Source organism: Bradyrhizobium sp. SZCCHNR1015, from assembly GCF_032489875.1.
Classification (GTDB): Bacteria; Pseudomonadota; Alphaproteobacteria; order Rhizobiales; family Xanthobacteraceae; genus Bradyrhizobium.
Window position 1 is genome coordinate 1 of the sequence record NZ_JAUEYW010000020.1, and the last position, 115343, is coordinate 115343.

100 protein-coding genes and 1 tRNA gene (1 of these 101 running past the window's edge) are annotated in these 115343 nt (G+C 64.3%); 53 read left to right on the forward strand and 48 right to left on the reverse strand.

What is annotated here, in order from left to right:
* The first annotated feature begins 337 nt into the window (after nt 1–337).
* From QX128_RS28860 to QX128_RS28880, 5 genes are all read left to right on the forward strand, one after another.
* Nucleotides 338–1540 carry a C39 family peptidase gene (locus QX128_RS28860; RefSeq protein WP_315805367.1) on the forward strand — a complete coding sequence of 401 codons (1203 nt, stop codon included), beginning with the start codon at nt 338–340 and terminating at the stop codon, nt 1538–1540.
* Between the two features lie 20 nt (nt 1541–1560).
* Nucleotides 1561–3009: a radical SAM/SPASM domain-containing protein gene (locus tag QX128_RS28865; protein WP_316239206.1), complete on the forward strand. Its 1449-nt coding sequence runs from the start codon at nt 1561–1563 to the stop codon at nt 3007–3009.
* A gap of 23 nt (nt 3010–3032) precedes the next feature.
* Nucleotides 3033–3281: a hypothetical protein gene (locus QX128_RS28870; RefSeq protein ID WP_316239207.1), complete on the forward strand. Its 249-nt coding sequence runs from the start codon at nt 3033–3035 to the stop codon at nt 3279–3281.
* Nucleotides 3282–3568: 287 nt separating this feature from the next.
* Entirely contained in the window at nt 3569–4135 is a 567-nt protein-coding gene (locus QX128_RS28875; protein WP_316239208.1) for an HPF/RaiA family ribosome-associated protein, read from the forward strand.
* A gap of 56 nt (nt 4136–4191) precedes the next feature.
* Nucleotides 4192–5184, forward strand: coding sequence for a ribose-phosphate diphosphokinase (locus QX128_RS28880; protein ID WP_316239209.1), 993 nt, complete (start codon nt 4192–4194; stop codon nt 5182–5184).
* A 10-nt stretch (nt 5185–5194) separates the two neighbouring features.
* Here QX128_RS28880 and QX128_RS28885 read toward each other — a convergent pair whose 3' ends face one another.
* On the reverse strand, nt 5195–6322 hold the full coding sequence (locus QX128_RS28885; RefSeq protein WP_316239210.1) for a hypothetical protein: 1128 nt from the start codon (nt 6320–6322) through the stop codon (nt 5195–5197).
* Between the two features lie 52 nt (nt 6323–6374).
* On the opposite strand from QX128_RS28885, the gene QX128_RS28890 reads away from it, so the two are divergent.
* A complete protein-coding gene (locus QX128_RS28890) occupies nt 6375–7037 on the forward strand; it encodes a phosphoribosyltransferase (RefSeq protein ID WP_316217679.1) in 663 nt (220 codons plus the stop codon).
* 12 nt (nt 7038–7049) lie between these two features.
* On the opposite strand, the gene QX128_RS33265 is transcribed toward QX128_RS28890, so the two are convergent.
* On the reverse strand, nt 7050–7412 hold the full coding sequence (locus QX128_RS33265; RefSeq protein WP_409997988.1) for a ChaB family protein: 363 nt from the start codon (nt 7410–7412) through the stop codon (nt 7050–7052).
* A 20-nt stretch (nt 7413–7432) separates the two neighbouring features.
* Here QX128_RS33265 and QX128_RS28900 point away from each other — a divergent pair, with 20 nt between their 5' ends.
* From QX128_RS28900 to QX128_RS28915, 4 genes are all read left to right on the forward strand, one after another.
* A complete protein-coding gene (locus QX128_RS28900; RefSeq protein WP_315805374.1) occupies nt 7433–8776 on the forward strand; it encodes a nicotinate phosphoribosyltransferase in 1344 nt (447 codons plus the stop codon).
* A 67-nt stretch (nt 8777–8843) separates the two neighbouring features.
* Complete coding sequence (polX, locus tag QX128_RS28905; RefSeq protein WP_315805375.1) at nt 8844–10559, forward strand: DNA polymerase/3'-5' exonuclease PolX; 1716 nt, start codon at nt 8844–8846, stop codon at nt 10557–10559.
* 75 nt (nt 10560–10634) lie between these two features.
* Nucleotides 10635–10964 (forward strand): hypothetical protein, encoded by a 330-nt coding sequence (locus QX128_RS28910; RefSeq protein WP_315805376.1) that lies wholly within the window; start codon nt 10635–10637, stop codon nt 10962–10964.
* A 163-nt stretch (nt 10965–11127) separates the two neighbouring features.
* Complete coding sequence (locus QX128_RS28915; protein ID WP_315805377.1) at nt 11128–11475, forward strand: cytochrome c; 348 nt, start codon at nt 11128–11130, stop codon at nt 11473–11475.
* A 173-nt stretch (nt 11476–11648) separates the two neighbouring features.
* On the opposite strand, the gene QX128_RS28920 is transcribed toward QX128_RS28915, so the two are convergent.
* From QX128_RS28920 to groL, 3 genes are all read right to left on the reverse strand, one after another.
* On the reverse strand, nt 11649–12074 hold the full coding sequence (locus QX128_RS28920) for a DUF2267 domain-containing protein (RefSeq protein ID WP_315805378.1): 426 nt from the start codon (nt 12072–12074) through the stop codon (nt 11649–11651).
* Nucleotides 12075–12183: 109 nt separating this feature from the next.
* On the reverse strand, nt 12184–13038 hold the full coding sequence (locus QX128_RS28925) for a universal stress protein (protein ID WP_316239211.1): 855 nt from the start codon (nt 13036–13038) through the stop codon (nt 12184–12186).
* A gap of 151 nt (nt 13039–13189) precedes the next feature.
* Nucleotides 13190–14812, reverse strand: a complete 1623-nt coding sequence (groL, locus tag QX128_RS28930) for a chaperonin GroEL (protein ID WP_316239212.1) — start codon at nt 14810–14812, stop codon at nt 13190–13192.
* A gap of 230 nt (nt 14813–15042) precedes the next feature.
* Here groL and QX128_RS28935 point away from each other — a divergent pair, with 230 nt between their 5' ends.
* The 3 genes from QX128_RS28935 (at nt 15043) to QX128_RS28945 (ending at nt 18013) form a co-directional block, all read left to right on the forward strand.
* On the forward strand, nt 15043–16278 hold the full coding sequence (locus QX128_RS28935; RefSeq protein WP_316177690.1) for a hypothetical protein: 1236 nt from the start codon (nt 15043–15045) through the stop codon (nt 16276–16278).
* Nucleotides 16279–16502: 224 nt separating this feature from the next.
* On the forward strand, nt 16503–17591 hold the full coding sequence (locus QX128_RS28940) for a hypothetical protein (RefSeq protein WP_316239213.1): 1089 nt from the start codon (nt 16503–16505) through the stop codon (nt 17589–17591).
* Nucleotides 17592–17806: 215 nt separating this feature from the next.
* Nucleotides 17807–18013 (forward strand): hypothetical protein, encoded by a 207-nt coding sequence (locus tag QX128_RS28945; RefSeq protein WP_410053192.1) that lies wholly within the window; start codon nt 17807–17809, stop codon nt 18011–18013.
* Nucleotides 18014–18026: 13 nt separating this feature from the next.
* On the opposite strand, the gene QX128_RS28950 is transcribed toward QX128_RS28945, so the two are convergent.
* The 5 genes from QX128_RS28950 to mobA all read right to left on the reverse strand — a co-directional run bounded on the left by QX128_RS28950 (nt 18027) and on the right by mobA (nt 21960).
* Nucleotides 18027–18102 (reverse strand) — tRNA-Ile (locus tag QX128_RS28950).
* Nucleotides 18103–18277: 175 nt separating this feature from the next.
* Nucleotides 18278–19249: a tripartite tricarboxylate transporter substrate binding protein gene (locus QX128_RS28955; protein WP_316177694.1), complete on the reverse strand. Its 972-nt coding sequence runs from the start codon at nt 19247–19249 to the stop codon at nt 18278–18280.
* Nucleotides 19250–19332: 83 nt separating this feature from the next.
* Nucleotides 19333–20544, reverse strand: a complete 1212-nt coding sequence (locus tag QX128_RS28960; RefSeq protein ID WP_316239214.1) for an ABC transporter substrate-binding protein — start codon at nt 20542–20544, stop codon at nt 19333–19335.
* 186 nt (nt 20545–20730) lie between these two features.
* Entirely contained in the window at nt 20731–21321 is a 591-nt protein-coding gene (locus QX128_RS28965; RefSeq protein ID WP_316177697.1) for a cation transporter, read from the reverse strand.
* A gap of 9 nt (nt 21322–21330) precedes the next feature.
* Entirely contained in the window at nt 21331–21960 is a 630-nt protein-coding gene (gene mobA, locus QX128_RS28970; protein WP_316239215.1) for a molybdenum cofactor guanylyltransferase MobA, read from the reverse strand.
* Nucleotides 21961–22201: 241 nt separating this feature from the next.
* On the opposite strand from mobA, the gene mobB reads away from it, so the two are divergent.
* From mobB to QX128_RS28990, 4 genes are all read left to right on the forward strand, one after another.
* Nucleotides 22202–22735: a molybdopterin-guanine dinucleotide biosynthesis protein B gene (mobB, locus tag QX128_RS28975; RefSeq protein WP_316177702.1), complete on the forward strand. Its 534-nt coding sequence runs from the start codon at nt 22202–22204 to the stop codon at nt 22733–22735.
* A gap of 116 nt (nt 22736–22851) precedes the next feature.
* Nucleotides 22852–23091, forward strand: coding sequence for a sulfurtransferase TusA family protein (locus QX128_RS28980; protein ID WP_315805442.1), 240 nt, complete (start codon nt 22852–22854; stop codon nt 23089–23091).
* A 732-nt stretch (nt 23092–23823) separates the two neighbouring features.
* Nucleotides 23824–25479, forward strand: coding sequence for an OFA family MFS transporter (locus QX128_RS28985; protein ID WP_315805413.1), 1656 nt, complete (start codon nt 23824–23826; stop codon nt 25477–25479).
* 172 nt (nt 25480–25651) lie between these two features.
* Nucleotides 25652–25897 (forward strand): hypothetical protein, encoded by a 246-nt coding sequence (locus QX128_RS28990; RefSeq protein WP_316177704.1) that lies wholly within the window; start codon nt 25652–25654, stop codon nt 25895–25897.
* Nucleotides 25898–25922: 25 nt separating this feature from the next.
* Here QX128_RS28990 and dapA read toward each other — a convergent pair whose 3' ends face one another.
* The 4 genes from dapA to QX128_RS29010 all read right to left on the reverse strand — a co-directional run bounded on the left by dapA (nt 25923) and on the right by QX128_RS29010 (nt 28025).
* The gene (dapA, locus tag QX128_RS28995; RefSeq protein ID WP_316239216.1) at nt 25923–26873 is read right to left on the reverse strand and encodes a 4-hydroxy-tetrahydrodipicolinate synthase; all 951 of its coding nucleotides are present in this window, start codon (nt 26871–26873) and stop codon (nt 25923–25925) included.
* Entirely contained in the window at nt 26870–27145 is a 276-nt protein-coding gene (locus QX128_RS29000) for a hypothetical protein (RefSeq protein WP_316177708.1), read from the reverse strand. The genes dapA and QX128_RS29000 overlap by 4 nt, the downstream gene beginning before the upstream one ends.
* A gap of 136 nt (nt 27146–27281) precedes the next feature.
* Complete coding sequence (locus QX128_RS29005; protein WP_316239217.1) at nt 27282–27566, reverse strand: hypothetical protein; 285 nt, start codon at nt 27564–27566, stop codon at nt 27282–27284.
* 18 nt (nt 27567–27584) lie between these two features.
* A complete protein-coding gene (locus QX128_RS29010; RefSeq protein WP_316177712.1) occupies nt 27585–28025 on the reverse strand; it encodes a hypothetical protein in 441 nt (146 codons plus the stop codon).
* 297 nt (nt 28026–28322) lie between these two features.
* On the opposite strand from QX128_RS29010, the gene QX128_RS29015 reads away from it, so the two are divergent.
* The 8 genes from QX128_RS29015 (at nt 28323) to QX128_RS29050 (ending at nt 37004) form a co-directional block, all read left to right on the forward strand.
* Nucleotides 28323–28478 (forward strand): hypothetical protein, encoded by a 156-nt coding sequence (locus tag QX128_RS29015; protein ID WP_316239218.1) that lies wholly within the window; start codon nt 28323–28325, stop codon nt 28476–28478.
* Nucleotides 28479–28488: 10 nt separating this feature from the next.
* Entirely contained in the window at nt 28489–28578 is a 90-nt protein-coding gene (locus QX128_RS29020) for a K(+)-transporting ATPase subunit F (protein WP_042340291.1), read from the forward strand.
* A gap of 34 nt (nt 28579–28612) precedes the next feature.
* Nucleotides 28613–30316, forward strand: a complete 1704-nt coding sequence (gene kdpA, locus QX128_RS29025; RefSeq protein WP_316239219.1) for a potassium-transporting ATPase subunit KdpA — start codon at nt 28613–28615, stop codon at nt 30314–30316.
* Nucleotides 30317–30332: 16 nt separating this feature from the next.
* The gene (gene kdpB, locus QX128_RS29030; protein WP_316239220.1) at nt 30333–32453 is read left to right on the forward strand and encodes a potassium-transporting ATPase subunit KdpB; all 2121 of its coding nucleotides are present in this window, start codon (nt 30333–30335) and stop codon (nt 32451–32453) included.
* A gap of 114 nt (nt 32454–32567) precedes the next feature.
* Nucleotides 32568–33170 (forward strand): K(+)-transporting ATPase subunit C, encoded by a 603-nt coding sequence (locus QX128_RS29035; protein WP_315805419.1) that lies wholly within the window; start codon nt 32568–32570, stop codon nt 33168–33170.
* A 55-nt stretch (nt 33171–33225) separates the two neighbouring features.
* Nucleotides 33226–35943 (forward strand): sensor histidine kinase KdpD, encoded by a 2718-nt coding sequence (locus tag QX128_RS29040; protein ID WP_315805420.1) that lies wholly within the window; start codon nt 33226–33228, stop codon nt 35941–35943.
* Nucleotides 35940–36629 carry a response regulator transcription factor gene (locus QX128_RS29045; RefSeq protein ID WP_316239221.1) on the forward strand — a complete coding sequence of 230 codons (690 nt, stop codon included), beginning with the start codon at nt 35940–35942 and terminating at the stop codon, nt 36627–36629. Before QX128_RS29040 ends, QX128_RS29045 begins: the two co-directional genes overlap by 4 nt.
* An 84-nt stretch (nt 36630–36713) precedes the next feature.
* Nucleotides 36714–37004, forward strand: a complete 291-nt coding sequence (locus QX128_RS29050; RefSeq protein WP_315805422.1) for a DUF6496 domain-containing protein — start codon at nt 36714–36716, stop codon at nt 37002–37004.
* Nucleotides 37005–37242: 238 nt separating this feature from the next.
* Here the strand turns inward: QX128_RS29050 and QX128_RS29055 are convergent, their stop codons facing one another.
* A complete protein-coding gene (locus tag QX128_RS29055) occupies nt 37243–38121 on the reverse strand; it encodes a Ku protein (RefSeq protein WP_316239222.1) in 879 nt (292 codons plus the stop codon).
* A 667-nt stretch (nt 38122–38788) separates the two neighbouring features.
* Between QX128_RS29055 and ligD the strand changes: the two genes are divergently transcribed.
* Nucleotides 38789–41485 (forward strand): DNA ligase D, encoded by a 2697-nt coding sequence (ligD, locus tag QX128_RS29060; protein ID WP_316239223.1) that lies wholly within the window; start codon nt 38789–38791, stop codon nt 41483–41485.
* Nucleotides 41486–41533: 48 nt separating this feature from the next.
* Here the strand turns inward: ligD and QX128_RS29065 are convergent, their stop codons facing one another.
* Nucleotides 41534–41698, reverse strand: a complete 165-nt coding sequence (locus tag QX128_RS29065; RefSeq protein ID WP_006614022.1) for a DUF3309 family protein — start codon at nt 41696–41698, stop codon at nt 41534–41536.
* 170 nt (nt 41699–41868) lie between these two features.
* Between QX128_RS29065 and QX128_RS29070 the strand changes: the two genes are divergently transcribed.
* Nucleotides 41869–42180 (forward strand): polyhydroxyalkanoic acid system family protein, encoded by a 312-nt coding sequence (locus tag QX128_RS29070; protein WP_315717996.1) that lies wholly within the window; start codon nt 41869–41871, stop codon nt 42178–42180.
* Here the strand turns inward: QX128_RS29070 and treY are convergent, their stop codons facing one another.
* Genes treY through treS form a run of 5 tightly spaced genes read right to left on the reverse strand, consistent with a single transcriptional unit; the run spans nt 42181 to nt 54268 of the window.
* On the reverse strand, nt 42181–44982 hold the full coding sequence (treY, locus tag QX128_RS29075) for a malto-oligosyltrehalose synthase (protein WP_316239224.1): 2802 nt from the start codon (nt 44980–44982) through the stop codon (nt 42181–42183).
* Between the two features lie 2 nt (nt 44983–44984).
* A complete protein-coding gene (gene treZ, locus QX128_RS29080; RefSeq protein ID WP_316177727.1) occupies nt 44985–46751 on the reverse strand; it encodes a malto-oligosyltrehalose trehalohydrolase in 1767 nt (588 codons plus the stop codon).
* Entirely contained in the window at nt 46748–48823 is a 2076-nt protein-coding gene (gene glgX, locus QX128_RS29085; RefSeq protein ID WP_316239225.1) for a glycogen debranching protein GlgX, read from the reverse strand. Before glgX ends, treZ begins: the two co-directional genes overlap by 4 nt.
* A gap of 4 nt (nt 48824–48827) precedes the next feature.
* Complete coding sequence (glgB, locus tag QX128_RS29090; protein ID WP_316239226.1) at nt 48828–50966, reverse strand: 1,4-alpha-glucan branching protein GlgB; 2139 nt, start codon at nt 50964–50966, stop codon at nt 48828–48830.
* A complete protein-coding gene (treS, locus tag QX128_RS29095; RefSeq protein ID WP_316239227.1) occupies nt 50963–54268 on the reverse strand; it encodes a maltose alpha-D-glucosyltransferase in 3306 nt (1101 codons plus the stop codon). Before treS ends, glgB begins: the two co-directional genes overlap by 4 nt.
* Nucleotides 54269–54622: 354 nt before the next feature.
* Here treS and malQ point away from each other — a divergent pair, with 354 nt between their 5' ends.
* Both malQ and QX128_RS29105 read left to right on the forward strand, forming a co-directional pair.
* Nucleotides 54623–56575, forward strand: coding sequence for a 4-alpha-glucanotransferase (gene malQ / locus QX128_RS29100; RefSeq protein ID WP_316239228.1), 1953 nt, complete (start codon nt 54623–54625; stop codon nt 56573–56575).
* Nucleotides 56576–56614: 39 nt separating this feature from the next.
* Entirely contained in the window at nt 56615–58426 is a 1812-nt protein-coding gene (locus tag QX128_RS29105; RefSeq protein WP_316239229.1) for a glycoside hydrolase family 15 protein, read from the forward strand.
* Between the two features lie 23 nt (nt 58427–58449).
* Here the strand turns inward: QX128_RS29105 and QX128_RS29110 are convergent, their stop codons facing one another.
* Genes QX128_RS29110 through QX128_RS29135 form a run of 6 tightly spaced genes read right to left on the reverse strand, consistent with a single transcriptional unit; the run spans nt 58450 to nt 65969 of the window.
* Nucleotides 58450–59262 carry an HAD family hydrolase gene (locus QX128_RS29110; protein WP_316239230.1) on the reverse strand — a complete coding sequence of 271 codons (813 nt, stop codon included), beginning with the start codon at nt 59260–59262 and terminating at the stop codon, nt 58450–58452.
* Between the two features lie 19 nt (nt 59263–59281).
* Nucleotides 59282–59776 (reverse strand): gluconokinase, encoded by a 495-nt coding sequence (locus QX128_RS29115; protein WP_316239231.1) that lies wholly within the window; start codon nt 59774–59776, stop codon nt 59282–59284.
* A gap of 22 nt (nt 59777–59798) precedes the next feature.
* Nucleotides 59799–60548, reverse strand: a complete 750-nt coding sequence (gene pgl / locus QX128_RS29120; protein ID WP_316239232.1) for a 6-phosphogluconolactonase — start codon at nt 60546–60548, stop codon at nt 59799–59801.
* A 2-nt stretch (nt 60549–60550) separates the two neighbouring features.
* Nucleotides 60551–62074 (reverse strand): glucose-6-phosphate dehydrogenase, encoded by a 1524-nt coding sequence (gene zwf, locus QX128_RS29125; RefSeq protein WP_316239233.1) that lies wholly within the window; start codon nt 62072–62074, stop codon nt 60551–60553.
* A complete protein-coding gene (gene gnd / locus QX128_RS29130) occupies nt 62071–63108 on the reverse strand; it encodes a phosphogluconate dehydrogenase (NAD(+)-dependent, decarboxylating) (RefSeq protein WP_316239234.1) in 1038 nt (345 codons plus the stop codon). Before gnd ends, zwf begins: the two co-directional genes overlap by 4 nt.
* Nucleotides 63109–63122: 14 nt before the next feature.
* Complete coding sequence (locus QX128_RS29135; RefSeq protein WP_316239235.1) at nt 63123–65969, reverse strand: bifunctional transaldolase/phosoglucose isomerase; 2847 nt, start codon at nt 65967–65969, stop codon at nt 63123–63125.
* A 1177-nt stretch (nt 65970–67146) separates the two neighbouring features.
* Here QX128_RS29135 and QX128_RS29140 point away from each other — a divergent pair.
* From QX128_RS29140 to QX128_RS29150, 3 genes are all read left to right on the forward strand, one after another.
* Nucleotides 67147–69090: a PrkA family serine protein kinase gene (locus QX128_RS29140; protein WP_315805437.1), complete on the forward strand. Its 1944-nt coding sequence runs from the start codon at nt 67147–67149 to the stop codon at nt 69088–69090.
* 224 nt (nt 69091–69314) lie between these two features.
* Nucleotides 69315–70592 (forward strand): YeaH/YhbH family protein, encoded by a 1278-nt coding sequence (locus QX128_RS29145; protein ID WP_315805438.1) that lies wholly within the window; start codon nt 69315–69317, stop codon nt 70590–70592.
* Entirely contained in the window at nt 70589–72127 is a 1539-nt protein-coding gene (locus QX128_RS29150) for a SpoVR family protein (RefSeq protein ID WP_315805439.1), read from the forward strand. Before QX128_RS29145 ends, QX128_RS29150 begins: the two co-directional genes overlap by 4 nt.
* 29 nt (nt 72128–72156) lie before the next feature.
* Here QX128_RS29150 and QX128_RS29155 read toward each other — a convergent pair whose 3' ends face one another.
* A complete protein-coding gene (locus QX128_RS29155) occupies nt 72157–72567 on the reverse strand; it encodes a VOC family protein (RefSeq protein WP_316239236.1) in 411 nt (136 codons plus the stop codon).
* Nucleotides 72568–72941: 374 nt separating this feature from the next.
* Between QX128_RS29155 and QX128_RS29160 the strand changes: the two genes are divergently transcribed.
* Complete coding sequence (locus QX128_RS29160) at nt 72942–74207, forward strand: TMEM143 family protein (RefSeq protein ID WP_316239237.1); 1266 nt, start codon at nt 72942–72944, stop codon at nt 74205–74207.
* Nucleotides 74208–74414: 207 nt separating this feature from the next.
* Here the strand turns inward: QX128_RS29160 and QX128_RS29165 are convergent, their stop codons facing one another.
* The 3 genes from QX128_RS29165 to QX128_RS29175 are packed head-to-tail and all read right to left on the reverse strand — an operon-like array spanning nt 74415 to nt 79086.
* Nucleotides 74415–75470 carry a 2-oxoacid:ferredoxin oxidoreductase subunit beta gene (locus tag QX128_RS29165; protein WP_316239238.1) on the reverse strand — a complete coding sequence of 352 codons (1056 nt, stop codon included), beginning with the start codon at nt 75468–75470 and terminating at the stop codon, nt 74415–74417.
* On the reverse strand, nt 75467–77317 hold the full coding sequence (locus QX128_RS29170) for a 2-oxoacid:acceptor oxidoreductase subunit alpha (RefSeq protein ID WP_316239239.1): 1851 nt from the start codon (nt 77315–77317) through the stop codon (nt 75467–75469). The genes QX128_RS29165 and QX128_RS29170 overlap by 4 nt, the downstream gene beginning before the upstream one ends.
* Complete coding sequence (locus tag QX128_RS29175; RefSeq protein ID WP_316239240.1) at nt 77287–79086, reverse strand: FAD-dependent oxidoreductase; 1800 nt, start codon at nt 79084–79086, stop codon at nt 77287–77289. The genes QX128_RS29170 and QX128_RS29175 overlap by 31 nt, the downstream gene beginning before the upstream one ends.
* Before the next feature lie 478 nt (nt 79087–79564).
* Here QX128_RS29175 and QX128_RS29180 point away from each other — a divergent pair, with 478 nt between their 5' ends.
* Nucleotides 79565–80719 (forward strand): IS4 family transposase, encoded by a 1155-nt coding sequence (locus QX128_RS29180; protein ID WP_315800429.1) that lies wholly within the window; start codon nt 79565–79567, stop codon nt 80717–80719.
* 55 nt (nt 80720–80774) lie between these two features.
* Here QX128_RS29180 and QX128_RS29185 read toward each other — a convergent pair whose 3' ends face one another.
* The 7 genes from QX128_RS29185 to pqqA all read right to left on the reverse strand — a co-directional run bounded on the left by QX128_RS29185 (nt 80775) and on the right by pqqA (nt 86378).
* A complete protein-coding gene (locus tag QX128_RS29185) occupies nt 80775–81443 on the reverse strand; it encodes a DUF4286 family protein (RefSeq protein WP_316239241.1) in 669 nt (222 codons plus the stop codon).
* A 151-nt stretch (nt 81444–81594) separates the two neighbouring features.
* A complete protein-coding gene (pip, locus tag QX128_RS29190; RefSeq protein ID WP_315805803.1) occupies nt 81595–82584 on the reverse strand; it encodes a prolyl aminopeptidase in 990 nt (329 codons plus the stop codon).
* Nucleotides 82577–83770 (reverse strand): pyrroloquinoline quinone biosynthesis protein PqqE, encoded by a 1194-nt coding sequence (gene pqqE / locus QX128_RS29195; RefSeq protein WP_316239242.1) that lies wholly within the window; start codon nt 83768–83770, stop codon nt 82577–82579. Before pqqE ends, pip begins: the two co-directional genes overlap by 8 nt.
* On the reverse strand, nt 83767–84075 hold the full coding sequence (gene pqqD, locus QX128_RS29200; RefSeq protein WP_316239243.1) for a pyrroloquinoline quinone biosynthesis peptide chaperone PqqD: 309 nt from the start codon (nt 84073–84075) through the stop codon (nt 83767–83769). Before pqqD ends, pqqE begins: the two co-directional genes overlap by 4 nt.
* A gap of 301 nt (nt 84076–84376) precedes the next feature.
* Entirely contained in the window at nt 84377–85132 is a 756-nt protein-coding gene (pqqC, locus tag QX128_RS29205) for a pyrroloquinoline-quinone synthase PqqC (protein WP_409998002.1), read from the reverse strand.
* 20 nt (nt 85133–85152) lie between these two features.
* Complete coding sequence (gene pqqB, locus QX128_RS29210) at nt 85153–86082, reverse strand: pyrroloquinoline quinone biosynthesis protein PqqB (RefSeq protein ID WP_315805799.1); 930 nt, start codon at nt 86080–86082, stop codon at nt 85153–85155.
* Between the two features lie 215 nt (nt 86083–86297).
* A complete protein-coding gene (pqqA, locus tag QX128_RS29215; protein ID WP_012029362.1) occupies nt 86298–86378 on the reverse strand; it encodes a pyrroloquinoline quinone precursor peptide PqqA in 81 nt (26 codons plus the stop codon).
* Between the two features lie 305 nt (nt 86379–86683).
* Here pqqA and QX128_RS29220 point away from each other — a divergent pair, with 305 nt between their 5' ends.
* Nucleotides 86684–86941 (forward strand): DUF6894 family protein, encoded by a 258-nt coding sequence (locus QX128_RS29220; protein ID WP_172111173.1) that lies wholly within the window; start codon nt 86684–86686, stop codon nt 86939–86941.
* A gap of 54 nt (nt 86942–86995) precedes the next feature.
* Here QX128_RS29220 and QX128_RS29225 read toward each other — a convergent pair whose 3' ends face one another.
* Nucleotides 86996–87430, reverse strand: coding sequence for a group III truncated hemoglobin (locus QX128_RS29225; RefSeq protein ID WP_315805810.1), 435 nt, complete (start codon nt 87428–87430; stop codon nt 86996–86998).
* A 216-nt stretch (nt 87431–87646) separates the two neighbouring features.
* On the reverse strand, nt 87647–88750 hold the full coding sequence (locus tag QX128_RS29230; protein WP_316239244.1) for a lactonase family protein: 1104 nt from the start codon (nt 88748–88750) through the stop codon (nt 87647–87649).
* 464 nt (nt 88751–89214) lie between these two features.
* On the opposite strand from QX128_RS29230, the gene QX128_RS29235 reads away from it, so the two are divergent.
* From QX128_RS29235 to QX128_RS29250, 4 genes are all read left to right on the forward strand, one after another.
* Nucleotides 89215–90609: an amidase family protein gene (locus QX128_RS29235; RefSeq protein WP_316239245.1), complete on the forward strand. Its 1395-nt coding sequence runs from the start codon at nt 89215–89217 to the stop codon at nt 90607–90609.
* Complete coding sequence (locus tag QX128_RS29240) at nt 90609–91085, forward strand: glutathione peroxidase (RefSeq protein ID WP_316217648.1); 477 nt, start codon at nt 90609–90611, stop codon at nt 91083–91085. The genes QX128_RS29235 and QX128_RS29240 overlap by 1 nt, the downstream gene beginning before the upstream one ends.
* On the forward strand, nt 91082–91330 hold the full coding sequence (locus tag QX128_RS29245) for a DUF3297 family protein (RefSeq protein ID WP_006614234.1): 249 nt from the start codon (nt 91082–91084) through the stop codon (nt 91328–91330). The genes QX128_RS29240 and QX128_RS29245 overlap by 4 nt, the downstream gene beginning before the upstream one ends.
* Before the next feature lie 402 nt (nt 91331–91732).
* Nucleotides 91733–92785 carry a hypothetical protein gene (locus tag QX128_RS29250; protein WP_316239246.1) on the forward strand — a complete coding sequence of 351 codons (1053 nt, stop codon included), beginning with the start codon at nt 91733–91735 and terminating at the stop codon, nt 92783–92785.
* A gap of 93 nt (nt 92786–92878) precedes the next feature.
* Here QX128_RS29250 and QX128_RS29255 read toward each other — a convergent pair whose 3' ends face one another.
* Nucleotides 92879–94465, reverse strand: a complete 1587-nt coding sequence (locus tag QX128_RS29255; RefSeq protein WP_316239247.1) for a lipase family alpha/beta hydrolase — start codon at nt 94463–94465, stop codon at nt 92879–92881.
* 417 nt (nt 94466–94882) lie between these two features.
* Between QX128_RS29255 and QX128_RS29260 the strand changes: the two genes are divergently transcribed.
* A complete protein-coding gene (locus QX128_RS29260; RefSeq protein WP_316239248.1) occupies nt 94883–95299 on the forward strand; it encodes an SRPBCC family protein in 417 nt (138 codons plus the stop codon).
* An 899-nt stretch (nt 95300–96198) separates the two neighbouring features.
* On the opposite strand, the gene QX128_RS29265 is transcribed toward QX128_RS29260, so the two are convergent.
* Both QX128_RS29265 and QX128_RS29270 read right to left on the reverse strand, forming a co-directional pair.
* Entirely contained in the window at nt 96199–97548 is a 1350-nt protein-coding gene (locus tag QX128_RS29265; RefSeq protein WP_316177779.1) for a malonyl-CoA decarboxylase, read from the reverse strand.
* 126 nt (nt 97549–97674) lie between these two features.
* Nucleotides 97675–98481 carry a helix-turn-helix transcriptional regulator gene (locus QX128_RS29270; protein WP_316239249.1) on the reverse strand — a complete coding sequence of 269 codons (807 nt, stop codon included), beginning with the start codon at nt 98479–98481 and terminating at the stop codon, nt 97675–97677.
* 62 nt (nt 98482–98543) lie between these two features.
* Between QX128_RS29270 and QX128_RS29275 the strand changes: the two genes are divergently transcribed.
* The 4 genes from QX128_RS29275 to QX128_RS29290 all read left to right on the forward strand — a co-directional run bounded on the left by QX128_RS29275 (nt 98544) and on the right by QX128_RS29290 (nt 102164).
* A complete protein-coding gene (locus QX128_RS29275) occupies nt 98544–99737 on the forward strand; it encodes an MFS transporter (RefSeq protein ID WP_316239250.1) in 1194 nt (397 codons plus the stop codon).
* 160 nt (nt 99738–99897) lie between these two features.
* Entirely contained in the window at nt 99898–100803 is a 906-nt protein-coding gene (locus QX128_RS29280) for a cysteine rich repeat-containing protein (RefSeq protein WP_316239251.1), read from the forward strand.
* 164 nt (nt 100804–100967) lie between these two features.
* Nucleotides 100968–101201, forward strand: a complete 234-nt coding sequence (locus QX128_RS29285; protein WP_315805809.1) for a hypothetical protein — start codon at nt 100968–100970, stop codon at nt 101199–101201.
* 165 nt (nt 101202–101366) lie between these two features.
* Entirely contained in the window at nt 101367–102164 is a 798-nt protein-coding gene (locus tag QX128_RS29290) for a transporter substrate-binding domain-containing protein (protein WP_316239252.1), read from the forward strand.
* A gap of 74 nt (nt 102165–102238) precedes the next feature.
* Here QX128_RS29290 and QX128_RS29295 read toward each other — a convergent pair whose 3' ends face one another.
* The 3 genes from QX128_RS29295 to QX128_RS29305 form a co-directional block, all read right to left on the reverse strand.
* A complete protein-coding gene (locus tag QX128_RS29295) occupies nt 102239–103033 on the reverse strand; it encodes an extracellular solute-binding protein (protein ID WP_315805787.1) in 795 nt (264 codons plus the stop codon).
* A 158-nt stretch (nt 103034–103191) separates the two neighbouring features.
* Entirely contained in the window at nt 103192–104679 is a 1488-nt protein-coding gene (locus tag QX128_RS29300; RefSeq protein ID WP_316239253.1) for an NAD(P)/FAD-dependent oxidoreductase, read from the reverse strand.
* A 288-nt stretch (nt 104680–104967) separates the two neighbouring features.
* On the reverse strand, nt 104968–105417 hold the full coding sequence (locus tag QX128_RS29305) for a cupin domain-containing protein (protein ID WP_315805785.1): 450 nt from the start codon (nt 105415–105417) through the stop codon (nt 104968–104970).
* Nucleotides 105418–105548: 131 nt separating this feature from the next.
* Between QX128_RS29305 and QX128_RS29310 the strand changes: the two genes are divergently transcribed.
* Nucleotides 105549–106592, forward strand: coding sequence for an AraC family transcriptional regulator (locus QX128_RS29310; RefSeq protein WP_316239254.1), 1044 nt, complete (start codon nt 105549–105551; stop codon nt 106590–106592).
* Here the strand turns inward: QX128_RS29310 and QX128_RS29315 are convergent.
* Nucleotides 106582–107802, reverse strand: a complete 1221-nt coding sequence (locus tag QX128_RS29315; protein WP_316239255.1) for a polyhydroxyalkanoate depolymerase — start codon at nt 107800–107802, stop codon at nt 106582–106584. The genes QX128_RS29310 and QX128_RS29315 overlap by 11 nt on opposite strands.
* 190 nt (nt 107803–107992) lie before the next feature.
* Between QX128_RS29315 and QX128_RS29320 the strand changes: the two genes are divergently transcribed.
* From QX128_RS29320 to QX128_RS29330, 3 genes are all read left to right on the forward strand, one after another.
* Nucleotides 107993–108646: a glutathione S-transferase family protein gene (locus tag QX128_RS29320; RefSeq protein WP_315805782.1), complete on the forward strand. Its 654-nt coding sequence runs from the start codon at nt 107993–107995 to the stop codon at nt 108644–108646.
* A gap of 350 nt (nt 108647–108996) precedes the next feature.
* Nucleotides 108997–109431 (forward strand): cupin domain-containing protein, encoded by a 435-nt coding sequence (locus tag QX128_RS29325; RefSeq protein ID WP_315718052.1) that lies wholly within the window; start codon nt 108997–108999, stop codon nt 109429–109431.
* A 315-nt stretch (nt 109432–109746) separates the two neighbouring features.
* Nucleotides 109747–110208 (forward strand): HXXEE domain-containing protein, encoded by a 462-nt coding sequence (locus tag QX128_RS29330; protein WP_316239256.1) that lies wholly within the window; start codon nt 109747–109749, stop codon nt 110206–110208.
* A gap of 23 nt (nt 110209–110231) precedes the next feature.
* On the opposite strand, the gene QX128_RS29335 is transcribed toward QX128_RS29330, so the two are convergent.
* The gene (locus QX128_RS29335; RefSeq protein ID WP_315718054.1) at nt 110232–110504 is read right to left on the reverse strand and encodes a hypothetical protein; all 273 of its coding nucleotides are present in this window, start codon (nt 110502–110504) and stop codon (nt 110232–110234) included.
* Nucleotides 110505–110689: 185 nt separating this feature from the next.
* Between QX128_RS29335 and QX128_RS29340 the strand changes: the two genes are divergently transcribed.
* The 5 genes from QX128_RS29340 to QX128_RS29360 form a co-directional block, all read left to right on the forward strand.
* Nucleotides 110690–111016, forward strand: coding sequence for a hypothetical protein (locus QX128_RS29340; RefSeq protein WP_315805808.1), 327 nt, complete (start codon nt 110690–110692; stop codon nt 111014–111016).
* 49 nt (nt 111017–111065) lie between these two features.
* Entirely contained in the window at nt 111066–111935 is an 870-nt protein-coding gene (locus QX128_RS29345; RefSeq protein WP_410053193.1) for a GyrI-like domain-containing protein, read from the forward strand.
* Between the two features lie 148 nt (nt 111936–112083).
* Complete coding sequence (locus QX128_RS29350) at nt 112084–113010, forward strand: SMP-30/gluconolactonase/LRE family protein (protein ID WP_316239259.1); 927 nt, start codon at nt 112084–112086, stop codon at nt 113008–113010.
* Between the two features lie 185 nt (nt 113011–113195).
* Nucleotides 113196–113789: a GNAT family protein gene (locus QX128_RS29355; RefSeq protein WP_316239260.1), complete on the forward strand. Its 594-nt coding sequence runs from the start codon at nt 113196–113198 to the stop codon at nt 113787–113789.
* 63 nt (nt 113790–113852) lie between these two features.
* Nucleotides 113853–115343, forward strand: the 5' portion of a protein-coding gene (locus tag QX128_RS29360) for a GMC family oxidoreductase (protein ID WP_316239261.1). The gene runs 144 nt beyond the window's last position; 1491 of the gene's 1635 nt are visible here — the first part of the coding sequence; it begins with the start codon at nt 113853–113855; the stop codon falls past the right edge of the window.

Consider the following 115343-nt stretch of genomic DNA (forward strand, 5'->3'; position numbering starts at 1 on the left):
GGCTGTACCTGTGGTACCTGCCGCCTGCATTCTTTTGAGCAGGCGGGCCACGGGCCTCAGCCGAGGTCCGGCCTTCCCCGCGCCCTCTCGTTTCAGGGCGACATGACGAATGCATCACCTGGGCGTTGCGCGCCACGGGAGCGTGAGATCGTGTCTCGCCGGAGGATCTGCGTGGCATGATGGATTGTCGACCCATCCGGTCGCGTCCGCCATGAGGCGAATCTGAAACGGCCATCGAGAGCGCAAGGAAATGACGACTCTATTTTGATTTGAATCAAATCATACATTCTACTTGTGATTTCAAATACCCGAGCGGTTGGACGGCGGGGGAGGCGAGATGGCGACCATTCCAGTTGAGCAGGCACGCTCGGTTGCGATGTTCCACGCCGCTTCGAAAAGCGCTCCGGATATCGCCGATCGACAAATGGCGCGGTTTTTCGGCTCGGACCTCGATCCAAACCCGATCATTATTTTTGATCTGACCGGCACGCCGGCATTCTATGATTTCAGCTTCTATCAACAGGCTCTACTCGTCGGCGTCATCAGGTGCACGGCGGACACGAGGCTGCAATCCGCAGCCTGGGCATTCGAGCCGCCGTCGCGGCAGCTGTCCGACACGAACGCACTCAAGATCGCGACGGAAGCGATGAACAAGATCGCGCCGGACGCAACCCTCGTCAGCCATTCCTTCGTCGCATATTCGTACGCAAAGATCGGCGTTCGCGTTTCCTACGTCAAGGATGGTCACCCCGCATCGTTCATCGTCGACTACTATGATCGATCGGTTCTCACGCAGACCGATCTCGCTCCGAGTCCGCCGCCGGTCGATTTGCTGGATAGCATCGACGGGCTCATTCCCCACTCGATCTTGGACTCTCAGAAGCTCGGTTTTCTCGACGTGTCGGAGCCAGAGCCGCTACGTGGCCAGAGCGAGCGAGAAATGATTCGCAGCATCGTGTCTGGGATTCTGCCGGAAAGCGGTGATCTGCCGGACATCAAGTTTGACGATTCCGACTATAAGACGCTGCAGGCCTACTTTGCTGCGACGCCGCCGGCGATCGCATCCTCGATCCTGCCGGTTCCTCTCTTTGCGCAGATTACGCCTGTCTATTGCGCGGTCGCATCCGCGCAGATGATCCTGGCGTATTTCGGATTCACGGCGACACCCGAGCAAATTGCCGAACAGATGAAGCCTGGCCCCAAGGGCGCCACCAACAAAGCCCAAGTCTCGGCGTATCAGTTTTTTGCGGGAGGGCGATTGGCGCCGACCTTTGATCAAGCTCCGAGTTTCGATCACGCCCTCGACGCGTTGCAGAAATTCATTCCGTTCAAGAGCGGTCTCCCGGGCCATGCGCGTGTCTGCCGCGGCTGGAAGCAATATTCCTTCGTATCGTCTCTCACCGGAAATGTGACGGGAACTGAGCACTATTTTCTGATCAATGATCCATATCCCGTGGGCGAGGGCAGCATTCGCTGGGAGAACCTCAAGAATCACAACTACGCCAATGCGATCAGCTTCAGCCGAATGGGAGGCACATGATGCCGTGTCCGGATTTGCGCGTGAGCAAGTACTGCATCTGGACGCCTGTGGACGGCGCGGTATTCGGCCTGCATGGCTACACCGGGGGCATGGTCCTCGTTTCGCAGGATCTGTTCGAGTCGTTGACCGAGAGAGGCTCGCTCGACCTGATACGTCAGAGATATCAGGACGAGTTTGATGCCTTATGGCTGCGCGGCTTCATCACGAGCCTTACCCCCTTGGAGGAGCGAGAGGCGGTGGTGGAGATCTCCAGATCCCTGCAGGCACGTCGCCGGCAACTACATTTCGTTATCGCGCCAACCTTTGACTGCAATTTCCGCTGCAGTTACTGTTTTGAGCGGGAGCTGCAGAACGACATCGATCGCCGACCAAACCCGCTTTCGCAGATCGATCGTGCGACCAGCGATCGACCTGGTGCCGACTCGGGCGCTTGTTTCATGGGCCACGGCGACAAGGTGAGCATGTCGCGAGACGATGTCGATGCGGTGTTTGCCGGCATCGATGATCTGATCGAGCAGTCGGAGACCAAACAATGGTCCAGGAACATCACCTTGTTCGGCGGAGAGCCGTTGTGGGTTTCCAATCTTCCGGTCATCGAACGCGCCGTCGAGCTCGGCAGCTCGCGAGGCTTCCGCTTCTCGGCGGTTACCAACGGCTATGACGTCGATCGGTTCATGGACGTCATCGGGGTCGACGCAATCCATTCACTCAACATCTCGGTCGATGGCACGCGGGCGATCCATGACAAGCAACGATTCCTGACCAATGGCGGAGGGACCTTTGACAGGATCATGGACAATATCGATCTGGTCCTGAGGGAGCGGCCCGGCGTTCGCGTCGTTGTGCGCTTCAATTTCAGCCGCGCCAATTTCCACGAGCTCAGACCGTTGCACAAATTGTTCGGTTCGCGCGGCTTCCTGCAGAATCCGAATTTCGATCTCAATGCAAACATCATCTACGACAAGGCCAATGGTCGGAAGACACTGCGGTCCGATCGCGAGCTATTGGATATCGTGCTGGCGCAGGCGCCGAAAACGAATGTGTCGCTGGATTGCTTCAATGCGGGCGTCGCGGGCCGGATCGTGAGCGCGATCCGGAAGCGGGAAGAATTCCGGTTCTCCGGTTCTTATTGTGCGGCCAATGCGGGAATGTACATCTTCGCACCCGACGGCGGCCTCTACAAATGTTGGGAAGACATTGGCGCAGCTCGCTCGCTGGTCGGCAGCTATCGAGAGCGGCCGGTGGTGCTCAATGGCAGAGACGATCAGTGGAAGGGGCGCCAACTTGAAGGCATGGCAAAATGCCAGTCATGCCGTTTTGCGCTCATCTGTAGCGGCGGGTGCGCCCAGCATGCTCACCAGCAGATTGGAAGCATGAACGATAAATACTGCGACAATTTCGACAAGCGATATGCCGTTTCGGTGGCCAAGGTTGGCGACGAGATTCGTAAACTGGTCGTATGTGCGTAGCAAGGTGGAGAGAGGATCAAGTCATGTCTGACATCAAGATGCCCGAAGACAAGCTGGACGTCTTCAAGCTGATGACGACCCAGCACATCAAGGTTCTGAACCAGAAGGGAGCGAACCTGAAATACGAGAAGCTGACGGTCGGCCAGCTTCTCGAGATGCTCGGCTTCAAGCGACCGGAAGCCGGGGCAACCGATGCGATCTCGGTCGACGAGGAGCCCGAGGGTTGGCTTTGCGGAGCCGACAGCGTCTGCGGCTTGAACAAGTCCGCGTGAGGGGCTCCGGCGAAGCCAATCGTCGGACCGCATGATCGGCAGCCATCACCTCGGCCAGGCGCGCGTCATTGCATCTGGCCGCGGTGTGCTGCGCGAAACACTGACGGATCCGGAAGAAGTGCGATCGTTGGCGGAAGCTTGGACGGTGACACGGTCCTGCCAATACAGGTGGTCACGCTTGAGCGGTTCTGTGGCCGCAACATTCTTGCTTAAGGCAGGTTGATCTTGCTCAAAGCTGCTCCTCGCGCCCGTGGTCCAATAAGTTTGACACGGGAGAGGAGCCGGAAATGCAAACACCAGTTCAAATTGAATTTGAAGGGATCCGCGTGTCCGCCGAAATCCGGGCTGTCGTCGAGCAACATGTCGCGGAACTGGAGAGCCGCTTTGGCCGGATCACTGCGGCTCGCATCATGGTCAAAGGTCCGGGCGGTCATCACCAAACCGGCGGTCAATATCTGGTGAGCGTCCGGCTGGCGCTGCCTGACGGTCGGGAGGTCCACGTTGGACGTACCCCGAAGCTGGATGAACGGTACGACGACTTGACCTTCGCCGTGGACAACGCATTCAAACGCGCGCGTCGACAACTGCAGGACCGGGCGCGACTGATGCGCGGCGACGTCAAGACGCATGAGCCTCAACCGATCGGAACCGTTGCGCGTATCGATCCAAGCGGCCAGTTCGGCTTTCTGGAAGCCGCGGACGGCCACGAAGTCTATTTCAACTGCAATAGCGTCGTTGATGGTGGATCAAGCATCGTGCCCGGCGCCCGCGTCAGCTACGTTGAAGAGATCGGAGAGAAGGGACCGCAGGCGAGCACGGTCAGAATGCTCGGGAAACATGGGCTGCGGGCTTAGCTCGGCGGCTGAGTGGGGACGCGGACGACGGGCAGGTTTGACGTTGGAGGTAACCGATGATTGGTGATCGCCTGCGCTTGTTCTGTCTTCATGGCACGGAGGTGCTTGGCGAAAAAGTTGCTCATGCGCTTGGATGCCGTCTCGCCGCTGTCGAAGAACGCAGCTTCGAGGACGGCGAACACAAGGTGCGGCCGCTGGAGGTTGTCGCCGGCTGCGACGTCTACGTTCTGCATAGCCTCCATGGCGGTCCTGACGAGAGTCCGAACGACAAGCTGTGCCGGCTGCTGTTCCTCGTCGGGGCATTGAAGGATGCCGGTGCCGCGCGGGTGACGGCGGTCACACCGTATCTGTGCTATGCGCGAAAAGATCGTCGCACCAAGGCCAATGACCCGGTCACGATCCGTTATCTTGCGACCATGTTCGAGGCGATCGGTGTTGACGCGGTGGTGACCCTCGAAGTTCACAACGAGGCCGCGTTCGAGAACGCGTTCCGTTGCCCATCGGTCGCGTTGAGCACGGCGCCGCTCTTGATCGGCAGGATCAAGGCGATCGCGGCGGATCGGCCGATTGCCGTGGTTTCGCCGGATCTCGGAGGCGGCAAGCGAGCGGACCTGCTTCGCGAGGTTCTTGGGAAGGCGCTCGGCCGTCCGATCGGCAAGGCGTTCGTGGAGAAGCATCGCAGCTCCGGTGTCGTTTCGGGCGATTTGTTCGCCGGGGAGGTGGCGAACTCGCTGTGCGTGATCGTGGACGATCTCATCAGCAGCGGTGGAACCCTGGTGCGGGCGGCGAAGGCGGCCCGTGCCCATGGAGCCGAAGAGGTGATAGCTTGCGTCGCGCACGGCCTGTTCATGCCGGGCGCGGCAACGACGCTCGCCGATCCTGCGATCGACCGCATCATTGCGACCGACAGCGTGCCGCCGTTCAGGCTTCCGGCGGGAGCGGTTCGCGACAAGCTCGAGATCGTCTCGGCGGCGCCCCTTCTTGGAGAGACCATTCGTCGGCTGCACTACAACGAGCCGCTGACGGAGCTGCTTCCGTATCAGGATTGATCCCTGCAATTCAAATTCTGGCTCTCGCCATGAGCTGCCGCTCGAGCTGCGCTGCGTCCGCCTTGGCAAGTTTGAGATAGGTGCGCGTCAGCCGCGGCCATTTCTCCGGCGTCCGTGGATGGGCGTCGGCGAGATGAGCGATGGATAGCCTGGCGCGCAGCATGGCCCGGCCAATCCGATAGAACAAGAACAGTCCGCTGGCCGGGTCATCATTGAGCTGGACGGCCAGATGCCGCCGAAGCCTCTCAGCGACCCACAGTCCTCCCAATCGGGCGCATTCCAAGTGCAGAAAGGCAATTTCGTCCAGAGCATCCGATGTCCGCAAGCAGGCATTGAACTCCAGGCAATCGATGATGGGGAAGGGAGGGCTCAACCAGATATGTTCCGGCCGCAGATCGCCATGGCCGTCAAGGACGTGCCGGTGATGCACCCGCTGCGCCAGCAGCTCGGTCCGCCGCCGCAGGAAACGGCATTGCAGGTCGGCAATGCGCTCGATGGTGCCGCGGGGCAGGTCGAAGGCCGGCTCGAGCAAACCTCGCCGATCCGCGAGAACTGCCTGTTGCAGGGTCACCATGTAGCTCTCCGGATTGATCATGATCCGGCGCGCATGCGAATAGAAGCGGCTCAAACGACTGGCCAGGCCATCGATCTGGGCCTGGGAGACCTTGCGATCGCGAAGCCCGGCTTCGAGCGTCTGGCCTTCGTCGAGCCGGCGCATGACGACGAGCCAATCAACGATGTGTCCGCCGCCTCCGATGGCGTAGCCACCCGGTGCAGCCGTCAGCGGCACCACGCCGTGATAGACATCGGGCGCCAGCCTTCGGTTCAGCGAAACCTCAGCGCGGCAGGCGTCTGCGCGGCGCTCAAGGCTGGAGAAATCGAGATATGGAAAATGAACCGGCTTCTTGAGCTTGTAGACGCGCTCGTCAACCATGAAGACCCAGGACATGTGGGTCTCCCGCGTGATCACGGCGTCGGGCGTCGGGACATAGCTGTCCGGCCGGCTGAGAAACGCCACCTTGCGAGCAAGAGCTGTCGCGCCGTTATTCTCAGCGTCATCGTCCCAGGGTTCATTCTTCCATCCGGGCATATGATGCCTATCGCCAATCGCGGCTGTCGGCAGCTTGATACGGATCAATAGCAGTGGCTGTCCGGCTCATATCCTGCGCCTCTTCCGCGTGAGGTCTGCCATGCTGTTCCAGAACCGAACCGATGCCGGCCGGCAACTCGCCGAGGCGCTGCTCAAATACAAGGGGCGGCACCCGGTCGTTCTTGCGCTGCCACGGGGCGGCGTGCCGGTTGCGGCGGAAGTCGCAGCAGCCCTCGATGCGCCACTCGATCTGCTGCTGGTCCGCAAGATCGGGCTGCCGGGGCAGCCGGAGCTCGCAATGGGTGCCATCGCGGATGGGGAGGGCATGACCACCATTCGTAACCAGGACGTGATCGAGCTGTCCGGCGTCACTTCAGAAGAGTTTGAGGTCGTCTGCAAAAAGGAACGTGCTGAGATCGAACGGCGTCGCGAGCGCTATCTGGGCGATCGGGCTCGTGCCGAAGTCAAGGGGCAGGTCGCGATCATCGTCGATGACGGCGTTGCGACAGGCGCAACCACCCTTGCTGCCATCAAGGCTGTTCGGAAGCAGGAACCGAAAGAGCTCGTGCTTGCGGTCCCGGTCGCGCCGCTGGACACCATCAGGAAATTGCATGCGGAAGTCGATGCGGTCGTCTGTCTGCATGAGCCTCAGGAGTTTGGCGCGATCGGCTATTTCTATCGCGACTTTCATCAGGTCGGCGACGACGAGGTGATTGCCACTTTGAGACAGTTTCCATCAAACAGATCCATGCCCGCTTCCTGACGAGCCGGCGGTCTAATGATCGTGGGGCAGCGGTTCCCAGCGGTCGCCGACCTTCACGTAGGATCGCTTCACCGCCGCCCAGGCTATGCGGTGAGCAATCTCCTCCTGCCGTTCGTCTTCCGCATGGGAGGCAAAGGCGTGGTTGAACGCTTCGCGATAAATGTCCTGCGCGTGCGATGGGAGGTGAGCGCGAACAGGAGGGGGAAGATCGATATTTGTGCGATAGGGCATGGCTGGTGCCTCGGACGTAAACTGCCGCGCCTTGCTCGGGACGCCGCGGCGTTTCCACCAGAAAGGATAGACGCAACTTGCTTCCGCCTCTTGACCGGCGTCAAACAGGAAATGCGCATAAATCGACAGGATGACCGACGTCATGTGAGCGCCGAGGAACATCGATGGACCCGTCACCGAGCGCGCTGCTAACCGATCTGTATCAGATGACCATGATCGAGGCGTATCTTGAATCGGGCCAGACTGATACAGCCGTGTTTGAGTTCTTTGTACGCAAGCTGCCGCCGCAGCGCAGCTTCCTGATGGCGGCCGGACTGGAGCAGGCGCTCGACTTCCTGCAAAACATGCGGTTCTCGCAAGACGAACTCGGCTGGCTTGAGCGAACTGACAGGTTCAGCAAGTCGTTGATCGACTATCTCGCCAATTTCCGCTTCACCGGCGAGGTCCACGCGATGCCGGAAGGCACCGTGTTCTTCGGCAATGAACCGATCCTTAGGGTTACAGCTCCTTTGCCGGAGGCGCAGCTTGTCGAGACGCGCCTGATCAACACCCTGCATTTTCAGACACTGATTGCCTCCAAGGCCGCGCGCATGGTCTTACTCGCGCCAGACAAGCTCCTGATCGACTTCGGCTTGCGTCGCGCCCATGGTGCCGAGGCAGGGCTGCTGGCTGCCCGCGCGAGCTATGTCGCGGGATTTTCCGGCACGGCAACCCTCCTGGCCGAGAAGTCATTCGGCATTCCGACCTATGGAACCATGGCGCATTCGTTCGTTCAATCCTTTGATGACGAAGCTGCAGCATTCGAAGCGTTTGCGCGCGCCCGGCCGAAGAATCTCGTCCTGCTGATCGACACTTATGACACCGAGGCGGCCGCGAGGAAGGTCGTCATGCTGGCGCCCCGATTGAAGGAGCTTGGAATTGCCGTCAGCGCCGTGCGGATTGACAGCGGGGATCTGTCTGCGCTCGCCAGGAACGTGCGCTGCATTCTGGATGCCGGCGGACTCCACGACACCGGCATCTTTGTCAGTGGCGGAATAGAGGAGGGCACCCTGATTGCCTTCGCTCGGGACGCGGCGCCGATCGACGGTATCGGCATCGGCACGGGCCTCGTCACGTCGTCCGATGCGCCAGCACTCGACTGTGCCTATAAGTTGCAGGAGTATGCGGGCTTGCCGCGCCGCAAGCGCTCGCCGGGAAAGGCCACCTGGCCCGGCCGCAAGCAGGTTTGGCGCCGGTATGACAGCGATGGCCGTATGCTCGCCGACATTCTTTCGACCGAAGAGGACCAACAGGAGGGGGAAACGCTGATCCAAGTTGTGATGCTCGGCGGACGCCCTGTCGCCTCTCGACCTTCACTTCACGACATCCGGGCTCACGCGCGCCGGCAACTGGATCAACTGCCGCCGGAGCTGAGAACCGCCAAGTCGGCTGCGCACTATCCGGTGCAGATTTCAAGCCGTCTTGAACAGCTGGCAGCTGTCGCCGACCGGATAGGCTCGCGTCCCTGAATTCTGATCTGCATCAAGGGAAACAGCTCGATCCGTCTCTAGCCTGTCGAGCGACGGAGGTGCATCGATGCCGGTACAGAATGCCGAAATTGCAGAGATGTTCGACCAGACCGCCGAACTTCTCGAGATCAAGGGCGGCAATCCGTTTCGTTCGCGGGCCTATCGCAATGCTGCGCGGGTGATCGAGCGCCTTCCCAAGAGCATCACCAACCTCTTGAAGGCGGGCGAGGATCTTTCCGAGCTGCCAGGTATCGGCAAGGATCTGGCAGGAAAGATCGAAACGATCGTCGCGACCCATCATTTCGATGTGCTGGACAAACTCAAGCGTGAACTGCCCGGCGATCTCGGTGAGATTGCGGCGCTCCCGGGCCTGGGTCCGAAGCGCGTCAAACTGCTCTACGACAAGCTGGGCGTGCGGTCACTTGAGGACCTCAGGCGCGCGGTGAAGTCGGGTCGGCTGAGAGAGCTTCGAGGCTTCGGTGCCAAGAGCGAGGAAAAGCTCGCCGCGGCGCTGGCCAAGCCTCGCGCCGAGAGGCGCTTCAGATTATCCGAGGCCGAAGCCGAAGCGGAAGCACTCCTCAGCCATCTGAGGCCGAACGCGAGCAACGGACGGGTGATCGTCGCCGGAAGCTACCGCCGCAGGCGCGACACCGTCGGCGATCTTGATATCCTGATGGTGGCGCGTGACGGCCACGCCGCCGGCGAGAGACTCTCTCGATATGACAATGTCGCTGATGTGCTTGCTCATGGCGATACGCGGACGGCGGTGGTGCTGCGCTCCGGGCTGCACGTCGACCTGCGCGTTGTTCCTGAGGCAAGCTACGGCGCCGCGCTGATGTATTTCACCGGATCCAAGGCGCACAACATCTCCTTGCGCGGACTCGCTAACGACCACGGCTGGAAGCTGAACGAATACGGCCTTTTCGCCGGTAAACGGCGCATCGCCGGAGCAACCGAGGAGGAGATCTACGGCAAGCTCCGGCTGCCCCTGATTCCGCCCGAGATGCGCGAGGATCGCGGCGAGATCGCGCTCGCAAAGGCAAAGAAGCTCCCGAAACTGATTACGCTGTCCGATATTCGAGGCGACCTGCACGTCCATTCCAAATGGACCGACGGCACCGCCGCGATCGCCGAGATGGCGGCTGCCGCCAAGGCAAGGGGCTATGCCTATATGGCTCTGACCGACCATAGCCAACACGTCACTGTCGCCCATGGTCTCGATGCCGGACGTCTGTCGCGTCAGATCGACGAGATCGATCGTTTGAACGACCGGCTGGATGGCTTTACGGTGCTGAAAGGTGCTGAAGTCGATATTCTGGCGGATGGACGGCTTGATCTGCCTGACAAGATCCTGTCGCGGCTCGATCTGGTCGTTGCTTCCGTTCACTACAAGTTCGAGCTCTCGCGCAAGATGCAGACCGAGCGCATCATCCGGGCGATGGACAATCGCCATGTCTCGATTATCGGTCATCCGACCGGACGGTTGATCGGGGACCGCGAGCCTTACGAGATCGACATGGAAGCCGTCATTGCGGCGGCGCGCGAGCGCGGCTGTCATCTCGAACTCAACGCCGACCCGGACCGGCTCGATCTCAACGATATCCATGCTCATGCCGCCAAGTCCGCGGGCGTCAAGCTGGCAATCTCGACGGACGCACATTCGACGGCTGGATTCGCCAACATGCGTTTCGGCGTCGATCAGGCGCGCCGAGGCTGGCTCGAAGCAGCGGACGTCATCAACACCCAACCCTTGTCGCGGGCGAAGAAGATGCTGAAGCGCTAGCCGCATTGTTTGATCCTTCGCAACGTTGCGCACGCGATGTTGCGTTCTGTTAGGTAACAGCGCAGGAGGAATGAAATGAGCTTCGAGAAGAAGATTGGCACGGTTGCGACCGCGGCTGTCCTGACCCTCGCGCTGCTTGCACCCACGGGGGCCGACGCTCGCAACGGGCGCGTTGCCGCAGGAATCGTCGGCGGCCTGGCTGCCGGCGCACTGTTCGGCGCGGCCCTCAGCGGCGGCTATTGGGGGCCGTATCCCTATTACGGCTATCCGGGGCCAGTCTATTACGACCCACCGGCACCGTATTGGGGGCCAGGTCCGTTTTGGGGACCGTACGGATACGGCGACTGCCATGTCCGGGCGGTCCGGCACAGGCGGCACGTGCACTACGTGCGGGTCTGCTATTGAATTCGCTTGCACTCGAGCAACGTGCAGGGCTGTCATGTTGCTGCGTCTCATGCGGACGAAGGACACGTGATTGGCTGTCGCGTGCTGGATGACGTGCAACGGGCGACGGTATGCGGATCGGTCAAGCCGGGCCGGTGCCGATCACTTGCGGAGAGTCGGACGCATGTCAGGGCGTTTCAAGGTTCGGGCTCTGGGCCTCCTGGTCGGGCTGCTCTCGTGTTGGCCGACAAACGTGGACGCCGCGAACCTCAGCAAGGCAGCGCAACGAGGCAGGGCCATCCTGCAGGAAAAATGCGGGCGCTGTCATGCGATCAGATCGGTTGGCGAAAGCCCGCTCGAGAATGCTCCGCCGATGCGCGATATCTACGCCCGGTTCAATCGGCGCGAGTTGCAGGCGGAGCTGTCGGAAGGCATGGTGTCGAGGCACAGGGATATGCCGCAAATTGAATTTTCCGACGAGGACGTTTACGCGATCATGAGCTACCTCTACGTTCTTGCAGTCAGGAAATGAATGCTCGTTGCCCAGGAAAGTGTTGATCCCTGCACATCGAAGTTCACGTGGTCGGGCTGCGTGGGTCCATTCGACGGTCTGACGGCATCGCCACTGGTCTGGCGGCACGCAGCTGGACCGGTATGAAGGCTTCCCGTCGGTGGGCGCTCGGCGGACGTGGCCAGATGCCCGGATTATGATTTCAATTCGCGGATCTGCGCCGGCAGATGGTGCATCAGTTTCTCAAATTCACCGGGATCGAGCTTCTCCCACGCGATCTCGAACACCCCGCGAATGACGCTCAGCGGCTCGATGGGAAATTGCTGGGGCAGCTCCATTGCGACGTGATCAGCAAAGTCGCTGGCATGTCGCTCCTTGGTCGGCGTTCCCGCCGCATGCCAGTTCTCGTAGTAAATCCCGCGCAGGAGGATCGGCAGCTGGGCGCCAAGCTTGGTCGCCACCTCCGGAGGTACGCGATCGCGCAACGCATGCAGAACAGCCCGGAGCGCGTTGTAGGCCTGTTGACGGCTGCCGAGTTCCAGCTGCTCCTCGATCGCCTTGAGCCAGAGATTCGTCTCCTGAATGGTGTGATCCAGCGCGGTAACACCTGTTACGCCCATGATGCGTTCTCCTAGATTGGCACATCAGAATAGCGGCATCCCGGATCGACGGCGTCACCGAAATCACGTCCATTGTCATGATCCGGTGAGCACGGATGCCGGCCTCGATTCAATGCGACAGCAGGGTCGGGATCGTCATTGTCTTCAGCATTTCACGGGTGACGCCGCCGAAAATGCCTTCCTGCAGGCGGGAATGCCCATATGCCCCCATCACCAGCATGTCGAGACTTTCGTCGGCGGCCAGGGACAGGATGGACGGCTGAATCTCGGAATGCTCCGCCGTGAGCTCAAGCAGCGTTGTCGTAAGTCCGGCACGAGCCATGTGTTCGGTCAATTTTCGCGCTGAAGCCTCGGTGGGAGCAACCTGCGCCTCATTGATCGAAATCGTGACCAGCGCTTCTGCCTGAGAGAGAAACGGTGTTGCGTCCTTGAAAGCGCGGGCGGCAAGGCGGCTTCCATCCCAGCAGATGCCGATACGGTTGGCCTTGAAAGTGCCGCGGAAAATATGCGGCACGAACAGGACGGGTCCGCCCGCCTGGAGCAGGATCTCGGTCGCAGTCCTATTGTCGTGACTGTCCTGTGTTGCGTCCGTCTGCAGGACCACCGTCAGCTCATAGAGCCTGGCCGCAGCGCCGAGCGCGGACGCGGCTTCACCGGGCAGGTCCTCGACCGAGCGGCTTGTGTGAGAGATGTTTGCATTCCGGGCTTCCGTCTCGAAAATGGCGAGTGCGGCCGCGCTGCGTTGGGCGGCGCGCTGCCGCTCCATTTCGAAGATCTCTGAAGCGACGACCGCTGCGCCGGCGCCTCCATCGACCACATACGCGCTACCGGGCGAGATGTATCCGACTGCAATCGCATCGAGATGGGCGTCGAACCGGGCAGCCAACGAGACTGCGGCAGAAACGACAGGCTGCGGTGGCCGCTCGGTCGGAATGTAGACGAGAATGTCGTTGATCTTGATCATGACGACCTCCCTCCGGGACCAAATCCATACTCTCAGTCGGATGAAGCGGCATGTTGACTTGAATCAACAGTCAATGACCGGCCGTCACTCACCGGTCCCGCAAAGTTGTTGCTCCGCTCGGGGGGCACAGCCCCGTCTTCATGGCTCAGCGTCACGCCGGCATTTCCGATTCCGCTAGCCGTTCGCGCTTTGGCTCCGCGATTTCGGTCATCGTCGCCTCGGTGAGCAGGAGGATGCCGGCAACCGATACCGCGTTCTCGAGGGCTGTCCGAACGACCTTCGCGGGATCGACAATGCCGGCCTCGACCAGGTCGACATATTGCTTGCGCGCGGCGTCAAACCCGAAATTGCCGACGCCACTCAGCATGCGCGCCACGACCACGCCGCCATCCGTTGCCGAGTTCTCAGCAATTTGGCGAGCGGGGGCCTCGAGCGCGCGCTTCAAGATCTGTACACCGGTCTTTTCGTCGCCATCGCAGAGTGCTTCCTCCTTGCCGACGGCTTCGACGCATCGAAGCAAGGCAAGCCCGCCGCCTGGCACGATACCTTCTGCAACGGCCGCCTTTGTCGAACTGATGGCGTCGTCGAGCGCCTCTTTTCGTGATTTCATCTCGGCTTCAGTCGGCGCTCCGACACGGATAACGGCAACCCCGCCCGACAGCTTGGCGAGCCGCTCCTCAAGCTTCTCCTTGTCGTACTCGCTGGTCGTTTTCTCGATCTCGCGGCGAAGTTGTTGCATCCGCGCATCGATCTGGCTGCGTTCGCCTTTGCTGCCGATCAGCGTGGTGTTTTCCTTGTCGGCAACCACACGGGCGACATGCCCCAGCTGCTGCAAAGTAGCGTTTTCAAGCTTCGAACCAAGATCGTCGGAGACGACCTGGGCGCCGGTGAGGATTGCAATATCCTGCAACATGGCCTTGCGTCGCTCACCAAAGCCGGGCGCCTTGACGGCGCAGCCTTTCAGCACGCCGCGAAGCTGATTAACGATGAGCGTGGCCAACGCCTCGCCTTCGATGTCTTCGGCGATGATCAGGAGCGGTTGTGCCGATTTTGCGATCTGTTCGAGCAGCGGGATAATGTCGCGCAGAGCGCTGATCTTGTGGTCGCACAACAGGATGAGCGGCTCTTCGAGAACCGCTTCCATGCGATCGGCATCGGTCACGAAGTAGGGCGACAGGAAGCCGCGGTCGAATTTCATCCCTTCGACCACGTCGAGCGACGTTTCGATGGTCTTGGATTCCTCCACCGAGATCACTCCATCGCTTCCGACTTTCTCGAGCGCATCGGCGACCAGCGCGCCAATGGACGGATCATTATGAGCCGAGATGGTGGCGACCTGAGCTCTTTCCGCCTTTGTCCTGACGGGTCGCGCCATTGCATGGAGGGCCGCTATCGTCGCGCGGGCAGCGCGGTCGAGGCCCCGTTTCAGATCGATGGCACTGGCGCCGGCGACGACGTTCCTGACGCCATCGGCAAGAATCGCATGTGCCAGGATCGTGGAGGTGCTTGTTCCGTCGCCAACGAGATCGCCGGTCTTCTCCGCGGCCTGACGCAGCACCTGCGCTCCGAGATTCTCCTCCGGATCCTTGAGGTCGAATTCCTTGGCGATCGTGACGCCATCGTTGCATACGATCGGGGTGCCCCAGCTCTTCTGGATCAGTACTGATTTTGATTTCGGGCCGAGCGTCACCCGCACTGCGTCCGCAAGCAGCGAGGCTCCGCGCAGGATCTTCTCGCGGGCCGCGGAATGAAACAGCACCTGCTTGTGAGGCATCAATCGCTCCTCAGAAGGACGGCTTTCATCAGACCAAAATAGAAGTGACGCCGTTTTGAACGCTTGATCCTGATCAAGCCTAGGCCTGGGAGCGGCTCGCCGGCTGGACGCCGAGCGGCCTTGCATTGCCCCCAGAGCAAGCCTAGCTTGTTGCAAGCCTTGGTAGAAATCAGCTTTGCTGCGGCAACGCGCCGCGCAGCTCTCGCTGCGAAATTCATTGGGAGCGGGACGTGCGCTCTATTCCAATTCCTCGGCTCAATGGGCCTTTTTGGACCATCGTCCTTCAACTGGCGACATGCTTGCTTCCCGGCCTGGCGTGGGGCGACGCTCCCAGCAAGCCGGCGTTGACGGTTGTTCTCGAGCGCAATGAAATCCTCGCCGGCCAGACGATGAGCTTCGGCATATGGATTGAGAATGCCACCGAAGCCAGGATCATTGACGCGGGTCTTAGCTTGTTTGGTCCTCCGTTTTTGAGGATCGGAAGCCTCGGGCCAGACGGCACATGCGCCGTAAAAGACACCATCGGTCTCGGCACTGTTGAGCCCGGTTCGACTTTGGTGCGCAGCAGAATGTGCCTCAAAGCCGATTCCAGCATCGAAGAGCGCGACGAGAACCTGGCGTTCAGTGTCAGTTATTCGCTCCAAAACGTGAAGGACAGCAGAACGACCGCCGGCGCATTGGTAGCGGAAAAGAAGATGAGCATCGGCCTTTTTGGGACTGAGAGCGTCGGCGGTGTTTCGCTCCGCCTCGCGTCGTACGTCATTCCCGGCACGTTCTTCTTGATGATTTTGCGGCTATTCGCACCCAAGGAGTCAAAAATCGAACTCGGCGCGACCGAGTCCGTTACACTCAGCATTTTTATCTCGACTCTTTTGTTCCTTGGGACGGCGTATCTCATTCCTTCCTTGCAGCTGCGTTTTGCGGGGATCGGATCAACCGTGAGCGCGATCGCGTTTCTCGCGCTGTGTGGCACTGCAATTGTGCTTGGCGGAGTCTTGGCTGCCGTCCTGCAAGGTATTTCAAGGATCGGCGCTCGGGAGCGCAATGCGCGCATTGTCCAAGAAAACGATGGGGTCGGCCCGATAATTCAGAAAGCTGTGCGTGCGGCCGGGGGCAAATTCGATCCGGTTATGATGATCGCGGATGGCAGGCAATACTTCGGCTCGCTTGTCGTGCCTGCGAGCAATGGTGGCAGGATTCTGCTCGGCTGGTTTCAGCTGAAGGCCCCTGATGCGAAGTGCCGATCGGAACTGAAAGAATGGTTTGATAAAGATGAGTTCGTCAAACCGATTGAAGCAGCAGCCCGATGGGGAGTCGAACCGACCATGTTCGATCCGATCAAGGAATCAAAGGCCGGCAATCTGGAGCCGACCGAATTTCTCTGGATGTACTTTGACGAAAAGGCTGCGCGGTTGCCCGCCGGGCGCGAGGATCTTGCACAAATGAAACCGCTCACCTTGACCTGAACAGCCGGCCAGGACCGGCCTTGCGGCCGGTCCCAGGAGATCGCTGCCGCCTTGCTCGCCTGGTCGGTAAGCACTGGCGGCATATTTGGGCAGTCGCCCAGCTGTACAGCTCGGTGAGACTAGCGCGCATAGCGCGAGAAGACAATGGTTTGCGGATGACCGGTGAAGCGAGATGCCGGGGATGCTGCGCTTGTGAGGTAATCGATCTTGTGAGGAAATCGACAATGGCGCGCGTTGTCTATTGTGTTTTTGACGTCCACCTCTGGTCGCAGCCGTTCGTTGCGGCCGATTTTGATCCACGGGTTCACTTCCTTTGGTCCGCTCGTGAATATCGTGAGATGCGCAGCCAGGGGGCCAAGATTGAGCTCGCGAACCTTGTCCTTCTTCCACTGAACGATGAATTCGACCTGCGCCGGAATCACTTCTGGCCGCGCTATCAGGCGGTCGCCAGCAATATCGCGGGGACCATAACCTCGTTTGGAGATGCCTGCGATCTTGTGTGGCCTCTGCGCTGCAGGCCCCGGAATCTCGATTTAACGCTCAACGAGGCCGTGTGGCACACCGCAGGGAAAGTGCGGTCAACGATGTGGCTTTGGCCGTTCGGCTGGTCTTCCATGCTCGAGATCGACCTTCCCGCAGACGATGAGTTTGACGGCCTGCTGGATATTGGAGTCTCGTTGCGTGAGAAGGACCCGGCTCCTTTGCTTCTGAAGGGAAAGGCGGTCGGGGTATCCGGCGCGCTTGCTCATCTCTCCCAACTCGTCAGGCAGGATCTGTGCACGCCGGCCGCACAGGGAAGGGCGATGGAAACGACCCGCCTTCCGCGCTACGTAGTCTGCGCGCTCGAACTGTCGAAAGGATTTCAGATCCGTGAGAACATTCCTGTCGCGGATCAGATGCTGTTGATCGGGGCTGTGCGCGGACAGCAGCTCGACCTCACCAAGTTTCTCAGCAATCGTCCGCTATTTACTCGGCTCGGCTACGGCAATTTTGCCGTTACCGATTTCGATGCGGGGACCGCAATCGTGCAGCGGCATTGGCAGGACCGGCCGGGCACAAAGCTCGAAAGCAATCATTGCTTCTACGTCAACACACGGAACTTTTTCTCGATTTTTCTGACACTTCATCGAATGATCTCCTACTTCACCGTGAAGTCAAAGGACGATGCAAGGGCGGTGGCGGCTGCATCAGTGCTTGCGTCCTTACCTGCCGAGTATCAAAACAAGCTCTGCTCGGATTTCGCCTCAAAATACGCGCCGCTGCACGGTGTTTCTGTTGCCGGTAACAAGAATCCCGCTCTGCCAGCTTCTTGAGGCAACAGTGCAGTATTCGCTACGCTGATCGTTCAGGGGATCGCAGGTCAATGTGCGGGAACATACGAGGCGGTCTTGGGCCAGGTGCGCCGCCGGGTGCCGCCCACGACTGCGTCCTGTTCGACGTGTCGAGATGCTACGCGGCTCGCAGATGCAGGTGGGGATTGGGCGCAGAGCCCGCTCTTGGCGCTCGCGCCGCGCCACACGGCGGCGACGTGGCTTATGCAGCGGCGCGGGGTTCGTGGCAGGCCGCAGGCTTTCTCGGAATGTCGGTCAAGGTGCTGCTCGACACCTTCGGCCATCATCTCGCGGATTACGTGCGCGAGGCCGCGGCCGCGAATGCCTCGAAGGATCGCAAGCAGAACCTATCGGTGGTCGAAACGGTGGTTCACTTCGAAAAACACTTGGCGCGTAAGCCGTAACTCTTGAGCTCATTGGTGGGCCCGGCAGGACTCGAACCTGCAACCAGACCGTTATGAGCGGTCGGCTCTAACCATTGAGCTACAGGCCCCCGCGACGCTGAGGTCTTGCCGGCGGCGGGCAGGAGCGGGCCTGTCCGGCGCGGCATCGGAACCCCAACGACGGCTCGGGCTCCGTTTACAGCCTGGCCAGCCATCCGGCAATGCCGCTGCCCGATTGTTTTGGCGCGGCTCCGTCGCACGGTCCCGTCCAGGCCCGCCGCGACGCTAGTCCACCGAAACCCCGGCGAATTCCACCACCTTGCGCCACTTCTCGGTCTCGTCGACGACCAGCTTGCCGAACTCCGCCGGTGTCATCGCGCGCGGGATGCCGCCGGTCTCGGTGAGCCGCGCCACCAGCTTGGGGTCCTTCAGCGCCTCGCCGACGGCCTTGTTGAGGATCTCGATGATCTCGGGCGGCGTGCCCTTGGGCGCCGAGATGCCGTAGAAGCCGACCGATTCGTAGCCGGGCACGGTCTCGGCGATCGCGGGCACGTCCGGCACCGTCGGCCAGCGCTGCGGCGAGGTGACGCCGAGCGCGCGGACGCTGCCGCCGCGCGACTGTTCCAGCGCCGTCGGGAGGTTGTCGAAGATCAACTGCACCTTGTTGGAGATGATGTCGGGAAAGGCCAGCGCCGAGCCGCGATAGGGCACATGCAGCATGTCGCATTTGGTCATCGCCTTGAACAGCTCGGCCGCCATGTGCACCGAGGTGCCGTTGCCCGAGGAGGCGAAGGCGATCTTGCCCGGGTTGGCCTTGCAGTAGTCGATGAACTCCTTGACGGTCTTGGCCGGCACGTCGTTGCTCACCACCAGCATGTTGGTGAGCTGCATGATGCTGGCGACCGGCACGGTGTCGCGGATGAAGTCATAAGGCAGCTTCTTGTAGAGCGAGGTGCTGATCGCGTTGTTGGGCGCGACGAACAGCAGCGTGTAGCCGTCGGGCGGGGAGTTGATCGCGGCCGCGGCCGCGATGTTGCCGCCCGAGCCGGTGCGGTTCTCGACCACGACCTGCTGGCCCAGGTGGTCGGACAGCCACTGCGCCATGATGCGGGCGACGATGTCGACCGGCCCGCCGGGGGCGAAGCCGATCAGCCAGCGGATGGGACGGTCCGGATAGGCGGCGAGCGCCGGTCCCGGTTTGGCGGCGAGTCCCGCCGCGACGATCAGCCCGAACAGCAGCGCGCGCGCCAGCTTCATGCCCGTCTTCCCCCATTGATTGTTGTCGTTCAGCTCGCATGCGGCGGCCCGGTCGCCCCGGCCGCCGATCGTTCAGGGCGCCGTCACTTCTTGATCAGCGGACACGCGGGATCGGGCGGGCCGAACGCGTCATCGCCTTTGATGGTCGCGAGGATCTTGTAGTAGTCCCAGGGATATTTGCTCTCCTCCGGCGATTTGACCTGCGCCAGCACGAGATCATGCACCATCAGATTGTCGGCGCGCAGCTTGCCGTTGCGGGCGAAGAAGTCCTCGACCGGCGTCTCACGCATCTTCGCGGCGACCGCGAGCGGATCGTCGCTGCCCGCCGCCTTGACGGCGTTGAGATAGTGCATGACGGCGGAATAGACGCCGGCCTGCCACATCGTCGGCATCCGGTTCATCTTGGCGAAATAGCGCTTCGACCATTCGCGCGTCTTGTCGTCCATGTCCCAGTAGAACGAGGTGGTGAGCAGGAGCCCTTGCGCGGCCGGCAGGCCGAGTGAATGAATGTCGGTGACCAGCGCGAGCAGCGCCGCCATCTGCTGTCCGCCCTTGAGCAGGCCGAACTCGGATGCGGTCTTGATCTCGTTCATGTTGTTGGGCGGGCCGGCGGCGATGCCGATGATCTTGGCCTTGGAGGCCTGCGCCTGCAGGATGAAGGACGACAGATCGGGCGTCGCGAATGGCGGCCGCACCGCGCCGACGACCTTGCCGCCATTGGCGGTGACGACGCTCGAGGCGTCGCGCTCCAGCGAATGGCCGAAGGCGTAGTCGTCGGTGATGAAGAACCAGCTGTCGCCGCCGCGCTTGACGACCTCCTTCGCCGTGCCGGTGGCGAGCGCGCGGGTGTCGAACACCCATTGCATCGCGTAGGGCGAGCAGAACTTGCCGTGGAAATCGGCGGCACCGGTCGACTGGGTGATGAACAGCTTCTTCTTCTCGGTGGCGATGGTCTGCACGGCGAGGCCCACCGCGGAGACCGGCACGTCGACGATGAGATCGACCTGCTCGGTGTCGTACCAGCGGCGCGCGATCGCAGCGCCGATGTCGGGCTTGAGCTGATGATCGCCGACGATGACGCTGATCGGCTTGTCCAGCACCTTGCCGCCGAAATCATCGACCGCCATCTGCGCCGCGGTGACGGATCCTTGTCCGGTCGGCGTCGAGGCCGGGCCGTTCATGTCGCTGAGCACGCCGATCTTGACGACGTTGTCGGAGATTTCGGCCTGCGCGGCGGTCGTGACCAGCAGCGCGGCTGCGGCCCACGCCGCCCGCTTCAAATAGCTGAGTTGCAATCAGTCCTCCACCGGTACCGGCGTGACGCCGTTGTTTGTTCCGGCTCTGCCGGCCGGTCCGCCTATCTGCAATCAATCCAGGGCGGCCGTCAATCATGCCGGACGGCGGAGCGGTGGAGCGGTCCTGTGCGCTGCAATGCCGCAAGGAGTGAGGTCGTCGCGCACGCGCGCGGGATGCTCGGCCGTTCAGGCCTTGGCGGTCTTTTGCTCCTCGTGCGCAGCCTCCCACACCTCGCGCGCGGCGTCCGCATTCATGAGCGCGATACCGACACCCACGATCAGGTCCGGCCAGATCGAGGGCCACACAAAGGCGGTCACGAGACCGACCGCGATGATCGCGATGTTGGCGAAGGCGTCGTTGCGTGCGGACAGGAAGGCGGCGCGGGTGAGGCTGCCCTGGTGGTCCCTGACCCGCGCCAGGATCAACGCGCAGCCGAGATTGACGATCAGCGCGCCGAGGCCGGTCACGGTGAGCGGCAGCGGTGCGGGTGCGATCGGCGTGAAGAACTTCTCGCCGGCGGTCCACAGTCCGGCGACCGCGGGCGCCAGCAGGATCAGCGCCAGCGCCTTGCCGAGCAGCGCCCGCTGCGGCGCGCTCCAGCGCAGCGCCAGCGCAATCAGGATGTTGACCGAGGCATCCTCCAGAAAGTCGACGCTGTCGGCAAACAGCGACACCGAGCCGATCGCCAGCGCCACGGCGAACTCGATGCCGAAATAGCCGAGATTGAGCGCGGCAACGACAAGCACGGCGCGGCGAACGATGGTTGTCGCGTCCATCAGGCGTCCTCAATCATCGAGAGCCGCGAGCCGCTCCGCCTCGGCGAGGTCGAGCGCGGTATTGGCATTGAAGAACGGATCCAGCGGAACCGACGGCCAGCTCACGGTCGCGACCTTGTAGCGCGCCGTGAAGCGGGTGACCTTCCGGATGTCCTCCGCGACCAGGGCGTGCCGGAGATCCTCGCGCAGCCCGACCGGCCACAGCCCGATCACTGGATGGGTCTGTCCGCCGGACGCCGCCACCGCCAGTTCGGCCTGCTCCGCCGCCCGCGCTGCGGCCAGCCGCGCGACCAGATCGCGCGGCAGGAAGGGGCAGTCGCCGGCGGCGCTCAGCATCCACCGTGCCTCCGGCATATGCGCCGCAACCCAGTCGAGCCCGGCGAGAATGCCGGCGAGCGGGCCCGGGAAGCCGGCGACGCCATCCGGCACGACGGCCAGGCCGTTGCCCGCGAAGCGCGCGGGGTCGCCGTTGGCATTTAGGATCAGCCGGCTGCACTGCGGCGCCAGCCGCGCGATCACGCGCTCCAGGATGGTGCGGCCGTCGACCATGCGCAACGGCTTGTCGCCGCCGCCCATCCGCTGCGCGCGACCGCCGGCGAGCAGCACGCCGGGGATCGAAGTCGAGGTCATGGCTGTCATCGCGGGCTCGTTACCACGACTGCTGCCAGGGCGTCAGCGTCGGCCCGCGCGCGATCCACCATTTGCGCCTGCGCGGCGGCCGTACCGGCATGCCCCTCCCCGACGAGCCCTTGCCTGGTCCGCGCGGCTGCTGGCATGACATCGCCAAGAGTGGATATGGCGTTCCACGGGGCCTTCGGGCCATCGATCGATCCCGCGCTCCTGGCTGTGCAAAAGCGCCGGGGCCTTTCTGGAGACTGCGATGAAAGTCATCGGCCTCGCCGGCTGGAGCGGCGCCGGCAAGACCACGCTGCTGACGCGGCTGATTCCTCATCTCAGGGGGCAGGGACTGCGCGTCTCGGTGATCAAGCACGCCCATCACAAGTTCGACGTCGACGTCCCGGGCAAGGATTCGTGGCGGCATCGCGAGGCCGGGGCCGAGGAGGTTCTCGTCGCGTCGGGCACGCGCTGGGCGCTGATGCACGAGCTGCGAGGCGCAAGGGAGCCGGCCCTCGCGGAGCTGCTGGCGAGATTGTCTCCCGTCGATCTGGTCGTCATCGAAGGCTACAAGGCCGGCCCGCATCGCCGCATCGAGGTGCATCGCGCAGCCAATGGCAAGCCGCTGATGTTTCCCGACGATCCGGGCATTGTCGGGCTCGTCAGCGACGGCGATGCCGAGACGGCGTTGCCGCGCGCTCATCTCGACGATATCCCGGCGGTCGCGGCACTCGTCCAATATCTGGCGATGCCGCGGGCGGACGTTCTCGCGCTGGGCGACAAACCTGGTGTTCCATGATGGAACTCGCGAGTTCGCACCCGCATCTTCTGGCATTCATGGAACCCAGTTCCGGGTTCCATGGGATGATGCGACCCGGGTTGACGTGCCGGAACCGCTTCTCCATGGTCGCGCGCATGATGATGACGAGGCTGGATCTGACGGGCCTGAAGTGCCCATTGCCGGTGCTGAAGACCCGGAAGGCGCTGCAGACGCTCAAGGCGGGAGAGCGGCTCGAAGTGTGCTGTACCGATCCGCTCGCGGTGATCGACATCCCGAATCTGGTGCGGCAGACCGGGGATCGGGTCGAGAGCGTCGATCGCACCGAGCGCGGCATTCTGTTTCGGATCGAGAAGGCCGCGGAACCGGCCGGATGATCCGCGCGGCGACGACATCCTCTGCTGCTGGCTGCTCGAACTACGTAGTTCGCGCGATGTCTCGGCGCATCGATGTGTCAAGGGATCGTGCTGCTTCCTATCGTCGCAGGGGCGCCAACCCGAGCTCACAACAATGCCGCGTTCTCAGTCCAGGCTTGCGATGCTGTTGCCAGGCAAGGACAAGTTGTTCCTTCTTCACGTTTCCGCGAGCGCGGGCATGCGGCGTCGAGCCGTGTCCGTCGCTGATGGTCCGCACATCTCATTAGTTGATTCCATCAGGGATGGCCGTGACGCGTCGGGAAAGTAATCGAGAGCAACATGACTACAGCCGTGAGTGGCGGTCGCGTTGGTTGCACGTGAATTTGTGTGTTTGTTAGCAACACATTCGCGCTGCAGTGCGATCAATCCACCAAGATTGACCGATTATTACCATTTTACTATCGACAATTTGCCTCGGTTCTGCACCAATTGGGGCGCTTCCGCGGAGGTTGCGGGGGGCGAGTCATGCCCGCTGGGGAGCGGGCCAGGCAGAACAGCGGCACAAGCAAGAATGGTGACGGCATAACGTCTCGGGTGGGGTGTTATGCGCATCGAGGCAGTGATGAGCGTTTGTGCGTTGCAAGACTGCTCTGGTACGCGATAGCGGGCGGGGTGAGTGGGCGTATTGATTCTGATCAAGGGGACAGAACATGACGTTGTTGCGTTGGACGAGAGTCCGTAGGGGAGGAATGCATGGCTACCATTGAAAGCGCGGGCACGCTCCCGGGCGCGCAGGCGGGAATCTTCGATCGTGAGCACACGGTCGCCAAGGCCGGGTTCAACCGCTGGCTGGTTCCTCCGGCTGCGCTGTGCATCCATCTGTGCATCGGCATGGCCTATGGCTTCTCGGTGTTCTGGCTGCCGCTGTCACGCGCGATCGGCGTGACCAAGACCCAGGCCTGTCCGGACATGTCCCTGGTGCAGGAGCTGTTCACGACGAGCTGCGACTGGAAGGTCGCGAGCCTCGGCTGGATGTACACCCTGTTCTTCGTGCTGCTCGGCGCCTCCGCGGCGATCTGGGGCGGCTGGCTCGAACGGGCCGGACCGCGCAAGGCGGGCGCCGTCGCGGCCTGCTGCTGGGGCGGCGGCCTGCTGTTCGCAGCGCTCGGCATCTACGTGCATCAGCTCTGGATGATGTGGCTCGGTGCCGGCGTCATCGGCGGCATCGGCCTCGGCCTCGGCTACATCTCGCCGGTGTCAACCCTGGTGAAATGGTTCCCGGACCGGCGCGGCATGGCGACCGGCATGGCGATCATGGGCTTCGGCGGCGGCGCGATGATCGGCGCCCCGCTCGCCAACCTGCTGATGAACTACTTCAAGACCCCGACCTCGGTCGGTGTCTGGGAGACCTTCGTCACGATGGGCGTGATCTATTTCGTGTTCATGATGATCGGCGCCTTCGCCTATCGCGTCGCTCCGGTCGGCTGGCAGCCCGAGGGCTGGACGCCGCCGGCAGTGAAGAAGGCGATGATCTCGGAGCACCATGTGCATCTCGACAACGCGCACAAGACTCCGCAGTTCTGGCTGGTCTGGTGGGTGCTCTGCTTGAACGTGTCGGCAGGCATCGGCGTGATCGGCATGGCCTCGCCGATGCTGCAGGAGATCTTCGCCGGCAAGCTGATCGGTTTGCCCGACGTCAGCTTCAACCAGCTCGACGCCACCCAGAAGGCGGCGATTGCGGGCATCGCGGCAGGCTTTGCCGGCCTGCTGTCGCTGTTCAACATTGGCGGCAGGTTCTTCTGGGCGTCGCTGTCGGACCACATCGGCCGCAAGAACACCTATTACTGCTTCTTCCTGATCGGCATCGTGCTCTATGCGCTGGCGCCGACCTTCGCAGCGATGGGTTCGAAGCTGCTGTTCGTGGCGGCCTTCGCCATCATCCTCTCGATGTATGGTGGCGGCTTCGCGACGGTCCCGGCCTATCTGGCCGACCTGTTCGGCACCCAGTTCGTGGGCGCCATCCACGGCCGGCTGCTGACGGCCTGGGCCACGGCCGGCATCATCGGTCCGGTGGTCGTCAACTACATCCGCGAGTTCCAGCTCGCCGCCGGCGTGCCGCGCGACCAGCTGTACAACACGACGATGTATATTCTCTGCGCCATGCTCCTGGCCGGCCTGATCTGCAACTTCCTGATCAAGCCCGTCGATGACAAGTGGAACATGAGCGCGGACGACGTCGCGAAGTACCAGGCGGAGCTCGCCAAGAACGAGTCGGCGATCCAGCACGGGTCGTTCGGCATCGGCAAGGGTGGCCTCGACGTCAAGGCCGGCTTGTTCTGGGCCTTCGTCGGCGTGCCGCTGGCATGGGGTGTCTGGAAGACGCTGGAAAGCGCGGTCAAGATCTTCTGATCCGAACCGGATCGGAGCGTGCGGGGCGGCCGGTTCGGCCGCCCCGTTTTTTTGGGCGACTTATGCTTTTCCTATGAGAGATGAAGTCAGCCCGTCTCGCATTCCTACGGCGAGGGGCTCCATCTTCCGCTTTGCCGGCCGGATGTCGCGCCGGCCTTGGCGGAGAATGAACATGAGCTCGGTCGAACCGTTTCGCGACGTCCGTGGCGCTTACGTCGCCTGGGCCCTGCGGCCTTCGCGCCTGATCAAGACGCTGCGCAAGACTGTCAGGGCCATCCGTGCGGCGATTGCCGTAGCCAAGCTCCGGCGCCTGCGCAACGAGTTGCTCTTCCGGCGCGGCTCTGGAGCGACGATCGAACTCGACGCCAGGCATCGGCCGCAAGCGCCTTTGCTTCTCGGCGACAAATGGGACTTCTGAGGCCTTCGGCCTGCGGATCGCCCTCTCAAAGCTGTGCTGCGTGCTTCGGAGACGTCGCGGCAGACGAGGCGCTCAGCCGCGCCATCGCTTGTCCGATCATTGTCTTCGCCGCCCCGTCAAGCTCGGTCAACGGCAAGCGCACACCGGCCGCAACAAGGCCCTGCAGGCTCAGGGCATATTTCAATGCCGCCGGCGCATCGCGATTGAACGCCTCGATCAGCGGCAGCAACCTGCCGTGCAGCCGTCGTGCCGCGCGCCAGCGCGCGCGCTGGCAGGTGGCGAACAGCACGTTGCAGAGCTCCGGCGCGACGTTGGCCGCCAGCGAGAAGCAGCCATCGCCACCAGCGGCCGCGAACGGCACCGCCGCCATATCGTCGCCCGACAACAGGCGAAAGCCGGGTGGCGTCAGTGATCGCAGATGAACGGCGCGCGCGGTATCACCGGTGCTGTCGCGCAAGCCGACGAATTGCGCCCATCGCGACAGGCGGATCAGCGTCTCGTCCGGCAGCGCGCGCCCCGTGCGCGAGGGGCAATCATGCAGGATGACCGGCAGTGTGGTTGAGTCTCCGACCGCGCGGAAGTGCGCGTAGATGCCCTCTGCCGTAGGCCGGTTGTAGTAGGGGACCACCGACATGATCGCATCGGCGCCCGCGGCCACCGCCTGCCGGGTGTTTTGCACGGCCTGGAGCGTCGCGTTGGAGCCCGCGCCGGCAATGACGCGAACCCGATTGCAGGCCGCGGTCACAGCCGCGCGAATGACCGCTTCGCGCTCCGCTGCCGTCAGCGTGGACGCTTCACCCGCGGTCTCGCAGACCAGGATCGCGCTGGCGCCGGCTTCGATCTGCCGCTCGCACAATCGGGCGAGTGCGGCGATGTCGACTGCGCCGGTCGCATCGAACGGCGTCGGAATGTCTGCGATCGTGCCGGTCAGCCATCGTGCGGCAGGTCCACGCGGCGGCGTCGGGGCGGCACTCATGCGATCGGCCGCCGGCTGCTGCCAAACAACAGTCCGACGGGCGCGAAGCGTCCGTTGGTGTCGAGCTCGATCGTGCGCGACAGCTCGACGATCGTCTCCGGATGATGGCCATTCTCGAACAGTGCATATTTCATCGCTTCGGCGCGGCTGACGAACAGGCCGCCATAGAGGCCGTTCTGCTCCTGGGCAACCCATTGGCCGCAGCTATTCCGACCGATGAGGACGAGGGCGGCAGCAGGCTTGTGACACGACGGAGGTTCGACGAGCTTCATGGACGTGGTCCCTCTGGTTCAAGCGCGCATCTCGTGAGATGACGTTGCGTTGGTTCATCGAATATCGCGGTGTACGGATAGGAATTCGAGGCGGCGGAGCGGTCGACGTCATAGGCGCCGCGTAGGCACGCGCCGGTCAGGATTCCGAGAGCTGGTTGAGTGCCATGACGCCGCAGTAGAGCGAGAGATAGCCGACCATCTCGTCCCAATGATTGAGGCTTGCGTTGAAGACGCGCTCACGGCGCAGCGTGGCGAGCACGGCACATAGGATGACGGTCATCCAGAGCAGGGCAGCGAGGCTGCGCCCGAAGCCGATGCTGCCGAACGTCGCGAACAGAACGAGGATCGCGGTTCGCAGCCCGAAGCGAAGCAATGCTCTGGCCGGGGACAGCTCCACGGGCTCGCCGGCCGGGAGGATCATCGCCGCGCTCTCGTCCTCTCAGAAATTGTCGCAGCAGAGCAGGGTTGCGAGCACGGGCTCGGCGGAGCGTTCTCCGGAGACGGGCAGCGTCGGCTCGAGGCGACGCGCCTCGGCGGCTGCGTGGAGAATGGCGAGGGCGAGATCGGTGTGTCTGGCCTCGGCGCAATGGTCGAGCCAGTCCGGCAACTCGCGTCGTTGTGAGAGCGCGCAGTGCCATTCGCCGTCATCATAGGCGAGGCGGCGGAGCGACCATCGCGGCAATTGCAGCGCGATCAGCTCCAGCGCGGCATCGATCCGGGCCTCCGCCTGCATCATCCGGCCGATCCGGATCCGGCGCCGTCCGCGCGCCGACAGCGGCGAGACGCCATCGTCCTCGCCGAGAAGGTCGGTCAGCAGCGCGGCTGTTTCCTGCGCGGCCTGCCGTGGCTCGGCGAAATCTCGGGGTGTCGTGACCGGCATGATGATGCTCCGTCGTGATTGAGCGACGGCCCGCACCGGGCCGTGCCAACAATCTGGCGGCAGCGGCCGTAGGAATGCGAGACGGGCGAGGCCAGGAAGAAATAAGCGGCGCATAAGCGTGCGGCGCCACCGTGGGCGCTCCCTATGCAGCGGCGCTCATCGTCGGCCGGCTTCGGCCGCGGAATGCCGCGATCTTTATGAGATTCCTATAACTTTGCCGGCGGCGCGGTCTCGAAAACCTATGGTTCCGAATGCCATCTGTGCCGATGCAACGGACCGCGGGGCGCGGATGGGGGTTTGATCCATCACAAGTTGCGCGCTCCCGCAGACCCTACGCGTTGCGCGCCTCGCGCGCATGAGGAGCACACCATGCTGGACATCCTGATGCTGGCGCTGGCCGCCGGCTTATTCGCCCTGGCGATCGGCTACACCTACGCCTGCGAGCGGCTCTAGGAGACGAGCCATGATCTTCGACTATTCGCTCGCCGGCGCGGTGTCGCTCGGCCTTCTGATCTACCTCACCTACGCGCTGTTGCGGCCCGAGCGGTTCTGACCGCCACCGTCGCACCCTCAAGGACAACATCCCCATGACCGTGATCGGCTGGATCCAGATCCTGCTCTACTGCGCCGTCATCGTCGCGCTCGCCAAGCCGCTCGGCTGGTACATGACGCGCGTCTTCAATGGCGAGCGCACCTTGCTGTCGCCGGTGCTGCGGCCGGTGGAGGCCGCGATCTACTGGATCGGCGGCGTCGACGAGCGCCGCGAGCAGCATTGGCTGACCTACACGGTCGCAATGCTGCTGTTCCATGTCGGCGGCTTCCTGATCATCTACGGCGTGATGCGGCTGCAGGCCGTGCTGCCGTTCAATCCCGCCGGACAGTCCGCGGTCGCCGAGGATCTCTCCTTCAACACCGCGATCAGCTTCCTGACCAACACCAACTGGCAGAACTACGGTGGCGAGAGCACGCTCTCTTATCTCGTCCAGATGCTCGGGCTCACCCACCAGAACTTCCTGTCGGCCGCGACGGGCATCGTGCTCGCGATCGCGCTGATCCGCGGCTTCTCGCGCGCCTCGGCGCGGACCGTCGGCAATTTCTGGGTGGATATCACACGCTGCACGCTCTATGTGCTGCTGCCGCTCTGCATCATCTACACGCTGTTCCTGGTGTCCCAGGGCATGCCGCAGACGCTCGGGCCCTATGTCGAGGCGACCACGCTGGAAGGGGCGAAGCAGACCATCGCGGTCGGCCCGGTGGCCTCGCAGGTCGCGATCAAGATGCTCGGCACCAATGGCGGCGGCTTCTTCAATGCCAACGCCGCGCATCCGTTCGAGAACCCGACCGCGCTGTCGAACTTCATCCAGATGCTCTCGATCTTCGCGCTCGGCGCCGCCCTGACCAACGTGTTCGGCCGCATGGTCGGCAACCAGCGCCAGGGCTGGGCGCTCCTCGCCGTGATGGGCGCGCTGTTCATCGCCGGCGTCGCCATCACCTACTGGGCCGAGGCCAACGGTACGACCACGCTGAACGCGCTGGGACTGACCGGCGGCAACATGGAAGGCAAGGAGGTCCGCTTCGGCATCGTCGCGTCGTCGCTGTTCGCCGTCATCACCACGGCCGCCTCCTGCGGCGCGGTCAATGCCATGCACGACAGCTTCACCGCGCTCGGCGGCATGATCCCGCTGATCAACATGCAGCTCGGCGAGATCATCGTCGGCGGCGTCGGCGCCGGCCTCTACGGCATGCTGCTGTTCGTCGTGCTCGCGATCTTCGTTGCCGGCCTGATGGTCGGGCGTACGCCGGAATATGTCGGCAAGAAGATCGAGGCCCGCGAGGTCAAGATGGCGATGCTGGCAATCCTGGTGCTGCCCTTGATGTATCTCGGCTGGACCGCGGTCGCGGTGGTGCTGCCACCGGCCGTCGCCTCGATGGCCAATGCCGGACCGCACGGCTTCACCGAGGTGCTCTACGCCTACACCTCGGCGACGGCCAACAACGGCTCGGCGTTCGCGGGCCTCACCGGCAACACCTTCTTCTACAACCTGACGCTCGCCTGCTCGATGTTCGTCGGCCGCTTCTTCATGATCATCCCGGCGATGGCGATCGCGGGCTCGCTCGCGCAGAAGAAGTCGATCCCGCCCTCGGCCGGCACGTTCCCGACCACCGGCGGCCTGTTCGTCGGCCTCGTCGTCGGCGTCATCCTGATCATCGGCGGCCTCACCTTCTTCCCGGCTCTCGCCCTCGGTCCGATCGTCGAGCATCTCGCGATGGCCGCCGGCACCGTGTTCTGATTTCGGAGCGACCTCCATGGACACCATCAAACTGCAGAAGCGCTCGTCGATGTCGACGATGCTCGACCCGAAGATCGTGCTGCCGGCCATCAAGGCCGCGGTGGTCAAGCTCGACCCGCGGCTGATGATCAGGAACCCCGTGATGTTCGTGGTCGAGGTCGTCGCGGCGCTCACCACGGTAATCTTCCTGCGCGACGTCGTAACCGGCGGCGCGAATCTCGGCTTCACCTTCCAGATCATTCTCTGGCTGTGGTTCACCGTGCTGTTCGCCAATTTCGCCGAAGCCGTCGCCGAAGGCCGCGGCAAGGCGCAGGCGGATTCGCTGCGCAAGACGCGCACCGAGAGCCAGGCCAAGCTGCTGACGGGCACGAACCCGGCCGACCACACCTACAAGCTCGTGCCCGGAACCAGCTTGAAGGTCGGCGACCTCGTGCTGGTCGAGGCCGGCGACACGATCCCGTCCGACGGCGAGGTGATCGAGGGCGTCGCCTCGGTCAACGAGGCTGCGATCACCGGCGAGTCCGCTCCGGTCATCCGGGAGTCCGGCGGCGACCGCTCGGCGGTAACCGGCGGCACGCAGGTGCTGTCGGACTGGATCCGCGTCAGGATCACCGCGGCCCAGGGCTCGACCTTCATCGACCGCATGATCAAGCTGGTCGAGGGAGCCGAGCGACAGAAGACGCCGAACGAGATCGCGCTCAACATCCTGCTCGCCGGCCTCACCATCATCTTCGTGTTCGCGACGGTGACGATCCCGAGCTACGCGGCCTATGCCGGCGGCTCGATCTCGGTGGTGGTGCTGGTGGCGCTGTTCGTGACCTTGATCCCGACCACGATCGGCGCGCTGCTGTCGGCGATCGGCATCGCCGGCATGGACCGCCTGGTGCGCTTCAACGTGCTGGCGATGTCCGGCCGCGCGGTCGAGGCCGCCGGCGACGTCGATACGCTGCTGCTCGACAAGACCGGCACCATCACGCTCGGCAATCGGCAGGCGACTGCGTTCCGTCCCGTCCGGGGCGTCAGCGAGCAGGAGCTGGCCGACGCGGCGCAGCTCGCCTCGCTCGCCGACGAGACCCCGGAGGGCCGCTCCATCGTGGTGCTCGCGAAGGACAAATACGGTATCCGCGGCCGCGACATGGCCGAGCTCGGCGCCACCTTCGTGCCGTTCACGGCGCAGACCCGCATGAGCGGCGTCGATGCCGGCGGTTCCTCGGTGCGCAAGGGCGCGGTCGACGCCATCCTCAACTCCATCGGCGGCGGCGGCCCGACCCAGCCCGTCTCCGGCAACACGGCGCGCGCGGTCCAGCCGGTCGAGAGCGAGCTTGTCCGCGAGATCCGTGCAATCTCCGACGACATCGCCAAATCCGGCGGCACGCCGCTCGCGGTCGCCAGGGACGGGCGCCTGCTCGGCGTCATCCAGCTCAAGGATATCGTCAAGGGCGGCATCCGCGAACGTTTCGCCGAGCTGCGCCGGATGGGCATCCGCACCATCATGATCACCGGCGACAACCCGATGACCGCGGCGGCGATCGCCGCCGAAGCCGGCGTCGACGATTTCCTGGCGCAGGCGACCCCCGAGGACAAGCTCAAGCTGATCCGAGACGAGCAGGCCAAGGGCAAGCTGGTCGCCATGTGCGGCGACGGCACCAACGACGCGCCGGCGCTGGCGCAAGCCGATGTCGGCGTCGCCATGAACACCGGCACGCAGGCCGCGCGCGAGGCCGGCAACATGGTCGATCTCGATTCCAACCCGACCAAGCTGATCGAGGTGGTGGAGATCGGCAAGCAGCTCTTGATGACGCGCGGCGCGCTGACGACGTTCTCGATCGCCAACGACGTCGCCAAATATTTCGCGATCATCCCGGCGATGTTCCTGGCGTTCTACCCGCAGCTGAACGTGCTGAACGTCATGAACCTCGCGAGCCCGCAGAGCGCGATCCTGTCGGCGATCATCTTCAACGCGCTCGTCATCATCGCGCTGATCCCGCTGGCGCTGAAGGGCGTCGCCTACCGCGCCATCGGCGCCGGCGCGCTGCTCGGCCGCAACCTGATGATCTATGGCCTGGGCGGCATCATCATCCCCTTCATCGGCATCAAGGCAATCGACCTGATCGTGACCGCCTTGCACCTGGCTTGAACCACCACCGGCGTGATTGCGAGCGAAGCGACGCAATCCAGAGTCTCGTACACAGCCCTGGATTGCTTCGTCGCTTCGCTCCTCGCAATGACGCCGCGACACAGGAGATCTCCCATGCTCAAAGAAATCCGTCCCGCCATCCTGGTCCTGCTCGCGCTGACCTTGATCACCGGGCTGCTGTATCCGCTCGCCATGACCGTCGTCGCCGGCACCATCTTCCCGGCGCAGGCCGAAGGCAGTCTGATCACGCGCAACGGCCAGGTGATCGGCTCGGCGCTGATCGGGCAGGAATTCAAGGACGACAAATATTTCCACGGCCGTCCGTCGGCGACCTCGGCCGCCGATCCGAACGATGCGACCAAGACGGTGCCGGCGCCCTATAACGCCGCCAACTCCTCCGGCTCCAATCTCGGCCCGACCAGCAAGGCGCTGGCCGACCGCGTCAAGGAGGATGTTGACAGGCTGAAGGCGGAGAATCCTGGGCAGGCCGTGCCGGTCGATCTGGTGACGACCTCGGCGAGCGGGCTCGATCCGGACATCTCGCCGGAGGCGGCGCTGTTCCAGGTGCCGCGGGTGGCCAAGGCGCGCGGCTTGCCGGAGGCCAGCGTTCAGGGCCTGATCGCCCAGCAGACTAAGGGCCGTCTGCTCGGACTGCTCGGCGAACCCCGCGTTAACGTGCTTGCGCTCAATCTGGCGCTCGACGCTGCCAAGCCGTAGTGAGGCCTTAGAGGTCCCGGCCTTGGCGCCGAAGCTCCTCCGTCTATAATGCCGCATGGCCAGTCAACGCCGCGATCCTGACCAACGTCCCTCGCCGGAAGCCCTGCTCGAAGCGGCCCGGCGGGAGGACAGTCCTGCCGGCAAGCTCAAGATCTTCGTCGGCGCCGCCCCCGGCGTCGGCAAGACCTATGAAATGCTGTCGAGCGCGCATGCCAAGCTGAAGGCCGGCGTCGATGTCGTCATCGGCTTCGTCGAGACGCATGGCCGCGCCGAGACCGAGGCGCTGGTCCGCGGCCTGGAGGTCGTCCCGCGCAAACGTATTTCCTACAAGGACCAGATCGTCGAAGAGATGGATCTGGATGCCGTGATTGCGCGCCGTCCCAAGCTCGCCATCGTCGACGAGCTCGCGCACACCAATGCTGTCGGCAGCCGCCACCCCAAGCGCTATCTCGACGTCGAGGAGCTGCTGTCGCACGGCATCGATGTCTACACGGCGGTCAACGTCCAGCACATCGAGAGCCTCAACGACGTCGTCGCCCAGATCACCCATGTGCGCGTGCGCGAGACCGTGCCGGATTCGATCCTCGACCGCGCCGACGCCATCGAGCTGATCGACCTTACGCCCGACGACCTGATCCAGCGCCTGAAGGAGGGCAAGGTCTATGTGCCCAAGCAGGCGGAGCGGGCGCTGGAGCATTATTTCTCGCCCGGCAACCTGACCGCGCTGCGCGAACTCGCGCTGCGTCGGACGGCCGAGCGCGTCGACGAGCAACTGCTCACCCACATGCAGGCCAACGCCATTGCGGGGCCCTGGGCGGCCGGCGAGCGGATCCTCGTCTGCGTGTCGGAGGATCCGCGGGCGACAGGGCTGGTGCGCTACACCAAGCGGCTCGCCGACCGTGTCCATGCGCCGTGGACCGCCGTGACCATCGAGACCCGGCGCAATCTGCAGCTCAGTGACAGGCAGCGCGACCGGCTCGCCGATACGCTGCGGTTGGCCGAGACCCTCGGCGGCGAGGCGCTGACGATTCCGGGCGTCGGCCGGCGTATCGCCGATGACCTCATCGGCTTCGCGCAGGCCAACAACGTCACCCAGATCATCATCGGCAAGTCGAGCCGCTCGCGCCTGTTCGAGATCATCAGGGGCTCGGTGGTGCATGACCTAGTCAGGCGCGCCGGCAACATCAGCATCCACGTCATCGCCGGCGAGGAGGCGCCCGACACCGCGGGTAGCTCGGTGCAGACGCGGCCGCGCAGCGAGCCGCTGCAGCCGAAGCCCTATGTGATGGCGCTGCTGATCACGGCTGTCGGCCTTGGCCTCGCCGAGCTGATCCAGCCCGTCTTCGGCATCGAGAACGTCGATCTCGTGTTCCTCACGGCGGTGGTCGGCGTCGCCGCACGCTACGGCCTGGGACCGTCGCTGCTGGCGAGCCTCGCCGCCTCGCTCTGCTACAACTTCTTCTTCCTCCCGCCGCTGTATACGTTCACGATCACCGATCCGACCAACATCGGCGCGTTCTTCTTCTTCATGCTGATCGCGATCCTGGTGTCCAACGTCGCCGCGCGCGTTCGCGTTCAGGCTGACGCCGCCACCCACCGCGTCCGGACCACCGAGCAGCTCTATGCCTTCAGCCGCAAGCTTGCGGGCACCGCGACCCTCGATGACGTGCTGTGGGCCACGGCCTATCAGGCGGCGTTGATGCTGAAGGTGCGGGTCGTGCTGCTGCTGCCGCAGGACGGCAAGCTCACGGTCATGACTGGCTACCCGCCGGAGGATCAGCTCGACGACGCCGACCTCGCCGCCGCGAGCTGGGCCTGGAGCAACGACCGCGCCGCCGGCCGCGGCTCCGACACGCTGCCGGGAGCCAAGCGGCTGTTCCTGCCGATGCGCACCGGCCGCGGCCTGATCGGCGTCATCGGCATCGACGACGACCGCACCGGGCCGCTGCTGACCCCCGACCAGCGCCGGCTGCTCGACGCCCTGGTCGACCAGGGCGCGCTGGCGATCGAGCGCGTTCTGCTGGTCGAGGACATGGACAAGGTCAAGCGCACCATGGAGCAGGACCGGCTGCGTTCGGCGCTGCTCACCTCGATCTCGCATGATCTGAAGACGCCGCTCGCCTCGGTGCTCGGCGCGGCCTCGACGATGCGCGATCTCGCGGCCAGGCTGTCCGACAAGGAGAAGCTCGACCTGCTCGCCACCGTGATCGACGAGTCCGAGCGGCTGAATCGATTCATCGCCAACCTCCTGGACATGACCAAGCTGGAATCCGGCGCGATCGTGCCGAACGCCGCCCTCCACGACGTCGGCGAGATCGTCGGCAGCGCGCTGCGGCGTGCCGGCAAGATCCTCGCCGGTCATCATGTCTCGCTGGTACTGGCGCCCGATCTGCCGATGGTCGAGGTCGACGCGGTGCTGTTCGAGCAGGTGCTGTTCAATCTGCTCGACAACGCCGCCAAATATGCGCCTCCCGAGACCTCGATTGCGATCCGTGCGGCCCGCGACAGCAACTGGATCGTGCTCGAGATCCGTGACGAAGGCGACGGCATTCCCGCCGCGGAGGTCGAGCACGTGTTCGACAAGTTCTATCGCGTGCAGAAGGGCGACCAGGTGCGGCCCGGCACCGGACTTGGGCTTGCGATCTCGCGTGGCTTCATCGAGGCGATGCATGGCCGCATCTTCGCCGGCAACCGTACCGATCGGCGCGGTGCGGTCCTCACCATCCGCCTGCCGGTGCCGGCGCAGGCCAGACCGCTGGATACGGCCGCATGACCGGCGCTCCGATCAAGGTGCTCGTGATCGACGACGAGCCGCCGATCCGCAAGCTGCTGCGGATGGGCCTGACCACGCAGGGCTACGACATTCTCGAGGCCTCCAACGGCAGGAACGCGCTGGAGCTGCTGAGCCAGGAGCCGGCGCTGATCATTCTCGACCTTGGCCTCCCCGACATCGACGGACTCGAGCTGCTGCGAACCATCCGTGGCCGCAACGAGGCCGTGCCGGTCGTGGTGCTGTCCAGCCGCGGCGACGAGGCGGGCAAGGTCCAGGCGCTCGATCTCGGCGCCGACGACTACATCACCAAGCCGTTCGGCATGGATGAATTGCTGGCGCGCCTGCGCGCGGCGCTGCGGCACCAGCTGCAGGTGCAGGGAGAGCGGCCGGTGTTTCGCACCGGCGATCTCTCGGTCGATCTCGTCCGCCGCATCGTCAAGGTCGGCGAGCGCGAGGTCAAGCTGTCGCCGAAGGAGTACGATCTGCTGCGCGTGCTCGTGCAGCACGCCGGCAAGGTGCTGACGCATCGCTTCCTGCTCAAGGAGCTGTGGGACGAATTGACCGACGCGCAATATCTGCGCGTCTATGTGCGCCAGCTCAGGCAGAAGATCGAGGCCGATCCCGAGCGCCCGCAATTCGTGTTGACCGAGACCGGCATCGGCTATCGCTTGCGTGCGCCGGATTAGCGCTTCTTCATGTGAGCCAGTCCCTCAAAGCGGAACCATCGCTCACCCTCGTGATTTCTGTGATATCACAGGGAGACCATGTTGATGGCACGCAAAACACGCAAATATTCCAAGGGCGCGTCCAAGGACGTCGAGCGCGCGATGAAGAAGCGCAAGGCAGGAACGTTGAAGAGCGGCGGCTCGGGCCGCAAGGTCAAGAGCCGCAAGCAGGCGATCGCGATCGGTCTGTCGGAGGCGCGCCGCGAAGGCAAGAAGGTGCCGCCGAAGAAGAGCGCCAAGTCATCGGCGAAGAAGTCCGCCAAGAAGGCGAGCAAGAAAAGCACGAAGAAGACTACCAAGAAAACGACGAAGAAGAAGTCGAAGAAGAAGAGCTGACGAGGCGATCATTCGGGCTACGATCATCGCGCACGCCATGACCCGCAGCCGTCGCAAAATTCTCCGCTGTCGTCCCGGCGAACGCCGGGACCCATAACCCCAGGGAGATGTTATTGCGCGGGATGTTGGACGAGTCTTGTCTTACAATACCCGCCGCAGAGTATGGGTCCCGGCGTTCGCCGGGACGACGGGGCGGTGGTGTGGAGGCCGCTTGCGCCACGCAGGCAGCTGCTGGCCTTCACCCCGCCTTCCTCTGCCGCGCCGCCGACCGATGCGCCTTCTTCGCGGGGCGTCGATGCGCGCTCGTCCGCCGTGACGCCGCACGCGCTGCCTTTTTTCCGCCCTTGCCCAAGCTCTGTTTCAGCGCGTCCATCAGGCTGACGACGTTGTCGGGCCGCTCCGCCGGCTCCGGCAGCTTGATCGGCTTGCCCGAGGCCTTGCGCTTCACCAGCGCCTTCAGCGCGGTCTCGTACTGGTCCTTGAACTCCGAGGGATCGAAATGCGCCGCCTTGGTCTGCAGGATGTGGCCGGCGAGCTCGACCATGTCCTTGGTGATCCGGGGCGACTTGATGTCGTCGAAGAACTCGGCCTCGTCGCGCAGCTCGTAGGGAAAACGCAGCGTGGTGCCGAGCATGCCCTTGCCCATCGGCTCGATGGCGATGACGTGCTCGCGGTTGGTCAGCACGATCCGCGCCAGCGCGACGCGATCCTGCTCCTTCATCGCGTCGCGAATGACCGCGAAGGCGTCGACCGCCGCCTTGCCGTCGGGAGCGATGTAATAGGGATGGTTGAGATAGCGCTGGTCGATCTCCTCGCGCGGCACGAAGCTGTCGATATCGATCGTATGGTTACTCTCGATCTGGACCGCCTCCAGCTCCTCCGGCTCGATCTCGACATACTGCCCCTTGGAGAGCTCGTAGCCGCGGCCCTTTTGCTCGCCTTCGACGATGTCGCCGGTCTCAGAGTCGACCATCTGCTGCTTGAGCCGGTTGCCGGTCTCGCGGTTGATCAGATGGAAGCGCGTCTTCTCGACCGAGGTCGACGCCGGATGGAGGACGACGGGGCAACTGACGAGCGAGAGTTTGAGCGAGCCTTTCCAGTAGGCGCGGGGGGCCATCGTGGTCTCCTTGGACAATCCGGATGAGGCTGCAACGGGCAAGCATCGGTGTGGGTTCCATGGGCCCCGCCGAGGGTCGCTTCGGGAAAAATTAATTCGCTTGACGACTTCGTAAAATCAGCATTATGGTCCGACCCATTCCGTTGCGTCGGAGGGGACGTATCGCGGTCGTCACGGACGTCGGCAGCGGAATGCGATGGGCGTGTCGGGTTGCAGCGTGATTGACGTTGCGCCGACGAACGATCTGGCACGCACGGTCAAGTCGCGCGGTCCTGGCCTCCCGACGCTGAGGTCAAGTTTGCGAGGATGCTTTGTGCATCGCGCGGATGACGGTGGCCAACAAGCCCGGCGCACCGGGGAGAACGCGAAGCAGCTGTTAAAACCGTCGCGCAGGGAGGGCCGGGATGACTCGGCTGCACCTGTGGTACCTGCCGCCTGCATTTTCTTTCGCAGGCGGGCCATGGGGGCGGCGAGCTCCCGGCCTTCCCTGCGCCCTCTCATCGGCAGAGGGTGGACCATCGCAACACCCGGGCTTTTCTCAGCCGCGGGAACGCGGAACTTTGCCCGGTGTTATCAGGTGGATGCGAGCCGCGCCGGCGCCAGCGGCGGAGCCGGTTCCACGACCCTGCCGGCTTTGCTACGCTACCACTCAACACGAGGGATCACCGTGGCGCTCAGGAAGCTTTCCACCTATCGCAAGAAGCGCGATTTCGACAAGACGGCAGAGCCGTCCGGCGACGCCAAGGTCGCGCGTGCGGCGCGGCCGCGCTTCGTCATCCAGAAGCACGACGCGACGCGGCTGCACTACGATCTCAGGCTGGAGTTCGGCGGCGTCTTCAAGTCGTGGGCCGTGACCAAGGGGCCGTCGCTCGATCCGCACGACAAGCGGCTCGCGGTCGAGGTCGAGGATCACCCGCTCGACTATGGCGATTTCGAAGGTACGATCCCGGAAGGCGAGTATGGCGGCGGCACCGTCATGCTGTGGGATCGCGGCCATTGGGACAGCGAGGACCCGGAGCGCGGCTTCAAGAAGGGCGACCTCAAGTTCACCCTTGAAGGCGAGAAGCTGCATGGCAGCTGGGTGCTGGTACGGATGCGTCATGATCGCACGGGCGGCAAGCGCACCAATTGGCTGCTGATCAAGCACCGCGACGAGTTCGCCCGGGAAGGCGAGGCCAACGACATCCTGGAGGCGGACAAGTCGGTCGCCTCGGGCCGCACGATGGAGCAGATCGCGGCCGGCAAGGGCAAAGCGCCGAAGCCGTTCATGCTCGCCAAGACGCAGCGCATGAATGCCGACGCGGTGTGGCACTCCAACCGCGGCGACGGCAGTGCCTCTCCAGAGAAGGCGTCTCCCAAGAAGACGCCGAAGTCCAAGGCCGCGAAAGCGGCCGCTGCTCCGAAGACGGTCGCACCGCGAACCGTGTCGTCGCTGCCGGACTTCGTGCCGCCCGAGCTCTGTACTTCGGTCGCCCAGCCGCCGAGCGGTGAGGGCTGGGCGCATGAGATCAAGTTCGACGGCTACCGCGTGCAGATCAGGGTGGAGGACGGGAAGGCGACTTTGAAGACGCGCAAGGGCCTGGACTGGACGGCCAAGTTCGGTGCCATCGCCGAGGAAGCGGCTGAATTGCCGGACGCGATCATCGACGGCGAGATCGTCGCGCTCGACAAGGACGGCAATCCGAATTTCTCGGCGCTGCAGGCGGCGATTTCGGCGGGCGAAACCGACGAGCTGATCTTCTTTGCCTTCGACCTGATGTTCGCGGAGGAGTTCGACCTGCGCCGCCAGCCACTGCGCGAGCGCAAGGCGCGGCTGGCGAAGCTGCTGAAGGCGCACATCAAGGGCAAGGCGCCGCGCATCCGCTATGTCGAGCACTTCGAGAGCGACGGCGAGGCCGTGCTGGAGTCGGCGCGCAAGCTGTCATTGGAGGGCATCGTCTCCAAGAAGCTGGACTCGGCCTATCATTCGGGACGGACGGAGAGCTGGACCAAAGCCAAGACCAGGCCCGGCCACGAGGTCGTCATCGGTGGCTGGAAGACCACCAACGGCAAATTCCGCTCGTTGATGGTCGGCGTCAACAAGGACGATCATCTCGCTTATGTCGGGATCGTCGGCACCGGCTTCGGCCAGGACACGGTGAAGGAGATCATGCCGGCGCTGAAGGCGGCGGCCTCCGACGAGAGCCCGTTCGGCGGCAAGAACGCGCCGCGCAAGACGCGTGAGGTGCATTGGCTGAAGCCGGAGCTGGTCGCCGAGATCGAGTTTGCCGGCTGGACCGCGGACAACAACGTCAGGCAGGCCTCGTTCAAGGGACTGCGCCAGGACAAGCCGGCCCGCGAGGTCGTTGCCGAGCCGCCGGTGGTGACGACGAAGGTTGCCCGGCCGGTGGCGCGGGCCGCGGCGAGCGTCGCGACCGTCGGCACCACGCTGCACAAGACGCCGTCACGCACGAAGGGCGCGGCGACCGTGATGGGCGTTGCGATCTCCAAGCCCGACAAGGCGCTGTGGCCGGACGCCGGCGACGGCGAGCCCGTCACCAAGCTCGATCTCGCCAACTATCTGGAAGCCGTCGGCGACTGGATGATCGATCATCTGAGGGGACGGCCGTGCTCGATCGTACGTGCGCCTGATGGCATCGGTGGCGAAAAATTCTTCCAGCGGCACGGCATGCAGGGCATGTCGGACCTGCTCGAGCTGGTCAAGGTCTCGGGCGACCGCAAACCGTATCTGCAGATCGACCGCGTCGAGGGATTGATCGCGGTCGCCCAGGTCGCCGCCGTCGAGCTGCATCCATGGAATTGCGCACCCGACGCCTATGACGTTCCGGGCCGGCTGGTGTTCGATCTCGATCCGGCGCCGAACGTCGCCTTCGAGGAGGTGATCGCGGCCGCCAAGGAGATGCGCCAGCGCCTGAAGAGCCTCGGTCTCGAGAGCTTCTGCAAGACCACGGGCGGCAAGGGTCTGCACGTGGTGACGCCGTTGCTGCACGGCGCGCGCGACAGAGTGAGCTGGCCCGAAGCGAAGGCGTTTGCGCAAGGTGTGTGCCTATGGATGGCGAACGACAGCCCGGAGCAATACCTGCTCAACATGTCGAAGAAGCTGCGCGGGGGAAAGATCTTCCTCGACTATCTGCGCAACGACCGGATGTCGACGGCGGTCGCCGTGCTGTCGCCGCGCGCCCGCGAAGGCGCCACCGTGTCCATGCCGCTGACCTGGACGCAGGTGAAGAACGGGCTCGAACCCAAGCGCTACACCATCCGCACCGTACCGGCGCTGCTGGCCAAGACCAGGGCGTGGGATGGTTATGAAGATGCCGCGGGCTCGATCAAGGCGGCCATCAAGAAGCTCGCAGAGACGTCGTAGTCGCTCGGGCAGACGTGGTGTCTGCCCGAGCCGATCGCCTCAGAAGGATCAGATACGTCCGAGCAGGACGAGGATCAGCACGATGACGATGATCAGGCCGAGACCGCCGCCGCCATAGTAGCCGGTGCCGTAGAACGGACCGCCGCCGATGCCGGAAAAGCCGCCGAGCAGGGCGATGATGAGAATGATCAGGATGATAGTTCCGATGGACATGTGCTTCCTCCAGTGCCCGGCAGCGGGGCGACAACGTGCTCTGCCTTCGCCGAGGAAACTGGTCGGAACTTCGAAAGTTCCGTGCGGGAAACAGGTAAAATTCGGAGCGTGTCTTTGCGGTCGTAACCAGCAATGACTACCTGAAGGCAGTTGTTAGTCAGGAGATCGCGATGTCAAGACCGCTTGTCGTTTCCATTCCGCATCGCCTCGGCAAGGACGAGGCCGTGCGCCGGCTCCAGGCCGGTCTCAGCCGCGCCGCGACCAGCGTTCCGGTCCTGAAGGTCGACGAAGAGCGCTGGGAGGGCGACAAGATGATCTTTCGCGTTCGCGCTCTGGGTCAAGCGGCGTCGGGCCATGTCGACGTCGCCGACGATCACGTGCGTGTCGAGGTCGTGCTGCCCTGGCTGTTGCAGCGCTTTGCCGAGGCGGCGCAATCCGCGATCCGCAGCCGCGGCCAGCTGCTGTTGACGAAAAAGAGCTGATCAGCCCGGCGTCGATGCTGTCGGACGTCGACCAGCCGGGTGGGTTGCCGCATCGGTCCGCGCTGGGATCACTGCTGCAGGCAAATGTATGAAGACGGAGGACACCGCAAGGATGCCGTCCTGTATGTCCGCAGATGTGTAGCCGCGGGCATGAACCTCGGCTTCGAAACCATCTGGGTGGGGCCACACCCGGCCACCGTCGGTGAAGGGCGCAAAGTTGCGCACAGTGACGACGACGACGGCGTCCCGCCCATGCCGCCGTGCGAAGGCAATGATGTGATCGGCATGACGTCCGCTCACCTCGAGCGGCTCATGGGAACCGTCGGTGAAGACCGCGGGCATCTCGTTGCGCAGCCGGAGCAGCCGCCGTGTCCAGGCGAGCTTGATGTGGCCATCCGGCCAGTGGTCCGCCAGGCGGGCCCAGTCGGGACGCTCGCACTCGCGCAGCGCCCGTTCGCGCGCGGCGAAGTCCACCGGGCGGCGATTGTCGGGATCGACCATCGAGAGGTCCCAGAACTCGGTGCCCTGATAGATATCCGGCACGCCGGGCATCGTCGCCTTCAGCGTGAGCTGTGCCAGCGAGTTCAGCGCGCCGAGCAAAGCGGTCCGCCTGGAAAGCGTCTCCAACGACTGCAGGAACTCGGGCGAGCGGTCGCGATCCAGGATGCGGTCGATGAAGCTGCGCAGGCCGTTCTCATAGGCCTCGTTTGGATTGAGCCAGCTGGTCTCCTCCTTGCCCTCCCGCGCCGCCTTCAGCGCATAGGCCTGCAACCGCTCCGCAAGGCTCGGGTCGGCGCCAGTTGCGGGCCAGATGCCGACGAGCGTCTGGTACAGCATGTATTCGAACGCCGCCGAGGGCGCGCGCATCTTGCCATCGGTGATGACGTGCGGCGCGTTCAAGGTCTTCCAGCGCGCCATCGCGGACGTCCAATCGTTGGGCAACTCGGTGATGGCGGCCAGCCGCGTGCGGGCATCCTCGCCGCGCTTGGTGTCGTGGGTAGCGGTGGCGGTCATGCCGTGCGGCCAATGCCTGGCGCGATCGTGCATCAGCTTGTGGAAGTCGGCGATCGTCAGAGCATGCGCCGCCGGATCGCCGCCGACCTCGTTGAGCGCGAGCAGCCGGTGGAAGCGATAGAAGCCGGTATCCTCCAGCGACTTCGCCATCATCGGGCCGGTGAACTGCTGCACCTTCAGCGCGAAGCGGCGCACACGTGGGACGCTGTGGCTGGTGCTGCGGTCGCGCTTGATCAGATCCATGGTGAGCGTATCGCGCAGGAAGTCGAAGATCGAGCCGTCGGAGGCGAACCATTCGGCGCGGGCGCCGGCTATGGCGTGATCGATCAGCTTGCGATCGGCCTCGGTCGCCCCGGCCGCGGTGAGATAGGTGCGATAGACCGGGAAGTGAAGAACATACAGTTCGAGCGCCTGGCGCAGGCTGTCTTCCGAATAGTCGCGCGTCGAGTAGTGGCCGTTGGCGATGCGCGCCAGGAGGCGTGTCAGCACGGTGAACTCGCTGGTCAGCAGCGTTTCCAGCACGCGCCGCTTGGCCTCCTTGATGACGGGCGCGAGCTTCGGCGGCTTGTTGCTGATCTGGCGCCAGATCTCGTCCAAGGGCTCCAGGCCGTTGCCGTCGATGAGCAGCTGGGTGATGACGTTCATCCACTCGTAGCCGGTGGTGCCGTGCACGCCGGCAAAGCTCGGCAGCTTCTCGTGCTCGCAGAGAATCTTCTCGATGACGACGTAGAATGGCCCGGCTGCGGGCCCCCGAGCGTCGCGGATCAGCCGCCGCAGCCGCTGGAAATATTGTGCGGGATCGCGCAGGCCGTCGATATGGTCGAGCCGCAGACCCTGCAGCTGGCCATCCGCGATCAGCTTCTGGACCAGCCGGTGGATCGCTTCGAACGTGCCAGCATCCTCGACGCGCAGGCCGGCCAGCGTGTTGACGTCGAAGAAGCGGCGGTAGTTGATGTCGCTGGACGCAAGCCGCCAATGCCCGAGTTTGTAGTTCTGCCGTTCAAGCAGATGGTGCAGGGCCAGCGTCTGCGTCGGTCGGCCCTCGCCTGCCTGATACGCCGAGAGGCCTCGCGCGATAATGTCGCCAGCCCCGGGAATGGCCTTGAGTGCGGCCTTGAACGCCGGGGCTTCCTTGCGGTTCGGATGGCGCAGGCCGCGATAGCGCGACGCCAGGTCGAGGATCGCCTTGCCGGCCTCGCTGCTCTCCTCACCGGCCTCCTTTACGATGATGCGCAGCACCTCGCCATAGCGCTCCGGCGCGATCGGCAGGCGATGCTCGAAGTACCAGCAGGAGAACGAGCCTTCGTCCGGGTCGTAGCGCAGCTCGATCTCACCATGTTCGAGCGCATGGCCGTAGGACGTCCCGATGATCGGCAGCAGCACGCCGCCCCGGGCGCGATACGGCAATTGGTCCCAGTCGATGTCGAACGAGGCTGCATGCGGCGACGCCTGGCCCCATTCGAGCACATCGAGCCACCATGGATTGTCGTCGAAATGGACGCCGACATGGTTCGGAACGAAATCGAGGATGAGCCCGAGATCGTGCGCCTTCAGCGCGGCGCTCAGCTTGGCGAAGCCGTCCTGACCGCCGAGCTCAGGATTGAGCTTGGTGTGATCCGTGATGTCGTAGCCATGCGTCGAGCCCTTGCGCGCCGTCATGAACGGCGAGGCGTAGACATGGCTGATGCCGAGCGCCTTCAGATACGGCACGACGCGCGCCGCTGCTTCGAAATTGAAGTCGGCGGTGAGCTGCAGGCGGTAGGTCGCGAGCGGAATGGCAGGAGGCATGATTATCCTCCGATGCTCCAGAACACCGACCAGGGTGGCAGGCGATCGCCGGGCGTGCCGCCCCAGATCGGCGTGCCCGCCGAGCCGCTGCGCGGCGCGGGCACCTCGTTGTCCGAAACGTTGGCGAGCAACCGCAGCGTCGCGCCGTCGCCCATCGTCCAGTGCGCAGTCAGGCAGCCATCCTCCGTCACGTCGGCCTTGCCGAAGGATGCGCCCGGCAGCCGCGGTGCCACCTCCCTGTGGCGCACGGCGAGGAGCCCGCGCACCAGCGTCAATCGCTCGCGTCCCGGCGATGCGTTGCGGGCGTCCCAATCGATGATCGCGGATCTGAACGTCTCGATGTCCAGCGGGTCCGGGACCTCGTCGCCATACTTGGCGTATGCCCACTCATATTCCTTGCGGCGCCCCTTGCGCACGGCGTGCGCGAGATCGCCCTGGAAATCGCAGAAGAACGGGAAGGGCTGCTTCGAGCCCCATTCCTCGCCCATGTACAGCATCGGCACGGTCGGTGCGAGCAAGGTGACGGCCAGCGCAGCTGCGATCCCTTCCGGCGGCGCCAGCGATTCCAGCCGGTCGCCGAACACGCGGTTGCCGATCTGGTCGTGGTTCTGCAGGAAGTTGACGAACGCCGCGGGGGCCAGATGACCGCTTGGTTCACCCCGGGCCATGCCACCCCAAAAGGCGGCCTGCTCGCCTTGATAGACAAAGCCCGAGGCGAGCGCGCGGGCAAGCCCGCGCCGCGGCGATTGTTGGTAGTCGCCGTAGTAGCCGCCGGTCTCGCCGGTCAGCATCACATGCCAGACGTGGTGATAATCATCGTTCCATTGCGCGCGAAACTTGCCCCGCGGCGGATCTTCTGCCGCGTCGAGCATGCTGGCCCGGTTATCACCGTTCTCGAGCACGAGATGGATGTGACGCCCTGTCTGCTCGACGAGCCTGCCGACGGCGGCGCTGAGATCATGCAGCATCGGGATCTCACCCTCGTTGGCGAGGATGTGGTTGACGGCATCGAAACGCAGCCCGTCGAAGCGATAGTCCGTCAGCCAATGCAGCGCGTTCTGAATCGCGAAGGCGCGCACTTCGGGGTGCCGGAAGTCGATCGCGCTGCCCCACGGCGTGTGAGCGTCCGTGAAGAAGGTCGGTGCATACAGGCCGATGTAGTTTCCTTCGGGGCCGAAATGGTTGTAGACGACGTCGAGGAAGACCATCAGCCCGCGCAGATGCGCCTCGTCGATCAGTGCGCGCAGATCATCGGGACGCCCATAGACGCTGTCCGGCGCGTAGAGCAGGACGCCGTCATAGCCCCAGTTGCGGGAGCCGGCGAAGTCCGCCAGCGGCATCAGCTCGAGCGCGGTGATGCCGGTTTCGACGAGATGATCGAGCTTGTCGATCATCGCGCGGTAGGTGCCTTCCGTCGTGAAGGTGCCGACATGGCTTTCGAGGAACACGGCGTCCTGCCATGGACGGCCGCGCCATTTTTCGGAACGCCAGGTGTAGGCGCGGTGGTCGATGATTTCGCTCGGGCCGGAGACATCCTCTGGCTGGAAATCCGAGCCGGGATCTGGAACGTCGAGCTCATCATCAATACGAAACTTGTACCGCGTGCCGGCGCCGACCCCAGCGACGTCGAGCGAATACCAACCACCATCCCCGCGCTGCATCTCATGCTTGACGTCGAGGATCAGATCGACGCGCTTGGCGGCGGGCGCCCACAGCCGGAACGTCGTGCCGTCCTGCGTGAGCCGAGGTCCGAATTGACGGCCGTTCATGACTGGCCCGCATACGCCAGCACGGACCGGGGCGGGGCCTTGAGGTCCGTGCCCGACGCGAAGTCGATCGGCGTCTGCTGGGCTTCGGTGGTGTTCAGGACCTGTTGCCACGTCTTGTATTCGGCGAGCTTGGGCAATTTGAATCCGATCTCTTCGGGAGCCGCGTTCAGAACGATAAGGATCGGAGCCTGCTCCTGTTCCACCGGAGCGAGCACATAGGCGAGAAATCGTCCGTCAGGAAAGGTCCAGTCGGTTTGCGTCATCTCCTCCGCCGAAGGCGTCAGCCACAGCACGCCGAAGCTTCCGTCCGACCGGCGGCCGTCGAGCCAGCGGCGCGCGCGAATCTGGCCGAAGCGGCGGCGCAGCTCGGTCATGTGCGCGATGAAGTCGATGAGATCATCGCCCTCGCGGCCCATGCCGCTCCAGTCCACCCAGCCGACCTCGTTGTCCTGGCAATAGGCGTTGTTGTTGCCATGTTGCGAGTTGCCGACCTCGTCGCCTGCGAGCAGCAGCGGCAGGCCCTGCGCGAGCAACAGACAGGCGAGCTGGTTCTTGCGCGACTGCCGCCGCAGCGCTGTGATCGCCACGTCGTTGGTCGGCCCCTCATGACCGAAATTGTTGCTGAGGTTGTCGTTGGAGCCGTCGCGATTGTCCTCGCCGTTCGCCTCATTGTGCTTGCTGTTGTAGCTGAAGAGATCGGCCAGCGTGAACCCGTCATGGACGGTGACGTGATTGACGCTGGCGCGCTGGGTGCGGCCGTCATGGTTGAAGATGTCGGAAGAGCCGGTCATGCGGCTCGACACCTCGCCGATCAGGCTGCCTTCGCCGCTCCAGTAGCGACGCATGGCGCTACGATAGCGGTCGTTCCATTCGGACCATTGCGAGGGGAATGCGCCGACCTGATAGCCGCCGAGACCGACGTCCCATGGCTCTGCGACCAGTTTGACGCTCGCCAGCACCGGGTCCTGGCGGATCGCGGTCAGGAAGCCGCTGCGCCGGTCGAAGCCGTGCTTCTCGCGCGCGAGCGTGGTGGCGAGATCGAAGCGGAAGCCGTCGACGTGGCAGACTTCGACCCAATAGCGCAGCGAGTCCATCACCATCTGCAGCACGCGCGGATGGGTCAGGTTCACCGACGAGCCGCAGCCGGTGAAGTCGTCGTAGAAGCGCGGATTGTCCGGCTGCAGCCAGTAGTAGGATGCGTTGTCGATGCCGCGGTAGCACAGCGTCGGGCCGAGATGGTTGCCCTCGGCGGTGTGATTGTAGACGACGTCGAGCATGACCTCGATGCCGGCATCATGCAGCCGCGCCACCGTCGTCCGGAAGGCATCGAGCGGATTGTCCTGCGCGTAGCGCAGCTCCGGCGCGAAGAACGAGATGGTGTTGTAGCCCCAGTAGTTGACCAGCTTCTTCTCGACCAGCATGCGGTCGTCGATGAAGGCGTGGATCGGCAAGAGCTCGATTGTGGTGACGCCGAGCCGCTTCAGATGCTTGATCATCGCCGGCGACGACAGACCGCCATAGGTGCCGCGCAGGTTGGGCGGCACGTCGTCGCGCTTGTTGGTCAGGCCCTTGACGTGAGCCTCGTAGATGATCGTGTCCTCCCACGGGATCTGCGGCCGCATCTCGCGCCGGCCCCAGTTGAAGGTCTCGTCGATGACGACCGCCTTGGGCATGCCGCGGGCGTTGTCGCGCCGGTCGAACGAGAGGTCCTCGCGCGGCGAGCCGGCGCGGTAGGCGAAATGGGCATCGCTCCAGACCAGCCGGCCGGCGAGCCGCTTGGCATAGGGGTCGAGCAGCAGCTTGTTGGCATTGAAGCGGTGGCCGCGCTCCGGCTCGTACGGGCCGTAGACGCGGTAGCCATAGAGCTGCCCTGGCGAGACGTCGTTGAGATAGCCGTGCCAGACATCCTCCGTCCGCTCCGGCAATTCGATCCGCTCGATCTCGCGCCGGCCCTGGCTGTCGAACAGGCAGAGCTCGACCTTCTCGGCATTGGCGGAGAACAACGCAAAGTTGGTCCCCCGTCCGTCCCAGGTTGCTCCGAGACGGGCGTGGCTTCCAGCGGCCAGGCGCATTGCGTCAGGCTTCCGGGAGGAGAAATACCGCTGCCATGGGCGGGAGGATGAGGTTGAGCTGGTGTTCTTCAGAGGCATGGACCTGGCCGACATTGCCGACATTGCTGCCGCCATAATGCAGGGAGTCGGAATTGAAAGCTTCCCTCCATCTGCCGCCGAACGGCACGCGGACCCGATAATTGTAATACACGTTGGGCGAAAAGTTCACGACCACGACGCAGCGCGCGTGCTCATCGTAGCCCTTGCGCACCCAGGCGAAGACGTTGCGGTCGGAGTCGTCGGTGATCAGCCACTCGAAGCCGTCCGGCTCGCAGTCCCGCTCATGCAGCGCCGGCACGTTGCGGTAGAGGTGGTTGAGGTCGCGGATCAGGGCCTGGATGCCGGCATATTTGGCGTCGCCGAGCAGGTGCCAGTCGAGCGTGGTATCGTGATTCCACTCGCGCTCCTGGGCGAGCTCGCAGCCCATGAACAGGAGCTTCTTGCCGGGATGCCCGAACATGAAGCTGTAATACGCACGCAGGTTGGCAAAACGCTGCCAGTCGTCGCCGGGCATCCGGCCAAGGATGGAGCGCTTGCCGTGCACCACCTCGTCATGCGACAGCGGCAGGATGAAGTTTTCCGAAAAGGCGTAGTGCAGGCCGAACAGGATCTCGCCGTGGTGATATTTGCGGTGGATCGGGTCCTTGCTGATGTAGCGCAAGGTGTCGTGCATCCAGCCCATGTTCCACTTGTAGCCGAAACCGAGCCCGCCCATGTCGACCGGGCGGGACACCTGCGGCCACGCCGTGGATTCCTCGGCAGCCGTGGTCGCCTGCGGGAAATGGCCGAACACCTCGATATTGGTCCGGCGCAGAAACTCGATGGCCTCGAGGTTCTCGCGCCCGCCATATTTGTTCGGAATCCAGCCGCCGGAGGGACGGCTGTAGTCGAGATAGAGCATCGAGGCGACGGCATCGACGCGCAGGCCGTCGACGCCGTAGCGCTCCAGCCAGAACAGCGCGTTCGAGCGCAGGAAATTGGCGACTTCGGTGCGGCCGAAATTGTAGATCAGCGTGCCCCAGTCGAGATGCCGGCCCTGCATCGGGTTGGCGTGCTCGTAGAGCGCGGTGCCGTCGAAATGACCGAGGCCGTGCGGATCATCCGGGAAATGGCCGGGCACCCAGTCGAGCCATACCGCGAGGCCCTCGCGGTGGCACGCATCGACGAGCGCACAGAAGTCCTCAGGACTGCCGAAGCGGCTGGTCGGCGCGAACAGGCCGGTCGGCTGATAGCCCCAGGAGCCGTCGAACGGATGCTCGCTCACGGGGAGGAATTCGATGTGCGTGAAGCCCATGTCGCGTGCATAGGCCGGCAGCTGCTCGGCGAGCTCGCGATAGGTCAGCCATTGATTGTTGTCCTTGCGCCGCCAGGAGCCGAGATGCACCTCATAGATCGAGACGGGCCTGTTCAGCTTGTTGATGTCATGCGGCGCCGGCCGAGGTCGCGGCAGGCTGGTCTCGTCGACCACGATCGATGCGGTCTTGGGACGCATCTCGGCCGCGAAGGCCATCGGGTCGGATTTCAGCGGCAGGTGCTCGCCCTGCGGGCCGATGATGTCGAATTTGTAGTGGTCGCCGGCCCTGGCGCGGGGAATGAACAGCTCCCAATAGCCGTTGCCGCGCACGCGCATCGGGTGGCGCCGCGCATTCCAGAAGTTGAAGTCGCCGACCACGCTGACGCGGCGCGCGTTCGGCGCGAGCACGACGAAGCCGACGCCATCGACGCCGTCGATCACCATGGGATGCGCGCCGAGCTTGTCGTAGAGCCGCTCGTGGTTGCCTTCGCCGAGCAGGTGCAGGTCGAAGTCGCTCAGGATCGGCAGGAAGCGATAGGGGTCCTCGAGGTCGGTGACGTGGTCGCCGAATGTTGCCCGAAAGCGATAGCGCTGCAGCGATGGCATGGTCCCGGTGAACAGGCCGGCATCATGGATGCGCGTCAGCGGGGCGACGTCGCCGTGCTCGCCGACCACTTCGACGCGGGACGCCTCGGGCAGGAAGGCGCGCACGACAGTGCGCCCGTCGACATTGTGCTGACCGAGATAGCGAAACGGGTCGGCGTGCCGGCCCTCGATGATCGCAAACGCCTCGGGAGAAAGATGGGTCATGAGGACTCGCTGACTGATGCTGGCTCGGACAGGACGCGAAGCAGGTTGCTCAAAGCGATGCGCAACCAGTCCGGCCGGTGAGCCAGATCATATTCGAGCGCTCCGAGCGCTTTTTCCAGCATGAAAAAGTTAAGGAGCGCCTCCGCCGTATGCGGATCGTCCGGCCAGAGGCGCTGATTGGCCTTGATCTCGCGATAGCCGGCCAAAAAGGCCGTCGCGGCCTGGTCGCGCCATTCCGACAGCGCCGCGGCGATACGGCCGTGATCGTCCGGGCCCGCCCTCAGAGCGCGCTCCTGGGCGACGCGGACCGAGCAATCGATCGAGCGCAGGAAGCCTGCGATGTCGCGCGCCGGCGGCGCCTTGCGCCGACGCTCGGCGAGCGGCTGCTCCTCGTCCCCGTCGAAATCGATGATGAAGATATCGTCCTTGACGATGAGGATCTGGCCGAGATGGAAATCGCCATGCAGCCGGATGTCGCAGCCGCCGATCTGGTGCGGGATCAGGCTGCTCAGGCGCTCCGATATCTCACCACGCCTCGCGAGCACCTGATCGGCCAGCCCTCGTTCCGGGTCCTTGAGGCGATCGCGGCGCTCGCTCAGGCCCGTCAGGACTCGGCTTGCCTGGGCGCGCAGCCGGTCGATCCAGTGACCGAGATGATCTGCGGTGGTCGGCTCCGGCGCAAAATCGGCGATGTCGTTGCGTGAGGCCAGGGCCGCATGCAGCTCTCCGGCCCGCCGTCCGGCTTGCGTCATGTAGCGCAGATAGGGCGGCAGCTCCTCGCTCTGGCGCGCGTCGCCGCTCGCGGCGAACACGCGCTGATCGTCGATGTAGCGGTCGAGATAGGCGGCGGTCACGGTCCAGCCGTCACCCTGGTTCTCGACAAAGCCATGGACGCAGCCGATCGTCTGCCGCTCGCCGTCCTGGATCACCTCGACGCTGCCGAGCAGCGGCGGCACGTTGGCGAAGCCGACGGTCTCGGTCAGGAAGCGACCGACGTCGATCTCCGGATGCGATCCGGCCTCGAGCTCGCGATGGAGCTTGATGAAGAACTCGTTGTTGACGACAGCCTTGCTGCTGCAGCGGTCGGTCTCGATGATGCGCACCTGTTCCGACTCGCGGATCGGCTTGTCGGGAAATCGCGACGTCGGGCGGAATTCCAGTCGTATCCCGTTCTCTTCGACCACAAGTGACTGTGCAAGGTTGCGCAGCAGCAGCGCCAGGAAGATCGGATTGGTGGCGGCATCCAGCAGGGTGCCCTCGCGGGCGCCCTGGCGCACGGCGGCGAACGCCTGCGGATTATAGCGCTCGCGGTCGAAGCGGACCCACTCGATCTGCATCGGCAGGAGGTAGCGCTGCTCGTCCTTGCGCTCGGCCGATTTGAAGAAGATCAGCCACGGCCTGTTGTCGCCGATGTCGCAGAACGGGATCGCGGAGGTCAACGTCGGATGGATCGCCTCAGGCGAGCGTTCGGGATACCAGCGCGTGCGCGCGAGGTGGCCGGGAAGCACGTCGCGCTCGAACAGGCTGCGGGTGCGCGCCAGCGACACCCAGGTCGAGCCGAGCGGGACGACCAGCGTCTCGAACTCCGGCACGGCGCGCTGAACGACCGGCTCGGACTTGTCGCGCTCCTTGAGCTGGAACCAGTAGAAGCCGTAGGGCGCGAGCGTGATCATGTAGGGCAGCTCGCCGATCGCGGGAAAGCGCGACCGGCCGAGCATCTCGATCGGCACGCGATCCTTGAACGGCGAAAGATCGAGCTCGGTCGCCTGTGCCGAGCGCGACAGGTTGGCGACGCAGAGGATCACCTCGTCCTTGTATTGCCGCACATAGGCCAGCACCGACCGGTTGGCCGGGCGGATGAAGCTCATGGTGCCCCTGCCGAAGGCCAGCGTCGACTTGCGCACCGAGATCAGCTTCTTGGTGGCATTCAGCAGCGACGACAGGCTGCGCGACTGCGCTTCGACGTTGACCGCCTCGTAGCCGTAGACCGGGTCCATGATCATCGGTGCGTAGAGCCGTGCGGGGTCGGCACGCGAGAAGCCGCCATTGCGGTCGGGCGTCCATTGCATCGGCGTACGCACGCCGTTGCGATCGCCGAGATAGATGTTGTCGCCCATGCCGATCTCGTCGCCGTAATAGATGATCGGCGTGCCCGGAAACGACATCAGCAGCGAGTTCATCAGCTCGATCTTGCGCCGGTCATTGTCCATCAGCGGCGCGAGGCGGCGGCGAATGCCGACATTGATGCGCGCGCGCGGATCGTTGGCATAGGTCGACCACAGATAGTCGCGCTCGACATCGGTCACCATTTCGAGCGTCAGCTCGTCATGGTTGCGCAGGAACAGCGCCCATTGGCAGGTCGAGGGGATATCGGGCGTCTGGCGCAGGATGTCGGTGATCGGGAAGCGGTCTTCCTGGGCGATCGCCATGTAGAAGCGCGGCATCAGCGGGAAGTGATAGGCCATGTGGCACTCGTCGCCCTGGCCGAAATACTCCTGCACATCCTCGGGCCACTGGTTGGCCTCGGCCAGCAGCAGCTTGTCCTTGGCGTAATTGTCGAGCTCGACACGCAGGCGCTTGATGATCGCATGCGTCTCCGGCAAGTTCTCGTTGTTGGTGCCGTCGCGTTCGCAGAGATAGGGAATGGCGTCGAGCCGGAAGCCGTCGACGCCGGCATCGAGCCAGCGCTTCATCACCTGGACGATCGCGTTGACCACGCGCGGATTGTCGAAGTTGAGATCCGGCTGGTGCGAGAAGAAGCGGTGCCAGTAGAACTGGCCGGCCTCGGGATCCCAGGTCCAGTTGGACTTCTCGGTATCGGTGAAGATGATTCGCGTGCCGAGATATTTCTGGTCGGTGTCGCTCCAGACGTACCAGTCGCGGGCGCTGGAGCCGGGCGGGCTGCGCCGGGCGCGCTTGAACCAGTGATGCTGGTCGGAGGTGTGGTTGACCACGAGCTCGGTGATCACCCGCAGGCCGCGCCGCTTGGCCTCCTGGATGAATCGCTTGAACTCCTTCATGGTCCCGAAATCGGGATTGATGCTGCCGTAGTCGGCGATGTCGTAGCCGTCGTCGCGGCCGGGCGAGGGGTAGAACGGCAGCAGCCACAGTGTGGTGACGCCGAGGTCCTGCAGATAATCCAGCTTGTCCGTGAGGCCGGCGAAGTCGCCGACGCCGTCATTGTTGCTGTCGGCGAACGCCTTCACGTGCAGCTGGTAGATGATCGCGTCCTTGTACCAGAGACCGTCGCCGTCGGTCTCGGTCTGCAGGCTCGGCGTATCCAGGGATGACATCAGGTTCATGAGGCCCTCACCTAGGAGAGAGGATGATGATGCGGCTGCGATCGGAGGCGTCTCGAAAGATGTCTCGGCCTCGACAGATGCGGCTCTCCTCAAAAGAGGGCAGAATAGGGGAGAAAGCGTCTTTGAGGGCGACGCTCTCGAACGTGTGCGCAAATTTGTTCACGGTGATGCCATTGACAAGAAAACGGCGTCCCGGTTCGCTAGAAACCGAGACGACCCCCTTACAAAGCTGCAAGGCTCGTTTTGTTCCCCGGGGAACGACGGCCTTGGCGCGGCGTTAGAGGCTTATCCTCTTGCTGTCCCACAACAATTTTACGACGTACGACTTGCCGTTACGTCCAGATCGCGTGCCGAATGGATCTCTACAGCGAAGCCCATAGTCTCGGAATCCTGACAGAATTCTACGATGGTCAGGGGCAGCGTCGCGTCACTGACGAAGCGGCACTCAAGATCATCGTGGAGGCCTTTCCCAGGCCCACGCCGCACCGGCTGCTGAGCGGTGCGATCGTGATTCGGTCCGGCCAGCCGGCGCGAAGCCGCCTGAACGAGGCGGCGAAGCTGCCGGTCAGGTGGACCATCAGGCGTGGCGACACCGAGATCGCAAAGGGAGACGCTGGCGAGGCCCTGGTCGAGTGGCCGGGTGATCTGCCGGTCGGCAGCTACCGCCTCGAGCTGGTGGATGCGTCATCCTACCGCGAGGAGCTGCCGCTGCTGGTCGCGCCGGCGAAGGCCTTCGCCGGCGATTTCGACCGCGTCTGGCTGCTGGCGGTCCAACTCTATGGCATCCGCTCGGCCCGCAACTGGGGCATGGGCGACTTCACCGACCTTGCCAATCTCATCACGCTTTGCGCCAAGCTCGGCGCCGATGGTGTCGGGCTCAATCCGCTGCACGCGTTGTTCGACGACCGGCCGGGTGACTTCAGCCCCTATGCACCGAACAGCCGGCTGTTCCTGAATGCGCTCTATGTCGATGTGGAGCAGGCGCCGGGCTTTGCGAAGGGGCCCGGCAGCAAGGTGCTGGAGCCGCTGCGACAAGCCGAGCTGGTGGACTACAAGGGTGTGGCGGCGTTGAAATGGCCGGCCCTGCGCGCCGCCTTCGACGCCTTCATGGCCGCGCCCGACGCCGCGGCCGCTGCGGAGTTCAAGGCCTATCGGGCCGAGCGCGGCGAGCTGCTGGCGCGCTTCTCCTGCTTCGAGGTGTTGCGGCATCGCTTCCAGAAGCCCTGGTGGGACTGGCCTGAGGAGTGGCGGCGGCCCGATGCCGCGCGCTGCGCGGCGCTGCTCAGCGGCGCCGACCGGAGGGAGGCCGAGTTCATCGCCTATGTGCAGTGGCTCGCCGAGCGACAATTGCGCCATTGCCGGGATCTCGCGCATCGGCTGGGAATGAAGGTCGGCTTGTATCTCGACGTCGCAGTCGGCGTTCAATCCGACGGCTTCGATGCCTGGAACGAGCAGGGCGCCATCTCGCGCACGCTGTCGGTCGGAGCGCCGCCCGATCCGTTGAACACGGTCGGGCAGAACTGGGGATTGGCCGGCTTCAACGCGCCGGGGCTGGCGCTGAGGAATTTCGAGCCGTTCCGGGAGATGATCAGGGCGTCGATGCGCCATGCCGGCGCGATCCGGCTCGATCACGTGCTCGGTTTGAAGCGGCTCTATCTGGTGCCGCACGGATTTCCGGCCAAGCAGGGCGCGTATGTGCAGATGCCGTTCGATGCGCTGCTCGCCGCGACCGTCATCGAGAGCGTGGCCAACGACTGCATCGTCATCGGCGAGGATCTCGGCACCGTGCCTGAAGGCTTTCGCGAGCAGATGGCCGATTGGGGACTGTGGTCCTACAAGGTGATGATCTTCGAACGCGACGACAACGGCCGCTTTCGCGACGTTGACTTCTATCCGCCGAATGCGCTGGTGACGCTGAACACCCACGACCTCTCGACCTATGCCGGCTGGCGCTCGTTCGGCGATCTCAAGACCAAACGCGGGCTGGGCATCGATCCCGGCGAAAGCGACCAGGATCGCTGGGACGCCTTGGGGCTGTGGGACGAGGTGCTGCGCCACAACGGCATTCAGGCCAACGACGTCCACTCGGCGATCGCCTTCCTGTCGCGGACACGGTCGCGGCTGCTGGTGATTTCCCTGGAGGATCTGCTGCAGGTGGTCGATCAGCCCAATATTCCCGGCACGATCGACGAGCATCCGAACTGGCGCCGCAAGATGCCGGTCAAGCTCGAGGACATCACGGGTGCGACCAGCGTCGCGGCGTTGAAGGCGGCGACCGCCGAACGGATCAGCCCGGCCGGCGTTTAGAATGCGGGGATCGAGGGGGCAATTGCACGCGGATGCCGAATGTCCTGCAGGATCGAAGACTACGCGCTGATCGGTGATTGTGAGACGGCTGCCCTCGTAAGCCGAAACGGTTCGATCGACTGGCTGTGCTGGCCGGCGTTCGATTCCGACGCCTGTTTCGCTTCCCTGCTGGGCGATCGCAGCCATGGCCGCTGGCTGATCGCGCCGCGCGGCGATATCCGCTCGACGTCCCGCCGCTATCGTGGCGACAGCCTCATCCTCGAGACGCGGTACGAAACCGCGACCGGCACCGTCGAGCTGGTCGATTTCATGCCGCCGCGGGGCAGCGCCTCCGACGTCGTCCGGCTGGTCCGCGGCGTCGCCGGCCGGGTCGCCATGCGGATGGAGCTGATCATCCGTTTCGGCTTCGGCATCGAGATTCCCTGGGTCAAGCGCTCCGAGGATCGCTCCGCGCTGCTTGCCATCTGCGGCCAGGACATGGCGGTGCTGCATACGCCGATCGCCACCCGCGGCGAGGACATGACCACGGTTGCGGAGTTCGAGGTCGCGGCCGGCGACACCGTGCCGTTCGTGCTGACCTACGGTCCCTCGCATCTACCGGTGCCCAAGGCGATCGATCCGCTTCAGGCGCTTGATGACACCGAGACCTTCTGGGCCGACTGGTCGCGCCGCTGCACCTATCAGGGCGAGCACCGCGAACTCGTGATGCGCTCGCTGATCACCCTGAAGGCGCTCACCTATGCGCCGACCGGCGGCATCGTCGCGGCGCCGACCACGTCGCTGCCGGAGAAGCTCGGCGGCCGGCGCAACTGGGACTATCGTTTCTGCTGGCTGCGTGACGCGACGTTCACGCTGCTCGCGCTGATGAACTCGGGCTACACCGAGGAAGCGCTGGCCTGGCACAACTGGCTGCTGCGCGCCGCCGCCGGCGCACCGGCCTATATGCAGATCATGTACGGCATCATGGGCCAGCGGCGGCTGATGGAGTGGGAGGCCGAGTGGCTGCCCGGCTACGAAGGCGCCCGGCCGGTGCGGATCGGCAACGCCGCGCACGCCCAGCTCCAGCTCGACGTCTACGGCGAGCTGATGGACGCCTTCCACCAGGCCCGCATGACCAGGCTCAAGCTGGAAGACGGCACATGGGACCTGGAATGCGCGGTGCTCGATCATCTCACCGACGTCTGGGACCAGCCCGACCACGGCATATGGGAACGCCGCGGCGACGGCCGTCACTACGTGTTTTCCAAGGTGATGACCTGGGTGGCGTTCGATCGCGCGATCAAGAGCGCGGAGAAATTCGGGTTCAAGGCGCCGCTGGAGCGCTGGCGGCGGCTGCGCGAGACCATTCATCGCGACGTCTGCGCCAAGGGTTATGACGAAAGCCTCGGCAGCTTCGTCGAGTCCTATGGCTCGCGGTTGCTCGATGCCAGCCTGCTGCTGTTGCCGGCGGTCGGCTTCCTCCCCAGCTCCGATTCGCGCATTCGCGGCACGGTGGACGCGATCGAACAGCATTTACTACGGTACGGCTTCGTGCTCCGGCACGATCCGCGCGATGTCCCTCCGGACGAGCAGCAGCCGATCGAAGGCGCGTTCCTTGCCTGCACGCTGTGGCTGGCCGACGCCCATGTCCTGGCGGGCGATACGGAAAAGGCCGAGACGCTGTTCCGCCGCGTGGTGAACATCGCCAACGATGTCGGACTGCTGGCCGAGGAGTACGACAGCGAGGCCCGGCGGCAGACCGGCAATTTTCCCCAGGCGCTGACGCATATCGCGCTGATCAACACGGCGCAGAATCTGAGCAGCGCCAGGAAGGCCAGCGACAAACCCGCAAGGCAGCGGTCGGAGGCCTGAGCTCCCGCACGTCAGCTTGCGGATCAGCCTTGCGCGTTTTCCGCCAGGATCATCTCCATGGCATTGGCAAAGCCTTCGTCCTGATTGGACGTGGTGATGCGCTTGGCTTTGCTCTTCACCTCGTCACTGGCATTGCCCATGGCGATCGACAATCCGCTCACCTCGAACATCGCGACATCATTGTGCATGTCGCCGATGGTCGCGACTTGGTCGAGCGGGATACCGAGCCGCTGAGCCATCGCGCTGACGAAGGTGCCCTTGTCATGTCCGGGCGGAGTGATGTCGAGATAGTAGCTCTGCGAGCGCACCGCTGTCGCTTCCGCGCCCAATGCCTGCTGCATCTGGCTCTCGCAGCCCGCCAGCAGCGCGAAATCGCTGCTCGCGCCGACGATCTTGCAGGCGTTCGCCAGATAGGGCGAGAAATCGCCGACGATCGTCGGCTCCGCGCGTATCGCGCGCCGCTCGTTCGGGACGTACTCACCGTCCGGATTGCGCGTCACCCAGGCGTCGTTGGTGAAGACCCAGATGTCGACGCCGGCTTGATGCAGCAGGTCGACGCAGCGTGCGGCGGCCGCGGGCGGGATCAGGCTCTGCTCGAGCGGGCGCATGGCGGCGTCGACGATTGAGCTGCCGTTGAACGGCCCCACCGGAAGGCTGATCTGCAGCGGCTCGATCAGAAAGCGCATTCCGATCGCGGGGCGGCTCGAGGTGAGCGTGAAGCCAACGCCGGATTCGTGCAGCCGCCGCGCCGCCTTCGCGGCCCGTTCGGTCAGAACCTTGTCCTTGGTCAGCAGCGTGCCGTCGACGTCGGATACGACGAGAGCGATGCGGGTCATGAGCCCTTCCTGTTTGCGGTCAGGCTCGTCCCTGACCGCTGTGAAGCTGTTGCAGGATGTCGTCCACGATCGCCGCGACCGGCGCGTCGACCGAGACCGTGATGGGATGCTCGGGGGCGCCAGGCGGTTCCAGGGTGGCGAACTGGCTGGTGAGCAGGCCCGGCGGCATGAAGTGCCCGGCGCGATGCTTCATCCGCTCGCCGATCAGCTCCTGAGTGCCTTGGAGATAGACCATGCGGACATCGTCGCGGCCGCCGACCAGGATATCGCGATAGGCCTTCTTGAGCGCCGAGCAGGCGATGATGATGTGCTGGCCCGCGCTGCGGCATTGCGCGATCTCCGTGGCAATGGCATGCAGCCAGGGCCAGCGATCCTCGTCGGTGAGCGGGTGGCCCGCGCTCATCTTGGCGACGTTCGCGGGCGGGTGAAAGCTGTCGCCATCCTCGAAGCGCCAGCTGAGGCGTTGGCCCAATGCTTGCCCGATCGTGCTCTTGCCGGAGCCGGAGACGCCCATGATAATGAGCGCATGGGGCAGGTCAGATGTCGCCACTTTGCCTCTCCGGCCAGGCCTCGCTGTCGATCAGCAGGATCGTCTCCCGAATCGAGCGGGCGCGATTGGCGGGCAGGTCTTCGCCGGCCAGCACGCGCGTCATGATCGCGCGCTTGTCGGCGCCGGCGACCTCGAACAGCATGGTTCGGCAGGAGGCGAGCGCAGGCAAGGTCAGGCTGATCCGCGGCACGAAGGGTGCGACGTGAGCCTTGTCGACGCCGACAACCCAGCGATCGGCGATATCAACAGCGGGAAAGCCGGGGAATAGCGACGCGACATGGCCGTCGGAACCGATTCCGAGCAGCACGAGGTCGAACAGCGGCCGCGCAGAGTCGAGCCGCGCGGCGCCGTAGAACGCTTCCAGCGCGCGCTGATAGTCGCAGGCACTGGCCTCCGGGTCCGATCTATCGGTCGCGATCGGGTGGATGTTGGCGGCCGGCGCGCAGGCATCGAGGAACGCGTGGCACGCCATGGTCATGTTGTGCAGGGGATCGCCGGGCGGAACATATCGTTCGTCACCGATGAACCAGTGCACGCGCGTCCAGGGAATCCGCTCGCGATACGCGTCCATCGCCAGCAGCTGATAGAGCTGCTTCGGGCTCGATCCCCCGGTGAGGCAAACGGCTATCGTCGCCGGATTGGCATCGATCCGGGCCAGGAGATGTTCGGCCGCGACCCTCGCCATCGTCGCCCGGTCGGCGACGCGCACGAGGTTGCGGTCCTGCGGTCCGACCACGGCTAAACCAGCTTGCGCCAGCTGCGGCCGTCGCGGGCCAGCAGATCGGCCGCCGCCTCAGGTCCCTCGCTGCCGGCCGCGTAGGAATGCAGGCCATCGCGGCCGGCCTTCTTCCAGGCCTCGATGAATGGCTCGACGGCCTTCCAGCCGGCCTCGACGCTGTCGGCGCGCTGAAACAGGATGTTGTCGCCGATCATGCAGTCATAGATCAGCGTCTCGTAGCCGGTGGCGGGCTCGGCCTGGAAATAGTCCTTGTAGTTGAACTTCATCTGCACGCCGTCGGTGCGGATGGTCGGCCCCGGGATCTTGGTGTTGAACTGCAAGGTGATGCTCTGGGTCGGCTCGATGCCGATGACGAGATAGTTCTCGGCCAGGGTCTCGATCGGGGTGCAGCTGAACATCGCGAACGGCGCCTGGCGGAACTTGATCGCGACCTCGGTGCGCTTGGCGCCGAGCGCCTTGCCGGTGCGCAGATAAAACGGTACGCCGGCCCAGCGCCAATTATCGATGGTGAGCTTGAAGGCCGCGTAGGTCTCGGTGGTGCTGTCGGGGCGAACGTCCTTGCTCCTCACATAATCCGGCAGCTCGGCGTCGCCAATCATGCCGGCCGTGTACTGGCCGCGCACCGAGTTGAGCAGCGCCTCCCGTTCGCTCAATGGCTGGATCGCCGACAGCACCTCCGCCTTCTCGGAGCGGACGGTATGCGCATCGAACCGCGCCGGCGGCTCCATCGCCACCAGCGAGAGCAACTGGAAGAGATGGTTGGGGACCATGTCGCGCAGCGCGCCGGTCGCGTCGTAGAAGCTGCCGCGCGTGCCGACGCCGAGCTTCTCCTCGACGGTGATCTGAACGTGGTCGATGTGATGCCTGTTCCAGATCGGCTCGAACATGCCGTTGGCGAAGCGCAGCACCAGGATGTTCTGCACCGTCTCCTTGCCGAGGTAATGATCGATCCGGTAGATCTGGTGCTCGGTCACGAGTTGCAGCAGCGTGTCGTTCAGTTTTTTGGCCGAGGCGAGATCGGTGCCGAACGGCTTTTCCACCACAAGGCGGCGCCAAGCCTTGCCGTCCTCGCGAAGCAGCCCGACGCGCCCGAGCTGTTGCGCGATCGGCGCAAAGGCGCTCGGCGGCGTCGCCATATAGAACAGCCGATTGCCGTGGGTCTCCCGCGCGGCTTCGAGCTTTTCCAGCCTCGCCTTCAACTGATCGAAGCTTTCCGGCTCCTTCGGATCGGCCTCGATCGCAGTCACACATTGCAACAGGCGCTGCGCGATCTCATCCTCGATTGGGCGTGTGGCGTATTTGCGCAGGCCCTCCATGAGATTGTCGCGCAGTTGCTCGCTCGACACGCCCTTGCGGGCAATGCCGACGATGCAGAACCTGTCAGGCAGCAGATGATTGGCCGCGAGATTGTAAAGCGATGGCAGAACGAGCCGATGGGTCAGATCGCCGGTCACACCGAAGATCACGAAGGCGCAGGCGTCAGGCTTCTGATGTCGCGGCTGGTGCGGATACAGCGGGGTCACGCGCGGTCGTCCCTGGGCTTGACGATCCCAGGCGCGCTCTGGCGCGCCGGATCTGAGTGCTGTTCGGGCTCCTTGTGCCCACCGAAGCCTTCGCGCATCGCCGAGAGAATCTTCTCAGCGAAGGTGTGCTCCTGGCGCGAGCGGAAACGCGCGAACAAAGCGGCCGTCAGCACCTCGGCCGGCACGGCCTCGTCGATCGCCGCGTTCACGGTCCAGCGGCCTTCGCCGGAATCCTCGACATAGCCGGAATATTTCTCCAGGCCGGGCTGCCGCGCCAGCGCGCTGGCGGTGAGGTCGAGCAGCCAGGACGGAATGACGCTGCCGCGGCGCCACACCTCGGCGACGTCAGCGAGATCGAAGTCGAAGCGATGTGCCTCGGGCAGCGCCTCGCTGTTCGCGTTCCTGAGGATGTCGAAGCCCTCGGCATAGGCCTGCATCAGGCCATATTCGATGCCGTTGTGGATCATCTTGACGAAGTGGCCGGCGCCAGTCGGCCCGGCATGGATGTAGCCCTGCTCGACGCGCGGGTCGCGGCCGTCCCGGCCCGGTGTGCGCGGGATGTCGCCGATGCCTGGCGCCAGCGTCGCGAAGATCGGATCGAGCCGGTCGACGACCGGCTTGTCGCCGCCGATCATCATGCAGTAGCCCCGGTCAAGGCCCCAGACTCCGCCGGAGGTGCCGACGTCGACATAGTGCAGACCGCGCTCCCTCAGCGCCTTGCCGCGGCGGACGTCGTCCTGCCAAAAACTGTTGCCGCCGTCGATGACGACGTCGTCTTGGCTCATCAGCTTGGTGAGCTGCTCGACGGTGGCTTCCGTGATCTTGCCGGCCGGCAGCATGATCCAGGCGTGCCGCGGGGGGGCGAGCTTGCCGACGAATTCCTCGAGGCTCGCGGCGCCCACCGCACCCTCGGAGACCAGCGCGGCGACCGCCTTTGCGTCGCGATCATAGACCACGCAGGCGTGTCCCGCGCGCATCAGGCGGCGCACGATGTTGCCGCCCATCCGCCCGAGACCGATCATTCCCAATTGCATCGACGACGCCCTTCCTAGCTCAGCGCTTCACTGATCGCGCTGTCGAGCATCTTCAGGCCCGATTTCAGATTGCCCTTGAGATGGACCCGAAGAGCCCGGCGCCCGCGCTCGGTGAGCACGTCGAAATCGCCGCGCGCCTGCGCCGCCTTGATCACGCCGAAGCTCGCCTTCTGCCCGGGGATCGGCAGATCCTCGGCGTCGTCAGCCGTGATCTGGAGAAACACGCCGCTGTCCGGACCGCCCTTGTAGGCCTGGCCGGTCGAGTGCAGGAAGCGCGGACCGAACTCGGCGCAGGTGGCGAGGTGCTTGGCATCGCGCAGCCTCAGCCGGATCCGCTGTAGCGTGTCGATATTGCCGGCGTTGCGGTCGATATAGCCGAGCAGGGCGATGTAGTCGCCGGCGCCGGCGCGGCCAAGATGCGCCTTCAGCCAGGACGCGAGCGTGCCGTCGGCGCCATGCTCGCGCAGGCTCTCGGCGTTCTGAGCATCGGTGTAGAGCTCGCAGCCCTTGATCGATGCAACCGGCTGCTCCTCCGGCAGCGCGCCGCTCTGCTCGAACGCCGCCGTCAGCTCGCGGGTCTTGATCTTGGCGGCTTCGACGTCGGGCTGGTCGAACGGGTTGATGCCGAGCACGGCGCCGGCGACGGCGGTCACCATCTCGAAGCGGAAGAATTCCTGCCCGAGCTGGTCGATCGACGTCATGACGATGCGCACGACCGGATGGCCGGCCTCCTCGAGCGCGGCGAGCTTCGCATCATGGCCGGTCACGTCGTCGCCGTCGACCTTGATATCGATGAAGAAGCGGTCGCTGCCATAAAGCTCAGGCGACGCCACCGGTTCGCCCTCGATCGGGACCAGGCCCTTGCCCTCCTTGCCCGTGGACTCCGCGATCAACTGCTCGGCCCAGGCGCCGAAATCGGCGATCTTGGGCGAGGCGAAGATCGTCACCTTGTCGCGGCCCTCGAGGCCGGCAAGCCCCATCGCCAGACCGAGCTGCACGCCCGGGTTCTGCAGCGGCGGCACGTCCGGTCCGCAGGAGCGCACCATCGACAGCGCCTGCGTGATCAGCTTGCGCACGTCGATGCCCGCGGTCGCGGCCGGCACCAGGCCGAACGGCGACAGCACCGAATAGCGGCCGCCGATGCTCGGCTCGCCGTGGAAGATGCGGGCGAAGCCTTGCGCCTTGGCCGCCTTCTCCAGCGACGAGCCGGGATCGGTGACGGCAATGAAGCGATGGCCGGCCTTGTTCGGCCCGATCGCCTCGGACACGCGCGCGAAGAAATAGTCCTTCATCGCGTTCGGCTCGGTGGTGCCGCCCGACTTCGAGGAGACGATGAACACCGTCCTGGTGATGTCGATCGCCTTCTCCATCGCGCGCACCTGCGCGGGATCGGTGGAGTCGAGCACGTGCAGCCTGGGGAAGCCGGCCTTGCGCGGAAAGGTCTCGGCCAGCACCTCCGGCCCGAGGCTGGAGCCGCCCATGCCGAGGACCACGGCGTCGGAAAACTTCTGTCCCTTCACCCGCTGCGCATAGTCCTCATAATCGGCGATATCGGCCTTGTCAGCGCTGGTCAGCCAGCCCAGCCATTTGTGCTCGTCACGGCCGGTCCAGACCGTCGCATCCTTGTGCCAGAGCCGGCGGATCCTGGCGTCCTTGCGCCAGTCCTCGGTAGCGGAGGCGACCTTCTTCTCCAGATCAGCAGCAATGGCGATCGTCTGCTGCCCAAGTCCTGCTCCCAGCACGACGGCGCGCTTGTGCGCAACCGCGCCGTAGAGCTTGTCGGCGGCGTCCGCGAACTGCTTGACGCCGTCGACCACGAGATCCGCGGTGATGTCGTCGAGGGATATGCCGGTCTTCGCCAGATCCTCCAGGGCGGCCCGGGCGGCGTCGACGTCTTCCTCCAGACTGTCGCGCACCTCTCCGTGATCGCGGAAGGCATCCAGCGTGGCCGGCGGCACGGTGTTGACGGTGTTCGGTCCGATCAGCTCCTCGACATAGAGGACGTCGCGGTAATCCTTGTTCTTGGTGCCGGTGGAGGCCCAGAGCAGTCGTTGCGGCTTGGCGCCGTGCGCGGCCAGCCGCTCCCAGCGCGCGCCGGCGAACAGCCGCTTGTAGTCCTGATACGCCATCTTGGCGTTGGCGATGGCGATCCTGCCCTTGAGCGCGGCCAGCCGCTCCTTCTCCGAGGGATCGTTGGCCTGGGCGATCTTCGCGTCGAGCTGCTTGTCGACCACGCTGTCGATGCGGCTGACGAAGAACGACGCCACGCTGGCAACATGCGACGGATCACCGCCGGCGGCGACATAGGCTTCGAGGCCGGCAATGTAGGCTTCGGCGACCTGCCGGTAGACTTCTTGCGAAAACAGCAAGGTGATGTTGACGCTGATGCCCTTGGCGATCAGGTGCTGGATGGCCGGCAGGCAGGCGTCGGTCGCCGGCACCTTGATCATCAGATTCCTGCGGTCGACCGCCTTCCAGAGCTGCTCTGCCTCGGAAATGGTGCCCTTGCTGTCCATCGCCAGATAGGGCGAGACTTCGAGGCTGACGAAGCCGTCATTGCCATCGAAGTGGTCGTAGACGGGCCGCAACACGTCGGCGGCATTCTGGATGTCCTCGACGGCGACGGCCTCGAACAGCTGCGTCGGCGATCGATCGCCGTTCTTCAGCGCCGCGGCGATCGGCGCGTCATATTCATCGGAGCTGCCGATCGCCTTCTCGAAAATCGCGGGATTCGAGGTGATGCCCTTGACGCCATCCTCATCGATCAGCCGCTTGAGGTCGCCCCTGGCGACGAAGCCGCGTGCGAGGAAATCGAGCCAGACCGCCTGGCCGTGTTCTTCGAGAGCTTTGACCGGATTCATGATGCCTATCTATGTGCGTCGGCTTGCTTTTTCGGGTTCCCGCCTGGCGGCCTGCCAGGTCGTGGACCTCACATGAACAACTATGCGCCAGCCCACAGGAGAACGCCATTCATAATGGATTGATCCCTCTGGAATCCCAAGAGCTTCGTACCGGGTGCGACGTGCCGGCGGCGTGCGCTCGGCGGGAGACTTGCAGGCACTCTGAAGCAGGCAGTCTGAAGCCTGCACTCTGAAGCAGGCAGTCTGAAGCCTGCGGTCGGCCGTTCGACCAAGGCGGGGGAAAGGCCCGCCAAGCGCGGCCGGTGTTCGGCTCGCGTCGGTCTATGCGACTCCCGCGCCGGAGGTCTCCCGTCGTGGGCGAGCAAATGCCGCCGATCAAACCTTCTCCGCCTTGCAATGCTGGAAAGGGGCCACATGTGTTCTGGGTAATGGTGCCTCACGTCACAGATCAAGGCGAGCGTGTTGCGATTGTCGCCTCGGCTGCGCCTCGTGATTGGCGGATAACCCATGATGCTTTCTGCTTGCAGACATTCGGTGGCGAGCCGCACCCTGATCATGGCAATGATCAGCATCGAGTGATCCGTCCGGCTTCGGCGGTGCGTTGCGTCACGACATTCGGTTCTAGCGGTGAACATGTGTGCGGATGGCTGTGAGATGCGCGCGTGCATCGCTCGCCGGGTCATGATGACATCGTATGACCGCTGGCCGACGCGCTTGCAGCTTGGCTGTGTCTGTTTGACCAGCCGTGGCTGGCGCGCATCACGTCGCGCCACGAATGAGACATTCGCTGCCTGGCGCAGATGCGCGACGATTGGCGTTCACTCGCGGTTCACTTCCGGAAGGGAGACTGATTGCGGAGCTGTCACGCCACCAGTTCACGTGGCTTCACAACACCTTGTGCGGCGCAGGAAGACTACGGTGCCGGGGTATTGCGGATGTTGCGAAGCAGAGACAATGAGGTACAAATGGGGAGAGTCGGCCGGCTTTTGCCGAACTATTGAGCGAAGTGCATGTTGATAGGGCATATGCTGCATGCACTTTGCGTTGCGGAAAAGGACGAAGACGGTGCCCAATGGGGGCTAGCGCGCTTCACTCTGAGTCGGTTCGGGATCAGCAGGAACGTACTTAGATCTCGGCCCGTTGCAGCAGTGCGGCGGAACCTACGTGGAGAGGGATCATGTACAACGATTCGTTGTTCAACGCGTTCGCAAGGTCGTTCGAGGCACGCAGCCAGACCGACATGTCGATGCAGGAATATCTAGAATCGTGTCGAACCGACCCGATGCGATACGCGAACGCCGCTGAACGACTACTAGCTGCGATCGGTGAGCCTCAGATGATCGACACGGCCAAGGACCCACGCCTTGGCCGTATTTTTTTGAACCGGACGGTTCGGCTGTATCCCGCGTTCGCCGGCTTCTATGGCATGGAAGACACGATCGAGCGCATCGTCGGCTTCTTCCGCCACGCCGCGCAAGGTCTCGAAGAGCGCAAGCAGATCCTCTATCTGCTCGGACCGGTCGGCGGCGGCAAGTCGTCGCTCGCCGAACGGCTGAAGCAGTTGATGGAAGCTCATCCGATCTACGTGCTCAAGGCCGGTGATGAGCTGAGCCCGGTCTTCGAATCGCCGCTCGGCCTGTTCGATCCCGACACGCTGGGCCCGATGCTCGAGGAGAAATACGGCATTCCGCGCCGCCGTCTATCCGGTTTGATGAGCCCGTGGTGCTACAAGCGACTCGAGGCCTTCGGCGGCGACATCTCGCAGTTCCGCGTCGCCAAGATCCAGCCGTCGCGGCTGCGGCAGATCGCGATCGCCAAGACCGAGCCGGGCGACGAGAACAACCAGGACATCTCCTCGCTGGTCGGCAAGGTCGATATCCGCAAGCTCGAAACCTACGCCCAGAACGATCCCGACGCCTACTCCTATTCGGGCGGCCTCAACCGCGCCAACCAGGGCATCCTCGAATTCGTCGAGATGTTCAAGGCGCCGATCAAGATGCTGCATCCGCTGCTGACGGCGACGCAGGAGGGCAACTATATCGGCACCGAGAACATCGGCGCTATTCCCTACAACGGCGTGATCCTCGCCCACTCCAACGAGGCGGAGTGGCAGAGCTTCAAGACCAACAAGAACAACGAAGCCTTCATCGACCGCATCTGCGTCATCAAGGTGCCGTACTGCCTGCGCGTCACCGAGGAGCGCAAGATCTACGAGAAGCTGATCCAGGGCTCCGAGCTCGCCACCGCGCCCTGCGCGCCGGCGACCCTGGACACCCTGGCCCGCTTCTCGGTGATGTCGCGCCTGCGCAAGCACGAGAACTCGACCTTGTACGCCAAGATGCGGGTCTATGACGGCGAGAGCCTGAAGGAGTCCGATCCGAAGGCGCGCAGCGTGCAGGAATATCGCGACGCCGCCGGCGTCGACGAGGGCATGGACGGCATTTCCACCCGCTTTGCCTTCAAGGTCCTGGCCGCGACCTACAATCACGACACGGCGGAAGTGTCCGCCGATGCCGTGCACTTGATGTATGTGCTGGAGCAGTCGATCAAGCGCGAGCAGCTGCCGGAGGAGGTCGAGAAGCGCTACCTCGAATTCATCAAGGCGGACCTCGCGCCGCGTTACGCGGAGTTCATCGGCCACGAGATCCAGAAGGCGTATCTGGAATCCTACTCCGATTACGGCCAGAATCTGTTCGACCGCTACGTCGACTACGCCGACGCCTGGATCGAGGATCAGGACTTCAAGGATCCCGATACGGGACAGCTGCTCAATCGCGAGCTGTTGAACCAGGAGCTGACCAAGATCGAGAAGCCGGCCGGGATCGCCAACCCGAAGGACTTCCGCAACGAGGTTGTCAAGTTCTCGCTGCGCTCCCGGGCCCAGAACGGCGGAAAAAATCCGTCCTGGACCTCCTACGAAAAGATCCGCGAGGTCATCGAAAAGAGGATATTCTCGCAGGTCGAGGATCTGCTTCCGGTGATCTCGTTCGGGACCAAGAAGGACGGCGAGACCGAGAAGAAGCACGACGACTTCGTCGCGCGCATGGTCGAACGCGGCTACACCGAGCGGCAGGTCCGCCGGCTGGTCGAGTGGTACATGCGGGTGAAGCAGGCAGGTTGATCGCGGTCCGGCGCCGATGTTCACTGCATGTGCTGCAGGCCATCGGCGGATATTGGCGCCGGGACGACGAGGCGAGCGGAACGTTCGACGCTGAACTTTGATGGGACGCGTCGGGCAGCGAATGATGCGGGTCCGGTATCGGGTCTGATACTGCACCGCGGCATCGCGGCGGGGGAGAGCGGGAGTCGAAACCGCTGCAGCAGGAGGCGTACGGAAACGTGGTCATGCACATCATTGATCGGCGCCTGAATCCGGGCGGCAAAAGTCTCGAAAACCGTCAGCGATTTTTGCGCCGAGCCAAGGCGTTGGTTCAAGGGGCCGTGAAGAAGACGTCGCAGGACCGCGACATCAAGGACGTGCTCGAGGGTGGTGAGGTCTCCATCCCGCTCGATGGCATGGACGAGCCGCGCTTCCGCCGTGAGGGCGGCACCCGCGACATGGTGCTGCCCGGCAACAAGAAGTTCGTCGAGGGCGATATCCTGCCGCGCTCCGGCGACGGCAGCGGCCGCAAGTCGGCGCCGGGGCAGGGCGACAGCGAGGACGCCTTCCGCTTCGTGCTGAGCAAGGAGGAGTTCGTCAACCTGTTCCTCGACGATCTCGAGCTGCCCGATCTCGCCAAGCGCAAATTCGCCGAGGCCGAGAGCGAAGGGTTGGTGCGCGCGGGCTATTCGACGTCGGGTTCGCCGGCCAATATCTCGATCAGCCGCACCGTCACCCGCGCCTTGGCCCGCCGCGTCGCGCTGCGCCGGCCGCGGCCGGAGGCGATTGCCGAGCTCGAAGCCCAGCTGGAGCAGGAGACCGACGACGACAAGCGCGCCGCGCTGCTGGCCGAGCTCGAAGCGCTGAAGGCGAAGGCCAAGCGCATCCCCTTCATCGATCCGATCGACATCCGCTACCGCCGCTTCGAAGCGGTGCCGAAGCCGATCGCGCAGGCCGTGATGTTCTGCCTGATGGACGTGTCCGGCTCGATGTCGGAGCACATGAAGGACCTCGCCAAGCGGTTCTACATGCTGCTCTACGTGTTCCTGACCCGGCGCTACCGCCATGTCGAGATCGTGTTCATCCGCCATACCGATCGTGCCGAGGAGGTTGACGAGCAGACCTTCTTCTACGGACCGGCATCCGGCGGCACCTTGGTGTCGAGCGCGCTGCAATGCATGCACGACATCGTCCGCTCGCGCTTTCGGCCCTCGGACTGGAACATCTACGCGGCGCAGGCCTCCGACGGCGACAACGCCACCTCGGATTCCGAGAATGTCGCGCGGCTCCTGACCGACAACATCCTGCCGGTGTCGCAGTTCTTCGCCTATCTCGAGGTCGGCGAGTCCGGCACCTATTCGTTCGAGATGCCGGACTCCGCGCTGTGGTCGCTGTATGAGCGGCTGCGCGCCAATGGCGAGCCGCTGTCGATGCGCAAGGTGCGCGACCGGAGCGAGATCTTCCCGGTGTTCCACGACCTGTTTCAGCGTCGCGGCACCACGCAGGAGAGGGCGGCGTCATGAGCGGACTGCTGTTCGAGGGCGCCGACTGGAATTTCCTCACCTTGCAGCGCATTCACGATACCTGCGAGAGGGTGGCGCACAAGGAGCTCGGGCTCGACACCTATCCCAACCAGATCGAGGTGATCACGGCCGAGCAGATGCTCGACGCCTATTCCTCGGTCGGCATGCCCCTGTTCTACAAGCACTGGTCGTTCGGCAAGCACTTCGCCTATCACGAGGCCTCGTACCGCAAAGGGCTGATGGGCCTCGCCTATGAGATCGTGATCAACTCCTCGCCCTGCATCTCCTATCTGATGGAGGAGAACACGGCGACGATGCAGACCCTGGTGATCGCGCATGCCGCGTTCGGTCACAATCACTTCTTCAAGAACAACTACCTGTTCAAGCAGTGGACCGACGCCGACGGCATCCTCGACTATCTCGACTTCGCCCGCGGCTACATCGCGCAATGCGAGGAACGTTATGGCCGGCTCGCGGTCGAGCATACGCTCGATGCCGCCCACGCGCTGATGTCGCATGGCGTCGACCGCTATCCCGGCAAGAAGAAGCTCGACTTCCGCGAGGAGGAGAAGCGCGCCGGCAAGCGCAGGCTCTATGAGGAGGGCCAGTTCAACGATCTCTGGCGCACGGTGCCGACCGGCCCGGTCAAGACCAATGCGATGCTGAACGTCGAGCGGCGCCGCGCGCTGCTCGGCCTGCCGCAGGAGAACCTGCTTTATTTCCTGGAGAAGACCGCGCCGCGGCTGGCGCCCTGGCAGCGCGAGCTGCTGCGCATCGTCCGCCACATCGCGCAGTATTTCTATCCGCAGGGCCAGACCAAGGTCATGAACGAGGGCACGGCGACCTACGTGCATTATCGCATCATGAACCGTCTGCACCAGGAAGGACGACTCACCGACGGCAATTTCCTGGAGTTCCTGCAGTCGCACACCAATGTCGTGTTCCAGCCGGAGTTCGACGATCCGCGCTACTCCGGCTTCAACCCCTATGCCCTTGGCTTTGCGATGATGCAGGACATCGAGCGCATCGTGAAGGATCCGACCGACGAGGATCGCGAATGGTTTCCGGACATCGCCGGCACCGGCGACGAAATGGCGGTGCTGCGTGACGTCTGGGCGAACTATCGCGACGAGAGCTTCATCAGCCAGTTCCTCAGCCCCAACCTGATCCGGCAGCTCAGACTGTTCCACCTGCATGACGATCCGGCCGAGCGCGCCGGTATTCTCGTCGATGCCATCCATGACGAGCGCGGCTATCGCCGCATCCGCCGCGAGCTGTCCAAGCAGTACGACGTCGGCTACATCGACCCCAACATCGAGGTGGTCGATGTCGATCTCGCCGGCGATCGCCGCCTGATGCTGCGGCATACGGTGGTCAAGGGCGCCCAGCTCAACGAGACCGACACCAAGCGCGTGCTGCAGCATCTCGCCGATCTCTGGAGCTACGACGTGTCGCTGGTCGAAGTCGATGCCGCCACCGACAAGGTGCTGAAGGAGTACGTGCTCAATCCCCGGATACAACCGGCGGCCGCCTAGCGCGGCCGCCAAGCCTTAGATATCAGCTGTTAGATCTCCGCGTACACTTCGAGCAGATTGCCGTCCGGGTCCCTGAAGAACAGGGTCCGGTGCCCGAAGGGCTGGTCCGTCGGCGGCTCCATGAGAGCGACGCCCTTGCTGGTCAATTCTGCCGCGCAGCGGTCGACATCGTTACGGCCCACCTTGAACGCGAGCTGCAGCGAGGCGGCGCCTCGGGGCGTCAGCTGGTCCGATGCGAGCCGCTTCGGTTGCGCCAGCGCCAATGTATTGGCGCCGATCCGGTATTCGATCCAGCCCTGCGACAGCTCGCGCGCGATCGGGAAGCCCAGCACGTTCTCATAGAAGCCGCGCATCGCCGTCCAATCGCGGACGAGGATGATCGTATAGTCGATGGCGCGAATGGCGTTGAAGGCGGACTTGATCTCTGGGGTGCCGGTCATCGGGTTCTCCCTCTCTGTCAGCCCACTCTAGACCATGAAGATGATGTGCGTGTCCAAACCTCGCTTCGTCATGGCCGGGCTTGACCCGCCTGCGCGGCCGTAGCCGCTTCGGCGCGGCGAAGGCCCGGCCATCCATCTCTTCGCCAAGTGCATGGATGCCCGGGTCAAGCCCGGGCATGACGAGCGCGAGAACAGCAACCGCCGTCGACTTGGCGTTATGCATACGGGCATCGTCTTGCGTCACTGAGGAGCGCGCGCAATCCGGTCCCCGGCGAGTAGCGCAAGTCGGCTGAGCTCGCTATGTTACGGGGGAGCCGCCCGGCAGCAGCAGCGGGATCGGCTGTTGAGAACGTGGCAAGTCGGGCGTGACACGCGTGGTTGGACCAGGGGAGACGACGAGCCGGCGGGACCGGTTCATTCCGATACGCAAGTCCGAGGTCCTCGACGCCGTGATTTCGCACGGTGGACTGGACGACACGCAATCGGCCGACCTGCGCCGGCTCGCCCAGATGCTCGGTGCCATCCTGCATCACGAGTATTTCGACGAGCTCGATCGCCTGCGCGACGCCTATTTCGACTTCGATCCCGAAGTGCCGGTCGGGCGCCATCGATCGCCCGAGGAGCTCGACGCGGCCTATCGCAGCCTCGCCGACGAAGTCGTGCAGGTGCTCGGCGAGGCCAATTTCATCGAGATCAGCAATGCCGAGATCGAGCGCGCGTTTGCCGAGCATGCGCTTGTCAGGGTCAAGCTGAAGGCGTCGATCTCGGACTACCGCGCCGTCCGCATGTTCCGGCGCGGCCAGCATCAGGAGACGATCGAGGTCCCCATGTTGTATGGGCTGCGCCGGCGCAAGCATGAGATCGAGGTCTATGACGACATCATCCTGATGGTCGCGACCAGGCCCGACGAGCCGACCCGGACGAAGCGCAAGACTGCCGCCTGGCGCGGCCGCAACAAGATCCGCGGCGGGGCGGTGCTGTTCAAATATTTCCGTCACATCGCGCGCTTCGATCTCGAGGCGCTGCTGCCGAACGTCCGTGTCGTCATGGGGCTGCGCGAGCAACTGACGCTGGGTGTGCCGGCGCTGGTCGGCGGCGTGCCGATTCTGCTCAAGCTGGCCTCGACGCTCACCGTGCTGTTCATCGTCGCCGGCTTCTATCTCGGCCTCAGCGGCACCGTGCACGACAACGATACCGAGCAGGCGCTGGCGGCGCTGTCGGGCCTGTTCGCGCTCGGCGCCTTCATTCTCAGGCAATGGGGCAACTTCCATCGCCGGTCGCTGATCCATCAGAAGCAGGTCACCGACAACATCTACTTCCGTAACGTCAACAACAATTCCGGCATCTTCAACTACCTGATCGGCGAGGCCGAGGACCAGGACTGGAAGGAGGCCGTGCTGGGCTATGGCGGCCTGCTGCTGGCGTCGGTGCCGCTCTCGCGGGCTGCATTGGGCAGTCATGTCGAGGAGTTGCTGCAGCAGATGTTCGGGCTGGGTCGGGCGTTCAATATCGATGAGGCGCTGATCAGGTTGCGCGAGTTCGGCCTTATCAGCGGCGGTGATGATGCGCTGTCGGCGCTGCCGTTGCCCGATGCGATTGTGCAGCTCGAACGGGTGTGGGCGAATGCGCTGCGGTCATGAGATCGGGGCCTCATGGTTCGAGACGCGCCGTCAGGCCGGCTGTTGACGATGGCGCGACCGGTGGCGCGGCGCTTCTCAACATGAGGGGGGACGGCGAGGCGCCCTTGAAGGAGGGGCGCCACACATTCAGACCTCGTCCTGAGGAGCCCGCCGAAGGCGGGCGTCTCGAAGGACGGCTATGGGGAAGCTGTCAACGTAGCGATCAGCCTAGCGCAGGCTCGCGTTGATCTTGTCGAGCGCCGCCTGTCCCGGGCAGAGATCCGCGGCCTCCAGCCGGTTCAGCGGCTGCTCCACGGTGTTGAGATGGCTGTGCAGATCGTCGGCCTCAGGGTCGACATAGAGCAGCCCGGTCACGATCTGGCCCTGCGCCGCATGCTTCTGGAGGAAGGTCATCGCGCCCAGCCGATCGTGCGGGTCGTAGTCGGCGTCGATCTTGCGTAGCGCCAGCCGCGAGCCGTCGTGCTGCTCGACGATCTGCACCGTGCCCGGATCCTGGTCGATCTCGATCGGGTCGCGCCCGGTCAGCACGTCGAGCCGGTTCACGGCGTCATTGTGCTCGCGGACGTAGTCGAAGCTCTTGGTCGAGCCTGCGTGATTGTTGAAGGCGATGCACGGGCTGATGACGTCGATGAAGGCGGCGCCCTTGTGCTGGATCGCGCCGGCGATGATCGGCACCAGCTGCTTCTTGTCGCCGGAGAACGAGCGCGCGACATAGGTGGCCCCAAGCTGCAGCGCGATGCCGACGAGGTCGATCGGGTTGTCGGTGTTGGTGACGCCCTTCTTGGACTTCGAGCCGCGGTCGGCGGTCGCCGAGAACTGACCCTTGGTCAGGCCGTAGACGCCGTTGTTCTCGACGATATAGGTCATGTTGACGCCGCGCCGGATCGCATGGGCGAACTGACCGAAGCCGATCGAGGCGGAATCGCCGTCGCCGGAGACGCCGAGATAGATCAGCTCGCGGTTGGCGAGGTTGGCGCCGGTCAGCACCGACGGCATGCGGCCATGCACGGTGTTGAAGCCGTGCGAATTGCCGAGGAAATAGTCCGGCGTCTTCGACGAGCAGCCGATGCCCGAGATTTTTGCCACCCGATGGGGCTCGATCGACAGATCGAAGCACGCCTCGATGATCGAGGCCGTGATCGAATCGTGACCGCAGCCGGCGCACAGGGTCGAGATCTTGCCCTCGTAGTCGCGATGGCTGTAGCCGAGCGCGTTCTTCTTGATGCCGGGATGCTGGAATTTCGGCTTTGCGATGTAGGTCATGATACGGCCTTGCGCAGCGGGGTGACCTTGATCTGGTCCTGATGGGTCCCGATCGCATCCGCGATGAAGCGCGCGGTGATCGGGGTGCCGTCATAGTGCAGGATCGGCACCAGACGGACCGGATCGATGCCGTTCTCGGTGACGATCAGCTGGCGCAGCTGGGCGTCGCGGTTCTGCTCGACCACGTAGACGAAGTCGTGCTCGGCGATGAAGCTCGCCACGCTCGAATGGAACGGGAAGGCGCGGATGCGCAGCCGGTCGAGCTGGTGGCCGCGGGCCTCCAGCAATTCGATCGCCTCGTCCATCGCCGGCGCGGTCGAGCCGAAATAGATCACGCCGTATTTGGTCGGCTTGGCCGCGTTGGCCTGCAGCGGCCGCGGCACCATGTCCTCCGCGGTCTGGAATTTGCGCAGCAGGCGCTGCACGTTGTCGGCATAAACGGCGCCTTCCTCGGAATAGCGCGCGTAGCGGTCACGTGACGTGCCGCGGGTGAAGTAGGAGCCCTCCGTCGGATGCGTGCCGGGGTAGGTGCGGAACGGAATGCCGTCGCCATCGACGTCGAGATAGCGGCCGAAGTCGCGGCCTTCGTCGAGCATCTCGGCCGTCATCACCTTGCCGCGGTCATACTGCTTGGCATCGTCCCACTTCAGCGGCCGGCACAGCCGCTGGTTCATGCCGATGTCGAGGTCGAGCATCAGGAAAATCGTGGTCTGCAGCCGTTCGGCAAGATCGAACGCCGCCGCCGCGAACTCGAACGCCTCCGCCGGATCCTCGGGGAACAGCATCACGTGCTTGGTATCGCCATGCGAGGCGTATCCGCAGGCGATCAGGTCGCACTGCTGGGTGCGGGTCGGCATGCCCGTGGAAGGGCCGGCGCGCTGCACGTTCATGATCACGGCCGGAATCTCGGCGAAGTAGGACAGGCCGATGAACTCGGTCATCAGCGACACGCCGGGGCCTGATGTCGTGGTGAAGGCGCGGGCTCCGTTCCAGGAGGCGCCCACCACCATGCCGATCGAGGCGAGCTCGTCCTCGGCCTGCACGATCGCGTATTTGGCCTGTCCGGTTTCCGGATCGTGCCGCAGCTTCTTGCAGTGGTTGCTGAACGCTTCGGCCAGCGACGACGACGGCGTGATCGGGTACCAGGCGCAGACAGTCGCGCCGCCATAGACGGCGCCGAGCGCGGCGGCGTTGTTGCCCTCGATGAAGATGCGGTCGCCGACCTTGTCGGCCTTCTTGATGCGCAGGCCGATCGGGCATTTCAAATTCTGCAGCGCCCAGTCGCGGCCGAGATGCAGCGCATGGACGTTGGAGGAGAGCAGCTTCTCCTTGCCCCTGTACTGCTCGCCGATCAGTTGCTCGATCAGCTTCGGGTCCATGTCGAGGAGGGCGGAGAGCGCGCCGAGATAGATGATGTTCTTGAACAGCTGGCGCTGGCGCGGATCGGAATAGGTCGAGTTGGTGATCGCCGTCAGCGGCACGCCGATCACGGTGATGTCGTCGCGGAACTTGCTCGACGGCATCGGCTTGGTCGAATCGTAGAACAGATAACCGCCGGCTACGATGCCGGCGACGTCCTTGTCCCAGGTCTGCGGGTTCATCGCGACCATCAGGTCGGTTCCGCCGCCGCGCGCGCCGAGATGGCCCGCTTCGGTGACGCGCACCTCGTACCAGGTCGGCAGGCCCTGGATGTTCGACGGGAAGATGTTGCGGGGGCTGACCGGCACACCGTGACGGAGCACAGCGCGCGCGAAGAGTTCGTTGGCGCTGGCCGAGCCGGAGCCGTTGACGTTGGCGAAGCGGACGACGAAGTCGTTTACGCTGCTGAGCGGCGCTTGCTGGGACATGCGTTACCTGCGTGGGTCGTCTCGATGAAATATTTCTGCATGTCCCACGCACCGGTGGGACAGCGCTCGGCGCACAGGCCGCAATGGAGGCAGACGTCCTCGTCCTTCACCATCACGCGCCCGGTCTTCAGATCCGACGACACGTAGAGGCTCTGGTCGGGATGAACAGACGGCGCCTTCAGCCGCGCGCGCAGATCGGCCTCCTCGCCGTTGTCGGTGAAGGTGATGCAGTCCATCGGGCAGATGTCGGCGCAGGCGTCGCATTCGATGCACAGCGTGTCGGAGAACACCGTCTGCACGTCGCAATTCAGGCAGCGATGCGCCTCGCCGAGCGCGAGCTTGACGTCGTAGCCGAGCTCGACCTCGGCGCGGATGTCCTTCAGCGCGACCACCTTGTCGCGGTGCGGCACCTTGAAGCGCTTCTCCGGCGAGACGTCGTTGTCATAGCTCCATTCGTGGATGCCCATCTTCTGCGAGGAGACGTGCACCTCGGGCAGCGGCCGCTCGGTGATGTCCTCGCCGGAGAGCAGGCGGTGGATCGACAGCGCCGCCTCGTGGCCCTGCGCGACCGCCCAGATGATGTTCTTCGGGCCGAATGCGGCATCGCCGCCGAAGAACACCTTCGGGTTGGTCGAGACGAAGGTGGCCGGGTCGACCTTCGGCATGTGCCATTTGTCGAACGCCACGCCGCAATCGGCCTCGATCCAGGGGAAGGCATTCTCCTGGCCGACGGCGACCAGCACGTCGTCGCACTCATAGGTCACGTCGGGCTCGCCGGAGGGCACCAACGAGCGCCGGCCCTTGTCGTCATACTCCGCCTTCACCTTCTGGAAGGTGACGCCGGTCAGCCTGCCATTGTCGTGAGTGAACGCGACCGGCACGAGGTAATTGAGGATCGGAATGTCCTCGTGCAGCGCGTCCTCCTTCTCCCAGGGAGAGGCCTTCATCTCCTCGAAGCCGGAGCGCACGATGACCTTGACGTCCTCGCCGCCAAGCCGCCGAGCGGTCCGGCAGCAGTCCATCGCGGTGTTGCCGCCGCCGAGCACGATCACGCGCCTGCCGATCTTGTCGGTATGGCCGAACGACACGCTGGACAGCCAGTCGATGCCGAGATGGATGTTCGCGGCGGCTTCCTTGCGGCCTGGGATGTTCAACTCGCGGCCGCGCGGCGCGCCGGAGCCGATGAAGATGGCATCGTAGTTCTCGGCGAGCAGCGTCTTGAGGCTGTCGACGCGATGGCCGGCCTTGTAATCGACGCCGAGGCTGAGCACGTAGCCCGTCTCCTCGTCGATGACGCTGTCGGGCAGGCGGAACTTGGGAATCTGCGAGCGCATCATGCCGCCGGGCTTGGGATCGGCGTCGAACACGGTGCAGTGATAGCCGAGCGGCGCGAGGTCGCGTGCGACGGTCAGCGAGGCCGGGCCGCCGCCCACCAGCGCGATGCGCCGGCCGTTCTTCGGCGCCGGGCGCGGCATGCGCTGGTGCACGTCGTCCTTGAAGTCCGCCGCGACGCGCTTCAGGCGGCAGATCGCGACCGGGCTTTCCTCGACGCGCCCGCGTCGGCAGGCGGGCTCGCAGGGGCGATCGCAGGTGCGACCGAGAATGCCCGGGAATACATTCGATTTCCAATTGATCATGTAGGCGTCGCTGTAGCGACCCTCGGCGATCAGGCGGATGTATTCAGGGACCGGAGTGTGTGCGGGACAAGCCCATTGGCAATCGACCACTTTGTGAAAGTAGTCGGGGGCCGAGATATCAGTCGCTCTCATTCATACCCTGTCCGCGCGGCGAACCATGAGCGCGCGGCCTTCCTGACGTGAGGACGACTGTTTGTTCAGGATCGGCTGGGGATCGATGTGGGTCCGGAGCAGGTCCTGTTCGTCGCCCTTCTGCTTTTTGAATGGCTCAATTGAATAGTCTTATCAGACTAGAGCCATTCCAAGGCGCACACAAAGGCAAATTTGCAACGCTGCCCCTCATGCACAGTGTGCGCTGCCGCATTGCAGGCGCGATGCCGCCGCGTGCTGCGATGCGGGAGGTGGTGCGACAAACGATGACGGACTGGTGACGATGGTGGCCTTGACAGGACGAATGAGCGGACACGCGAGTTGCTCCGCACTCGGTCGTCATGCCCGGGCTTGACCCACGGCTGTCCGGTTCAGACAGACTGGACATGGTGCATGGCGTGGATTCTTCTGCGGTCTTGAGCATCGCCAAATGTTCGAGACACACCAGGAAGGTCCCGCCATGCCGCATCAGAATACAGTATTCCGAGACATTCTGAAGTTGGTCCCCTGGCATCGCTTCGAGGCGCTTGTGGACGAGCATGGCACGGACGCGCGGATTCGACGGCTTTCCACCAAAGACCAATTTGTGGCGCTGCTGTACGGTCAGCTTTCGGGGGCTTCCAGTCTGCGTGAGATTGTCACCGGGCTGTCGAGCCACACCGCGCGGCTTTATCACCTGGGTGGGGGCCCTGTCCGCCGCTCGACTTTCGCGGACGCCAATATGAATCGGCCTGCGGAGATGTTTGCCGCCCTGTTGGCCATCATGATGAAGCAGGCCCATCGCCGGTTACGCCGCAAGCTTGCCGAGACGACGTATTTGATTGATTCGACCAGCGTACGGCTGACAGAAGCCAGCGCTGGCTGGGCACGGTTCTCTACCGGTGTCTGCGGTGCCAAGGTGCATGTGATCTATGATGCCGACGCCGACCGGCCGATTTATGCGGCAATCAGCGGAGCCAACGTCAACGACAATACTGCAGCGCATCAGATGCCCATCGAGCCGGGAGCAACCTACGTCTTCGATCTCGGCTATTATGAATATGCTTGGTGGGCTCAACTGGACGCCGCCGGTTGTCGAATCGTGACCCGGTTCAAATCCAATACGCCGCTGCGGGTCGTGGAGGAGTTGCCTGTCATCGCGGATGGCAACATCCTCTCCGACCGCATCGGCTTCCTTCCACAACGCCAAGCCTACAGCCGCCGCAATCCAATGCAGACTGCGGTGCGCGAAGTGCGCGTCACCTTGGAAACGGGAAAGATCCTGCGCATCCTGTCGAACGACCTCGATGCCAGCGCTCAAGAGATCGCCGACCTCTATCGTCGCCGCTGGGCCATCGAGTTGTTCTTTCGTTGGGTCAAGCAGACCCTCAAGATCACCAGGTTCCTCGGGACTTCTGAGAACGCCGTTCGTATCCAGATCGCCGTTGCCCTGATCGCCTTCCTCTTGCTTCGCCTCGCGCAAGACCTTCAGAAGGCAATCCAAAGCCCCTTGGTCTTTGCCAGATTGGTCCGCACCAACCTCATGCATCGCCGCCCCATCGATCAATTGCTCACGGGGCCACCCCAACTTGCCAAAAACCCACAACAGTTGAGCCTCGCAATATGCGGAAGCTGAACCGGACAGCCGTGGGTCAAGCCCGGCCATGACGGCGGGGAATCAGACTGGCCAACTAACGCGCCGCAATATCAGCGCGGCTGAGGTCCCACATCAGGCGATAGATCCCGGCGGAAATCTGCGTCGCCAGCGGGCCGTCGACAGCCGCAAAACGCGTCGTCATCAAGGTCGCGATGGCGTGGCTGTCGGTGCCGTCGATCAGGATGAACCAGTCGGCGTCGCGCGAGCTCGCGGGAACGCCAGCGGCGGGGCCGGACAGATTGGCATCGCCTTCGAGCAGGTGCATCGAGATCACGCCCTTGAGGTCGTACGGGTCAAGCTCGATCTGCAATGCCTCGCGCAACGCCTTGTCCTGCTCCGGCTTCGGGCGCAGCCGGATGATGCCGAGGACGGCGCCGCGGCCGGCCCCTTTCGAGATCGTGATGCGTGCGACGCTGCGGATCATGTTCTTGAACCGCGCCATGACAGTCTTCGACCATTCTGTCGGCGACTCCAGCCGGGCGCGATAGGCCGGACTGTCGAGCACGCCGATCGTCTCGGTGGAGTACAGGCACAGATATTTCGGGCTGCCCTGCTCGGCGACATAGCGTCGCGCCTCGATGAAGCCGGGAATGGCGACGCGCTCTTCGAGATGCTCGCTGTCGTACCAGTGGTTGAAGTCAGCCTCGTGAGCGGCATCGATGTTCATCGACGTCAACAGCATGCCTTTCCCGGCGATGGGCATCTCGAGCCTCCTGGTGCGTGTGGCTGATCCTCATGCTGAGGAGGCCGCCAAAGGCGGCCGTCTCGAAGCATGAGGCCCGAAGCGTCGCGGGCCTCATGCTTCGACACGGCGCTGGCGCGCCTCCTCAGCATGAGGGGAATGAGTGATGTGTTTAAGGCGCTGTCGTGCGCGTCGCCAGATCGCAGATGGCTTTCATGACCGCATCGCGGATGCCGGGGTCATAAAGATTGTGACCTGCGGCTTCGACGACACGGATTTCGGCGTCGCGCCAGATGTCCGCGAGCCTTGCCGAGGTGGAGGGCGGACAGAGCAGGTCGTAGCGGCCCTGCACGATGATTCCGGGAATTCCGCTGAGCCTGCTCGCATCACGCAGCAACTGGTCTTTCGCCATGAAGCTGTCCTGAGAGAAGTAATGCGCCTCCATGAACGGCGTCGCCGGCAGCGCGCTGCCGGAGCGGATGGCGAGCCGATCCAGATGGGCGCGCGCCGGTTTGATCTCGGACAGCGCCCGCTCGGTGTCGTGCCAGGCGCGCGCGGCCGGACCGTGGATCGCCGGATCGGGATCGAGGATGCGGCGGAAATAGGCCTCGCAGGGGTTGGCGCGCTCGTTCTCCGGCAGCATCTCCAGGAAGTCGCGATGCAGGGCAGGGTGAAAGCGCGCCAGCGTCTCGCCGAACGCCGTCTCCACCTCCGCGCGCGTGCCGAGAAAGGTCGCGCGCAGCACCAGGCCGCTCACGCGCGCTGGATGCGCCTGGGCGTAGGCCAGCGCCAAGGTCGCGCCCCAGGAGCCGCCGGCGACGATCCATTTCTCAAAGCCGAATTTCGTGCGGATCGCCTCCATGTCGGCGATCAAATCGTGCAGAGTGTTGTTGTCGCGGCTGCGCGCGGGACGCGAGCGGCCGGCGCCGCGCTGGTCGAACAGCACGGCGTGGAAGCGCTCGGGATCGAACAGCCGGCGGTGATCCGGCTGGCAGCCGGAGCCGGGTCCACCGTGCAGGTAGACGGCGGGTAGGCCGCCGACTCGCCCGGCGCTCTCGACATAGATCTGATGGCCGCCAGAGACGTCGAGCCATTCCGACGTCAGCGGCGCGAACGGATCGCTGCGGCGCGCGGAGGCGCGGCCGGCTTCGGCGTCAGGCATCATTGCTCTCAGGCGTGCCGCCGGCGAAGTTGCGATACAGGAAGCGGTCCTGGCCGGAGGCGGCATCGCGCTCGGCCTGCTTGAAGATGCTCTCGTGCAGCGGCGACAGCGTGCAGGCCGGATCGGTGTTGGCGGCGTCGCCGGTCAGCGCAAAGGCCTGGCAGCGGCAGCCGCCGAAATCGATCTCGCGGAACTCGCAGGATTTGCACGGCTCCTTCATCCAGCCGGTGCCGCGATAGCGGTTGAAGGCCTCCGAGTTCTGCCAGATCCAGGCGATCGAATGGTTCGAGCGCACCGACATGAAGTCGAGCCCGGTGATGCTCTCGGCGGCGTGGCACGGCAGGATCTTGCCCGACGGCGAGATGTTGAAGAACTGCCGGCCCCAGCCGCCCATGCACTTCTTCGGCCGCAGCGCGTAGTAGTCCGGGACGACGTAGTCGATGGTCAGCGTGCCCTTCAGCCGCTCGCGCGCCTCCTCGACCAGGCGGTCGGTCTCCTCCAACTGGGCGTAGGTCGGCATCAGGCTGGCGCGGTTCTTCAGCGCCCAGCCGTAATATTGCACGTTGGCGACCTCGAGCCGGTCGGCATCGAGATCGACCGCCATCTGGATGATGTCGGGCAGCTGATGCAGGTTCTGCCGGTGCATCACGGCGTTCACCGTCAGCGGCATGTCGAGCTCGCGGGTCCAGCGCGCCACCTCGAGCTTCTTGGCGTGGCCGCCCTTGTAGCCGCCGACGCGGTCGGCGACATCAGGCTCATTGCCCTGGAAGCTGATCTGGACATGGGACAGCCCGGCATCGGCCAGCTCCTTCAGCCGCTCGCGCGTCAGCAGCACGGCCGAGGTGATCAGGTTGGTGTAGAGTCCGACGTCGTTGGCATGCTGCACCAGTTCGACCAGATCCTTGCGCGCCGTCGGCTCGCCGCCGGAGAAGTGGATCTGCAGCACGCCGATCTCGGCGAGCTCGGACAGCACCTTCTTCCACTCTGCCGTGGTCAATTCCTGGCCGGCGCGGTCGAGCTCCAGCGGGTTGGAGCAATAGGGGCATTGCAGCGGACAGCGATGCGTGAGCTCGGCCAGCACGGCGAGCGGAATGCCGAAGGTTTCGGCCACGGAGCCGCGCCGCTCCAGCACGGCGAGGCCGTCATTGCTGTCGATGGGCGGTGAGGTGTCGGTCAGCTCGGTCATGATGTTGTCTCCCGAACCTCGGTCAGGAATCCCTTGTCGGCGAGATCCTGCAGCATGGCGACGACGTCGATCGCGATCACGTCACGCGGCGCGGCGTATTTCGCCGCCAGCTCGTCGATGATGGCCGCGACGCTGCGCGTACCGTCGCACAGCTTGAGCACCTCGACCGCGATCTCGTCCGGCGCCAGCACCCGTTCGGGGGCGAGGATCACCCAGACCTGGCGCGTCTCGTCGAACTTCAACTTCGTATGCCGCGGCAGCACCACGCGGCTGGTCTCGGTGACTTGGATGTGACGCGGGGCCATGGTGGGGTTCTCTAGCAGCAGCTGTGATCAAACGGCGAGATCGCGCAGATTTGGAGTTCGGAGCCGCCGCCGCGCCTGCCAGCGTCCTTCGAGACGCCCGCCTGCGGCGGGCTCCTCAGGACGAGGGCGGAACTTGCGGCGATATCCTGAACCCTCTCCATGAACACGCTAACAGCGTGTTCATGGTCCCGTATGCAGCGGCCGCTCCGCCGCTTGCCCCTCATGGTGAGGAGCGCCGCTTGCGGCGCGTCTCGAACCATGAGGCCCCCCGGACCAGGCGGCGTTGCTCCGATGCAACCACTCACCCCTCCTTCGGCACGAACGCACCCGGCGGAATGTGCCCCTCGACATACGCATGATACAGCGCGTCGAGCTGCACCCACAGCACGTTGGTCTTGAAGATCAGCGCGTTGCAGACCGCGGCGCGCTGCTCCGGCGTGGTGGCGTGCTCCTTGACGTAATGCAGCGCGAAATTGGCATCGCGCGGCGCCTGGGTGAGACGCCGCTTGAAGTAGCTCATGGTGTCGTTGTTGACGAAATCGTAGTGCTCGAGCATGCCCGAGATGCGCTCTTCATGGATGCTCGGCGCGAACAATTCGGTCAGCGACGAGGCGATCGCCTCCAGCGGCGAGCGGTCGCGGCAGAAGTGCACATAGGCCTCCACCGCGAAGCGCGTGGCCGGCAGGATGCCTTCGGTGGATTCGACATAGGCCGTGTCGAGGCCGAGGCCTTCGGTCAGCTTGATCCAGCGCTCGATGCCGCCCTCGCTGCCGACATCGCCGTCATGATCCTCGATGCGGTGCCGCCATTCCAGCCGCGTGGCGCGGTCGCGGAAGCGCGTCATCACCATCGCATCCTTCAGCGGGATCGTCGACTGGTAGTAGTAGCGGTTCAGCGCCCAGGCCTGCACTTGGCCCTTGTTGAGCTTGCCGCCGTGCAGCAGCTTATGAAACGGGTGGTGGTTGTGATAGCGCGTCGCGCCGATATGGCGCAGCGCCGCTTCCAATTCGCTCGCATTGTTCAGCGTCACGCCGCTGCCGATCGACAGCGCCGTCATTCCGCTCAGATTGACCTCACTCACAGTACGATCTCCATCCCTTCAGCGGGGATTTCCCATCCCTCGCGCTCCAACGTTTGCCGCTCGGGTGAGGCGTGCAGCCACGCCGGATTGGAGTTGTTGATGTGCAGGAAGACCTTCCTGCCGATCGCGAGGTCCGCCAGCTGCTTGATCGCACCGCTTTCTCCGGACATCGCGATATGCCCCATGCTCTGCCCGGTCTTGTTGCCGAGTCCGGCCTGGATCATCTCGTCGTCGCGCCACACCGTGCCGTCGAACAGCACCAAGGGCGCGCCCCTCAATCTCGTTCTCAGATCATCGTCCACGACCGCACAGGCGGCGATGACGTAGCAATATTGCCCGCCTTCGAGATCGGCGATCTTCAGGCCCAGCGTGTCGCCGGTCGAGGAGCTGCCGCCGGGATGCTGCTTGTCGCGCAGATACCACGCGCTCGTTCCCGAGACGGCGAAGGCCGTGATCTCCAGGCCCGAGGGCCTGCCGTCCTGCAGCAGCGGCCGGAACGGCACGTCGATCACGATCGGCACGCGCTTGACGGTCTCGTCCTTCAGCACATCGAAGATGTTGTTCGAGCGGAGGATCGCAAGCACCTTGGGGTGCGCATGGATCGAAAATGGCGAGCTCTCGCGCATCGACAAGAGGCCGGTCACCGCATCGATCTCGCCATTGGTCAGGATCACGCCGGCGATCGGACTGTGGCGCAGGGCGCCTGGCTTCGGATGCAGCTGCGGCGTGCGGGTGACCTGCTGACGCAGATCGGGCGAGGCGTTGATCAGGAACCAGTTGGCGCCATCTGCGCTGACCGCAACCGAGGCCTGACTGTTGCTGATCTCGGGATGTGAGGTGCGCGCGGCACGACACACGGCGCAGCCGCAATTCCACTGCGGCACTCCACCGCCCGCGGCGGCGCCCAGGACGACGAGGCGAAGCATGAGCCGTCTCCTGGAATTCAGCTGTGGTGGCGCACGCGATTACCAGCGGCAGGATCACCGACGGACAGGCTGACCGACGGTCAGGATCGCCCGCAGGGAAGGTGACGAGGGTGGGACATCCGACCAGCGCACGGGCTGGCACATGCGCGGTCGCTGATCCCCACCCTCAAGCGTCGACGTCCTGATCGCCGAGACCTGGACGTCACACCCGCGAATTATTTGCGGGCCGCGCAGGCGTACATGTTGATTTCCATGCCGACCGGCACTTCAACGATCTTCGGTGCTTTCCAGGCCATTGTCCTCTCCTTCAAGACGGGACGGTTATCGTCCTCAGCAATAAACTACCGTGCTACGAAAAGTTCGCCAGTGGAATCTTTTTGTTTGAGCCTCTCAGGCCTGTTTATTGCAGTGCGAAGTTGCAGATGCGAGTTGCTGCCGTTTTCGTCGGATTGAGCCGTGAAAACAACGAATTCGTGATCGATGGCTTCGCAACGCCGTACAATTCAGCCCCTAGCTTGAGGGGCTGAGCTGGCCGGATAAAGCAGTCGTGAGATGTTCGAGACTTCAAAACCCCAGCGCGCGACCCCATTGGAAGCTGATGATGCCTAGATATTTCTTCAACACACGGATCGGCGAGGAACTGGTCTCCGACACCGACGGCGAGGTGCTGCGCAATCCCGACCGCGCCTGGGAAGTCGCGCGCGACATGATCAAGGAACTGCTGCGCACCGAAGGTGGCAACGCGGCGCTGATGACGGCCGTCATCGAGGTCACCGACGAGGACGGCGAGATCGTGCTCGAGTTCCCGTTCTCCGAAGCGATCTTCAACATGCCGGCGCAGTCGATGACGCGCCATTGAGCGCAGGACGGCCGCATCGCCGCTTCCCGAACGCCCGCGTGCGTGCGGCCGAGGTCAGACCGAATGGCGCGGGCGCGCGATGTCGCCGCGCGTGCTGGCGATGCCCATCTCGAAACTGTCGGCGATGCGGCGGGCGCGGACGATGAAGAGCTCCGCGAGCTCGGGCGCGAACAGGTCCTTCGCCGTCGTCTCGAACAGCCGCAGCCAGCGGTCGAAATGCCCGCCTTGCAACTCCAGCAGCAGATGCGGCCGCATCGGCGCGCCGCTGTAGCGGCCCGTCTTCAGGAACATCGACGACCAGAAATCACTGATCCTGCCGATATGTTCGTCCCAATCCTCCACCGTACGGTTGAAGATCGGGCCGATCAGCTCGTCCTCCCGTGCGCGGCCGTAGAAGGTCTCGACCAGCAGGCGGATCGAGGCGTCGTCGAGGTCCGGATGTTGAACGGCGAGGGGATGGCGGTCGGGCTGGGCGGCAGGCATGGTCATGGTGTTGCATATAGGCACTCGCAGCGCCGATGGAAACGTTGGAGCCATCCGGGCCTCATGGTTCGAGACGCCCGCCTCCGGCGGGCTCCTCACCATGAGGGGAGGCATCACAACGCGGAAGAATTCCTGCCGCACCCTCAGCCCCTCATCCTGAGGAGCCCGCCGGAGGCGGGCGTCTCGAAGGATGGCCGCAACAGCGGTGTTGCAGCCCGCCGGTCACGGCAGGCTGACGAACTCCACCCAGTTCGGCTTCTTGCCGACGGCATGGGACTTGATCTTCTCCAGCGCGCCGCTGGCCGGGTCGATCCGATACACCGTCATCCCGTTCGACACTTCGCCGACGGCGGCGAGGTAGCGCCCGGTGGGATCGATGGCAAAGCCGCGCGGCTGGGTTTCGGTCGGCACGCTGCCGATCGGGCTCAGGCGCCCGCTGGCCGCATCGACCTTGAAGCCGGCAATCGTGTTCGAGCCGCGCTCCGAGGCGTAGAGGAACTTGCCATCGGGCGTCGCATGAAGATCCGCCGCCCAGGGCTTGCCGGTGAAGCCCGAGGGCAGGGCGGTCGTGCGCTGCTGCTCGCTCCAGGTGCCTTTCTCGGCATCATAGGCGTAGACCGCGAGATCAGCGTTGAGCTCGTGCAGAAGGTAGATGAACTTGCCGTTCGGGTGGAAGATGAAGTGCCGCGGCCCGGACTTCTCCGGCGTCTTCACCGTCAGCGCCTCCTTGGCCGTCAGCGTGCCGGTGGCGGCGTCGAAGGCGAAGCCGAGCACCTGGTCGGAGCCGAGATTGGTCGCGAACACGAAGCGGTTGTCGGGCGAGGGCAGGAAGGCATGCGCGTTCAGCCCGGTCGGGATCACCTGGCCAGGTGCGGCGACCACGCCGTTCGGCTGGACCGGATTCACCGCCACCTTGTTGCCGCCATAGGAGGCGCTGAACAGCACCTTGCCGGTGCGGTCGAAGGCGATGTTGGCCATGCTGTCGGCGAGCGGCCCGTTGCCGATGTGGCTGAGCCGCCCGGTCTTGGCGTCGATGGCGAAGCTCTCGGCGACGAATGGCTGTGACCGCACGCCGGCGATGAGCACCCGCTTGTCCGGGCTGACCGCGAGCGGGGTCGACGAGCCCGGCTTCTCCACGCCCACGAAGGCAGCCGTCTGCACCGGGGTCATCTCGCCCGAGGCGGCGTCGAACTTGAACACGCTGATGTCGTTGCTGTCGGCGTTGCCGACATAGGCGTAGGTCTCGGCCTGGCCGGCGCGCGGCGCCAGCGTTGCTGCAGCGGCGAGAACGAAGGTTGCGGCCATGATGGTGCCCGGTCTGATCATCTGTTTCCCCCTTTGTGATGTTGTTGCTTCAGCTCTTAAAGTCGAATGTGAAGCTTGACCAAGCCTGATTCCGGATCGATCGATGCAGGTTGGGTATCGATCGTTCGGGCGTCGCGTCGAGGCATCCAGGCCTCATGGTTCGAGACGCCCGCCTGGGGCGGGCTCCTCACCATGAGGATTTGGTCGCGAGGCCGGCGCGGCACATTGACCATGAGCAGCTCGCTCATCATGAGGGGAGGCATTGCAATGTGCCGCGAACATTCGGCGGCACACCCTCAACCCTCGTCTTGAGGAGCCCGCCGCAGGCGGGCGTCTCGAAGGACGGCCGCGGGCACGGCTGCTCTGCAACATGAGCGTGAGACGCAGGCCAGCGGGACCGCGCTTGTGCATGGCCACCTCGCCTGGCGCGGCTTTCTCCGTGCTCTCCGTCGCGCTAAGAACGCGAGACCACCACGGAGCTTCCCATGACCGATCTCTGGCGCCTGCCGGCTGCCGATCTTGCCGCCCTCATCAAGTCGAAACAGGTCTCCGCCCGCGAGGCCGCGACATCCGCGCTGGCGCGGCTCGATGCGGTGAACCCCGCGATCAACGCCGTGATCGATCACCGTCCAGACGAGGTTCTGAAACAGGCCGACGCCATCGACGCCCGGCTGGCGAACGGCGAGGATCCGGGGCCGCTCGCCGGCGTGCCAGTGACGATCAAGGTCAATGTCGACCAGACAGGCTTCGCCACCACCAACGGCCTCAATCTGCAGAAGGACGCGATCGCCTCGGCCCACAATCCGGTCGTCAACAACTTCGTCAAGGCCGGCGCCGTGCTGCTCGGCCGCACCAACACGCCTGCGGTGTCGTATCGCTGGTTCACCAGCAACCTCATCCATGGCCACACCAGGAATCCCCGCGACCCCGGCATCACCCCGGGCGGCTCCTCCGGCGGCGCCGGCGCGGCGACCGCCGCCGGCATCGGCCATATCGGCCACGGCACCGATATCGCCGGCTCGGTGCGCTATCCCGCCTACGCCTGCGGCATCCACGGCCTGCGCCCGACGGTCGGCCGCATCCCCGCCTTCAACACCTGCCTGCCGGAGCGCCCGATCGGCCCGCAGATCAGCGCCGTCTCCGGCCCGCTCGCCCGCACGGTCAACGACGTCAGGATCGCGCTCGCAGCGATGTCGGCGCGCGACGTCCGCGACGTCTGGTGGATGCCGGTGCCGCTCGAGGGCCCTCCCTTGCCGAAGCGCGTCACGCTCTGCGTCAACCCCGACGGCCTCAACCCGGTGCCGGAAGTCGTCGCCGCGCTGCGCGATGCCGCCAGGCGGCTCGAAGCCGCCGGCTGGGCCGTCGAGGAGATCGCGGACACGCCGCCGCTGCAGGAGGCCGCGCTGCTGCAGACCCGGCTCTGGCTCGGCGACGGCTACGAGGCGCAGCTCGCCGCAGCCGAGAAGGAAGGCGATCCCGGCGCGCTGGCCTGCCTGCGCGGCGTCAGTGACAAGGTTCATCCGTTCGACCTCTCGGCGACGCTGGCCCGCCGCGCCGCGCTGACCCGGCAATGGCTCCTTTTCATGGAGCAGCATCCGCTGCTGCTGATGCCGGTCTCCGGCATGCTGCCGTTCGCCGACCAGCTCGACCGCAAGGACGAGGAGTCGTTCAGGCAGGTCTGGCATGCCCAGCTCACGCAGATCGCCATTCCCTTCTTCGGCCTGCCGGGCCTGACGGTCTCGACCGGCATGGTCGGCCGCGTGCCGGTCGGCGTCCAACTCGTCGGCCAGCGCTTTCGCGAGGACATGTGCCTCGCCGCGGGCGAGGCCATCGAGGCCGGCGGCACGCCGCCGTCACCGATCGATCCGGTGCTGGGCTGATGGCCAGCATCTACGATTTCACCGCGACCTCGCTGAAGGGCGAGGAGGTGCCGCTGCAGCGCTTCGAGGGCCAAGTGCTCCTGATCGTCAACACCGCGAGCGCCTGCGGCTTCACGCCGCAATATCGCGGCCTGGAGGCGCTGCACCGCGCCTATGCGGACAGGGGCTTTGCCGTGCTCGGTTTTCCCTGTAACCAGTTCGGCGCCCAGGAGCCCGGCACGGCCGAGGAGATCGGCGCGTTCTGCGCCGGCAAGTACGACGTCACCTTCCCGCTGTTTGCGAAGATCGACGTCAACGGCGCCGACGCGCACCCGCTGTACAGGTTCCTGAAGGGCGAGAAGACGGGCCTGTTGGGCTCGGCGATCAAATGGAATTTCACCAAATTCCTGGTCGATCGCACCGGCCACGTGGCATCGCGCCACGCGCCGACCACCACGCCCGAGGCGCTGAAGAAAGAGATCGAGGCACTGCTGTGAGCGACAACGAGACCTTCACCTTCCCCGACCGTCTCTCGGTCGATCCGAAGAGCCCCTATTACAACGCGGAGATCCTGTCGCGCGACGTCGGCATCCGCTTCAAGGGCGCCGAGAAGACCAATGTCGAGGAATACTGCATCAGCGAAGGCTGGATCCGCGTCGCCGCCGGCACCGCCAAGGACCGCCACGGCAACCCGCTGACCATCAAGGTGCATGGGCCGGTCGAGCCGTATTTCAAGGATTGAGGATAGGGTCGAGCGCCGCCTCTTGCGCCCGTCCTCAAGTCTGAGGCATCGGCCCCTCAACGATCGTCCGCCCTCAGGATGGGGCACCCTGCCAACCCCATCGTCATGCCCGGGCTCGTCCCGGGCATCCACGTCGGCCTTCTGGGCTCGGACGTGGATGGCCGGGACAAGCCCGGCCATGACGAGTGGAGAGAGCGTGAGCCAACGAGGGCACGGCGCCCGGCGCCAAACAGCAACCCTTCACTCAAAAACATGAGCGACGCTCAGAATTTTCTTGAACGTCGCTCAAGTTCCGTTAGACTACCCCCTGTTCGCACCGGCATCCGCGTATCGCGACGCGCAACGCAATAGCGTTCGCGCGAACGCCACGGGCATGTCCGGCGCGCCCATGAGGTGACGACCATGTCCTATTCCGACCACGATCTCCGTGCTGCCGAAACTGCCGGCGCGATCGGTCCCGACGAGCTGCAGCGCCTGCTCGCCTTCCTGCACCAGCGCGTCGCAACGGCAGCGCCCCGCGCCCAATTCGATGCCGCGCATCTGCTCTGGTACGCCGGCGCGCTGATCGTGATCGGCGCGATGGGCCTGTTCTCGACGGTGGCGTTCTCGCAGCTGGGCGGCCGCGCGCTGACCGCCTGCGCGCTCGCTTACGCCGCCGCTTTCGGTCTCGCCGGCAACCACCTCTGGCGCCGCGACCTGCGCGTCCCCGGCGGCCTGCTGATCGCGATCGCCGTGTCGATGGCGCCGCTCGCCGTCTACGGCATGCAGGAGGAGCTCGGCTGGTGGGGCAGGTTCGGCAAGCCCGGCACGGTTCAGGACTTCTACGTCTGGATCAAGGGCAGCTGGCTGTTCATGGAGCTCGCCACCCTCGCGGCCGGCGCGATCGCGCTACGCTTCTATCGCGTGCCCTTCATCGTCGCGATCATCTCGGTCGCGCTGTGGTTCATGTCGATGGACCTCACGCCCTGGATCTTCAACGTCAGCCACATCGACTGGGAGATGCGCCGCATCGTCTCGATCTGGTTCGGCCTCGGCATTCTCGCGGTCGCCTGGACCGTCGACTACGCCAGCCGTAGCCGCGACTTCGGCTTCTGGCTGCACCTGTTCGGCCTGATGGCCTTCTGGGGCGGCATCAGCGCCACCGAGGGCGCGACCGAGCTCGGCAAGGCGGTCTACTGCCTGCTGAACGTCGGCCTGCTCGCGGTCGCCGTCATCATCGTCCGCCGCGCCTACGCCGTGTTCGGCGCCATCGGCATCACGATGTATCTCGGCCATCTCGCCGACGTCGTCTTCAAGAACTCGCTGCTGTTTCCGTTCGCACTGTCGCTGATCGGCGTTGCGGTGGTCGCGGCGGGTCTGGCGTATCACCGGAAGCAGAAGGTGATTGCGGCGTGGCTGGCAGCCAATCTGCCGGCGGCGGCGCTGAGGTTGCGGCCGCAGGACGTGATGGGGTGATTGATCGAATAAGCCGCTGCCGTTGGTATGGTTTGTGCGCTGGCAGCCTTGGTCTGAAGATCATAGACAATTCTAGAAAGGCTTAAGCGACTCTCATATCGCTCTAATCAATCCGACAATTAGGATGGCCCCCAAAGAGAAAAGCAAAGCCGTTGGCGATAGCGATACGATTGCACTCGTAAGACTTTCCCACTTCGAGTAGAGGCAATAAGCCGTCCCGAATGCAATTGATGATGCAACGCCAAAAGAAACGTAGGGCGCAAAGCGAGATAGAAACGCAAATCGCGGATTCGGCTTGTTTTTCTGTAACTCTCGGTCCTGGCTCCGATTGATCTGGTCCGTCATTAAGGACCGGATCAGGGGCCCAATGTTAGTTTCAGTCAATGCCTTGCTGTGTCCGCCGTCGTGGTAAAAGACTTCTAAGGTTCTCTCGTCCTTAAAATCAAATCCATGAAAGCCGGCAGACCCCACATCTCGCATCCCGAGGCCTCTTAGCGCGCTGCAAAGAATTCCGACCGGGAAGTCGCGATTCGCGCGGTCATTGCGCAACAACTCGACTTGACTTCTGGCAAATACCTTCTGCCAATCGTACGTGCGTGGTAACACGCTGCCCACTAGAATCACGCGTCTAAAGCACATGCCAGACACTCGCTGCAGAGACCGGCCTAGCAAGTATGTGCCGTTGCTATGCCCAAGGAAGCGGAAATCTGCATCCGGATATCGAGCGTAGTAGTAACTATAGGCGTCTTTGAACCAGTTGATCTTGCGCTTGCGCAACACCGGGATCACGAAGTCAACCGCTGGGAGATAGCCGTACGAGGCGGTCACTATTTCGGCATTGGGGTGACTTTCTTCAATGTGACCCCTGGCCTGCTCGACCCATTCACTGTTGTTGGCTCGGATGCCGTGCAAAAGGAAGACCACATGGGTAACCATCTTTTTGGCCGGCGCTGGCTTAGTTTCAAATGTATCTAAGAAGGCGCTGCGTATGAGCTTATAATGGGATTCTTGATCTGCGCTCCTGTCGAACCGATGGAGATTCAAGTGGTTCGCGCCGGGAATTTCAATTTCTTCGGCGTTTGGAAACTGAATTACATCTATGCTGTCTGCTCGTGACACGATGCCATCTTTTGTGCCGAGCACCTGCACGACGGCCGGCGCATCGTCTCCCAGCTTTCGAAAATGCTTTATCCACTGGATACGAAGATCGGCAATAAAGTCGGATCCGACTTCAAGTTCCTTGTGTAGCTGGATCAGGGGACCGAACGGTCGAAGCGCTACGTAGAGAAAACGCAAGGCATGGAGATTTTCAGGATTCCATCCGCGGTTTATGGAGGCAAACAAAACGAAGCGTCTGACGTGAATACACCACTTGTCTTTGTGTTGGTAGTCTTCAAAGATTCCAGAGCCGAGCAAATAAGCTTGGCGTACGAGCACGCCACCAAAACTATGACCTACAAGAGTTATTTCGTCGAAGGGGCCTTTTGTGCGCCAGACATTGTCAATGGCGGCTCTCAGATCTATTGCGTAGGTTTCGGGCCTTTTGCGCCAGGCATGGTGATGCCATTCGAGCCATGTCGAGCCGGCAAGCTCAGGTTCCTTCTGCAGCCGCTGTTTCAGGGGAAGCCAGTGCTTCATGAATGCGAAGATGCCCGGCACCACTACGATTAGTTTCTTCATCTGGCGCCTCACAATGGGCTGACAAAATCTCGCGCCGGTTCAACTGCGTCGACACCTGCGGTGTCGGCTCCCAAAAGCATACTGTGTTGCTTGACCATGAGTGGACTTGATCTGCGTCAACTAAAGGTTGCTTCTGCTGCGAGGCGACGGCGATGGGAACAACACATTGACAGTGCACAAAACTCCTCGTCGAGTGCGCTGATCAAAGCGAGGCTGGCCGCAGCGAGAAATTTTGGGTCCGGATCTCGGGCGCCAACAGCCGCCAGACCCGCCCCGCAGACCGCGGACATCCGCTCTTTCATTTTTCGACGCATCGAGCGCTCGGGATGTCGGGACCGGCCAGTCTCGATCGTCCTTTGACCGACACCACTCCCTGCACACATGCAGCGAGCCGTTATCGAGCCAGGAGCAATATCCATGCGCATCACCGTCGAAACCACCGTCGCCGCCCCGATCGATCAGGTCTGGCTTGCCTATACGACGCCGGCCGACATCGTGAAATGGAACGCGGCCTCCGACGACTGGCATACGACCAAGGCGACGGTCGACCTGAGAGAGGGCGGCGCGTTCTCGTCGCGGATGGAGGCGAAGAACGGCAGCATGGGCTTCGACTTCGCGGGCACCTACACCAAGATCGTCGAGCACAAGCTGATCGAATACGCCTTCGGCGACCGGAGGGCCGAGGTCCACTTCGAGCCCGGCCCGAATGGCGTCGTCGTTCGCGTCGCCTTCGATGCCGAAACGATCCATTCAGTCGAGCAGCAGCAGGGTGGCTGGCAGGCCATTCTCGACAGCTTCGCGCGGCACGTGGAGGCGAAACGCAAGACGTCGTGAGGACAAGGGGGCCGTGGTCCCGACGGGCGCCACGAACGGCGCCCGAATCTTTCGCCTTGACAAATTCCGAAAATCAGCAATATTGTGCGCATCCTGCCTCATCGCAGAGGGGCGTACGCGTCGTCACGAACGTCGGGGCAGGGATGCGGTGGCTGTGAGGATGTCGGCAGACGACCGGCGTCCTTGCGGACGGAGAAGTCGTGTGGTCCTGGCCTCTCGACGCTGAGGTCAAGTCTGCGTTGTTGCTTGACGGCACGCGCGGGCGATGGGGGCAAGAAAGCCCGATCCCCAGGGAGAGCACGAAGGACACCGTAAAAACCATCGCGCAGGGAAGGCCGGAATGCACCGGTCGTACCTGTGGTTCCTGCCCCGTGCACTATTTCACGCACGGGGGCCATGGGTTGCGGCCAGCACCCGGTCTTCCCTGCGCCCTCTGTTTTGATCGGAGGGACATGCTTCGCAGCAACTTGGGCGCCATGCGCCGCGAGGATGTTGGCGCACGTCCCCAAGCTGTTTGAGATGTGAAAGCGGTTTTCCCACAGCGTCGTCCCGGCGAACGCCGGGACCCATACGCCGCGGCGGATGTTGGGCGCGAGCAGGTCATGACGAGCCTGCCTCAAACGGCTGCCGGTGGTTATGGGTCCCGGCGTTCGCCGGGACGACAGCGGTGTTTGAGGCGTGAGCACGCCATCTCACCACGCGTCATTGCGAGCGCAGCGACGTGTCCGCCGAAGCCCGGCGGGCGTAGGCGGAAGCAATCCAGGGCGACGCGCGAGACTCTGGATTGCTTCGGCGCAAGGGCGCCTCGCAATGACGGAGTTTGGAGTGGGCGGCGTGCCTCGAGCCAATGGGCTTCAAGACGCCAACAGCGGACGCGATCGAACGCGTCCGTGCAATCCCTACGACGACAACCTCATATCCAGCAGCCGCCGGCCTTCGCCGCGCAGCAGCTTCTTCACCGCGCTGGAGGCGACGACCTCGCCGTCATTGGCGTAGGCCTCGTGGTTCTTCTCGATGTCCTCGAGCCGATACAGGTAGTTCACCATCACGGTCGCGGATTCGCGCTGGCCCTTGGAGGAGAGGTCGCCGAGCCAGTTGATGCGCTCGAGTCTGGCGCCATTGCCGAGGTGGAAGCGGGCGACGGGATCGATCACCTTGCCCTTCGACGTGCGCGCTTTGAGGAAGTAGTGCGCGGCGAGCGGCTCGATCACCGGGCGCAGCTCGGCGGTCATCTCGGCATCCTCGACCCAGCGCGGCTCGTTCAGCAGCTTGAGCACGTTGCGATCCTCTTCGGTCGCATCGGGGGTCGACTTCAGCCAGTTCATGAAGCCGGGCACCGGCGACAGCGTGACGAAGGTGTCGAGCTTCGGCAGCTCGCGGCGGAGCTCCTCGACCACCTGCTTGATCAGGAAGTTGCCGAACGAGATGCCGCCGAGGCCACGCTGGGTGTTGGAGATCGAATAGAACACGGCGGTACGGGCGCGGTCGGCGGGCACCGGCGGACGGTCGACCGCGAGCAGCGGCGCGATGGCGCCGGGGATGGTCTCGGTCAGCGCGATCTCGACGAAGATCAAGGGCGCGTCGGGCATCGCCGGATGGAAGAAGGCGTAGCAGCGGCGATCGACCGGATCGATGCGGCGGCGCAGGTCGTCCCAGTCGTGGATCTCGTGCACCGCCTCGTAGCGGATGATCTGCTCCAGAATGTTCGCCGGCGTCGACCAGTCGATCTTACGCAGCACGAGAAACCCCCTGTTGAACCATGAGCTCAAGAGATGCACGACGTCGCGATCGAGCGCGGCGAGTTCCGGATTGCCCTTGATGAGATCCAGGAGATCGGTGCGCATCGCCACCAGTTCGGGCGTGCCGCCCGGCGCGCGGTTGAGCCGGCGGATCAATTCCTGCCGGCGCGGCTCGGAGGCGAAATGCAGCGCGCTCGCGCCTTCGTCCGACGGTGCCGCGCGCCAATCATCGATCGCCTTGGCGAGCTTGGCCTTGTCGGGCCCGAAATCATGCACCAGCGCGGTGAAGAACGCCTTGCGGCCCTCGGGGTCGAGATCGTGATAGCCGTCGAGCACGTCGCGGGCCATCGCCGTGCCCGAGGCCTCGCCGGCGCCGGACACCAGCGCCTCGCACAGCTCGGCCAGGCTTTTCGCATCATGCTTGTCGGTAGGGGCGCCGCCGCCGCGCAGCAGCGTCCGGCCTCGCTCGGAAATTGTGGTGATCAGGTCGGTGAAAAAGGCATTGGCCATCTGATGTCAGTCGAATCCCGGAGCGTGATGAGGGCGATGTTACATGGATTTATGGCAAAGCTGGCGACATTCAAACATAACAAATCGTCAACGCCGCCGTCGCGGCGTGCATATGCGGCCGGCGTCTCATGCACCTGTCTGCTCCGCGAATTCGGTCGGAGTGCGGCCGGTGACCTGCCTGAAGGCATGCGAAAATGCCGGCACGCTGGCATAGCCGAGATCGGCGGCGAGCTGCTTGACGGAGAGCTGACGGTCGGTGGACAGCCGCTCGATCGCGGCGGCGATCCGGGCGCGCTGGCACCACGCCTTGAAGCTCAGCCGCGTCTCCGCCGCGAACAGCCGCGACAGAGTGCGGGCCGAGCTGCCGACCTTGCCGGCCAGGGTCGCCAGATCCTCCTCGCTCGCGGGCGAGGCGAGGACGAGCTGGGCAGCACGCCGCGCGCGTGGGTCCTGCGGCAGGGGGATGAAGGTCGAGGAATCCTCGGCACGGCGCAGCTCGAGCAGCGCGAGTCGCACCAGCAGCGCGGTGCGCGCAGGGTCGCCGTCGGCGGCGAACAGCGCCAGGATCGCCTGGTGCAGCAGCGGCGAGACCTGCACCACGAACTCGCGGTCAAGCGGAACGCCGCGCGATTCCCGCGTGAGCCAGTCCTGCTCGAAATACAGCGTGCGCATCTGGCTGTCGGCCAGCATGTCGATGGCATGGCCGTGACGCGCCGGAACCCAGACGGCGCGGTCCGGCGGCACCAGCCAGCGTCCGCGCGGCGTCGTCACCTGCATCGTGCCGCGCGAGGCGTAGATCAACTGGGATTCGCGGTGCATGTGCGGATCGAGCCGGGCGCCCTTGTGATAGAGGCGCGCGATCAGGTGGACGCCGGGCTCGGTGGTCACCCGGTCGGCGCCGAGCGGCTTCAATGGCGTGTCCACGATGGTCATTGGCGGCTTCTCGTTGGTCGCGTCGACTATAACCGATCTGTCAGGAATCGAGGACAGCTCCCATGAACAGCCCCCGCCGCGTCATCGGCTTCGTCAACGCGGCCCATTTCATCGACCACTATGCGATGCTGATCTTCGCAGCTGCGGTCATCATCATGGGCCCCGCGCTCGGCATGGCCTATGCGGACCTGCTGCCCTATGCGACGCCGGGATTCATCGCCTTCGGCGCCGGCTCGCTGCTGACCGGCTGGCTCGGCGACCGCTGGAGCCGGCGGCACATGATGCTGATCTTCTACATCGGCATCGGGCTGTCGATGATCTCGGTCGGCCTGGTGCAGACGCCGTGGCAGCTCGGCGCGGCGCTGCTCGCGATCGGCCTGTTCGCCTCGATCTACCATCCGGTGGGAACCGCGATGCTGGTGTCCTATGCCGACCGGCTCGGCCGCGACATGGGGCTGAACGGCGTGTTCGGAAATCTCGGCGTCGCCTCGTCGGCGCTGGTCACCGGCGTGGTCGGGCAGTATCTCGGCTGGCGCTTCGCCTTCATCGTGCCCGGCGTGATCACGGTCGGCATCGGCGCGGTGTTCGCGCTGGCGGTCGCGCATGAGGACCGCCGCGGATCGAAGCAGGCGGCGGCGCAGGCCCGCGTCGCGCGCGATCAGATGTGGCGCGTGTTGCTGGCGCTGCTGCTGGTGGTGATCGCGATCTCGACGACGTTCAACGCGATCACCGTGGCGCTGCCAAAACTGTTCGCGGAGCGGCTGGCGGGGCTGACGCAGAGCCCGGCGCTGCTCGGCGTGATCGCGGCCGGCGTCTACGTGTTCGGCGCCATGACGCAGTATACGATCGGGCGGCTGCTCGACCGCCACGCGCTGAAGACGATCGCGCTGCCGCTGTCGCTGGTGCTGGCGCCGCTCTTGTATCTGGCCGCCGATGCGCGCGACTGGGCGCTGATCCTGGCCTCGATCGGCATCGTCATGGGCGCGTTCGGGCAGGTCACCGTCAACGACGCGATGGTCGGCAAGTACACCGCCGAGGAGTGGCGCTCGCGCGCCTATGCCGTGCGTTATTTCATCGGCTTCACCGCGGCCGGCGCCTCGGTCGGCCTGGTCGCCTGGCTGTATGAGCACGGCGGCTTCGTCACCATGCTGCAGGCCTTCGCCGCGCTCTGCCTGGTCGCGGTCATCGCCGTGCTGATCCTGCCGCCGGAGCTTCCGGCGGTGCAGCCGGCGCTGCGGGAGGCCCCGGCGGAGTGAGGATGCGATCCACCCAAATTTTCCCAATTGCCAGGCCTGCGCCGACGGCGCAGCCTGGGCCGATATGCGCGCGCTCATACTGACGAGACCTGATGGCCACCCTGCGGCGACTGCGGTGGCGACAAGAAATTGAGGCAGGACACCATTTGAGGATCGATCGATGATCAATCGCTTCAGGAGACTGCTGGTGCTCGGGATGGCCGCGGCGGCCAGCCTCGCAGCAACGCAGGCGCTGGCGCAGAGCGATGCGCAGCGCAACGCGATCAAGTCGGCATGCCGGTCGGACTACATGTCGAAATGCGCGAGCGTGCCGCCCGGCGGTACGGCGGCGTTCCAATGCCTGCAGAAGAACATCGCGAGCCTGTCCTCAGCTTGCCAGACGGCGGTCAAGGCGCTCGAGCCTGCCGCGGAGGCAAGGCCTCCGGCAGAGGCCAAGCCTGTCGTGGAGGCCAAGCCGGCTTCGGCGCCACCGGCCGCGAGCGCACCGGTCGCCGCCGAGGCGAGCAGGCCTTCCGCCGAACCTCCAAAGGCTGCGGCGCAGCCGGCCGTGCCCGTCCAGGCCATTCCTGCCCCGCCCGTCTCGGCGGCGGCCAAGCCGGCTGCGTCGGCGCCTGCGGGCAAGCCGAGCGAGGCGCAGGTTGCCGCGATCAGAACTGCCTGCGGCTCCGATTACCGCAAGGTCTGCAGCAGCGTGCCGCCGGGCGGCGCGGCGGCACTGCAGTGCCTGGAGCAGAACAAGGTCAGAGTGTCCGGCCCCTGCGCTCAGGCGATGGCGTCTTCGAGCGGCGGCGTCACGCCGAGCGGGGCATCGACGGCGACCGCGGCTGTTGCCCGGCCCGCGGCGACAACCCCCGCTGCACCGGCGGCGCCCGCGCTGGTGTTGCGACCGCTGCGGCCGCTCGAGGAGTTGCGCATCGTGAGGGCCGCCTGCGGCGCGGACGCGCGGGCGTTGTGCAGCGGCATCGAGCCGGGCGGCGGCCGGATCGCGCAGTGCCTCGCGGCCAATGCCGGTGCGCTGACACCTGGTTGCAAGGGCATGCTCGCGCAGTTTGCGGCCAATCGCTGATGCAGGGCGGCTGTCGCCGTTCACGGTTACCACTGCAGCGCATGCGGGGATGCACAGGAGAGCGAATCCACCCAAATTGTCCCAATTGTCGGGTGGGGACGTCCCAGGCAAGGTCGCAACAGGGTGGATATTTGACCAATCAGATCATGATCAGGAGTTTGAAGATGAGCGCCATTCTTTCACGTGCCATTATTTCCACGCTGTGCGGATTGTTCATCCTGGCGGTAATGCCGTTCGTGTCGATGTCGGATGCCAACGCCGTGGTCTGCGCACGCGGCGTCGTGCGAGCCGGCTGCGCCGGTGCGGCGGGCGCCGTGGTGGTTCGCAAGCCGCCGGTGGCGGCTGCGGCGTGCCGCACGGTGATCGTCAATGGCGTCGCGGTTCGGCGCTGCGTTTAAGCGACGCTTAATTGGTTTTCGGTATCGAGTTATTTGAAACCGTAATTGCGACGCGCAAGTTTTGCGCGTCGCATGCTGCTTTGCGCAAGCGAGGTAAGCTGTATTTAACGGTGCTCCCGGCAAGGTGCGGCTCGTATCCAACTTGCAATTCGATGGGAGAGGGCCATGGCGTTTTGGCGCTGGCTGCGTGACGCAGCCCTGGCAGCTGCGGTAGTCACGTTTGCCGGCAACGCCGCCGGCGCAGCCGGCTTGAAGGAAGAAATCGCGCCGACCGGCAAGCTTCGCGTCGCCATCGCCGTCGGCGCCGCCGGCGGGGCGTTCTGGTGCGTCAAGTCGGACAGCGGCTATTCAGGCGTTCCGGTCGAACTGGGCAAGGCCATGGCCGCGCAGGTCGGTGTGCCCGTCGAATTCGTCGAGCACCCGAATTCCAATGCGATCACCGAAGATGCTGCGCGGGGCATCTGGGATGTGGCCTTCATGCCGAAGGACGCGGAGCGCGAAACCAAGGTCTCGTTCGGTCCGGTCTACGATTCGGTCGAGACCACCTTCATCGTCCGCGCCGGTCTCGACGTCGCCAACATCGCGGCGCTGGACCAGGCCGGCACCGAGGTTGCGGCCATCAACGATACGACCGTGATGCGCGGCGCCAAGGCCTTCCTGAAGAAGGCGACCGTCACCGGCTTCAAGTCCTACGAGGAAGTCCATGCGCTGCTCAGCGCGGGCGAGATCGACGCGCTCGCGCTGGCGCGCGATCAACTGAATCTCATCGCCAAGCAGATTCCCGGCACCAAGGTGCTGGCCGAGACCTTCAAGAAGACGGACACCGCGGTCGCGGTGCCGCTGAAGCATCCGCAGTCGCTGGCTTTCGTCACCAAGTTCATGACGGAGTCCAAGGCGAACGGTCTGCTCAAGAAGGCCTACGGCGCCAACAATCTGAGCGAGTCGACGCTGCTCACCCAGTAAGCGCACCGACGCTGCCTGCCGGACTCTCCCGCGCCACGGGGGGGAGCCGTCGTCTCAGCCGGGCTCCTGCGGCGTCAGTTCGGTGCCCGCCTCACGATCGGATCGAGGCCGCTTTCCGCGATCACGTGACGCGCATCCGGTGATTGCAGGAACTTGATGAGCGCCTTGCCGGCCTCCGGCTCCTTGGCGGCCGTGGCGATGCCGGCGGAGAACACGGTGATCTTCTGCAGTCCGGCCGGCAGCGGCCCGACGATGTCGATGCCCTTCACCGGCTTGAGCTCGCTGATCTGCTGAAAGCCGATCTCCGCTTCGCCCTGGGCGACGATCTCGCCGACGGGAGTGGCCGGAATCATCCGCGCCTTGCCTTTCATCTCGTCCTTGATGCCAAGCCTGTCGAACATCTCGGTGGAGACATAGACGCCGCTGGCGCTGTCCGAATAGGCGATGGTCTTGGCGGCGATCAGCATGCGTTTCACGGCTTCCGCGTTCGAAATATCGGGATGCGGCGTCCCCGACTTGACGGCGACGCCGATCGGCGAGTTGGCGAGGTCCGCACGGCTATCCGGCGTCACCTTGCCCTTGGTGGTGAGATCGCTGAGCGCGTAGCCCACCATGATGAGGACATCGGCAGGTTCGCCACGCTCGAGGCGAACCGGAATCGCATTCGTGGTTGTTCCCATCGACGGGCCGTACGCAATCGCGACCTTGTGACCCGAGCGCCGCTCGAACTCCGGCACCAGGGATTTGAATGCAGCGGTCATGCCGCCGGAGATCATGACGTGAACTTCTGCGGCTTGGGCCGCGGTGGTCAGGAGGAACGCGGCCGAAGCGGCGAGACCGATGGTGCGGAGATGGGTCGAGAGGATCATGGCAGGCTCCGAGGCGAACGGCTGGAGGCCGGGGGCGCTTTGGATAGCCCGACTGTGCCGGGAAGGCCAGCGCCCCGCGGGGCCGGCCATCCCTCCGCAATGCGTCTCGCTCGCGGCGTCACTGTGTCTGCAGCGCGGCGAGACTGTTCGCCGCCACCTCAGCCGGCCTGATAGGCCGGCGCGGATGCGAGAAAGTCGTTATACGCGTCCGCATCGGGCGGCGTGAACATCTCCGCCAATGGATTGCGCCGTCGGCGCCGAGCGCCGATGTCGGCAAGCAGTTCGTCGAAATGCTTGAAGTGATAGGGCGCGACGCAAAGTCCGCCATACACGCCCGCGGCAGGGCGCTCGATCCGCTTGAAATGCAGCATCATCTCGATGTTGTCGCGCATCTCGCGCTCGCTCGGTTGATGCGCCAGCTGTTTGTCGGCGTAGCGCACCAGCCAGTTGGCGGCCATGTCCGCACAGAGCACGGTGCAGAAGCTCGAATTGAAGCCGACGAATCCCATGTCGGGAAGATCGGGATTGGCGATCAGCCGATAGAGCCGGTACTGCCCGTCCGGATCGACCAGTCTGGCGCGGTCGGCATCCGACAGGAATGGGACCCCGAGCTTGTAGCCGATGGCGAGGATCGCGACGTCGGCCGGAATCCGTTCACCGCCGCTGGTCACGATGGTGTTCGGCTCGTAGTGGTCGAAGGTGCCGTAGACCGCCTTGATCCGGCCGTCTGCGACCATCGGGAAGAAGTCGGGCGTGGCGATCGGGACGGAGCAGTTCACGCCGTCCTCGATCCTGCCCTTCGGCACCATGTTGCATTTGGCGAGCTTCAACTGCGTCTTGAGCACGCTCTCCAGGCCGCGCCAATTGGCCCAGACGAGCGGCTTGGCCAGCAGATGGGCAACGCGCGCGAGCGGGCCGATGCCCCAGCTTGCAAACATCTGCTCCTGGGCACGGATATAGAGGATGCGCTTGAAGTTGATCAGACCGCCGACGAAGTAGGGAATGCGCCACACCGCTTCGCGAAGCACGATCGTGACCGAGCGCGCGCCGGCGCGTACGGCGTTGACTGCGATGTCGGTTGCCGATTTCGAGCCGCCGAGGACCACCACGTCGCGCCCCTTCGTGAGCGCGGCATTGTTGTATTTCGAGGAATGCAGGATCAAGCCGCCGGCGGCCGCGAACTGATCTTCGCCGCCAAGCGACAACGTCTGCGGCTCGTTGAACTGACCGGTGCAGACGGCGACGAAATCGAAATCCTCCCGGCTCGTTCGGTCTCCGGTTTTGAGGTCGAGGCTCCATCCAGGCTTGCCGTCGCTGCGGCGCTGCATCGCAAGCACGGTCGTGTTCAACCGCATCAGGCGGACGAGGTCGTGGGATTTCGCGTAGTCGGCAAGATACGCATAGACCTGCGGTCCCTTCGGCCATTCGGGGTAGTGATCCGGCATCGCCTTGTCGGTGTAGCGATAGAGCTCCTTGGGGCTCTGCGTCTGCACGTCGGGATAGGACCGCGCGGGCTCCCAGACGCCACCGAGATCGGCGCTCCGCTCGACGATGGTGACGTCGTGCCCGCGGGCGGTGAATGCTTTGGCTGCTGCCAGGCCGGAGACGCCGGCACCGATCACACAGACATTCTTTCGGCTGATCATGGGACCTCCTTGTTGTCGAGCGCGCAGCCGCGTTCGGGCGGCATTCGCCCGCCGCGCTGCAGAAGCCCGCGAGAGTTCGATGGTGACGAAGGTCGCTCGGCGCGACCGAGACGTGCGATGCCGACGGATGGGTCGGCATCGAAATCAGGGCGAGAAGGATCTCGCCGGTCGCATCTCGTCCGAGCGCAGCGGCTGCTCATGCTGCAGGCGCACGGAGCCGACAGCGATGATCGCGCGCCGTTCGTACCGCAACAATCGGGGGGCGCTCGCTGGGGCCCGCGCTGTCGCCTAGTCGTTGGCCTCCGGCGGCAGGAAGTCGACCTCGTGCTCCGCCGAGATTCGCACCACTTCGGCCGGGTCGGCGAGATTGTGCAGCATGTTGAACAGCGCCTCCAGCTTCTGCATCGGCGAGACCCAGAACAGCGCGCGCGCCGGCTTGTCGGATTTGTTGAAGTAGCCATGCGGAATGCCGCGCGGCATGCGCACGAGGTCGCCGGCATTCGCCTTGACCCAGACGCCGTCGAGCTTGAGGTCGAGTACGCCTTCCTGCACCAGGATGAACTCGTCCTGGGTGGGATGAACGTGAACCGGCACGAACTGCCCGGGCTCGCTGTTGGTCTCGAAGGCGAACGTGGAGTCGGTGACGGCTTTGGGATAATAGAGCTGACCCAGGATATTCCAGGTCTTGCCGGCATAGCCGGTACCTGCGCGCGTGATGCCTTTTTCGAGTGTGATCATGGCGGATCTCCTTGCTGCACGCATGGGAGGATCGAGCCGGGGCCTGCCCAAGTCTATCCGGAAAACGAATCCCTCGACGTCAGTTGCTAATTATTATAGGTTTCAAACGATCTCGACGGGCGATGTAGGCCATGACTGCAGATGCAGCCGCTGATCGTAGTTGGAAGTCACCGGCGGTGCCGCGGCTGACCGCCTATGGTCGTGTTGCAACGCACGATGTCGATGAGGCCGCTGAACAAATAGGCCGCATCTTCTGTCCGCATGGGCTGCAACCGGAGGCGGATACTGCGCGCGATTTCCTCGCTCTGCATAATTGCGCGGCATTCGATGGCTTTTCCATCAACTACGTCGCCTATGGCGGTGCGGTAACCATTGATCCGGGCTGTCTCGACCGCTTCTTCCTGCTGCAGCTCCCCCTGGCGGGGACCGCGCGGGTCTTCGCCGGGACCGGCGAGGTCGCGACGGCGCCGGATCATGCGGCGTCGCTGCTGTCGCCGACATTGCCCACGCGCATGGTCTGGGAGGGGTGCGCTCAGTTGATCCTGTTGCTCGACCGCCGTCTCGTGGAACAGCGCGCAGCAGCGCTGTCCGGGCGCGCGGTGCAACCGATCGAATTCGATCCCGCAATCGCGTTGTCGGGATGTCATGGCTCGCGGCTCCGGGCTCACATGCTCGGGCTCGCCGACCTCGCCGAGCGTCTCGGCGGTGGGCGCGGACTGCCAGCGGTCGCGGCCGCCAATTGGCGCGAGACGCTGCTGGATATTCTGTTCGCGCAGCCGGGAAATGGCCTGGCGGAGGCGATCAGGCTGCATTCCGGCCGGGTCGAGACGCTGCCGCAGGCCGTCCGCTGGGCGCGTGATCTCCTGGCAGCGCACGCAGCCGAACCGCTCGATCTGGCGCAGCTTGCGGCATCGTCAGGCGTGGGGATCCGGGCGCTGCAGGGCGGCTTCCGCCGCCATTTCGGCATGTCGATCTCCGACATGCTGCTCGACATCCGGCTAGCGCGGCTCAATGCGCAATTGATGACGGCTGCGCCAGAGGCGCGGATCATCGACATCGCCTTCGACCTCGGCTTCACCCATCTCGGGCGGATGGCGGGGGCCTATCGCGACAAGTTCGGGGAGGCGCCGTCGGCGACGCTGCAACGCGCACAGCGCGGCCGCTTCACGAATTGACGTGCACGAAATCCCGCAGCAGCGGATAGATCTCGTTGTTCCACTTCTTGCCGCTGAACACGCCGTAATGGCCGACGCCGGCCTGCATGTGATGGACGCGGCGATAGGCGCGCACGTTGGTGCAGATGTCCTGCGCCGAGAGCGTCTGGCCGATCGAGCAGATGTCGTCGCGCTCGCCCTCGACCGTCATCAGGCCGATGCGCCGGACTGCCTTCGGGTCGACGGGACGGCCGCGGTGCATCAGTCTGCCCTGCGGCAGCAGATGGTCCTGGAAGACGTCGCGCACAGTCTCGATGTAGAACTCCGCCGGCAGATCCATCACCGCGAAGTACTCGTCGTAGAAGGTCTTGATCGTCTCGGCCTTATCGACCTCGCCTTTGGCGAGATGGTTGGCGAGATCCATGTGCTGCTTCACGTGTCGCTCGAGATTCATCGAGACGAATGCCGTGAGCTGCACGAAGCCGGGATAGACCTTGCGGAAGGCGCCCCTGCATTGAAAGGGCACGTAGTGGATCAGGTTGTCCTCGAACCAGTCGATCGGCTTGCTCTTGGCGAACTCGTTGACCTTGGTCGGCTGGATCCGCGTATCGATCGGTCCGGCCATCAAGGTCAAGGTGGCCGGCCGCGACGGATGGTTGTCCTCGCACATCACGGCGGTGGCCGCGAGCGCGGAGACCGACGGCTGGCAGATCGCCACCATGTGAGGGCGCGGCCCGAGCTGGCCGAGGAAGGTGATGAGATGATCGGTGTAATCTTCGAGGCCGAAGCGGCCATGATCGCGCGGGATGTCGCGCGGATTGTGCCAGTCTGTGATATAGACGTCGTGATCCTGCAATAGCGTCTTCACGGTACCGCGCAGCAGGGTGGCGAAATGGCCGGACATCGGCGCGACAAGCAGCACCTTGGGCTGATCCGGTGCGGCATCCTTCTTGAAGTGCAGCAGCGAGCCGAACGGCGTCTTGAACGTGACCTCTTCGGTGACGGCGAGCTCGCGGTTGCCGACCATCACGCTGTCGATGCCATAGGCCGGGCGGGCGTAGGTCAAGGCCGAGCGGGAGATCAGCTCGAGCGCGGCGGACAGACGCCGCATGGCGCGGCTGGATAGCCCTGATGGGATCAGGTTGAGATAGCGCATGGCGGCTGCCGCGCTCTGGCGCCACGGCTCGGTCAGGTCCATGTGGTTCTGATAGGCTTGGTACAGCAGCGCCATCGCGTCCGATCCATTACATGCATTGGTGTATGCAATATCGAAGCCAGAGCGGCCGAGTCTTGCCTGAAAAACTGGCATGTCGCTTGCTCGATGAAATCTCTCACATATCCGGCTCCGCCCATCGCGCCGCTTGCACGAGCGGCACGATGGGCGGACGACAATCGACAATGCGGCAACAGGGTAGGGCGACATGGCCAAAGCGACGTTGACCATCAGTAGCAAGAATTACTCGTCGTGGTCGCTGCGCGGATGGCTGCTGGCCAGGTTTGCCGGACTGGATTTTGACGAGGTGATCGTCGGTCCGGACGACGCATCGGCTCGCGCCGAGATCCTGCTGCTGTCGTCCTCGATCCTGGTGCCGTGCCTGCGCCACGATGGTGCGACGATCTGGGATACGCTGGCGATCGGCGAGTATCTCAACGAGACCTTTCCGGAGGCGGGCCTGCTGCCAGCCGACCGCATCCAGCGCGCGCATTGCCGCTCGATTTCGGGCGAGATCCATTCCGGCTTCACGACCCTGCGGGCGTCGCTGCCGGTCAATCTCAAGGGCCACTTTCCGGGCTTCAAGGTCTGGACGCGGGCGCAGGCCGACATCGATCGCATCTGGGCGATCTGGCGCGACTGCCTGGAGAGATCCGGCGGTCCATTTCTGTTCGGCCAGCGCGGCATGGCGGATGCGATGTATGCGCCGGTGGTGACGCGCTTCGTGACTTATGACGTGAAGCTGGAGCCGCAGCTCAGGGCCTATGCCGACCTGATCATGGCGATGCCGGAGATGCAGCAATGGATCGAGGCCGCCAAGGCCGAGCCCGAGGAGATCGAGGAGCTGGAGGTCGAGTACTAGGTGTCCTGCCGTCAGCGGACCATGTCCGCGGCCCTTTGCAGCCGCCGGCCCCGGCGAGAACGGCTCATGTCGCGGGCAGGTGCTGCTCAATTTGAAGCCGGATTTGCGTCCTCTCGGCGCGTGGCGTGAGCTGTCAGCACGTCACCATTGCCGTGTGGCGTCGGCCAAAACCCGGTTGTTGGCAATCAGTTCAGCGCGCGATGCCGTCACGGCCTGCCGATCTTTGCGTTGCGAACAGGGCGTGGCGTGGTTTTCGCATGGCACAATCCGCTTTCGGACGTGGTGGCCGCTGTGGCCGATCGATGGGCCGCAACGGTCGCCGATGTCGCGATCAACCGGTGGAGGCCGTCATGAACCAGCATGCAGTGGTGACCAAGTTCTCGCACGTGAAGCCCGAGGATACCGACTACAAGGGCGGAGGGTTGCGCGACTTCTTTCTGTATCGCGATCTCGGCATCGCCGACGCCACTGGCGGGCAGGTGATCTGCCACCTCGTCAAGGCCAATCCGGATTGTCCGCCGGTGGATGGCACGGGCTGGCATCGCCATGATTGCGATTTCCAGATCGTCATCATGATGAAGGGCTGGGCCCGCTTCATGTACGAGGACAAGCCGACCCTGGTGAAGGCCGGCGACGTCGTGCACCAGCGGCCCGGCATCGTGCACTACCTCTACGATTATTCCCCTGACATGGAATATATGGAGATCGTCAGCCCGGCCGACTTCAAGACGGTCGAGATGCCGCCGGCGACCGACAACGTGCCGCCGGTCACGCCCTGGACCTGAGCGCCTTCTCCGTTAGTCTTTGGCATCCGGTTGGGGCAAGCGGCCGGAGGCGTCTCCTCACGATGTGGTGGGTCGTCTCCGATGTGTCCGACATCTAGCGTGAACAGATCGCGCACCAGATGCGGCGTCCGATTCGGACGCGATTCGTTCCGGCAGCGTTCCAAGGATTAAGACTGCAAGGCAGCGCCGTCGCATTTTGAAACACGGCACGCGCGCTGCCTGTCTCGCGCCTTGGTGCTCCACATTGCCCCTTGCGACCGGTCTGGCGCCGGTCCATCACCCGCAAGGGGAGCATCGATCATGACCTTGACCACATTGGCTTGGCTCGCGCTCGCGGCCTACGGCGCGCATATTCTCGAGGAATACACGTTCGATTGGCGCAATTGGGCGCGTACGGTCATGAAGCTGCCGGTCGAGTGGAGCGACTTCTACGTGACGAACGCGCTTGTTGTCGTGCTCGGCGCGGTGCAGGCAGAGCTTGCCGAGACATGGCCGTCGGCCGCGCTCACCTACGCGGCGCTGATGATCATCAACGCCGTCTTCTTCCACATTCTGCCGTTCCTGCGCAGCGGAGGCAGATTCTCGCCGGGGCTGGCGACGGCGCTGATTCTGTTCTTTCCGATTGCAATTGCAATGTGGCGGCGGGCGTGGGGCGACGGTGTGCTCGACGTTGGAACGGCTGTCCTCGCGGTCGTCGCCGGCGCGCTGCTGATGGCCTATCCGGTCGTGATGCTCAATCTGCGTTCAAAACCATATTTTCGGCAAGACCGGCCCTGAGCAGAACTCAGGGCCCGGCATGATCAATAAGACGAAGCGCGATCGGCAACGAAGCTCGGCTGCGGACGGCGTCCATTGCGCTCGTCAAATCGCGCGCGCGGGAAGCGCCAGCCGATGACGGTGGCTTCGAGCGCGCCGCCGGATTCCTTGTTGTGCCATTTGCCATCAATGTAGAAACAGGGGAACGGCAGTTGGTAGGTGCCGCTGTGATCCTCGCACAGCACCTCGACCGTCTGTCCGGGCGGCGGCTCACCGCTGCCGTCGAATTGCGCCAGCCGTTTTTCGCGCGTAGCCATTCTGTCCATCTCCCTAAAAACGGGTCCCGGCCGGAACTTCAATGCGCGATTGAGGTCTCAGTATGGTATCAATCAGGAAACTCCTTCAGTTCCACGCAAAATCATGTGTTGGGCAAGCCAATGAGAAAATTGTGATGCGAAGAATCGTTGCTGCGGGAATCATTTTTGCCGCGAGTGTGCTCGCGATGTGTGTGAGTTCTGCCGCATATGCGCAGGATATTCCGGGCATCGAGATATGCACTGCAGAAAAGGCGATGGATCGTCGGACATCATGTCTGCAGAGCAACATCGATTTCCTGCAGAAGACGATGACCAAGCAAGCGCTCGATCAGCAGCAGAAGCTCGATGCGGCGAATCGGCAGATCCAGGCGCTGAAGGCTGCGCTGATCTCGCAGCAGGGCCTGATCGACGAACTGAAGGCGTCGCAGGCGAAGCTTGCGGACGAACTGAGGAAGAAGGCCGATGCGCCGGGCGCCAAGGACGCGGCGCCGGCGAAGCCGGCCGGCAAATAGCACGGTCCGCAGCGCAATAACGATCAAGCGCACGAGGACGTCCGCGCGCATGATCGGCCGCTTCGACAAGGAGAGGCGCGTGTCCAACAACCCGGCCGAGAGGGCGCTCTGGTTCATCGAGAGCCATCTGTCGGCGCCGTTGACGTTGGATGATGTCGCTGCCATTGCCGGCGTGTCGCGCTTCCACATCGTGCGCGCGTTCGCGGCGGCGACCGGCGTCTCGGTGATGCGCTATGTCAGGCTGCGCCGTCTCAGCGAGGCGGCACGGGCTCTGGCCTCGGGAGCGCCGGACATTCTCAGTCTCGCGCTCGAGGCCGACTACGGCTCCCACGAAGCGTTCACGCGCGCGTTCCGCGACCAGTTCGGCGTCACGCCGGAATCGGTGCGCGCCAGCTCACGCCTCGATGGCCTGTCGCTTCAGGAGCCGATCATGATGGACCAGACCCCGCTCGCCGATCTCGTCGCACCACGTTTCGTCACGGCCAAGCCGCTGCTCGTTGCCGGTGTGGCCGAGCGCTTCAGCCATGACAACGGGGCCGGCATTCCGGCGCTCTGGCAGCGCTTCCACCTGGTCGAGCAGGATATCCCGGCGCGCGTCAGCGACGTCGCTTACGGCGTCTGCTGCAACGGTGACGATGCCGGAAACTTCGACTATATCGCAGGCGTCGCGGTCGCCGACTTCTCCAACCTGCCGCACAGCTTCGCCAAGGTTCGGATTCCCGCGGCCACCTTTGCCGTGTTCGCTCATCCGGGCCACGTCTCGACCATCCGTCGCACCGTCAGCACGATCTGGAATCACTGGCTGCCGCAATCGGGCTGCACGGTCGCCGACGCACCGAATTTCGAACGCTACGATCAGCGCTTCGATTCCAGGACCGGTGATGGCGGCTTCGAGATCTGGGTTCCGGTGATTCGCTGAGGCGTTCCCGAATTGTGTCGAGACGCTGCAGGCCAGCCCTGCGGCGCCGGACCGCGCCGATTGCTTGGCAAGTAGCGGCACGTTTGCGATAACCTCACGCCTAACAACAATGCGCCGCAGCGCGGCGACGAAAGCGGGAGGTCGTCCGATGTCCGACATGCGCGTGCTCGCCACCGATCTGGAATTTCCGGAAGGGCCCGTGGTGATGCCCGACGGCTCGGTGGTGCTGGTCGAGATCCGCGGAAAGCGCCTGACGCGGGTGTTTCCCGACGGCCGCAAGGAGATCGTGGCGCAGATTCCGGGGGGGCCGAATGGCGCGGCGCTGGGGCCCGACGGCAAGATCTACATCTGCAACAACGGCGGTTTCTCGTGGATTCCGACCGGCAAGACGATCATGCCAGGCCCGCAGCCCGAGGACTATCTCGGCGGCTCGATCCAGCGCGTCGATCTGCAGAGCGGCAAGATCGAGACCATTGTCAGCCGCTGCGGCGAGCACGCGCTGCGCGGGCCGAACGATCTGGTGTTCGACCGTCACGGCGGCCTGTGGTTCTCGGACCTCGGCAAGCGCCGCGCCCGCGACATGGACGTCGGCGCGTTCTATTACCTCAAGCCGGGCATGAGCGAGATCGTCGAGGCCGTCCACGGCATCCTGCCGGCCAACGGCATCGGCCTGTCGCCGGACGAGAAGACCGTCTACATCGCGGAGACGCCGACCGCGCGGCTCTGGGCCTACGATCTCTCCGAGCCCGGCACCGTGAAGCCGCGCGAGGTCATCTATCGCGGCGAGCGCGGCCGCCCGATCGCGGGGCTCGGCGGCTACCAGATGTTCGATTCGCTCGCGGTCGAGGCGAACGGCAATGTCTGCGTCGCCACGCTGGTGACCGGCTGCATCAGCGTGATCGCGCCCGACGGCACGCTGGTCGAGCAGGTGCCGACCGGTGACCGCGTTACGACGAACATCGCCTTCGGCGGTCCCGAGCTGAAGACGGCCTACATCACGCTGTCGGGCCGGGGCGAGTTGGTGGCGATGGACTGGCCCCGGCCGGGCCTGCCGCTGAATTTTCTGAACAAGTGAATGCGGCTGGGCATCGTCATCACGGCGCGCCGGTGATAACCAGCTGGCTGGAACGTCGTCGGAATTGCTCTTCATGGTGAGGAGCGCCGCAGGCGCGTCTCGAACCATGAGGCCTCCATCGTGGCCTCATCCTTCGAGACGCAGCGCTTGCGGCTGCTCCTCAGGATGAGGGGAAGGAGTCTTTGATGCCTTTTCTCGAACCAGTCACCCTCCGCGGCCCGCATGCGAGCCTTCTGCCGCTGTCGGCGGATCATCACGACGCGCTGGTCGAGGCCGTCAGTGACGGCGAATTGTGGAACCTGTGGTACACCGCAGTTCCGAAACCCGAGACCATGGCCAAGGAGATCGAGCGTCGGCTCGGCCTGCTCGCGGCCGGCAGCATGCTGCCGTTCACGGTGCTCGATGCCAATGGCCGCGTCGCCGGCATGACCACCTACATGAACGTCGACGCCGCCAACCGCCGCGTCGAGATCGGCTCGACCTGGTATGCGAAGCGCGTGCAGCGCAGTGCGCTCAACACGCAGTGCAAGCGGCTCTTGCTGGCGCACGCCTTCGAGGCCATGGACTGCATCGCGGTCGAGTTCCGCACCCATTTCTTCAACCACCAGAGCCGCCGCGCCATCGAGCGGCTCGGCGCCAGGCAGGACGGCATTTTGCGCAGCCACCAGATCGCGCCGAACGGCACGCTGCGGGATACCGTCGTCTACAGCATCACCGCAGCCGAATGGCCGACCGTGAAGGCGCATCTCGACTACCAATTGAATGACAAGCCGCGCTGACCGCGCTATGGCCGCTTGCCGCCTCGCGCGGCTGATGACGATGAGACCGGGACGAACGACCAGATGGATACCTTCGACTATGTGATCGTGGGCGCCGGCTCCGCCGGCTGCGTGCTGGCGAGCCGCCTCAGCGAGGACCCTGAGGTCACGGTGTGCGTGCTGGAGGCGGGGCCGCGCGACTGGCATCCCTACATCCATCTGCCGGCCGGCTTCATCAAGACCTTCTACATGAAGAGCATCAACTGGGGCTATCAGCAGGAGCCGGGGCCCTACACGGCCGGGCGCAGCATCTACGCGCCGCGCGGCAAGACGCTCGGCGGCTCCTCCTCGATCAACGGCCATGTCTACAATCGCGGTCAGCGCCAGGACTTCGACACCTGGGCGCAGATGGGCAATCGCGGCTGGAGCTATTCCGACGTGCTGCCGAATTTCAAGCGCATGGAGAAGCGCATCGGCGCCGGCGAGGACCAGTATCGCGGCCGCGACGGCAACCTCATCGTGACCACCATGGAGTGGAAGGACACGCTGTGCGAGGCCTTCATGGATGGCGCTGTCTCGCTCGGCATCCCGCGCAACCCGGACTACAACGGCGCGATTCAGGAAGGCGTCTCCTACGTCCAGCGCACCATCCAGAACGGCCGCCGCGTGTCGTCGGCGACCGCATTCCTGCGTCCGGCCAGCAAGCGGCCGAACGTCGAGGTTCGCACCCACGCCCATGCCACCGGCGTTGTGCTGGAAGGCAAACGCGCGGTCGGCGTGCGCTATCATCGCGGCGGGCGCGGCGGCGTGCCGGTCGAGGTGCGCGCGCGTAAAGAGGTGATCCTGTCCGGTGGTGCCTATAATTCGCCGCAGCTCTTGCAGCTCTCCGGCATCGGCGCGCCCGAGCTGCTGCAGGAGCACGGCATCGAGGTGCGTCATGCACTCCGAAGCGTCGGCGAGGGCCTGCAGGACCATTACGCGCCCCGCACGGTGGCGCGTGTCAAGAACATCAAGACCGTCAACGAGCTCGCGCGCGGCCTCAATCTGTGGGGCGAGGCGCTGAAATGGGCGGTGACGCGGCGCGGCATCCTGTCGCTGTCGCCGACCATGGTCTACTGCTTCTGGCATTCCGGCGAGACCGCCGAAAGCTCCGACCTGCAGCTCACCTTCACGCCGGCAAGCTACAAGGAGGGCGTGCAGGGCCAGCTCGAGGACGAGCCCGGCATGACGGTGGCGTCCTGGCAGCAGCGCCCGGAGAGCCGCGGCTATGTGCGGCTGCGCTCGGCGGATCCGTTCGCGCCGCCGCTGATCCAGACCAACTATCTCACCGCCGAGCTCGACCGCCGCGTGGTCGTCGCCGGCATGAAGCTGGCGCGTCGCCTGCTGGCCTCGGCCCCGCTCGCGCCGTACTATGCTTACGAGGATTTTCCGGGACCGAAGGTGAACAGCGACGACGAGTTCCTGGCCGCGGCGACGCAGCGCGCCACCACCACCTTCCATCCCGGCTGCTCCTGCCGGATGGGACCGGCGGACTCGACCTGGGCCACGGTCGACGACCAGCTCCGCGTCCATGGT

Coding starts and splice junctions, on each gene's coding strand:
- QX128_RS28860 (WP_315805367.1), top strand. CDS start 338: ATGGCGACCATTCCAGTTGAGCAGGCACGCTCGGTTGCGATGTTCCAC.
- QX128_RS28870 (WP_316239207.1), top strand. CDS start 3,033: ATGTCTGACATCAAGATGCCCGAAGACAAGCTGGACGTCTTCAAGCTG.
- QX128_RS28875 (WP_316239208.1), top strand. CDS start 3,569: ATGCAAACACCAGTTCAAATTGAATTTGAAGGGATCCGCGTGTCCGCC.
- QX128_RS28880 (WP_316239209.1), top strand. CDS start 4,192: ATGATTGGTGATCGCCTGCGCTTGTTCTGTCTTCATGGCACGGAGGTG.
- QX128_RS28890 (WP_316217679.1), top strand. CDS start 6,375: ATGCTGTTCCAGAACCGAACCGATGCCGGCCGGCAACTCGCCGAGGCG.
- QX128_RS33265 (WP_409997988.1), bottom strand. CDS start 7,412: ATGACGTCGGTCATCCTGTCGATTTATGCGCATTTCCTGTTTGACGCC.
- QX128_RS28900 (WP_315805374.1), top strand. CDS start 7,433: ATGGACCCGTCACCGAGCGCGCTGCTAACCGATCTGTATCAGATGACC.
- polX (WP_315805375.1), top strand. CDS start 8,844: ATGCCGGTACAGAATGCCGAAATTGCAGAGATGTTCGACCAGACCGCC.
- QX128_RS28910 (WP_315805376.1), top strand. CDS start 10,635: ATGAGCTTCGAGAAGAAGATTGGCACGGTTGCGACCGCGGCTGTCCTG.
- QX128_RS28915 (WP_315805377.1), top strand. CDS start 11,128: ATGTCAGGGCGTTTCAAGGTTCGGGCTCTGGGCCTCCTGGTCGGGCTG.
- QX128_RS28920 (WP_315805378.1), bottom strand. CDS start 12,074: ATGGGCGTAACAGGTGTTACCGCGCTGGATCACACCATTCAGGAGACG.
- QX128_RS28925 (WP_316239211.1), bottom strand. CDS start 13,038: ATGATCAAGATCAACGACATTCTCGTCTACATTCCGACCGAGCGGCCA.
- groL (WP_316239212.1), bottom strand. CDS start 14,812: ATGCCTCACAAGCAGGTGCTGTTTCATTCCGCGGCCCGCGAGAAGATC.
- QX128_RS28940 (WP_316239213.1), top strand. CDS start 16,503: ATGGCGCGCGTTGTCTATTGTGTTTTTGACGTCCACCTCTGGTCGCAG.
- QX128_RS28955 (WP_316177694.1), bottom strand. CDS start 19,249: ATGAAGCTGGCGCGCGCGCTGCTGTTCGGGCTGATCGTCGCGGCGGGA.
- QX128_RS28965 (WP_316177697.1), bottom strand. CDS start 21,321: ATGGACGCGACAACCATCGTTCGCCGCGCCGTGCTTGTCGTTGCCGCG.
- mobA (WP_316239215.1), bottom strand. CDS start 21,960: ATGACAGCCATGACCTCGACTTCGATCCCCGGCGTGCTGCTCGCCGGC.
- mobB (WP_316177702.1), top strand. CDS start 22,202: ATGAAAGTCATCGGCCTCGCCGGCTGGAGCGGCGCCGGCAAGACCACG.
- QX128_RS28980 (WP_315805442.1), top strand. CDS start 22,852: ATGATGATGACGAGGCTGGATCTGACGGGCCTGAAGTGCCCATTGCCG.
- QX128_RS28985 (WP_315805413.1), top strand. CDS start 23,824: ATGGCTACCATTGAAAGCGCGGGCACGCTCCCGGGCGCGCAGGCGGGA.
- QX128_RS28990 (WP_316177704.1), top strand. CDS start 25,652: ATGAGCTCGGTCGAACCGTTTCGCGACGTCCGTGGCGCTTACGTCGCC.
- dapA (WP_316239216.1), bottom strand. CDS start 26,873: ATGAGTGCCGCCCCGACGCCGCCGCGTGGACCTGCCGCACGATGGCTG.
- QX128_RS29000 (WP_316177708.1), bottom strand. CDS start 27,145: ATGAAGCTCGTCGAACCTCCGTCGTGTCACAAGCCTGCTGCCGCCCTC.
- QX128_RS29005 (WP_316239217.1), bottom strand. CDS start 27,566: ATGATCCTCCCGGCCGGCGAGCCCGTGGAGCTGTCCCCGGCCAGAGCA.
- QX128_RS29010 (WP_316177712.1), bottom strand. CDS start 28,025: ATGCCGGTCACGACACCCCGAGATTTCGCCGAGCCACGGCAGGCCGCG.
- QX128_RS29020 (WP_042340291.1), top strand. CDS start 28,489: ATGATCTTCGACTATTCGCTCGCCGGCGCGGTGTCGCTCGGCCTTCTG.
- kdpA (WP_316239219.1), top strand. CDS start 28,613: ATGACCGTGATCGGCTGGATCCAGATCCTGCTCTACTGCGCCGTCATC.
- kdpB (WP_316239220.1), top strand. CDS start 30,333: ATGGACACCATCAAACTGCAGAAGCGCTCGTCGATGTCGACGATGCTC.
- QX128_RS29035 (WP_315805419.1), top strand. CDS start 32,568: ATGCTCAAAGAAATCCGTCCCGCCATCCTGGTCCTGCTCGCGCTGACC.
- QX128_RS29040 (WP_315805420.1), top strand. CDS start 33,226: ATGGCCAGTCAACGCCGCGATCCTGACCAACGTCCCTCGCCGGAAGCC.
- QX128_RS29045 (WP_316239221.1), top strand. CDS start 35,940: ATGACCGGCGCTCCGATCAAGGTGCTCGTGATCGACGACGAGCCGCCG.
- QX128_RS29050 (WP_315805422.1), top strand. CDS start 36,714: ATGGCACGCAAAACACGCAAATATTCCAAGGGCGCGTCCAAGGACGTC.
- QX128_RS29055 (WP_316239222.1), bottom strand. CDS start 38,121: ATGGCCCCCCGCGCCTACTGGAAAGGCTCGCTCAAACTCTCGCTCGTC.
- QX128_RS29065 (WP_006614022.1), bottom strand. CDS start 41,698: ATGTCCATCGGAACTATCATCCTGATCATTCTCATCATCGCCCTGCTC.
- QX128_RS29070 (WP_315717996.1), top strand. CDS start 41,869: ATGTCAAGACCGCTTGTCGTTTCCATTCCGCATCGCCTCGGCAAGGAC.
- treY (WP_316239224.1), bottom strand. CDS start 44,982: ATGCCTCCTGCCATTCCGCTCGCGACCTACCGCCTGCAGCTCACCGCC.
- treZ (WP_316177727.1), bottom strand. CDS start 46,751: ATGAACGGCCGTCAATTCGGACCTCGGCTCACGCAGGACGGCACGACG.
- glgX (WP_316239225.1), bottom strand. CDS start 48,823: ATGCGCCTGGCCGCTGGAAGCCACGCCCGTCTCGGAGCAACCTGGGAC.
- glgB (WP_316239226.1), bottom strand. CDS start 50,966: ATGACCCATCTTTCTCCCGAGGCGTTTGCGATCATCGAGGGCCGGCAC.
- treS (WP_316239227.1), bottom strand. CDS start 54,268: ATGAACCTGATGTCATCCCTGGATACGCCGAGCCTGCAGACCGAGACC.
- malQ (WP_316239228.1), top strand. CDS start 54,623: ATGGATCTCTACAGCGAAGCCCATAGTCTCGGAATCCTGACAGAATTC.
- QX128_RS29105 (WP_316239229.1), top strand. CDS start 56,615: ATGTCCTGCAGGATCGAAGACTACGCGCTGATCGGTGATTGTGAGACG.
- QX128_RS29110 (WP_316239230.1), bottom strand. CDS start 59,262: ATGACCCGCATCGCTCTCGTCGTATCCGACGTCGACGGCACGCTGCTG.
- QX128_RS29115 (WP_316239231.1), bottom strand. CDS start 59,776: ATGGGCGTCTCCGGCTCCGGCAAGAGCACGATCGGGCAAGCATTGGGC.
- gnd (WP_316239234.1), bottom strand. CDS start 63,108: ATGCAATTGGGAATGATCGGTCTCGGGCGGATGGGCGGCAACATCGTG.
- QX128_RS29135 (WP_316239235.1), bottom strand. CDS start 65,969: ATGAATCCGGTCAAAGCTCTCGAAGAACACGGCCAGGCGGTCTGGCTC.
- QX128_RS29140 (WP_315805437.1), top strand. CDS start 67,147: ATGTACAACGATTCGTTGTTCAACGCGTTCGCAAGGTCGTTCGAGGCA.
- QX128_RS29145 (WP_315805438.1), top strand. CDS start 69,315: ATGCACATCATTGATCGGCGCCTGAATCCGGGCGGCAAAAGTCTCGAA.
- QX128_RS29150 (WP_315805439.1), top strand. CDS start 70,589: ATGAGCGGACTGCTGTTCGAGGGCGCCGACTGGAATTTCCTCACCTTG.
- QX128_RS29155 (WP_316239236.1), bottom strand. CDS start 72,567: ATGACCGGCACCCCAGAGATCAAGTCCGCCTTCAACGCCATTCGCGCC.
- QX128_RS29165 (WP_316239238.1), bottom strand. CDS start 75,470: ATGACCTACATCGCAAAGCCGAAATTCCAGCATCCCGGCATCAAGAAG.
- QX128_RS29170 (WP_316239239.1), bottom strand. CDS start 77,317: ATGTCCCAGCAAGCGCCGCTCAGCAGCGTAAACGACTTCGTCGTCCGC.
- QX128_RS29175 (WP_316239240.1), bottom strand. CDS start 79,086: ATGAGAGCGACTGATATCTCGGCCCCCGACTACTTTCACAAAGTGGTC.
- QX128_RS29180 (WP_315800429.1), top strand. CDS start 79,565: ATGCCGCATCAGAATACAGTATTCCGAGACATTCTGAAGTTGGTCCCC.
- QX128_RS29185 (WP_316239241.1), bottom strand. CDS start 81,443: ATGCCCATCGCCGGGAAAGGCATGCTGTTGACGTCGATGAACATCGAT.
- pip (WP_315805803.1), bottom strand. CDS start 82,584: ATGCCTGACGCCGAAGCCGGCCGCGCCTCCGCGCGCCGCAGCGATCCG.
- pqqE (WP_316239242.1), bottom strand. CDS start 83,770: ATGACCGAGCTGACCGACACCTCACCGCCCATCGACAGCAATGACGGC.
- pqqD (WP_316239243.1), bottom strand. CDS start 84,075: ATGGCCCCGCGTCACATCCAAGTCACCGAGACCAGCCGCGTGGTGCTG.
- pqqC (WP_409998002.1), bottom strand. CDS start 85,132: ATGACGGCGCTGTCGATCGGCAGCGGCGTGACGCTGAACAATGCGAGC.
- pqqB (WP_315805799.1), bottom strand. CDS start 86,082: ATGCTTCGCCTCGTCGTCCTGGGCGCCGCCGCGGGCGGTGGAGTGCCG.
- pqqA (WP_012029362.1), bottom strand. CDS start 86,378: ATGGCCTGGAAAGCACCGAAGATCGTTGAAGTGCCGGTCGGCATGGAA.
- QX128_RS29220 (WP_172111173.1), top strand. CDS start 86,684: ATGCCTAGATATTTCTTCAACACACGGATCGGCGAGGAACTGGTCTCC.
- QX128_RS29225 (WP_315805810.1), bottom strand. CDS start 87,430: ATGACCATGCCTGCCGCCCAGCCCGACCGCCATCCCCTCGCCGTTCAA.
- QX128_RS29230 (WP_316239244.1), bottom strand. CDS start 88,750: ATGATCAGACCGGGCACCATCATGGCCGCAACCTTCGTTCTCGCCGCT.
- QX128_RS29235 (WP_316239245.1), top strand. CDS start 89,215: ATGACCGATCTCTGGCGCCTGCCGGCTGCCGATCTTGCCGCCCTCATC.
- QX128_RS29240 (WP_316217648.1), top strand. CDS start 90,609: ATGGCCAGCATCTACGATTTCACCGCGACCTCGCTGAAGGGCGAGGAG.
- QX128_RS29250 (WP_316239246.1), top strand. CDS start 91,733: ATGTCCTATTCCGACCACGATCTCCGTGCTGCCGAAACTGCCGGCGCG.
- QX128_RS29255 (WP_316239247.1), bottom strand. CDS start 94,465: ATGAAGAAACTAATCGTAGTGGTGCCGGGCATCTTCGCATTCATGAAG.
- QX128_RS29260 (WP_316239248.1), top strand. CDS start 94,883: ATGCGCATCACCGTCGAAACCACCGTCGCCGCCCCGATCGATCAGGTC.
- QX128_RS29265 (WP_316177779.1), bottom strand. CDS start 97,548: ATGGCCAATGCCTTTTTCACCGACCTGATCACCACAATTTCCGAGCGA.
- QX128_RS29270 (WP_316239249.1), bottom strand. CDS start 98,481: ATGACCATCGTGGACACGCCATTGAAGCCGCTCGGCGCCGACCGGGTG.
- QX128_RS29275 (WP_316239250.1), top strand. CDS start 98,544: ATGAACAGCCCCCGCCGCGTCATCGGCTTCGTCAACGCGGCCCATTTC.
- QX128_RS29280 (WP_316239251.1), top strand. CDS start 99,898: ATGATCAATCGCTTCAGGAGACTGCTGGTGCTCGGGATGGCCGCGGCG.
- QX128_RS29285 (WP_315805809.1), top strand. CDS start 100,968: ATGAGCGCCATTCTTTCACGTGCCATTATTTCCACGCTGTGCGGATTG.
- QX128_RS29290 (WP_316239252.1), top strand. CDS start 101,367: ATGGCGTTTTGGCGCTGGCTGCGTGACGCAGCCCTGGCAGCTGCGGTA.
- QX128_RS29295 (WP_315805787.1), bottom strand. CDS start 103,033: ATGATCCTCTCGACCCATCTCCGCACCATCGGTCTCGCCGCTTCGGCC.
- QX128_RS29300 (WP_316239253.1), bottom strand. CDS start 104,679: ATGATCAGCCGAAAGAATGTCTGTGTGATCGGTGCCGGCGTCTCCGGC.
- QX128_RS29305 (WP_315805785.1), bottom strand. CDS start 105,417: ATGATCACACTCGAAAAAGGCATCACGCGCGCAGGTACCGGCTATGCC.
- QX128_RS29310 (WP_316239254.1), top strand. CDS start 105,549: ATGACTGCAGATGCAGCCGCTGATCGTAGTTGGAAGTCACCGGCGGTG.
- QX128_RS29315 (WP_316239255.1), bottom strand. CDS start 107,802: ATGGCGCTGCTGTACCAAGCCTATCAGAACCACATGGACCTGACCGAG.
- QX128_RS29320 (WP_315805782.1), top strand. CDS start 107,993: ATGGCCAAAGCGACGTTGACCATCAGTAGCAAGAATTACTCGTCGTGG.
- QX128_RS29325 (WP_315718052.1), top strand. CDS start 108,997: ATGAACCAGCATGCAGTGGTGACCAAGTTCTCGCACGTGAAGCCCGAG.
- QX128_RS29335 (WP_315718054.1), bottom strand. CDS start 110,504: ATGGCTACGCGCGAAAAACGGCTGGCGCAATTCGACGGCAGCGGTGAG.
- QX128_RS29340 (WP_315805808.1), top strand. CDS start 110,690: ATGTGTGTGAGTTCTGCCGCATATGCGCAGGATATTCCGGGCATCGAG.
- QX128_RS29345 (WP_410053193.1), top strand. CDS start 111,066: ATGATCGGCCGCTTCGACAAGGAGAGGCGCGTGTCCAACAACCCGGCC.
- QX128_RS29350 (WP_316239259.1), top strand. CDS start 112,084: ATGTCCGACATGCGCGTGCTCGCCACCGATCTGGAATTTCCGGAAGGG.
- QX128_RS29355 (WP_316239260.1), top strand. CDS start 113,196: ATGCCTTTTCTCGAACCAGTCACCCTCCGCGGCCCGCATGCGAGCCTT.